The sequence below is a fragment of the Arthrobacter sp. Y81 genome, assembly GCF_002929335.1.
Lineage (GTDB): Bacteria > Actinomycetota > Actinomycetes > Actinomycetales > Micrococcaceae > Arthrobacter.
Map to the genome: position 1 here is coordinate 1 of NZ_PJIL01000016.1, position 115343 is coordinate 115343.

The 115343-nt window shown below is 65.8% G+C and carries 99 protein-coding genes, 4 tRNA genes and 1 riboswitch (1 of these 104 running past the window's edge); of the genes, 71 read left to right on the forward strand and 32 right to left on the reverse strand.

Going from position 1 to position 115343, the window contains the following annotated elements; all coding sequences use genetic code 11:
- Positions 1-157 precede the first annotated feature (157 nt).
- From CXQ91_RS18370 to CXQ91_RS18390, 5 genes are all read right to left on the reverse strand, one after another.
- The gene (locus CXQ91_RS18370; RefSeq protein ID WP_104175341.1) at positions 158-985 is read right to left on the reverse strand and encodes an alpha/beta fold hydrolase; all 828 of its coding nucleotides are present in this window, start codon (positions 983-985) and stop codon (positions 158-160) included.
- Positions 986-989: 4 nt separating this feature from the next.
- On the reverse strand, positions 990-1319 hold the full coding sequence (locus tag CXQ91_RS18375; RefSeq protein ID WP_043482513.1) for a biotin/lipoyl-containing protein: 330 nt from the start codon (positions 1317-1319) through the stop codon (positions 990-992).
- Positions 1312-2376, reverse strand: coding sequence for an alpha-ketoacid dehydrogenase subunit beta (locus tag CXQ91_RS18380; protein WP_104175342.1), 1065 nt, complete (start codon positions 2374-2376; stop codon positions 1312-1314). Before CXQ91_RS18380 ends, CXQ91_RS18375 begins: the two co-directional genes overlap by 8 nt.
- Positions 2369-3337, reverse strand: a complete 969-nt coding sequence (locus tag CXQ91_RS18385; RefSeq protein ID WP_258074124.1) for a thiamine pyrophosphate-dependent enzyme — start codon at positions 3335-3337, stop codon at positions 2369-2371. The genes CXQ91_RS18380 and CXQ91_RS18385 overlap by 8 nt, the downstream gene beginning before the upstream one ends.
- A 358-nt stretch (positions 3338-3695) precedes the next feature.
- Positions 3696-5081, reverse strand: a complete 1386-nt coding sequence (locus CXQ91_RS18390; RefSeq protein ID WP_104175343.1) for an amino acid permease — start codon at positions 5079-5081, stop codon at positions 3696-3698.
- Between the two features lie 172 nt (positions 5082-5253).
- Here CXQ91_RS18390 and CXQ91_RS18395 point away from each other — a divergent pair, with 172 nt between their 5' ends.
- The 6 genes from CXQ91_RS18395 to CXQ91_RS18420 all read left to right on the forward strand — a co-directional run bounded on the left by CXQ91_RS18395 (position 5254) and on the right by CXQ91_RS18420 (position 11753).
- Positions 5254-5724 (forward strand): Lrp/AsnC family transcriptional regulator, encoded by a 471-nt coding sequence (locus CXQ91_RS18395; RefSeq protein WP_104175344.1) that lies wholly within the window; start codon positions 5254-5256, stop codon positions 5722-5724.
- Positions 5725-5867: 143 nt separating this feature from the next.
- Positions 5868-6578, forward strand: coding sequence for an NUDIX domain-containing protein (locus tag CXQ91_RS18400; RefSeq protein WP_104175345.1), 711 nt, complete (start codon positions 5868-5870; stop codon positions 6576-6578).
- Positions 6575-7891 carry a quinolinate synthase NadA gene (nadA, locus tag CXQ91_RS18405; RefSeq protein ID WP_104175346.1) on the forward strand — a complete coding sequence of 439 codons (1317 nt, stop codon included), beginning with the start codon at positions 6575-6577 and terminating at the stop codon, positions 7889-7891. The genes CXQ91_RS18400 and nadA overlap by 4 nt, the downstream gene beginning before the upstream one ends.
- An 11-nt stretch (positions 7892-7902) precedes the next feature.
- The gene (locus tag CXQ91_RS18410) at positions 7903-9681 is read left to right on the forward strand and encodes an FAD-binding protein (RefSeq protein WP_104175426.1); all 1779 of its coding nucleotides are present in this window, start codon (positions 7903-7905) and stop codon (positions 9679-9681) included.
- Positions 9678-10592: a carboxylating nicotinate-nucleotide diphosphorylase gene (nadC, locus tag CXQ91_RS18415; RefSeq protein ID WP_104175347.1), complete on the forward strand. Its 915-nt coding sequence runs from the start codon at positions 9678-9680 to the stop codon at positions 10590-10592. The genes CXQ91_RS18410 and nadC overlap by 4 nt, the downstream gene beginning before the upstream one ends.
- A gap of 6 nt (positions 10593-10598) precedes the next feature.
- The gene (locus tag CXQ91_RS18420; protein ID WP_104175348.1) at positions 10599-11753 is read left to right on the forward strand and encodes a cysteine desulfurase family protein; all 1155 of its coding nucleotides are present in this window, start codon (positions 10599-10601) and stop codon (positions 11751-11753) included.
- A gap of 18 nt (positions 11754-11771) precedes the next feature.
- Here the strand turns inward: CXQ91_RS18420 and CXQ91_RS18425 are convergent, their stop codons facing one another.
- The 4 genes from CXQ91_RS18425 to CXQ91_RS18440 form a co-directional block, all read right to left on the reverse strand.
- Positions 11772-12308, reverse strand: a complete 537-nt coding sequence (locus CXQ91_RS18425; RefSeq protein WP_104175349.1) for a GtrA family protein — start codon at positions 12306-12308, stop codon at positions 11772-11774.
- A 35-nt stretch (positions 12309-12343) separates the two neighbouring features.
- A complete protein-coding gene (locus CXQ91_RS18430; RefSeq protein ID WP_104175350.1) occupies positions 12344-13174 on the reverse strand; it encodes a fumarylacetoacetate hydrolase family protein in 831 nt (276 codons plus the stop codon).
- A 74-nt stretch (positions 13175-13248) separates the two neighbouring features.
- Positions 13249-13827, reverse strand: coding sequence for a DM13 domain-containing protein (locus CXQ91_RS18435; RefSeq protein ID WP_104175351.1), 579 nt, complete (start codon positions 13825-13827; stop codon positions 13249-13251).
- A gap of 75 nt (positions 13828-13902) precedes the next feature.
- Positions 13903-14565: a DUF1684 domain-containing protein gene (locus CXQ91_RS18440; protein WP_104175352.1), complete on the reverse strand. Its 663-nt coding sequence runs from the start codon at positions 14563-14565 to the stop codon at positions 13903-13905.
- Between the two features lie 136 nt (positions 14566-14701).
- Here CXQ91_RS18440 and CXQ91_RS18445 point away from each other — a divergent pair, with 136 nt between their 5' ends.
- Entirely contained in the window at positions 14702-15508 is an 807-nt protein-coding gene (locus CXQ91_RS18445) for a hypothetical protein (protein ID WP_104175353.1), read from the forward strand.
- Between the two features lie 74 nt (positions 15509-15582).
- Positions 15583-16389: a transglutaminase family protein gene (locus tag CXQ91_RS18450; protein WP_104175354.1), complete on the forward strand. Its 807-nt coding sequence runs from the start codon at positions 15583-15585 to the stop codon at positions 16387-16389.
- 18 nt (positions 16390-16407) lie between these two features.
- Here the strand turns inward: CXQ91_RS18450 and CXQ91_RS18455 are convergent, their stop codons facing one another.
- From CXQ91_RS18455 to bcp, 8 genes are all read right to left on the reverse strand, one after another.
- Entirely contained in the window at positions 16408-16869 is a 462-nt protein-coding gene (locus tag CXQ91_RS18455; RefSeq protein ID WP_104175355.1) for a MarR family winged helix-turn-helix transcriptional regulator, read from the reverse strand.
- Positions 16869-17993, reverse strand: a complete 1125-nt coding sequence (locus CXQ91_RS18460) for an LLM class flavin-dependent oxidoreductase (protein ID WP_104175356.1) — start codon at positions 17991-17993, stop codon at positions 16869-16871. Before CXQ91_RS18460 ends, CXQ91_RS18455 begins: the two co-directional genes overlap by 1 nt.
- A 212-nt stretch (positions 17994-18205) precedes the next feature.
- On the reverse strand, positions 18206-21439 hold the full coding sequence (locus CXQ91_RS18465) for an efflux RND transporter permease subunit (RefSeq protein WP_104175357.1): 3234 nt from the start codon (positions 21437-21439) through the stop codon (positions 18206-18208).
- Between the two features lie 69 nt (positions 21440-21508).
- On the reverse strand, positions 21509-23014 hold the full coding sequence (locus tag CXQ91_RS18470; protein ID WP_104175358.1) for a malate:quinone oxidoreductase: 1506 nt from the start codon (positions 23012-23014) through the stop codon (positions 21509-21511).
- A gap of 79 nt (positions 23015-23093) precedes the next feature.
- A complete protein-coding gene (locus CXQ91_RS18475) occupies positions 23094-24770 on the reverse strand; it encodes an ABC transporter substrate-binding protein (RefSeq protein WP_181038951.1) in 1677 nt (558 codons plus the stop codon).
- Positions 24771-24993: 223 nt separating this feature from the next.
- Entirely contained in the window at positions 24994-25668 is a 675-nt protein-coding gene (locus CXQ91_RS18480) for a fasciclin domain-containing protein (protein ID WP_104175359.1), read from the reverse strand.
- Positions 25669-25916: 248 nt separating this feature from the next.
- Positions 25917-25998 (reverse strand) — tRNA-Leu (locus CXQ91_RS18485).
- Between the two features lie 144 nt (positions 25999-26142).
- Positions 26143-26613, reverse strand: a complete 471-nt coding sequence (bcp, locus tag CXQ91_RS18490) for a thioredoxin-dependent thiol peroxidase (protein WP_104175360.1) — start codon at positions 26611-26613, stop codon at positions 26143-26145.
- Between the two features lie 96 nt (positions 26614-26709).
- Between bcp and CXQ91_RS18495 the strand changes: the two genes are divergently transcribed.
- Entirely contained in the window at positions 26710-27192 is a 483-nt protein-coding gene (locus CXQ91_RS18495; protein ID WP_104175361.1) for a MarR family winged helix-turn-helix transcriptional regulator, read from the forward strand.
- A gap of 69 nt (positions 27193-27261) precedes the next feature.
- On the opposite strand, the gene CXQ91_RS18500 is transcribed toward CXQ91_RS18495, so the two are convergent.
- The 4 genes from CXQ91_RS18500 to CXQ91_RS18515 form a co-directional block, all read right to left on the reverse strand.
- Positions 27262-27537, reverse strand: a complete 276-nt coding sequence (locus CXQ91_RS18500; protein WP_104175362.1) for a hypothetical protein — start codon at positions 27535-27537, stop codon at positions 27262-27264.
- Positions 27538-27915: 378 nt separating this feature from the next.
- Positions 27916-27991, reverse strand: a tRNA-Lys gene (locus CXQ91_RS18505).
- A 106-nt stretch (positions 27992-28097) separates the two neighbouring features.
- Positions 28098-29234: a sorbosone dehydrogenase family protein gene (locus tag CXQ91_RS18510; protein ID WP_104175363.1), complete on the reverse strand. Its 1137-nt coding sequence runs from the start codon at positions 29232-29234 to the stop codon at positions 28098-28100.
- 30 nt (positions 29235-29264) lie between these two features.
- On the reverse strand, positions 29265-30458 hold the full coding sequence (locus CXQ91_RS18515) for a hypothetical protein (RefSeq protein ID WP_104175364.1): 1194 nt from the start codon (positions 30456-30458) through the stop codon (positions 29265-29267).
- A gap of 114 nt (positions 30459-30572) precedes the next feature.
- Between CXQ91_RS18515 and CXQ91_RS18520 the strand changes: the two genes are divergently transcribed.
- From CXQ91_RS18520 to CXQ91_RS18600, 17 genes are all read left to right on the forward strand, one after another.
- Positions 30573-31496: a LysR family transcriptional regulator gene (locus CXQ91_RS18520; RefSeq protein ID WP_104175365.1), complete on the forward strand. Its 924-nt coding sequence runs from the start codon at positions 30573-30575 to the stop codon at positions 31494-31496.
- A 140-nt stretch (positions 31497-31636) separates the two neighbouring features.
- Entirely contained in the window at positions 31637-33358 is a 1722-nt protein-coding gene (ilvD, locus tag CXQ91_RS18525) for a dihydroxy-acid dehydratase (RefSeq protein WP_104175366.1), read from the forward strand.
- A 381-nt stretch (positions 33359-33739) separates the two neighbouring features.
- Complete coding sequence (locus tag CXQ91_RS18530) at positions 33740-35641, forward strand: acetolactate synthase large subunit (RefSeq protein ID WP_104175367.1); 1902 nt, start codon at positions 33740-33742, stop codon at positions 35639-35641.
- A 2-nt stretch (positions 35642-35643) separates the two neighbouring features.
- Positions 35644-36156, forward strand: a complete 513-nt coding sequence (gene ilvN / locus CXQ91_RS18535) for an acetolactate synthase small subunit (RefSeq protein WP_028271611.1) — start codon at positions 35644-35646, stop codon at positions 36154-36156.
- Between the two features lie 118 nt (positions 36157-36274).
- Positions 36275-37300, forward strand: a complete 1026-nt coding sequence (ilvC, locus tag CXQ91_RS18540; protein WP_104175368.1) for a ketol-acid reductoisomerase — start codon at positions 36275-36277, stop codon at positions 37298-37300.
- 126 nt (positions 37301-37426) lie between these two features.
- The gene (serA, locus tag CXQ91_RS18545; protein ID WP_104175369.1) at positions 37427-39016 is read left to right on the forward strand and encodes a phosphoglycerate dehydrogenase; all 1590 of its coding nucleotides are present in this window, start codon (positions 37427-37429) and stop codon (positions 39014-39016) included.
- Positions 39017-39224: 208 nt separating this feature from the next.
- A complete protein-coding gene (locus CXQ91_RS18550; RefSeq protein ID WP_104175370.1) occupies positions 39225-42020 on the forward strand; it encodes an ABC transporter permease in 2796 nt (931 codons plus the stop codon).
- Positions 42017-42772 (forward strand): ABC transporter ATP-binding protein, encoded by a 756-nt coding sequence (locus CXQ91_RS18555; RefSeq protein ID WP_104175371.1) that lies wholly within the window; start codon positions 42017-42019, stop codon positions 42770-42772. Before CXQ91_RS18550 ends, CXQ91_RS18555 begins: the two co-directional genes overlap by 4 nt.
- Before the next feature lie 65 nt (positions 42773-42837).
- Positions 42838-44397: a methionine--tRNA ligase gene (metG, locus tag CXQ91_RS18560; RefSeq protein ID WP_104175372.1), complete on the forward strand. Its 1560-nt coding sequence runs from the start codon at positions 42838-42840 to the stop codon at positions 44395-44397.
- Positions 44398-44815: 418 nt separating this feature from the next.
- Positions 44816-45532, forward strand: coding sequence for a hypothetical protein (locus CXQ91_RS24830; RefSeq protein WP_104175373.1), 717 nt, complete (start codon positions 44816-44818; stop codon positions 45530-45532).
- Positions 45533-45621: 89 nt separating this feature from the next.
- On the forward strand, positions 45622-46407 hold the full coding sequence (locus CXQ91_RS18570) for a class F sortase (protein WP_104175374.1): 786 nt from the start codon (positions 45622-45624) through the stop codon (positions 46405-46407).
- Positions 46408-46499: 92 nt separating this feature from the next.
- On the forward strand, positions 46500-47552 hold the full coding sequence (locus CXQ91_RS18575; RefSeq protein ID WP_104175375.1) for a 3-isopropylmalate dehydrogenase: 1053 nt from the start codon (positions 46500-46502) through the stop codon (positions 47550-47552).
- Positions 47553-47653: 101 nt separating this feature from the next.
- Positions 47654-48766 carry a branched-chain amino acid aminotransferase gene (locus tag CXQ91_RS18580; protein WP_104175376.1) on the forward strand — a complete coding sequence of 371 codons (1113 nt, stop codon included), beginning with the start codon at positions 47654-47656 and terminating at the stop codon, positions 48764-48766.
- Positions 48767-48975: 209 nt separating this feature from the next.
- A complete protein-coding gene (locus tag CXQ91_RS18585; RefSeq protein WP_104175377.1) occupies positions 48976-49758 on the forward strand; it encodes an MBL fold metallo-hydrolase in 783 nt (260 codons plus the stop codon).
- 98 nt (positions 49759-49856) lie between these two features.
- Positions 49857-50633 (forward strand): fumarylacetoacetate hydrolase family protein, encoded by a 777-nt coding sequence (locus CXQ91_RS18590; protein ID WP_104175378.1) that lies wholly within the window; start codon positions 49857-49859, stop codon positions 50631-50633.
- Between the two features lie 133 nt (positions 50634-50766).
- Complete coding sequence (gene gltX / locus CXQ91_RS18595; protein ID WP_104175379.1) at positions 50767-52281, forward strand: glutamate--tRNA ligase; 1515 nt, start codon at positions 50767-50769, stop codon at positions 52279-52281.
- Positions 52281-53018, forward strand: a complete 738-nt coding sequence (locus CXQ91_RS18600) for an HAD family hydrolase (protein WP_104175380.1) — start codon at positions 52281-52283, stop codon at positions 53016-53018. The genes gltX and CXQ91_RS18600 overlap by 1 nt, the downstream gene beginning before the upstream one ends.
- An 18-nt stretch (positions 53019-53036) precedes the next feature.
- On the opposite strand, the gene CXQ91_RS18605 is transcribed toward CXQ91_RS18600, so the two are convergent.
- Positions 53037-54437, reverse strand: a complete 1401-nt coding sequence (locus CXQ91_RS18605; RefSeq protein ID WP_104175381.1) for a hypothetical protein — start codon at positions 54435-54437, stop codon at positions 53037-53039.
- A 343-nt stretch (positions 54438-54780) separates the two neighbouring features.
- On the opposite strand from CXQ91_RS18605, the gene CXQ91_RS18610 reads away from it, so the two are divergent.
- The 4 genes from CXQ91_RS18610 (at position 54781) to CXQ91_RS18625 (ending at position 58605) form a co-directional block, all read left to right on the forward strand.
- Positions 54781-54852 (forward strand) — tRNA-Gln (locus tag CXQ91_RS18610).
- A 127-nt stretch (positions 54853-54979) separates the two neighbouring features.
- A tRNA-Glu gene (locus CXQ91_RS18615) sits at positions 54980-55055 on the forward strand.
- A gap of 152 nt (positions 55056-55207) precedes the next feature.
- The gene (locus CXQ91_RS18620) at positions 55208-56989 is read left to right on the forward strand and encodes a dynamin family protein (protein ID WP_104175382.1); all 1782 of its coding nucleotides are present in this window, start codon (positions 55208-55210) and stop codon (positions 56987-56989) included.
- Entirely contained in the window at positions 56986-58605 is a 1620-nt protein-coding gene (locus CXQ91_RS18625) for a GTPase (RefSeq protein ID WP_104175383.1), read from the forward strand. Before CXQ91_RS18620 ends, CXQ91_RS18625 begins: the two co-directional genes overlap by 4 nt.
- A 14-nt stretch (positions 58606-58619) precedes the next feature.
- On the opposite strand, the gene CXQ91_RS18630 is transcribed toward CXQ91_RS18625, so the two are convergent.
- Both CXQ91_RS18630 and CXQ91_RS18635 read right to left on the reverse strand, forming a co-directional pair.
- On the reverse strand, positions 58620-59165 hold the full coding sequence (locus CXQ91_RS18630) for a DUF1697 domain-containing protein (RefSeq protein WP_104175384.1): 546 nt from the start codon (positions 59163-59165) through the stop codon (positions 58620-58622).
- 70 nt (positions 59166-59235) lie between these two features.
- Complete coding sequence (locus CXQ91_RS18635; RefSeq protein ID WP_011692361.1) at positions 59236-59955, reverse strand: IclR family transcriptional regulator; 720 nt, start codon at positions 59953-59955, stop codon at positions 59236-59238.
- Positions 59956-60067: 112 nt separating this feature from the next.
- Between CXQ91_RS18635 and leuC the strand changes: the two genes are divergently transcribed.
- The 6 genes from leuC (at position 60068) to CXQ91_RS18665 (ending at position 66673) form a co-directional block, all read left to right on the forward strand.
- On the forward strand, positions 60068-61510 hold the full coding sequence (gene leuC, locus CXQ91_RS18640; protein ID WP_104175428.1) for a 3-isopropylmalate dehydratase large subunit: 1443 nt from the start codon (positions 60068-60070) through the stop codon (positions 61508-61510).
- A gap of 65 nt (positions 61511-61575) precedes the next feature.
- On the forward strand, positions 61576-62178 hold the full coding sequence (gene leuD / locus CXQ91_RS18645) for a 3-isopropylmalate dehydratase small subunit (protein ID WP_104175385.1): 603 nt from the start codon (positions 61576-61578) through the stop codon (positions 62176-62178).
- A 212-nt stretch (positions 62179-62390) separates the two neighbouring features.
- On the forward strand, positions 62391-63716 hold the full coding sequence (murA, locus tag CXQ91_RS18650) for a UDP-N-acetylglucosamine 1-carboxyvinyltransferase (protein WP_104175386.1): 1326 nt from the start codon (positions 62391-62393) through the stop codon (positions 63714-63716).
- 10 nt (positions 63717-63726) lie between these two features.
- A complete protein-coding gene (locus CXQ91_RS18655) occupies positions 63727-64473 on the forward strand; it encodes a 1-acyl-sn-glycerol-3-phosphate acyltransferase (RefSeq protein ID WP_104175387.1) in 747 nt (248 codons plus the stop codon).
- Complete coding sequence (locus CXQ91_RS18660; protein ID WP_104175388.1) at positions 64470-65522, forward strand: NAD(P)H-dependent glycerol-3-phosphate dehydrogenase; 1053 nt, start codon at positions 64470-64472, stop codon at positions 65520-65522. The genes CXQ91_RS18655 and CXQ91_RS18660 overlap by 4 nt, the downstream gene beginning before the upstream one ends.
- A 2-nt stretch (positions 65523-65524) precedes the next feature.
- The gene (locus CXQ91_RS18665) at positions 65525-66673 is read left to right on the forward strand and encodes a D-alanine--D-alanine ligase family protein (RefSeq protein WP_104175389.1); all 1149 of its coding nucleotides are present in this window, start codon (positions 65525-65527) and stop codon (positions 66671-66673) included.
- Between the two features lie 429 nt (positions 66674-67102).
- On the opposite strand, the gene CXQ91_RS18670 is transcribed toward CXQ91_RS18665, so the two are convergent.
- Entirely contained in the window at positions 67103-67606 is a 504-nt protein-coding gene (locus tag CXQ91_RS18670) for a DUF3515 domain-containing protein (RefSeq protein WP_104175390.1), read from the reverse strand.
- 132 nt (positions 67607-67738) lie between these two features.
- On the opposite strand from CXQ91_RS18670, the gene thiL reads away from it, so the two are divergent.
- Genes thiL through rsmD form a run of 4 tightly spaced genes read left to right on the forward strand, consistent with a single transcriptional unit; the run spans position 67739 to position 72663 of the window.
- Complete coding sequence (thiL, locus tag CXQ91_RS18675; RefSeq protein WP_104175391.1) at positions 67739-68764, forward strand: thiamine-phosphate kinase; 1026 nt, start codon at positions 67739-67741, stop codon at positions 68762-68764.
- 22 nt (positions 68765-68786) lie between these two features.
- On the forward strand, positions 68787-69785 hold the full coding sequence (locus CXQ91_RS18680) for a DAK2 domain-containing protein (RefSeq protein ID WP_104175392.1): 999 nt from the start codon (positions 68787-68789) through the stop codon (positions 69783-69785).
- Positions 69775-72045, forward strand: a complete 2271-nt coding sequence (locus tag CXQ91_RS18685) for an ATP-dependent DNA helicase RecG (RefSeq protein WP_104175393.1) — start codon at positions 69775-69777, stop codon at positions 72043-72045. The genes CXQ91_RS18680 and CXQ91_RS18685 overlap by 11 nt, the downstream gene beginning before the upstream one ends.
- Positions 72046-72084: 39 nt before the next feature.
- Positions 72085-72663, forward strand: coding sequence for a 16S rRNA (guanine(966)-N(2))-methyltransferase RsmD (gene rsmD, locus CXQ91_RS18690; RefSeq protein WP_104175394.1), 579 nt, complete (start codon positions 72085-72087; stop codon positions 72661-72663).
- Positions 72664-72709: 46 nt separating this feature from the next.
- Here rsmD and CXQ91_RS18695 read toward each other — a convergent pair whose 3' ends face one another.
- Both CXQ91_RS18695 and CXQ91_RS18700 read right to left on the reverse strand, forming a co-directional pair.
- The gene (locus CXQ91_RS18695) at positions 72710-73495 is read right to left on the reverse strand and encodes a spermidine synthase (protein WP_104175395.1); all 786 of its coding nucleotides are present in this window, start codon (positions 73493-73495) and stop codon (positions 72710-72712) included.
- A gap of 2 nt (positions 73496-73497) precedes the next feature.
- Positions 73498-74706: an aminotransferase class I/II-fold pyridoxal phosphate-dependent enzyme gene (locus CXQ91_RS18700; protein ID WP_104175396.1), complete on the reverse strand. Its 1209-nt coding sequence runs from the start codon at positions 74704-74706 to the stop codon at positions 73498-73500.
- A 138-nt stretch (positions 74707-74844) separates the two neighbouring features.
- On the opposite strand from CXQ91_RS18700, the gene coaD reads away from it, so the two are divergent.
- The 8 genes from coaD to CXQ91_RS18740 all read left to right on the forward strand — a co-directional run bounded on the left by coaD (position 74845) and on the right by CXQ91_RS18740 (position 81182).
- Entirely contained in the window at positions 74845-75330 is a 486-nt protein-coding gene (coaD, locus tag CXQ91_RS18705) for a pantetheine-phosphate adenylyltransferase (RefSeq protein ID WP_104175397.1), read from the forward strand.
- Positions 75331-75520: 190 nt separating this feature from the next.
- Positions 75521-76045: a DUF177 domain-containing protein gene (locus tag CXQ91_RS18710; RefSeq protein WP_104175398.1), complete on the forward strand. Its 525-nt coding sequence runs from the start codon at positions 75521-75523 to the stop codon at positions 76043-76045.
- A 36-nt stretch (positions 76046-76081) separates the two neighbouring features.
- The gene (gene rpmF / locus CXQ91_RS18715; protein ID WP_009356569.1) at positions 76082-76285 is read left to right on the forward strand and encodes a 50S ribosomal protein L32; all 204 of its coding nucleotides are present in this window, start codon (positions 76082-76084) and stop codon (positions 76283-76285) included.
- An 18-nt stretch (positions 76286-76303) separates the two neighbouring features.
- On the forward strand, positions 76304-77026 hold the full coding sequence (gene rnc, locus CXQ91_RS18720) for a ribonuclease III (RefSeq protein WP_104175399.1): 723 nt from the start codon (positions 76304-76306) through the stop codon (positions 77024-77026).
- A 7-nt stretch (positions 77027-77033) separates the two neighbouring features.
- Positions 77034-77996, forward strand: coding sequence for a bifunctional DNA-formamidopyrimidine glycosylase/DNA-(apurinic or apyrimidinic site) lyase (mutM, locus tag CXQ91_RS18725; protein ID WP_104175400.1), 963 nt, complete (start codon positions 77034-77036; stop codon positions 77994-77996).
- Between the two features lie 134 nt (positions 77997-78130).
- Positions 78131-78862, forward strand: coding sequence for a hypothetical protein (locus CXQ91_RS18730; RefSeq protein ID WP_104175401.1), 732 nt, complete (start codon positions 78131-78133; stop codon positions 78860-78862).
- Positions 78863-78867: 5 nt separating this feature from the next.
- Positions 78868-80157, forward strand: coding sequence for an MFS transporter (locus tag CXQ91_RS18735; protein ID WP_181038952.1), 1290 nt, complete (start codon positions 78868-78870; stop codon positions 80155-80157).
- Positions 80154-81182, forward strand: a complete 1029-nt coding sequence (locus tag CXQ91_RS18740) for a hypothetical protein (RefSeq protein ID WP_104175402.1) — start codon at positions 80154-80156, stop codon at positions 81180-81182. Before CXQ91_RS18735 ends, CXQ91_RS18740 begins: the two co-directional genes overlap by 4 nt.
- A 329-nt stretch (positions 81183-81511) precedes the next feature.
- On the opposite strand, the gene CXQ91_RS18745 is transcribed toward CXQ91_RS18740, so the two are convergent.
- A complete protein-coding gene (locus tag CXQ91_RS18745; RefSeq protein WP_104175403.1) occupies positions 81512-86287 on the reverse strand; it encodes a DUF4082 domain-containing protein in 4776 nt (1591 codons plus the stop codon).
- A gap of 367 nt (positions 86288-86654) precedes the next feature.
- Between CXQ91_RS18745 and smc the strand changes: the two genes are divergently transcribed.
- Entirely contained in the window at positions 86655-90263 is a 3609-nt protein-coding gene (smc, locus tag CXQ91_RS18750) for a chromosome segregation protein SMC (protein WP_181038953.1), read from the forward strand.
- A 74-nt stretch (positions 90264-90337) separates the two neighbouring features.
- Complete coding sequence (gene ftsY, locus CXQ91_RS18755) at positions 90338-91552, forward strand: signal recognition particle-docking protein FtsY (RefSeq protein ID WP_104175404.1); 1215 nt, start codon at positions 90338-90340, stop codon at positions 91550-91552.
- Here the strand turns inward: ftsY and CXQ91_RS18760 are convergent.
- Complete coding sequence (locus CXQ91_RS18760; RefSeq protein ID WP_374953681.1) at positions 91549-92694, reverse strand: MFS transporter; 1146 nt, start codon at positions 92692-92694, stop codon at positions 91549-91551. The genes ftsY and CXQ91_RS18760 overlap by 4 nt on opposite strands.
- 354 nt (positions 92695-93048) lie before the next feature.
- Between CXQ91_RS18760 and CXQ91_RS18765 the strand changes: the two genes are divergently transcribed.
- Positions 93049-94401, forward strand: coding sequence for an ammonium transporter (locus CXQ91_RS18765; protein ID WP_104175406.1), 1353 nt, complete (start codon positions 93049-93051; stop codon positions 94399-94401).
- Positions 94398-94736 (forward strand): P-II family nitrogen regulator, encoded by a 339-nt coding sequence (locus CXQ91_RS18770; RefSeq protein ID WP_011692333.1) that lies wholly within the window; start codon positions 94398-94400, stop codon positions 94734-94736. The genes CXQ91_RS18765 and CXQ91_RS18770 overlap by 4 nt, the downstream gene beginning before the upstream one ends.
- Before the next feature lie 81 nt (positions 94737-94817).
- Here CXQ91_RS18770 and CXQ91_RS18775 read toward each other — a convergent pair whose 3' ends face one another.
- The gene (locus CXQ91_RS18775) at positions 94818-96206 is read right to left on the reverse strand and encodes a glucose-6-phosphate dehydrogenase (RefSeq protein WP_104175407.1); all 1389 of its coding nucleotides are present in this window, start codon (positions 96204-96206) and stop codon (positions 94818-94820) included.
- A gap of 151 nt (positions 96207-96357) precedes the next feature.
- Here CXQ91_RS18775 and ffh point away from each other — a divergent pair, with 151 nt between their 5' ends.
- Both ffh and CXQ91_RS18785 read left to right on the forward strand, forming a co-directional pair.
- Positions 96358-97947: a signal recognition particle protein gene (gene ffh / locus CXQ91_RS18780; RefSeq protein ID WP_104175408.1), complete on the forward strand. Its 1590-nt coding sequence runs from the start codon at positions 96358-96360 to the stop codon at positions 97945-97947.
- An 81-nt stretch (positions 97948-98028) separates the two neighbouring features.
- Positions 98029-98763: an alpha/beta hydrolase gene (locus tag CXQ91_RS18785; protein ID WP_104175409.1), complete on the forward strand. Its 735-nt coding sequence runs from the start codon at positions 98029-98031 to the stop codon at positions 98761-98763.
- Here the strand turns inward: CXQ91_RS18785 and thiC are convergent.
- Entirely contained in the window at positions 98732-100615 is a 1884-nt protein-coding gene (gene thiC, locus CXQ91_RS18790; protein ID WP_104175431.1) for a phosphomethylpyrimidine synthase ThiC, read from the reverse strand. The genes CXQ91_RS18785 and thiC overlap by 32 nt on opposite strands.
- A riboswitch (TPP riboswitch) is annotated at positions 100610-100717 on the reverse strand. It overlaps the preceding gene by 6 nt.
- 85 nt (positions 100718-100802) lie before the next feature.
- On the opposite strand from thiC, the gene CXQ91_RS18795 reads away from it, so the two are divergent.
- The 17 genes from CXQ91_RS18795 to CXQ91_RS18875 all read left to right on the forward strand — a co-directional run bounded on the left by CXQ91_RS18795 (position 100803) and on the right by CXQ91_RS18875 (position 114665).
- A complete protein-coding gene (locus tag CXQ91_RS18795; protein WP_104175410.1) occupies positions 100803-101885 on the forward strand; it encodes an amidohydrolase family protein in 1083 nt (360 codons plus the stop codon).
- Between the two features lie 84 nt (positions 101886-101969).
- A complete protein-coding gene (locus tag CXQ91_RS18800; RefSeq protein WP_104175411.1) occupies positions 101970-102845 on the forward strand; it encodes a VOC family protein in 876 nt (291 codons plus the stop codon).
- Positions 102846-102958: 113 nt separating this feature from the next.
- The gene (locus tag CXQ91_RS18805) at positions 102959-103396 is read left to right on the forward strand and encodes a hypothetical protein (RefSeq protein WP_181038954.1); all 438 of its coding nucleotides are present in this window, start codon (positions 102959-102961) and stop codon (positions 103394-103396) included.
- Positions 103397-103579: 183 nt separating this feature from the next.
- Complete coding sequence (rpsP, locus tag CXQ91_RS18810) at positions 103580-104002, forward strand: 30S ribosomal protein S16 (protein ID WP_104175432.1); 423 nt, start codon at positions 103580-103582, stop codon at positions 104000-104002.
- A 1-nt stretch (position 104003) separates the two neighbouring features.
- Positions 104004-104246, forward strand: a complete 243-nt coding sequence (locus CXQ91_RS18815) for an RNA-binding protein (protein ID WP_011692324.1) — start codon at positions 104004-104006, stop codon at positions 104244-104246.
- Between the two features lie 139 nt (positions 104247-104385).
- Positions 104386-104964 carry a ribosome maturation factor RimM gene (rimM, locus tag CXQ91_RS18820; protein ID WP_104175413.1) on the forward strand — a complete coding sequence of 193 codons (579 nt, stop codon included), beginning with the start codon at positions 104386-104388 and terminating at the stop codon, positions 104962-104964.
- Complete coding sequence (gene trmD, locus CXQ91_RS18825) at positions 104965-105789, forward strand: tRNA (guanosine(37)-N1)-methyltransferase TrmD (RefSeq protein WP_104175414.1); 825 nt, start codon at positions 104965-104967, stop codon at positions 105787-105789. It begins immediately after the preceding gene.
- 258 nt (positions 105790-106047) lie between these two features.
- The gene (gene rplS / locus CXQ91_RS18830) at positions 106048-106407 is read left to right on the forward strand and encodes a 50S ribosomal protein L19 (protein WP_011692321.1); all 360 of its coding nucleotides are present in this window, start codon (positions 106048-106050) and stop codon (positions 106405-106407) included.
- A gap of 84 nt (positions 106408-106491) precedes the next feature.
- The gene (gene lepB / locus CXQ91_RS18835) at positions 106492-107169 is read left to right on the forward strand and encodes a signal peptidase I (protein WP_104175415.1); all 678 of its coding nucleotides are present in this window, start codon (positions 106492-106494) and stop codon (positions 107167-107169) included.
- Positions 107170-108144, forward strand: a complete 975-nt coding sequence (gene lepB, locus CXQ91_RS18840) for a signal peptidase I (protein WP_258074119.1) — start codon at positions 107170-107172, stop codon at positions 108142-108144. It begins immediately after the preceding gene.
- Positions 108145-108810: a ribonuclease HII gene (locus CXQ91_RS18845; protein ID WP_104175416.1), complete on the forward strand. Its 666-nt coding sequence runs from the start codon at positions 108145-108147 to the stop codon at positions 108808-108810.
- Between the two features lie 96 nt (positions 108811-108906).
- Positions 108907-109233, forward strand: a complete 327-nt coding sequence (locus tag CXQ91_RS18850; protein ID WP_003806068.1) for a DUF2469 domain-containing protein — start codon at positions 108907-108909, stop codon at positions 109231-109233.
- A gap of 494 nt (positions 109234-109727) precedes the next feature.
- Positions 109728-110084 carry a YraN family protein gene (locus CXQ91_RS18855; protein ID WP_104175417.1) on the forward strand — a complete coding sequence of 119 codons (357 nt, stop codon included), beginning with the start codon at positions 109728-109730 and terminating at the stop codon, positions 110082-110084.
- A complete protein-coding gene (locus CXQ91_RS18860; RefSeq protein WP_104175418.1) occupies positions 110085-111629 on the forward strand; it encodes a YifB family Mg chelatase-like AAA ATPase in 1545 nt (514 codons plus the stop codon).
- 10 nt (positions 111630-111639) lie between these two features.
- The gene (gene dprA, locus CXQ91_RS18865) at positions 111640-112824 is read left to right on the forward strand and encodes a DNA-processing protein DprA (protein ID WP_104175419.1); all 1185 of its coding nucleotides are present in this window, start codon (positions 111640-111642) and stop codon (positions 112822-112824) included.
- A 107-nt stretch (positions 112825-112931) separates the two neighbouring features.
- The gene (locus tag CXQ91_RS18870) at positions 112932-113858 is read left to right on the forward strand and encodes a tyrosine recombinase XerC (RefSeq protein WP_104175420.1); all 927 of its coding nucleotides are present in this window, start codon (positions 112932-112934) and stop codon (positions 113856-113858) included.
- Positions 113859-114161: 303 nt separating this feature from the next.
- Positions 114162-114665: a DUF3145 domain-containing protein gene (locus CXQ91_RS18875; RefSeq protein ID WP_011692312.1), complete on the forward strand. Its 504-nt coding sequence runs from the start codon at positions 114162-114164 to the stop codon at positions 114663-114665.
- Positions 114666-114747: 82 nt separating this feature from the next.
- Here CXQ91_RS18875 and fabF read toward each other — a convergent pair whose 3' ends face one another.
- Positions 114748-115343, reverse strand: partial view of a beta-ketoacyl-ACP synthase II gene (gene fabF, locus CXQ91_RS18880; RefSeq protein ID WP_104175421.1) — the 3' portion only. It continues 643 nt past the right edge of the window; 596 of the gene's 1239 nt are visible here — the last part of the coding sequence; the start codon falls outside the window, past its right edge — the gene reads right to left on this strand; its stop codon occupies positions 114748-114750.

The following is a 115343-nucleotide window of genomic DNA, read 5'->3' on the forward strand; positions in this document are numbered from 1 at the left end:
CCGCAGCGCCGCCTGCCACACAGACGACACGGGTTACACCCAAGCCGGCGCTGCGGGCCCGCCCGGCGATAATGGCCCGACCCCGGACGGGCGGAACCTGCACCCCTCACTTCATATCGTCTAGACGCCCGGCATCCGCCGCGAACCGGCCCGTGAACTAGACGCTCAGGAAGTCGATAGCGCCCTGCTTGAACGCCCTGCTGGTGATCACGTTGCTGTGGTTCCGGCCCGGAATCAGCAGCTGCTCCACGAGGGCCCCTGACTTGGCGCCCAGTTCGGCGAGCTCGGGCATGGTGGCGGCGCGGTCGTCCTTTTCGCCGGCCACGAGCAGCATGGGCATGTGCGGGATGGCTTCGGCCGGGTCGAAGGGCTCGCCCTTGATCGCCTCCACGAGGGACAGCAGCGCAAAGATGTTGTTGCTGGGCAGCCCCTGGGCCATCTTCAGCAGGCCGGCAGTGGACTCGTCCGCGATGGGTGTGCCGTCCGCCAGGTAAAGCTGCGCGGCCAGCAGGTCAAAGGCGGCCAGCGGGTCCGCGATGTTGGGGCCCCCGAGCACCAGCCGGTGAACCAGTTCCGGCTGGGTGGCGCCGAATTCCCACGCGAGCCGGGACCCCAGGGAGTAGCCGATCACGTCGAGACCGCTGACCGGGTCACCGTCCCGCAAAGGACGGGCGCCGGCGTCGAACGCCACCTGCAGGAGGTCCGCCCGGATCCTGCTCGGGCTGTACGAGTCCATGTCCTCCGGGGCTCCACTGCGGCCGTGGCCGGGCAGGTCCACGGTGATGACGCGGCGGCCGGCTTCCAGCAGGGCGGCCAGCCAGCCGGTGTCCTGCCAGTTGAGCCTGGTGGAGGACGAAAATCCGTGCAGCAGCAGGACAGGGCGCAGCCCGGCGTCGGTCTCCGGCTCGTGCACCTCCACGTAAAGCTGGGGGTCGGTGCCCTCCACGGTGTGGTGGTGCTGCTCGCCGGTGTGCCTGCCGCTCATGGTGTCAGTCCTCATCAAGTACGGCGCTCAGGCGGACCCGGCGCTTCGGTGCCTCTTCCTTCGGGACCGTGCCCACGATGCCGGCGGTGTTGTCCGGCACCTCAAACACAATCAGGGGCTCGCCGACATTGATCTTGTCGCCGGGCCCACCGTGGATACGCACCACTTTACCTGCCTGCGGACTGGGCAGTTCAACGGCCGATTTGGTGGTTTCCACCTCGACGAGCGGCTGGTTCCGTTCCACCTGGTCACCCGGTGAAACCAGCCATTCCAGTACTGTCGCCTCGATCAGGCCTTCGCCGAGGTCGGGAAGCGGGAAGGAAATTTCAGCCACGGCGGTACTCCAATACTCGCTGGATGCCAAAGAGGATCCGGTCAATGTTCGGGATGTATTCGTCTTCGAGGTCGCCGGAGGGATACGGGACGTCAAAGCCGGTGATTCGCTCCACGGGAGCCTTGAGCGTGTCGAAGCAGCCCTGTGTGATCAGCTGGGCCACTTCGGCGCCCAGCCCCGAGGTCAGCGGCGCTTCATGGACGACGACGGCGCGCCGCGTCTTCCGCACGGACGCCGTCAGCGCCGCTTCGTCGATGGGCTTCAGCCAGCGAAGGTCCAGGACTTCAATGTCGATCCCGTCCTCGGCGGCGAGCTCGGCCACCTGCAGGCAGCGGGCCACCATGGCACCCCAGGCGACGAGGGTCAGGTGCCGGCCCTCGCGCATGACCTTGGCACCGGTGGGGGAGGCGCCGGTGCGGGAGCCGGACGGGTCCGCTGAGTCGAAGTTGACCTCGCCCTTCTGCCAGTAGCGGGACTTCGGCTCCATGAAGATCACCGGGTCCGGCCGGGTGGCCGCGTACCTGAGCAGGTGGTAGGCCTCGTGCGGGTTCGACGGCGAAACCACCTTGAGGCCCGGAACGTGGGCGAAGAGTGCCTCGAGGCTTTCGCCGTGGTGTTCGGGGGCGCGGATGCCACCGAAGCTGGGCACGCGCAGGGTGATGGGCATCGGCATGGTGCCCCGGCTGCGGTAGTTCATCCGGGCGATCTGGCAGACGATCTGGTTGATCGCCGGATAAGCGAAGCCGTCGAACTGGACCTCGGGGATCGGGTGGAAGCCGGCCATCGCCAGTCCCACGGACATGCCGAGGATCCCGGACTCGGCGAGCGGGGTGTCAAACACCCTGCCGGTTCCGTACTTCGCCTGGAGCCCGTCCGTAATGCGGAACACGCCGCCCAGCCGCCCGCAGTCCTCGCCGAAGATCAGCGTTTTCGGATTCCCGGCCAGGACCTCGTCAAGGGCGCGGTTCAGCGCCTGTTGCATGGAAAGCTGTTCGACTCCGCGGCGTGGAGTTCCATCGGCCATGGCGGCCTCGCTTTCAAGGATGGCGTTAGACATGTTCGGACTCCTCGCGCCAGTTGGCTGCCTGGGCCTGCAGTGCAGGCGTGGTTTCCTGGAAAACCAGGTCGAACATTTCGCCGCCGGGTCGGGAGCCGAGCGCCTGGATGCCGGCGCGGATTTCTTCCTCTTCGGCCTTGGCTGCTGCGAGGGCTTCGGCGAAGAAGGCCTCGTCAGCGACGCCGTCGGCGAGCAGCCGCTTCCGGAACCGTTCCAGCGGGTCCTCCCCGGCGCCGTCGCGCTCCTCGTTGAGGGAGCGGTAGCGGCCCGGATCATCTGAGGTGGAGTGTGGGCCGCGCCGGTAGGTCATGGCCTCGATCAGCACGGGGCCGTTCCCTGCCCGGCAGTGCGCGAAGGCGCTCCGGGTCGCTTCGACCACGGCGACGACGTCGTTGCCGTCAATCCGCAGCGCCGGGATGCCGTACCCGGCTGCGCGGGCGGCGACGGAGCCGCCTGCCACCTGGCGTGCGGTGGGGACTGAAATGGCCCAGCCGTTGTTCTGGACGAAGAAAACCACGGGAGCCTTCATGACTGCCGCGAAGTTCATGGCTTCATGGATATCGCCCTGGGAGGAGGCGCCGTCGCCGAAGTAGGTCATGGCCACGCCGAGCGTGGCGTCGGCGGTGCCGGCCAGCGTCTGGCCGTGGGCCCAGCCCACGGCGTGGAGCACGGAGCCGCCCACTACTGCCTGGATCGGCGCCAGCCGGGATTCCTGGGGATCGTAGAGCCCGCCGTGCCAGGTTGCCTTGTGCGTGGACATGTACGCCACCATGTCCACTCCCATGGCCCGGGCCACGCCCATTTCGCGGTAGGTGGGAAAGACGAAGTCGCGGGTGGTGTCCACGGCGTAGCCGCTTCCCACCTGCGCGGCCTCCTGGCCGAGTTCGGGCGCGTAGCCGGGGATGAGCCCCTGACGCTGCCAGGCGATGGCCGAGGTATCCAGGTGCCGGACGGCCACCATGAGCGAATACAGTTCGCGGAGCTGGCCGGCGGTCAGCGGCTCGGACGGAGGGCCGAACAGTTGCTCGGAGTGTGGTTCCGACGGCGGAACGGCGTGGTTGCCGGCGGTCGGGGAAAGCGGGGTATCCATAGCTGTGACCCTAGTCACCCCTGAAAGGCTGGGCAATCAGCTCAGAAATCACTGACCAAATTGCCGAAAGCTGCCATCAGTTGAGCCGAACCGCATAGCAATTTGCCTAATGGAATCGGGATTGGTCCGCAGGCCGTGGCACCCAACTAGGTAGCAGTAGATGTCGTTTTGCGCGCGCATAACGACATCTACTGCGACCTAGTTGGGCTGCGACTCGGCTGGGGTGCAGTTACGGGGTTGGGCTGCCTTGGCGCGATCCGGCGACCTTGGCGCCGATCCGGCACGATGCGGCAATCGCGGCGATCAGGATGATGGTGCTCACCAGCTGACGGCTGCTATCGGCGTTGCTGAAACCGACGGCGAAGATCAGGGCCAGCAGGACCAGCCCGAAGATCGTCAGGCCCGGGAAGCCCTTCATGCGGAGCGGAAGTTCAGTGCCGTCGCGGTCAGCCCGGCGGCGCAGGATCAGCTGCGAGACGAGGGCGGAGCCCCAGACCATGAGGCAGGTGGAGCCCACGAGCTGGAAGAGGGCCGGCAGGATCTGCTCCGGGAAGAGGAGCTCCAGCACGGCGGCAATGAAGCCGAAGGCCACGGACACACCGACGGCGACCATCGGCACCCTGGCCTTGTTCAGCTTCGAAAGGAAGCGCGGGGCTTCGCCGCGTTCGGACAGGGAGTAGATCATCCGGGAGGCGCCGTAGAGGTTCGCATTGAGTGCGGACAGCAGCGCAATGACGGCCACGAGGGTGATGGCTGTGCCGGCGCCGGGGATTCGGGCGGCATCGAGGACGCCGGCGAACGGCGACGCCAGGGATTCGGACGTGGCGGGCAGGACGGCCGCGATGACAAAGACGGAGCCGATGTAGAACACGAGGATCCTCCACACCACCGTGCGGATGGCCTGGCCCACGCTGTGGCGCGGGTTCTCGGTTTCAGCGGCCGCGACGCTCACGATCTCCGTGCCGCCGAAGGCGAAGATCACAACGAACAGCGCGGCGGCAATTCCGCCGAGGCCTTCGGGGGCGAAGTTTCCGGTCACGTTGGCCAGGCCCGGGCTCGCCACTTCCGGAAGCAGGCCCAGGAGCAGTGCGATGCCGACGCCCAGGAACAGCAGGATCGCGGCCACCTTGAGGATCGCGAACCAGAACTCAAACTCGCCGAAGTTGCTCACGCCCGCCAGGTTGATGGTGGTGAAGAGGGCCATGAACGCCAGGGCCAGGACCCAGACGGGAATAACCGGCCACACGGTGAAAAGCAGGCCGGCCGCGCCGAGGGCCTCGGCCGCGATCACCACTACCAGCTGCAGCCACCACAGCCAGCCCACTGTGGCCCCTGCGGTCCGGCCCATGGCCTTCTCGGCGTAGACGGAAAAGGCGCCACTGTTCGGGTTGGCGGCGGCCATTTCGCCCAGGGCCCACATCACCAGGATGATCAGTGTGCCGGCTACGAGGTAGGAGATCAGTACGGCAGGCCCCGCGGCCTGGACGCCTGCTCCCGAGCCGAGGAAGAGGCCGGCGCCAATGGCGCTTCCCAGCCCCATCATGGTGAGCTGGCGGGGTTTCATGCTGTGCCCGAGACTTGTGGTGGGGCGCACTGCCGTGGACTTCATTGTCATGCTTGCGAACCTTCTTGTGGTCGGTGGTGTGGTCCTTTTGGGACAACTTGAATTTACCGCCCCCGCACGGCTCTTCGCGCACCGTTCATGAGAGCATGGTGGCAGTTTGCAGGTACGTCGTCGTTTTATTCGGTGATTTGTGACCTGGCCGGCCAGCGTGGAAGGAAATTCGATGAATGTGGACGCGGTGGACGCCAAAATTGTCCGGTTCTTCACGGATTCGCCCAGGGCCTCGGTGCTTGAAGCCTCGCGGGTTTTGAAGATCGCCCGTGCCACCGTCCAGTCGCGGCTGGACCGGATGACCGCGGGCGGGGTCATCGGGTCGTGGGTGCCCCAGCCGGATCCGGCCCACTTCGGCTACCCGGTGGTGGCGTTCTGTTCCCTCACTATCAACCAGGACCTGGGGCATGATGCGGTGGTCGAAGCGTTGGCCCGCATCCCCGAACTGATCGAGATCCATACCGTGTCCGGCAGTTCGGACCTGATGGCCCGGATCGCGGCCAGGTCCAACCCCGACCTGCAGCGCGTCCTGGATGCCATGATCGCCACCAGGACGGTGTTGAGGTCCTCGTCCGTGATTGTCTTGAACACGCACTTCGAGGGCCGGACACTGCCGCTGCTCGAAGCGGCCGCCGCAATGTGACCTGAAACATTTTGCCTACGGGCCCGGCAGCCGTACCATTAGTTCTAGTCAGTTTGACTATAACTAACCAAGGCGCCCGGCAGGCGGGTGCCTGATGAAGCCCAGAGGCGCCGCCGGGCGCGAGGAAAGCGGGGTGAACCGCCGTGTACACAAGCTCAGCCAACGTCGCCGAGCGGCAGGCCGCACCGCCGTCGCTGGCCATTTCCACGGTGATCTTCGCCCTCCGCCCCAGCGAGAAGTCCGGCCGCCCCACCCTGTGGATCCCGTTGGTGCGCCGGATCCGCGAACCGTTCAAAGGACTGTGGGCACTGCCCGGAGGCCCGCTGACCCACGCCGAATCCCTGCAGGACGCGGCGTCGCGGAACCTGCGGGAAACCACCGGTCTGGCGCCCAGCTACTTGGAGCAGCTTTACGCCTTCGGCGGGCTCCACCGCTCTCCGACGCAGCGCGTGGTGTCCATCGTGTACTGGGCCCTGGTGCAGCCCACGGAAGCAGCGCTCGCCGACGAGTCCGAAAACGTCAGGTGGTTCCGTGCGGACCGCCTGGGAGACCTGGCGTTCGACCACAACCCGATCGTGGACTACGCCCTCTGGCGCCTGCGGAACAAGCTGGCCTACGGCTCCGTTGCCTACCACCTGCTGGGGGAGTACTTCACCCTCGCCCAGGTCCGGGAAGTCTACGAAGCGGTCCTGGACCGCGAACTGGACCCCGCCAATTTCCGCCGGCAACTCAAGTCCACGCCGGAGATCGAAGAAACCGGCGACTACCTGCAGGGCGGCAAGCACCGCCCTCCCCGCCTCTACCGCTTTACCGGCCGCCCCGGCCTTGACCCAGATAACAGGAGCACACCATGAGCAGCGTCAACACAGCAATCCAGTTGATCACTCGCGAACAGGCCGAACAGAAAGCTCTGGGTCTGGCGACCGGAGCCGCCGCCACCTGCAGCCCGGCACTGGCCCGCGGACCATGGGACTACGATCTCGCCGAGGCCCTCGCCGGTGTGCCCGCATACGGCCCGGGTGCCTCGAGCACCGATGTTGCCCCTGCCGCCACCCCGCGCCAGGGCCAGCTGCCCGAGGAATACAAAAAGGCCAGCGACGCCGAACTGGACGCACGCATCCGGGCGGCCAAGGCCACTTTGGGGGACAAAGCCGTCATCCTCGGCCACTTCTACCAGCGGGACGAGGTCATTGAGTACGCCGACTTCGTGGGCGACTCCTTCCAGCTGGCCAATGCCGCACTGACCAAACCGGACGCCGAGGCCATCATCTTCTGCGGCGTGCACTTCATGGCGGAAACCGCGGACATCCTGTCCAAGCCTGACCAGGCCGTCATCCTGCCGAACCTCGCCGCCGGCTGCTCGATGGCGGACATGGCAGACATCGATTCCGTGACCGAATGCTGGGAGCAGCTCGAAGAGCTTTACGGCACCGAGCCCGACGCCGACGGCCGGGTTCCGGTCATCCCTGTCACTTACATGAACTCCTCCGCCGCCCTCAAGGGCTTCTGCGGGGAGCACGGCGGCATCGTCTGCACGTCATCCAACGCCGCCACCGTCCTTGAATGGGCCTTCCAGCGCGGCCAGCGGGTCCTGTTCTTCCCCGACCAGCACCTGGGCCGCAACACTGCCAAGGCCATGGGCGTGCCGATGGCGCAGATGCCCATGTGGAACCCGCGCAAGGACCTCGGCGGCAACGACGAACAGACCCTGCTCAATTCCCGCGTGATCCTCTGGCACGGTTTCTGCTCGGTGCACAAGCGCTTCAACGTGGCCCAGATCGAGAAGGCCCGCGCCGACTTCCCCGGCGTCAACGTGATCGTCCACCCTGAATGCCCCATGGAAGTTGTGGACGCCGCCGATTCCGCCGGATCCACCGACTTCATCAAGAAGGCCATCGCCGCCGCCACGGAACCCACCACGTTTGCCATCGGCACCGAGATCAACATGGTCAATCGGCTGGCAGCGGAGTACCCCCAGCACACCATCTTCTGCCTGGACCCGGTGATCTGCCCGTGCTCCACCATGTACCGGATCCACCCGGGCTACCTCGCCTGGGTGCTGGAAGCGCTGGTCAATGGCGAAACCCTGAACCGCATCACCGTGGATCACGACGTTGCCGCTCCGGCGCGGGTGGCCCTCGAGCGGATGCTGGCGGCGCGGCCGTGACCAGGGCCGGTGTGGACCGGCCGACCGCGGCCGACAGCGGTGCGACCCGCAACGGCGGCACCGCTCCTCGCCGACTCGTGGTGGTGGGCAGCGGCATCGCCGGGCTGTACGCGGCTTTGCTGGCGGCCGACGCCGACGGAGGCGCCCCGGCGGAGGTGGTCCTGCTGAGCAAGGGGCAGCTGGAACACAGCAATACGTTCTACGCGCAGGGCGGCGTGTCCGCCGTGCTGGAACCCGGCGAGGCCGCCCCCGGCGACTCCGTGGAGGCCCATGTCGCAGACACGCTGGCAGCCGGCGCCGGACTGAACAACAGGGAAGCCGTGCGGATCCTCTGCACGGAAGCAGCACAGGACATCGCAGGGCTGCGGCGGTACGGAGTCACCTTCGACGCCGATGCGCAGGGGGACACCGCGCTGGGGCTGGAGGCTGCCCATTCAGCGCCGCGCATCCTGCACGCCGGCGGGGACGCCACCGGCGCCCGTATTGCCCGCGGCCTGATCGCCGCCGTCCTGGAACGCGCCGTGTCCGGCCGGCTCCGGCTGGAAACCGGCGCGTTCGTCACGGAGCTGACGACGGCGGGCGGCCGGGTGACCGGGGTTGAGTACCTTCAGAACGGCGAACTCAAGAGCCTGGAGGCCGCGGGCGTGCTGCTCGCCACCGGCGGCGCCGGCAGGATCTTCGCCCGCACCAGCAACCCCGCCGTTGCCACGGCGGACGGACTGGCGCTCGCCTGGCGTGCAGGCGCCGCGGTGGGCGACCTTGAATTCTTCCAGTTCCACCCCACCACCATGGCCATGCGCGAGACGGCAGGAGGGCCGCCGCCACTGCTGGTTTCCGAAGCTGTCCGCGGCGAAGGCGCGGTACTCCTCGACGCCGACGGGCACCGCTTCATGCCGGACTACCATCCCGACGCCGAGCTTGCCCCGCGCGACGTCGTCTCCCGCAGCATCGCGCTGCACCTTGCCCGCACCGGGGCTCCCGCGGACAGCCCGGTGTTCCTGGACGCCCGGGGGATAGAGGCCGCCAGAGGCTCCGGCTTCCTGGCGCGGCGCTTTCCCACCATCAACGCCGCCACGCGGGCGGCAGGCTACGACTGGACCGCCGAACCACTCCCGGTGTCCCCGGCAGCCCATTACTGGATGGGCGGGGTGTCAACCGACCTGGCCGGACGAACCTCCGTCCCGGGCCTGTACGCAGCAGGCGAGGTGGCCTGCACCGGCGCCCAGGGCGCCAACAGGCTGGCCAGCAATTCGCTCCTCGAAGGATTGGTATTCGGCCGGCGCGCCGTTGAGGCCTTCCTTGGTGACGACCCGTCGGTTGGGGCGGGTTGGGTGTCGCCTGCGGGCGTTCCTCCGCGTGCTGCCTCGGCCGCGGGCGGCCTCACCTTGACGCACGCTTCCGGAACACCCGCAGTCGACGACGGACAGCTCGCTTCGGGTGGCAGTTCGGAAACGCACCAGAACGACGCGACCGAGTGGGGGATTGTTGAGTCCGAGTCCGGGCCGTTTTCTCGTGACGCTCTGGGGCGGTTGATGACGAGTGCTGCCGGGGTGTTGCGCACCGGGCCGGAACTCGATGCCGCAGCCGCGCAGCTTGCCGTCTGGACGGACTCGATCGGCTCCACTGAAGCCCGGGACCCGCGGGAGTACGAGGACCGCAACCTGCTGCTGGCCGCCCGGCTGCTTGTGGACGCCGCCCGGAACCGGACGGTATCCGTGGGCGCGCATTACCGGGCCGATACGGACCACGCGTCAGCCCCCACCCATTCCATGCAAAGGATTTCCTCATGACCACCACCGCCCAGGAAACGCCGGCCCTGACGGCCGTTGAGCTCACCGGCAGCCTTCCCGAAGCCGCCGTGCTGGGTGTGCTGCGGGCTGCGCTCGCCGAGGATGCTCCGTACGGTGACATCACCTCCCAGGTCCTCATCCCGGCGGAAGCACGCGCGACGGCGGTGCTCAACGCCCGTGTCCCGGGTGTCCTGAGCGGGGGAACCGTGTTCGCCGCCGCCATGAAACTCACGGACCCGGACGCCGTCGTCGAGGTGCTCGTGGCGGACGGCGAAAGGTTCGGCGCCGGGACGGCGCTCGCCAGGGTCACCGGCAACGCCCGGGCAGTCCTGCTGGCGGAACGCGTAGGACTGAACCTGGTCCAGCGGATGAGTGCCATCGCCACAAAAACCGCCGAATTCGTGGACCTCGTCCAGGGGACCAAGGCCAGGATCACGGACACACGGAAGACGACGCCGGGCCTGCGCGTGCTGGAGCGCTACGCCGTTCGCTGCGGAGGCGGTGCCAACCACCGCTTCAGCCTGTCGGACGCCGTGCTGGCCAAGGACAACCACCTCGCGGTCATCACCGGAGGGGACCCGGCGAAACTCACGGCGGTGCTCAGGGCGGCCAGGGCCCAGCTCGGCCACACCACCCACTTCGAGGTTGAAGTGGACCGCATGGACCAGGTGGAGCCGGTCCTCGCCGCCGGGGTGGACACCATCATGCTGGACAACTTCACGCTCGAGGAGCTGGCTGCCGGCGTGGCCCTGGTCGGCGGACGGGCCCGGGTGGAGGCCAGCGGCAACGTCAACCTCCAAACGGTGGCCGCTATCGCCGCCACCGGCGTGGACGTCATCTCGATCGGCGGCCTCACCCACAGCGTCATCGCCCTTGACCTGGGCCTCGACGTTGAGCTGACGGTCGGCTGACCCGCCATGATTTTCCTGGACGCAGCGGCCACCACGCCGGTCCGCCGCGAGGTACTGGAAGCCATGTGGCCCTACCTCACCGGCGACTTCGGGAACCCGTCGAGCCATCACTCGCTCGGCGAGTCCGCCGCGGCGGCGCTCGCCGGCGCCCGGACGGACGCCGGCAAGGTGCTGAACTGCCGGCCGGCAGAGATCACCTTCACGTCCGGCGGCACCGAGGCGGACAACCTTGCTGTCAAGGGCATTGCCCTGGCCAGGCAGGCAGCCGACCCGACCCTGAACCGTGTGGTGATCAGCGCCGTCGAACATCCCGCGGTTGAGGAATCGGCGCGGTACCTCGAACGGTTCCACGGTTTTGCCGTTGATGTCGTCCCGGTGGACGGCTTCGGGCAGGTCACGCCGGAGGCCCTCTCCGCCGTGCTCCGGCCGGAGACGGCGCTGGTCAGCATCATGTACGCGAACAACGAAGTGGGAACTGTCCAGCCGGTCCGGCAGCTCGCGGCCCTCAGCCGTGAACACGGCATTCCATTCCACACCGACGCGGTCCAGGCCGCGGGCTGGCTCCCGCTGGACACGAAACTGCTGGGCGTGGACGCCATGAGCATCTCCGGGCACAAACTGGGCGCACCGAAAGGCAACGGGGCGCTGTTCGTGCGGAGCCGCACCCGGCTTGAACCGCTCCTCCATGGCGGCGGGCAGGAACGCGGCCGCCGCTCGGGGACCGAGAATGTTGCCGGCGTCGTGGCATTGGCCACCGCACTGTCGCTGGTCCGCCCCGACCAGGGCCTGCCTGCGCAGGTTGCCGCCCTGCGGGACGACTTCATCCGGGAGGTCCTGGCCGGCGTTCCCGGCGCACAACTGACGGGTCACCCCCAGAACCGGCTGCCGTCGGTGGCTTCGTTCTGTTTTCCCGGAACCAGCGGGGAGTCTGTGCTCCTTGAGTTGGAGCGGCAGGGCGTGGTCTGCTCCAGCGGGTCGGCCTGCGCGGCCGGATCCGACGCTGCCTCGCCGGTGCTGCTGGCGATGGGCATTCCGGCCGAAGTCGCCCAGACCGCCGTTCGGTTCAGCTTTGATGCCACAGTGACGGGGGCGGAACTGCAGGAAGCGGCAGCAGCCGTTCGTAACGCCGTCGGCAGCGTGCTGGCGCTCGGCATCCGCTAGGCGTCACCTCGCTGGGCGTCAGCGGTGCCGTGCGCGGCGGAAAATCCAGTGCCGCAACAGGGCAAACCGCACGGCCGTGGCCAGGAACCCGGACAGCGTGGTGGTCCACAGCTCGTCTGACATCGTGGCGTCGGGATTGAGCCAGTGCAGCACGCCAAGGCTGCCGCCCGTGATCACCAGCGCAATCACGATGACAACCAGTCCGCTGAGATGGTCCCTGGCGATTTTTCCGCGTCCGGCGATCCTGAACGTGAGGCGCCGGTTCAGGGCAGTGTTCATCACCGAGGTAATGATCAGCGCTGCGGCATTGGACAGCTGGGGTCCCAGCCAGGGCCGCAGCAGGGCATACAGGGCAAGCGATGTCACCGTGCACACGATGCCTACGCCGGTGAACCGGAGGAGCTGCCGGACTGCGGGAAAACGAAGGATGCCCGGGTAGTGCTTCGTGGCGGGGAAGCGCCGGAGGGCAGCTCCGGGAGCGGGGGCATCGGGCATGTGGACGCCGGAACCGGGCTGTTGCGTCAGCGGGGCCGCGGTCGCAGCAGGTGACTCCATCCAGCAAGCCTGCCATACGGCAGCGCCGATTCCCGTCAGGCTGAGGCCCTCACCGGGTTCGTCAGTTCGCCGATTCCCTCCACCCGGCACGTGACGGTGTCTCCGGGGTGAAGCCGCGCGCTTTCGGCGGGGAACCCCGTGAGGACGAGGTCGCCGGGGTGCAGCGTCATGAAGGACGTCAGATAGACCAGGATTTCGTCTACGTCCCAGCCGAGGTCCGCTGAGCTGGCATGCCGGAGATCCTTGCCGTTGTGGACGATACCGATGGAAAGCGCGCCGCTGTCCAGGCCCGTCACGATCCACGGTCCCGCCGGCGTGAACGTGTCCTGGCTCTTGGCGCTGATCCACAGGTCGTCCGTTTTCTGCAGCTCGCGGGCCGTGACGTCGTTGCCAACGGTAAAGCCGAGGACGGCTGTCCGTGCATTTTCCAGGGTCAATCCGCGTGCCCGGCGCCCGACGACGATAGTCAGTTCCGCTTCCGGGTCCACATGCCCCACGCCCGGCGCGAGTTCGATCGCATCGCCCGGTCCCACCACGCTGGTGGCCGCCTTGTGGAACGCCTGGGGCGGAAGGTCCCGGCCCGCCTGGCCGGTGTTGTGGGCCATGCCCAGGACGTTGGCCGGAACGCTGGGCGCAAGGAAGATGAATGAGTCTTCGCCAACCGTGGATCCGTGCTGCCAGCCTGTCCGCGGAGGAGCCCCGGCGTTCGCCAGGGACCCGGGGAACGGGCTATCGATTACCGTCCAGACCTTTCCCGCATCGCTGGCAAAATCCTGGGCGTCATTGGCCACGAAGAACTGTTCCAGCTCCGAGGCAGGGGAGTGCGGACGGACTCGGGCAATTCGGCGCGTTTGCATGGCGGTCATCATGACATCCTACGTCCTGTCCGGCGCTTGGGTGCAGTGTGTCGTCCGCAAGCTGCCGGCACAAATCTGAGCCGTTAGGCGAGGGCGGCAGATCCGAATGCCACACTGAACCTGTCGCACCAAAGCACCACGGTGTCCAGCCCGCTGAGGTCCGTTCCCGGCGGGACGGCGTAGTTCTGGTTGCCGTGGGTTGCCTTGACTGGGCCGAGATCCAGGAACCTGCCGGAACGGTACTTGAACCAGTCTCCGCCTGCCTCGCGGTCGCTGAGCCACACTTTGACGTCGGGGCCGTCGCTGCTGGCAAGGTTCTCGAGTCTGACCACATGCGAACCGTCAGGCAGTTGCACCAGGCTCGCGCTGCCTGAGGTGGGATGTTCCTGGGACTGGAACGGCCCTGTGGCCAGAACATTGGGCAGTGCGGCTGCCGTAGCAGCGGGCGGCGTCGAAGCGGCTGGCGTCGAAACGGCCGGCGTCGAAGCGGCTGGCGTCGAACCGGCCGGTGAAGTGGCGGCAGGGCCCGGCGTCAAGGGTTCATCGATCGAGCTGCTGGTGAACAGCCGCCATGGCTGGAACAGTCCCATGCCCGCAACAAGCGACACCAGGAAAGCCGCGGAGGCCAAGGCCAGGAGGGTACGTCGTCGGGTTTTTACCATAGTCAAAGGCTAAATGCGGTGCGAGCGTGGCGTCCCGCGGTTTTTCTTACGGTTCCCTATCGGCGCGGGAGCGTGTCAGTAAAGTTCGCCCACGGGGATCTCTACGGCCAGCCGGTTGGACGGACCCGCCAGCGGGCACGCCCAGGCTTCGTTGTAGGCGCAGGACGGGTTGTACGCGAAGTTGAAGTCCAGGATGAATTCGGCGTCGGGACCGGATCCCAGGACTCCGTGGAAGGCTCCCTTGATCGTGTCCAGGAGGTAGCGCCCGGCGCCGTAGCTGCCGCCGGGCTGGCCCGCCGTCGCATCCCGGAACGGCACGAAGATGCCGCCGCCGTAACCGTGCAGCTTCCAGACGGCCAGCTGGCCCATCTCCGGCAGGTCGAAGGTGCCCAGCCGCACAAACCTGACAACGCCGTCGGTCGCGGTCTCGACGTTCATTTCGCGGCCCGCGCCCTCTTTTGTCAGGGGCACGTGGAACCGGTAGATGGGGTCGTAATCGGCGGTCCGCAGTCCGCTGAACGTAGCCTTGTCCGCTGCAGTGAGGGCGGAGGCAGGGTGGGTGCCGAACATCCGGTCCCGTTCCTGGCGCCAATACGAGTGAGCCTCGGCGGGGCTGTCCGCGGCGATTCTGCGGACGTCCTGGTACATGGCGAACGTCCGGACCCGCCAGTCGGCAATGTCCAGGGCCGAGATGTCCGCCACGCTGTCCTGGTCCGCGTCAAAGTGCTGTTCCGCCATGTCCCCAGCGTATCCCTCTTTGCGGGCGGGAAACCCCGCACGCAAGAGTAACGCCGCCCGCGGCGGCGGGCGCGGATGCAACAACACTCCGTCCGGAACGCGGGGGCTCCGGCGGCGGCGCGGCTACGCTTGCCTCATGACAGGCAAGGCAGTGGCCCGGAGGGCCCGGTTTGGCACGGCGCTGATCGTTGTTGCCGCGGTGATGTCCGGCTGCAGCGGCGACGGCAAGGGCGAACCCGCCTGGACGGCGGGCAGCAGTCCAACGGAAAGCGCGACGCCGGCGGGCACCCCGTCGGCGTCGGCAGCGGGAACAACTCCCGGAGCCTCCGCCACGGGTACGGAATCCGCGCCCCCCGGCGCGACGGCGTCGGCATGGAAGGTCTTCTCCGATTCCGCCAAGAACGTCAGCTTTGAACTGCCCCAGGACTGGATCGCGCAGTCAGTCACGCCGGACCAGGGGACGCTTCCGGGCGCCCTCAAGATCGAGGTCAAGGATGCCAATGGCAACTACCTGGCCACACTGCAGACCGGCCTGACATCGCCGTCCGCCGTCCCCTGCGCTGAGGCCGACCGGAAGCCGTATGTTGTGGTCAGCAGCGTCCCCGTGGACCTGCCGCACCGTGAGGGCGAGGGCCTCATTGCCCCGCATGTGGTGTTCCGTGTCATTCAGGGATACAGGTTCTTCGGCTCTTACGGCATCACCAACGTGGTGGGAGGAAGCGACGGCAGGGCCTGCGCCCTCCAGAACATCGTCCGCGGACCCGAAGGCAAAGGGGACGTCTCGTTCGGTGACCTGACCGCACTGAAGACCTTCGCGACCGACGAGAAAGTGGCCCCCGCCAAGGCGTTCGATACCCTGGACCTGGCTGCCAAGTACGTCAACGAGGGGTCCGAATTCGCGAATGTCCAGCGGATGCTAATGTCTCTGAAGATCAAAAGTTAGTCCCGCCGCCCTCCTGTAAACCCAACCGGCCGGCACTGGGGACTGTTCTGCCGCTACCTCACACCCGGAGATACATGGAACGCAGCGTAGCCGCCCGGCTCGTCTTCAAAACCGTAGCTGAAACCAAAGTCGCACTGGCGGTTTCCGTAGCCAGGAACCCGGGGTATTCGTCCCTCGTTGAAACCCTTTCGGTGACGTCCGGGGCGGACCAGGTTCCCGTCACGGAACTGTCCGACCATCATGGTGGGCGCTTCCACTACATGGAGTTCGCGGAACCCACGGAGGTGACGGTGGAGTACACGGCTGCCGTCTCCGGACTGGCGGTTCCGGAAGAGCCGAACCGCATGGAGCTCATCCGCTACGTCCGGCCCAGCCGCTACGCGGAGTCCGACAGGCTGCTCCCCACGGCCTATGCGGAATTTGGCGGGGCCCAGGGCGAAGAGCTTCTGCATGCTGTGCGCAACTGGGTCTTCAGCGAGCTCCGCTATGTCAGCGGCTCCTCCCGCGGGACCGACGGAGCGGTGGAGACACTCCTGCACCGCCGCGGCGTGTGCCGGGACTTTGCGCACCTGGCCATCGCCCTGCTGCGGTCCAAGGACATCCCGACAAGGCTCGTGGCCGTCTATGCACCCGGGCTTAGCCCGATGGATTTCCACGCTGTGGCCGAGGCCTACATCAACGGTGCCTGGTACGTCATCGACCCCACCGGCCTCGCCCCGCGTGAGAGCATGCTGAGGATCACCGCCGGCAGGGACTCCTCGGACACGGCCTTCCTGTCCACCGTGGGCGGAAGCCTGTCCCTGAGGGAGCTTCGCGTTACGGCCGTGGTGGACGGCGACTTGCCCGTGGAGGATCCCACGAAGCTCGTCGCCATCACCTGAGGCACTGCCCCGTACCTCTTATCGCCCTGTCACGGCGCCGCGCAGTTTTTCGGTGAGCCGCAGCAGCTCGCGCTGTTCGCTGGCGGTCAGCGCCGGAGTAATCAGGGCGGAGATGTCGCGTACGTGCTCCCGCCCGATCTGCTTTTGCAGGTCCCGGCCGGCGTCCGTCAGCTTCAGCAGGACACCCCGGCCGTCCTGGGGTGCCGGCATCCGCTCCAGCAGTCCGCGCTTTTCCAGTCTCTCCACGAGCCTGCTGAGGCTGGATTGGCTGAGCAGCACGTTGTCGTTCAGCTCGTTCAGGCGCAGCCAGCCGGAGGGGCAGCGGGAGAGCGTGAACAGGACGTCGTATTCATTGACCGCCAGTTCCTTGAAGGCAGGGCCGGACTGCAGCCTGCGCATCACCGCCACCTGGGCGCGGAACAGCGATTCCCAGGTTTCGGCGGCGAGCCGTACAGGCGACCCGCCTGGCTGGGCGGCCATCAGGCGTCCTGCGCCGTCGGCTTGCTCAGGGTGTCCTCCTGCACCTGGGCAGCCATCCGCGCTGCCACCCGCCCTGCATGCGTGGGCGGTTCCGGTACATGGGCGGGCGTGAGGGCCGCGTACTCCTTGCGCAGCACCGGCAGGACTTCCTCGCCGAACAGGTCCAGTTGTTCCAGCACGGTCTTCAGCGGCAGGCCCGCGTGGTCAATCAGGAAGAGCTGGCGCTGGTAGTCGCCGAAGTACTCACGGAACGTGAGGGTCTTTTCGATGACCTCCTGCGGGCTGCCGACGGTCAGGGGTGTCTGCGACGTGAAATCCTCCAGTGAGGGGCCGTGGCCGTAGACGGGCGCATTGTCGAAGTAGGGGCGGAACTCCTTCACGGCCTCCTGGGAGTTCTTGCGCATGAAGAACTGTCCGCCCAGTCCTACGATGGCCTGGTCGGCCTTGCCGTGGCCGTAGTGCTCGTAGCGTTCGCGGTAGAGGCTGATCAGCTGCTGGTAGTGCTCCTTGGGCCAGAAGATGTTGTTGGCGAAGAATCCGTCGCCGTAGTACGCGGCCACTTCCGCAATCTGCGGAGTGCGGATGGAGCCGTGCCACACGAAGGGGGCCACGCCGTCGAGCGGGCGCGGAGTGGAGGTGAAGTTCTGCAGCGGCGTGCGGTGCTTGCCGGACCAGTTCACCGTGTCTTCATCCCAGAGTTTGCGCAACAGGCTGTAGTTCTCGATGGCCAGCTCGATGCCGTCCTGGATGTTCTTGCCGAACCAGGGGTAGACCGGGGCCGTGTTGCCGCGCCCCATGACCAGGTCCACGCGGCCGTCGGCCAGGTGCTGCAGCATCGCAAAGTCTTCGGCGATCTTCACTGGGTCGTTGGTGGTGATCAGCGTGGTGGCAGTGGACAGGATGATGCGTTCTGTCTGCGCCGCGATGTACGCCAGCGTGGTGGTGGGGGAGGAGGAGAAGAAAGGCCGGTTGTGGTGCTCGCCGATGGCGTAGACGTCCATACCGATCTCTTCGACTTTTTTGGCGATGGCCACGGACGCCTTGATGCGCTCGTGTTCCGTGGGCGTGCGGCCCGTGGTGGGATCAGTGGTGATGTCACTGACACTGAATACGCCGATCTGCATGATGTGCCTTTCCGATTTCCGAACTGTTCCGGGTCTTGTTCCAGTGTAGCCGATTTACATGCATTTGCATCTATCGGTGAGTGTAACGTCCGGCCCGCCAGGATATTCCCGCGCGGTTAAGCAGCAGTGCCCGTACCACCGGGGCGGCACGGGCACTGCTTTTCATAGGGCACTGCTATTTTTCGGGCGGTGTCATGATTGAGCCGCTGATGCTATTCGGGCTCTCCGGCCGCAGCCCGGCGGCCGGAGACCTTGGGAACCGTCCCCGTTGTCCAGTCGACGAACTCTGCGTCGACGTCAACCGCCGGCCCGAAATCAGGGCGTTCGTGCATCGCGCGGAGCAGGGCCTTCCTCTCCCGGCGCCCCTCCACCAGCCGGTACAGCACCGGTACCAGGACCAGCGTGAGTGCGGTTGAGGAGATCAGGCCGCCGATCACCACGATGGCCAGCGGCTGGGAGATGAAGCCGCCGCCGCCGGTCAGTCCCAGCGCCATGGGCGTCAGTGCGAAGACGGTGGCCAGGGCGGTCATCAGGATGGGACGGAGGCGCTGCCGCGCGCCGTGCGTGATGGCGTCGGCCACGTTCATCCCCGGCGAGTTTATTCCGGAAGGGCCGGTCCGCGGCTGCCGGTACTGGTTGATGAGGTCGATCAGGACGATTGCGTTGGTCACCACAATGCCCACCAGCATCAGCATGCCGATCAGTGACGGCAGGCCTAGAGGCACCCTGGTTACCAGGAGCAGCGCGATCGCCCCGGTCGCCGCAAACGGGACGGACACCAGGAGGATCAACGGCTGGATGAGCGACTTGAAGGCGGCCACCATGATCACGTACACAATGGCGATGGCGGCAAGCAGGGCCAGGCCCAGCTGCTGGAATGACTCCGTCTGCTGGGTGGTGGCCCCGCCGATCTCTGCCGTGACGCCCGCGGGAAGCCCAACCCCCTTGAGCCGGTTCTGCACCTCTGCGCTGACCTCGCCGAGGTTGGCGCCCGACGGTGTGACGGAGACGCGGGCGGTGCGCTGGCCGTTGCTGGCGGTGATGGAAACCGGGATGTCCACTTGCTCCACGGAGGCAATGCTTCCCAGCGTCACGGCTCCGCCGGACGTGGGAAGCGGAATGTTCCGCACGGCGCTGACGCTCGTGAAGCGGGTGCCCTCGCCGATCTGAACCGGGAAGTCATTGGTGTCGATCCGCACGGTACCAGCCGGAATCGGGCTGATGGTGGAAGCCAGGACGCCCGCCACCTGTTCCTCGTTCAGGCCGGCGGCGACTGCCTTGGCACGGTCCACCTTGACCTGCACCACGGGCTGGCTGGCTGCCAGATTGGTGGCAACCTCCGTGCTGCCGGGTACGCCCTCCATCGCCTTGACCATGGCATCGCTCGCAGCGCGGAGGTCCGCAGAGTTGGCGGCCTTGAGCGTGATGTCCACGGTGGACGTGGTGCCGAACCCGCCCTGCTGGGAGCCGACGGAGATCTGGCCCGCATCGCTGATCCTGGCCAGTTCGGTGCGGACGGTCTCCTGGAGCCGGGCCTGGTTGGCTTTCTCCTCGGTGACAACGGTGAACGAGGAGTTCGAGGCACCGCTGGAGGTCAGCGCGGTGAAGCCGGTCTGTGCGTTGCCCGAGGTGACCTGGACGTCCTTGATGCCGTCGATGCTCCGCAGTACTTCTTCGACCTTCACGGCGGCCGCGCTTGTGTCCGTCAGGCTGGTTCCCGCCGGCAGGACCTGGCGGACCGTCATGCTGTTCTCACCGGACCTGCCCAGCAGGTCGGTGGCGAGCAGCGGTGTCATGGCAGCCGTTCCGCCGAGGACCAGGACCGCCGCGATGAGGGTCACCACAGGATGCTTCTGCGTCTTGTTGAGGATCGGCAGGTAGCCGCGCTGCAGTCGGCTGCGCTGCTCTGCCTCATGCGCCTTGGCGGCGGCTTCCCGGGCGGCCCCGGCGGACAGTGCGGCGCCGGCACTGCCGGCGGGTGTCTTGAGGAACCAGTAAGCCAGAACGGGAACGATGGTGAGCGACACCAGCAGTGACGAAAGCAGCGCGATGGTCACCGTCAGGGCGAAGGGCCGGAACAGCTCGCCGGCCAGCTCGCCGACGAAGGCGATGGGAAGGAAGACAGCCACGGTAGTCAGTGTGGATGCCGTGATGGCGCCGGCCACTTCACGGATGGAGGTGAGGATGGCCTCAAGTTTCGCTTCGCCGTAGCTGAGGTGGCGCTTGATGTTCTCGATCACCACAATCGAGTCATCCACCACGCGTCCGATCGCTATGGTGAGCGCTCCGAGGGTCAGGAGGTTCAGGGAGTATCCGGTCGCGGACAGTCCGATGAACGTGATGAGCAGGGACAGCGGGATGGAGACGGCCGTGACCAGCGTGGACCGCACGGACATCAGGAACACCAGGATCACTGCCACAGCAAATCCGAGGCCCAGCAGGCCTTCGGTGGTCAGGTCCTTGATGGACTTCTCGATGAACGGGGCCTGGTCGAACACCGGGGTGAACTTGGCGTTCGATCCAAGCTCCGCTTCGAGCTGGCCGATGGAATCCTTCACCGCGTGCGAGATGGCCACGGTGTCGCCTTCGGGCTTTTTCGTCACGGACAAGGCAAGCGTTTCCTTGCCGTTGGTCCGCGTAATCGACGTCCGGACGTCGTCCTTGATGCTGACATCGGCCACGCTGCCGATCGTGGCGGCGTCCTTGGCGCCGCCGAGCGGCAGGGCCTTGACGGCGTCCAGGGAGTCCACCGGGCTGCCGATCTGCAACGAAAGCGTCTTGCCCTGTTCCTCGATGGTGCCCGCCGGAATCAGGGCCCCGTTGTTCTTCAACGCATTGCTGATGGACTGGATGGTGGCACCCTTGGCGGCCATGGCCTCAGGGCGGGGAAGGATCTGGATGCGCTGGGTGGCGCCGCCGGTGACGTCGGCGCCCCTGACGCCGTCGAGCTTCTGAAGGCGGGGGACGCTGAGGCGCTGGAGGTCGGCGTTCAGCTCACTGAGCGGCTTGTCGGACGAGACCGCCAGGAACACGATCGGGAAATCGCTGATGCTGCCGGCGATGGCCTGCGGCTGGACGTCATCCGGCAGCGCGCGCTTGGCGTTGGAGATGGCACGGTCGATCTGGTTCCGTGCACGGTCCAGGTTTGTCCCGTACGTGAACACCATGGTGATTTGCGAGACGCCCGTGCGGGAGGTGGACGACGTCGACTCCAGCCCCTCGACACCGTTCAGTGCGGTTTCGAGGGGCCCGCTCACCTGTTTGTCCACGACTTCCGGTGACGCCCCGGGCATGGACGAGATGACCGTGATCTGCGGAAACTCGATGGAAGGGATGAGTTCCTGCTTCAGCGAGGACATGGTGATCACGCCGAACACCGACGCGAAGACGGTGATCAGCGCGATCAGGGCCCTGTTTGCCAGCGAAAGTTTTGCCAGCCGGTACATCTCATCGTCTCCTGGTGGGTTATCGGACTTGTGGTTGGGTGTGAAACCTGCCGTAACCCGAACAGGGCGTCAGCTGGAGGGTGCGTCCACGGCCGCCAGCTGGAGGGTCTTGGCAGTTTCTGCCTCCAGCTTTGCGGCCAGTTCCGGGTTGTCGTTGAGCTTGACGCCGTAGCCTGGCATCATCTCCTTGAGCTTCGACTGCCAGCTCCCGAAGTTCTTCGGGAAGGACTTCTGGAGCAGTTCGATCATGATGGGAACAGCGGTTGACGCTCCCGGGGAGGCCCCAAGCAATGCGCCGATGGAACCGTCGCGGGCCGCGATCACTTCAGTGCCGAACTGCAGGACACCACCCTTCTTCGGATCCTTCTTGATGATCTGAACACGCTGGCCGGCGGTGATGAGTTCCCAGTCGCCGTCTTTTGCTTCCGGGTAGTACTCGCGAAGGGCCTCCACCTTGTCGCCGTGGCGCTTGGCGACTTCCTTGACCAGGTAGGCGGTCAGGTCCATATTGTCCTTGGCCACAGCCAGCATCGGGATGATGTTGCTAGGGCGGATGGACAGCGGCAGGTCCAGGTACGATCCGTTTTTCAGGAAGTTGGTGGAGAATCCTGCGTACGGTCCGAACAGCAGGGAGCGCTTGCCGTTGACGTAGCGGGTGTCGAGGTGCGGGACGGACATGGGCGGGGCTCCGACGGATGCCTGGCCGTAGACCTTGGCGCTGTGCTGGGCGGAGAGTGCCTCATCGGTGCAGCGGAAGAACTGGCCGGAGACCGGGAAGCCGCCGTAGCCCTTGCTCTCCGGAATTCCGGAAGCCTGCAGCAGGTGGAGGGCGCCGCCGCCGGCGCCGACGAATACGAACTTCGCGCGGATGTTGCCGTGCTCGCCGGACTTCTTGTGCTTGAGCGTGAGGTCCCATCCTCCGCCCGGGGCGCGGCGGATGCCGTTGACGTCGTGGCCGTAGTTGATCTCGACGCCGTTGTTGCCCAGGTAGGTGGTCAGCTCGCGGGTCAGCGCGCCGAAGTCGACGTCGGTTCCCTCGGCTGCGCGGGTAGCGGCGATCCGCTGCTTGGCGTCGCGGCCCTTGACGATCAGGGGCGCCCACTTGGAAATCTGGGCGTGGTCCTCGGAGTACTCCATGGAACGGAAGAGGGTGTTCGGCTTCAGTGCCTCATACCGGGTCTTCAGGAAGTCCGCGTTGGCTTCCCCGATCACGAAGCTCATGTGCGGGACCGTGTTGATGAAGCCCTTGGGGGACCCGATGAGGGAGTTGCTGACCAGGTGGGACCAGAACTGGCGGGACAGCTGGAACTGCTCGTTGATGTGCAGCGCCTTGGAGGGGTCAACCGAGCCGTCTTTGGCTGCGGGAGAGTAATTAAGCTCACACAGGGCGGCGTGGCCGGTTCCTGCGTTGTTCCACGGGCCTGAGCTTTCCAGGCCGGCTTCGTCGAGCCGTTCGAACAGCGAGACGGTCCAGTTCGGTTCGAGCTGCTTGATGAACGCACCCAGCGTGGCGCTCATAATGCCGCCGCCAATCAGGACGACGTCGGCATGTTGGGTCTTGGAAATGAAAGTCACAATGAGTCTCCGATAGCAGCGGCTCTGGCTGTCACAGAATATCCCCGAGCACCCCACTAACTGAAATTGGTTCAGTCCGTCAAGGTTTCAGCTCGACCTTTGTGAAAACTTCGTTTAATACCGGGGACGCGGGGTACTTCAGCACCCGGTCGGACAGCGCCAGGGCCGATATGGGGAAGGCGATGGGGACGGCCGGGACAGACTGGGCAATCTGGGCGTTGATGGTGCGGTACTGCTCCGTCCGCTCCTCGCCCTCCGGCAGGCCTCGGGCCCGGGCGATCTTGGAAAAGACCTGCGGATCCTGGTAGCCGAATTCGCCGGTCTTCTCGCCGAACAGGGGACCGACGAAGTTGTCCGGGTCGGCGTACGAACCGTTCCAGCCAAGCAGGTGCAGGGCATGGTCGCCCGGTGACTGCACCTTTTGCAGGTACCCGTCCGACCACTCCACCGGAACAGGCTTCACGTTCAGGCCCACTGCGGTGAGTTGCCTGCTGAGCTCGGCGTAGACCTTTTCGGGTGTGGGGAGGTACGGCCTTGTCACATTAAGGGGGTAGTAGAACTTGAGTTCCTCGCCCTTGTACCCGGCTTCCTCCAACAACGCTTTGGCCTTGGCCGGATCGTAACCAAGGGAGGGGGCGTTGTTGTTGAACCCGCTGAGTTTGGGCGGAACGAACTGGGTTGCCTGCGTTGTGTTGTCGATGAAGAACCTGCGGATCAGTGTTTCCTTGTCCACTGCCATTTCGATGGCCTGCCGGACTTTGAGGTTCTGCAGGATGGGCACTTCCTGGTTCATGCCGAGATACATCACGGAGAAGGGGTCGCGCTGGATGATCTGTTTTCCGCGCTTGACCAGCTGATCGAAGTTCCCCACAGTGACGGCGTCGTAGGCGTCGATCTTCCCGTCGAGGAGGGCCTGCAGCCTCGACTGGGGCTGGTCGTAGGTGACGAAGTTGATGGTGCCGATCTGGCCCTTGTCGCCCCAGTAATCCTTGTTGCTGACCAGCTTGACGCTCGAGTCTTCCCACGCCGCGAAGCTGTAGGGACCCGTGCCCACGGGATGCAGTGCATAGTTTGAGACCGGCTGGCCGTCGCGGGTCTGGCTGAGGGTGTCGGCCTTCTGCTCCGCCATGGCCTGCGGGGACGACATGGCGAAGGCCGGCAGCGTCAGCGCCTGGAGGAAACCGGTGAAGGGCTGCGTGAGGTCGATCCGGACATTCCCGGCGGAGAGCGCGGTGCAGCCCTTGTAGATGGACAGCGAGGCCTGGTCGGCGTGGGCCTTGAAGACACCTTTGAACGACGTCCCGGGGGCTTGTTTCCTCAGGCTTTCCGGGAAATTGAACCAGCGGTTGAAGTTGGTGCAGACCGACGCGGCATCGAACGGCGACCCGTCCTGGAAGGTGACGCCCTCACGGAGCTTGAACGTGTATGCGCTGCCCTCGTTGGATTCTGCCCACTCGGTCGCGAGCAGGGGAGTGGGCAGGCCGGTAGTCTGGTCCACCCCGACCAGGCCTTCGAGGACCTGGCGGGTGATCCGGTAGGACTCCGTGTCGGATGCCAGCGCGGGATCGAGTCCCAGCGGCTGGGCCGCGGTGCCGAACGTAAACGTCGCCGTGGGCGAGGTGGGGGCCGAGCTGGTCGGAACCGCAGAGGACGACGCCGGCGCGGGGGCGGGCACGCCCGTGCACGAGGCAAGCAGCAGTGACAGGACACCTGCACCGATACTGACTGCAATGCGGCGCGATTTACTGCTGGGCACTCGATTATCACCTCTGGACGGCCGGAAGGCCTCTGGACGGCTGGGAGGTCCGCGGGCCGGGACCGCTCCCCAGTCTAATTGACCGATCCTGGACGCTGGCCGGGTCCGGGGCGCGGCGGCAGGGGCAAAAACGAAGGTCCGCACCACCGGTGCGGACCTTCGGTTTCTCCAGGGCTGGCCCAGGGAGTCAGGCTGGAGCCGGATCAGGAGCGTTGCGGGTTGCCTACTTCGGCATCAGGACGGAGTCCACCAGGTAGACCGTGGCGTTGGCGGTCTTGACGCCGCCGCAGATGACGCTGGCGTCATCGACCTTCAGCGCATCCTTGGTGCCGGTCACGGTGACGGAACCGCCCTGGACAGTCTTGTGGGTGCCCACAATCTTGTCGGGGGTGATCTGGCCGGGAACCACGTGGTAAGTCAGGATCTTGCTCAGCAGGGCGTCGTCGGTCTTGAGGGTTTCGATGGTGGCGGCGTCGATCTTGGCGAACGCGTCATCCACCGGTGCGAAGACCGTGAATTCGCTGCCGTTGAGCGTATCCACCAGGTCAACCTTCGGGTTGAGCTTGCCGGACACTGCTGCCGTCAGGGTCTTCAGCAGCGGGTTGTTGGATGCTGCAACGGCGACCGGATCGAGGGCCATTCCGGCCACCGAGCCTGCGCCGTCCGGAACCTGCTCTGCGTAGCCTGCGCAGCCGGGACCCACCAGGTTGGCGGCCGGGTCCATGGCGGCCGAGGAGCTGGCCGACGGGGACGGTGCCATGCTCGAAGCGGAGGGCGTGGAAGCCGGTGCCGACGAGCTGTTTGCCGTCGTGGCGGAGCCTCCGCAGGCGGTCAGGCTGAGCAGAGCGGCAGCTGCAACGCCTGCAACGGCGAAGGTAGTGCGCTTGAATGACTGCATTTCGATTCTCCTTGTTAGTGCCGATCATTGCCTGCGGTGAACGACTCTTTCGATCACTGCACTGGCTCAATTCCGACTGTGGGCACCGACCCTTGGTTGGTGTCTCAATGGGTATTCGGCAGCTCGGCGGCACCGGATGGGTGGACCCGGAGAATTCTTTTCCTGCGGACTATTCAGGCACAGGGCATTGGCGTTAAACGACGGAATCCCGGACCGTGAGGTCCGGGATTCCGGTGTTCCTACTGCTGTGCGCAAGGGGGGACTTGAACCCCCACGCCCGAAGGCACAGGAACCTAAATCCTGCGTGTCTGCCAATTTCACCACTCGCGCGCGGCGCCGTCGTGCGTGATCCTGACGCTGTTCGTGCGAAAGCGAAAGGACGTTCGACGGCGGATGCCAGGCTCCAGTGTACCTGCCGGCCGGGCCTTTTGCTCGGTGCTGGAAGACGCGGTTCCCACCCGCAGGGAAGGGAACCTAGGCCAGGCCGAGGTCCCGGCGGAGCTTGGCTACGTGGCCGGTGGCCCGCACGTTGTACTGTGCCACCGCCACTTTGCCGTCCGGATCCACCACAATCGTGGACCGGATGAGGCCCTCGTAGGTCCGTCCGTAGTTCTTCTTTTCCCCCCAGGCTGCGTAGGCCTCAGCCACGGCGTGGTCCTCATCGGACAGGAGCGGGAAGGTTAGCCCTTCCGCCTCGGCGAACTTGGCGAGCTTCTCAACCGGATCGGGAGACACGCCCAGGACGTCATAGCCTTCCCGTTGCAGGGAGGCGAGTGTGTCGCGGAAGTCGCACGCTTCCTTGGTGCAGCCGGGCGTGGACGCTGCCGGGTAGAAGTACACGATGGTGTTCCGGCCGCGGTAGCTTTTCAGGCTGACGTCGTTCCCTGCGGAATCCTTCAGCGTAAAGTCCGGTGCCGGAGTGCCGGGAATGAGTCGTTCAACCAAGATGTTCTCCTCTGGAATGTTGTGGACATCCAAGCTTAGTGAGCGGGGGAGCGGGCGACGAATCCCACGCTGGCTATACTAAGTGGTATGCCTGATATGGATCGCTGGCCCACAGGGCGCCTCTTGTCCACGGCGGCACGCCTCGTCGAACATTCTTGGAATGAGAAGCTGGGAGCCATCGGGCTTACCCATGCCGGGGTCATCGCCATGGAGGTTCTCGCCCTCAACGGACCCATGACCCAGGCACAGCTTGCCCAGTTGGTCCGCGTCCAGGCCCAGACGATGGGGAAAACCCTTAGCCGGCTTGAGTCGCATGGACACATCCGCCGGGAGCGCAGCACGTCTGACCGCCGAAGCCATGTGGTGTCCCTCACCGAGCGGGGTGTTGAGGCCGTGGCTGCGGCAGCGGACATGGAACGAACCGTATTGGCTGCTGCTTCGATCGACCCTGACGTGCTGCGGCAAGAGCTCCAGGCCGTAGTGTCCGTCCTGGCCAGCCGCTTTGCCTCGCCGGAGACCAAAGCCATCGTGGCCAACGCCGAATCCGGGCTCACCGTGGATGCCAACAGCGCCAACTGAAAGCCCCGTAGTCGACCGGGCCGGATAGTCGACAGGGCCCGCTAATCGGCGCTGGCTGGCAGGGCTTTCCTATCCCAGCAGCCGGACGGCTATCGCCTCCAGGGCCTGAATGTCCCAGCCCTTGTTCAAGGGGCCCAGCTTGGCCTGCAGGATCCCCATCACACCCATCTCCAATAACGCCTGCAAAGCAGAGCCGGGGTTTTCGCTGAACTCCAGGCTGCTTTCCAGCGCGACTAGTGCGTCGGAGTCAGAGAACTGGGTCGGCAGGGAGGCAGCCATGGCGGCGCCAAGGGCGTCGACATCCGCTTCAATCGTGCCCGTCACAGTAAACCGAAAGACAGCCATGGTTTGCCCTCCCACACCTAGTAATGGGGTCACTTTATCCAGTGGTTCGCAGGTATTCCGATGCTTTAGCTGAATTTTTACCAAAGATAATGCCCTAATTCAGGGCGCCGGCCGAGTATCAAGGCCGGCGTTCTCGATACCCGTCAGGGCAGTGAGGCGAGAATGCTGTGGGGCCACTCTTTGGTGAGCACGTCGTTTAGCTCCCCGTTGGGGCTGCTCACACAGTGCGGGGTGTGGTCCGGATCCACTCCCGTTCATGCTCCAACGTCGGTAGCCCGCACATTTCGCGGGCGCATCCCTTCAATATCCACCGGGTGATTTCCGGGCAAAACGAAACCCCGTCTTCATGGCTTGTGGCCAGTGAAGACGGGGTTTCTGTGGTGCACCCCCCGGGACTCGAACCCGGAACCCATTGATTAAGAGTCAATTGCTCTGCCAGTTGAGCTAGAGGTGCAGCTGTTGTTTTGGCTCTTCCCGTGGGCTTTTGTTTCCCGCGTTCATCTCCGCAACGACATGAAACTCTACACGAGATTTAGCGCCGTGTGAAATCGGCGCCCGCCTCAGCTCCCCGGCTGGGCCGGAAGGGCCAAAATCAGCGCGGAATCAGGGTTTTCGTTGTTGGTAAGCATCCACAAGGTGCCGTCCGGGGCGAGCGAAACGTCCCGAATGCGCCCGTACCGGGTTGTGAAATGGCTCACAGGATTGCCCGCATTTTCGCCAGCGAGGGGGACGGCCCACAGCCGCTGGCCCCTGAGTGCGCCGAGATAGGCCGTGGAGCCCACAATCTCAAGCCCGCTCGGGGATGATTCCGCGGTGGACGGCCAGACCACCTTGGCATCGATGAAGCCTGGCCTGCCCGGCGCCCCTGTGACCTCCGGCCAGCCGTAGTTGCCGCCCGGCTGGATCAGGTTCAGTTCGTCATCCACGTTTGGACCGAATTCGCTGGACCACAGCCTGCCGGAGTCATCCCAGTCCAGGCCCTGCACGTTCCGGTGGCCAAGGCTGTAGACGGGGTTGTCTCCAAACGGGTTCCCGGGGGCGGCACGGCCTTCGGCGGTAATCCTGAGGATTTTGCCGCCCAGCGCGTTCGGATCCTGCGGTTGGTCGCGGCGTTGTGAGTCACCGGTTCCCACGTACAGATTTCCGTCCGGTCCAAAGCGGATTCGGCCGCCGTTGTGGGTTGAGGCCTTGGGGATGCCGGCGAAGATGATCTCCGGCTGTCCAAGCTTCAACGGGCCCCCGGGGTCGGCCTCCGTCAGCGTGAGACGGGCAATCCTGTTGTCCGTACCGGAAGTGAAATAGGCGAACAGCGACATGTCGGATTCGTACTCGGGTGACACTGCCAACCCCAGGAGGCCGCCCTCTCCGCCGGGAACAACTCCGGGGACGCTGCCAAGCACCGAGGTCTTCCCGTCCTTGACCGATTTGAGTTCGCCGCTGTCACGTTCCGAGATGACGGCGGTGCCATCCGGCAGGAACACCGTGGACCAGGGCAGCTGCAGCCCTTCAACGGTCCGCAGCACCTGGGGTTCCTGGGCGGCCGGGTTACTACCCGTGACTGAACCGGCGTTGCCTGTGGGAATGCCGCTGCCGCCGCCGGTGCACGCGGCCAGAGTGAGCGATGAGAATAGCGCGGTGGAGGCATAAAAAAGGCGGAGCGCACGCCTGGATGTGCACCCCGCCTTCTCCGGGTTCATTGTGTACCCCCGCCTCGTTGACGGCCGGGCCTAGTGCCGGCTCCGACGCGGAGCCCGGAAGCCTGCCGCTTCCGCGTGCGCGGCCGACTCGAACCAGACCTCTGCGGTGGCCTCCTCATAGTCCGGGCTGGTCTCATCGTGGTAGATCATCGACTGCGCATTGCCTTTGACCGTGTAGCCGTCAGGTCCGCTGCCGTCCGAGCCCGGAGCTGCGGATCCGTCACCGTAAGGCTTGTCGGCTGCAAGGTGTCCGGCGGGTTCAGCCGTGTGGCTTGCGGCCGCTTCCGTGGCCGCTGATGACGCCGCCGCCTGCAGTGTTTCAGCATCTCCCTCGGAGAGGACGCCTGTGTGGGTCCCGCCGGCCGGTCCGGCTCCGCCGGCGGGTGACGGTTCCGCTCCGCCTTCAGCGGCCGCGACATCCTCCGTAGCGGCGTCCTCGGCCGCGGCTGATTCGGCGCCGGGAAGGGTGGGGGCGTGGGGTTCCGTGTACTCAGGGTGGTGGACGGGTGCCTGTTTGCCTCCGTCGGGGGACGGAGTTTCCCGTGCCGCCGGTTCTTTGGCTGCTGTCTCCTTGGTGTGCGTTTCGACGGCATGCGGAGTGCTGGCCGCCTCGGACCACTGTTCTTCCCACTCGGCCCTGTCGGCCACAGCGGCGCGGTCCGGCGCTGCTGTAGCATCCTGTGTCGCCGTGGTGGCTGTCCCTGCCGCAGTCGCGTTCGGGTCCGCTGATGAATCCTCGTCCCAGTCATCCACGTCTCCGCCGGCGCTCGCCGGAGCCGGGCTCACTGGAGCGCCGCTCGCGGGAGGTGACGCCACCGGCAGGGACGCGGCTGGTTCAGCTGGTTCAGCCGCCGCGGTAGCTTGCGAGGAAGGACGCGGAGTTGAAGATTCGGCAACCGGCGCCCCGGCGGCAACGGGCGCCTGCGGCCGCTCCCTGGCATCGTCCGCCGTCGTGGGTGCCGCAGGTGTCGCAGGAGAGCCGAAGCCTGCGGCACTCGCCATTCCGGCAGTGGCGGCTGCCTCTGCCGACACTGCCGCGCCTCCGCCAGCCGGTGCGGCTCCCGCGGGCCTGCCTGAGCCGGGCTGCTCTGCCTGTGGAGCGGACACACCGGAATCGGAGGACGCCGATGTTCCGGTGGTATTTCCTGAACTGTTGCGGTTCAGGAGCCACCAGACGACCCCGACGATGACTACGATGACGATGACCCAAATAATCCAGTCCATAGCAGAGCCCTTCTATCCACAAGGCAAGGTTGCCGTTGCTTGACGTTACGTCGGTGTGATTACGGCTGTAAAGGCTTACATGGGGGAATCGAGGCCGTCCTGTAGCCTCGCCTCATGGATTTGAAACGGCTCCGGATTCTCCGCGAACTTTCGGACCGGGGCACCGTGGGCGCCACTGCCGAAGCAATGGAGGTGACGCCCTCCGCCGTCTCCCAACAGCTCAAGACACTCCAGGACGAACTGGGTGTTGTCCTGGTTGAAAAGTCCGGCAGGGGAGTGCGGCTCACAGAGGCGGGCCGAGCCATGGCCGCGGCCGCGGCCGACGTTTCCACGGCCATGGCTCGCGCTGAAGCCACCATCGACACGTACCGGCAGGGCTGGCAGACACACGTCAAGGCGGCCTTTTTTCCGAGCGCGGCTGAGATGTTCCTCCCCGGCCTCCTGCATCGCGTCAAGGCGGTGGAGGGCCTTCGGTTCGAGGCCCGCTTCGAGGACCCGGGTGTCGCAGGATTCACTGCCCTGGCCGCTGATTACGACATCGTGCTGGCCCATAGCGTGGATGGCCCCAATGTTTTCGCCCGGCAGGGGCTCGTGGTTGTTCCGCTGCTGAACGAGCCGCTGGACGTGGCCATGCCGGCCGGGCACGTCCTGGCGACAAAGCCATCGCTGACGGCCAGCGATGTTGTGGGATTTCCCTGGATGGGCGTGCCGGAGGGCTTTCCGTTCGACACAGTGCTTCGCCAGATCGAGGTGCAGGCGGGGGCTCCGGCATTGCGCGCGCAGTTGTTTCCCGACCTGCGGGTGTTGGAAGCGCTGGTCAGCGCCGGCCACGGATTGAGCCTGTTGCCCCGGTACACAGCCCTGAGAAACCAGGAGCGCGGCTTTGTGCTGCGCCCCCTGCTGGGGGTAACTGCCCGCCGCAGCATCGTCGCGCTCGCGCGCCCGGATGTGGCGGCCCGGACCACCATCCAGCAGGTCCTGTCCATGCTCGAGGCGGAAGCCGCATCGATCAACACCGCCGGCCTGAGTGACGCGTGACACATCCAAAGTGGCCGCGACCCTCGGGATCTCATTATTTGAGACGAGAGTCCACTATTTGATCGAAATATTCACGGTTTTCGGCTTAACCCTCCATCCGGGGTCGTTGGCGTCCCAATCGGAGTCATAGACTTTGACCCATGAGTGAGGACACCCAAACAGCAACCGAGAACAAGATCGACATCAAGCCCCGCAGCCGGGTCGTCACCGACGGGATCCATGCCGCCCCCGCGCGCGGTATGTTCCGCGCAGTCGGCATGGGCGATGACGACTTCGCGAAGCCCCAGATCGGCGTTGCGAGCTCCTGGAATGAAATCACTCCCTGCAACCTCTCCCTGAACCGGCTGGCCCAGGGCGCCAAGGAAGGCGTCCACGCCGGCGGCGGCTTCCCCATGCAGTTCGGGACGATCTCCGTTTCCGACGGAATCTCCATGGGCCACGAAGGCATGCACTTCTCGCTCGTTTCCCGCGAGGTCATCGCCGACTCCGTGGAAACCGTCATGCAGGCCGAGCGCATCGACGGCTCCGTCCTGCTCGCCGGTTGCGACAAGTCCCTCCCGGGCATGCTCATGGCAGCAGCCCGCCTGGACCTGGCCAGCGTCTTCCTCTACGCGGGCTCCATCATGCCGGGCTGGGTCAAGCTCGAGGACGGCTCCGAAAAGGAAGTCACCCTCATCGACGCCTTCGAAGCCGTGGGCGCCTGCGCCGCAGGCAAGATGAGCCTCGGGGACCTGGAGCGCATCGAAAAGGCCATCTGTCCCGGCGAAGGTGCCTGCGGCGGCATGTACACGGCCAACACCATGGCCTGCATCGGCGAGGCCCTGGGCATGTCCCTGCCGGGCTCCGCTGCTCCGCCCTCGGCAGACCGACGTCGTGATGACTTCGCCCGCAAGTCCGGCGAAGCGGTGGTCAACCTGCTCCGCCTCGGCATCACTGCCCGGGACATCATGACCAAGAAGGCCTTCGAGAACGCCATCGCCGTGACCATGGCATTCGGCGGCTCCACCAACGCCGTCCTGCACCTGCTGGCCATCGCCCGCGAGGCCGAGGTTGAGCTGACCCTGAACGACTTCAACCGCATCGGCGACAAGATCCCGCACCTGGGTGACCTGAAGCCCTTCGGCCGCTACGTCATGACCGACGTGGACAAGATCGGCGGCGTGCCGGTCATCATGAAGGCACTGCTCGACGCCGGGCTGCTGCACGGAGACTGCCTCACCGTTACCGGCAAGACCCTTGCGGAGAACCTCGCGTCCATCAACCCGCCGGACCTGGACGGCAAGATCCTGCGTGCCTTGGACAACCCGATCCACAAGACCGGCGGCATCACCATCCTGCACGGTTCCATGGCGCCGGAAGGCGCCGTCGTCAAGAGCGCCGGCTTCGACGCCGATGTCTTCGAAGGCACGGCCCGCGTGTTCGAACGCGAGCAGGGCGCCCTGGATGCGCTGGATAACGGACAGATCAACAAGGGTGATGTTGTGGTCATCCGCTACGAGGGCCCCAAGGGTGGTCCGGGCATGCGCGAAATGCTCGCCATCACCGGTGCCATCAAGGGTGCCGGCCTGGGCAAGGACGTGCTCCTGCTGACCGACGGCCGTTTCTCCGGCGGTACCACCGGACTGTGCATCGGCCACGTTGCGCCCGAAGCGGTCGACGGCGGCCCCATCGCCTTCGTCAAGGACGGCGACCGGATCCGCGTGGACATCGCCGCCCGCAGCTTCGACCTGCTGGTGGACGACGCCGAGCTCGAGTCCCGCAAGATCGGGTGGGAGCCGCTGCCAGCCAAGTTCACGAAGGGCGTGCTCGCCAAGTACGCCAAGCTGGTGCACAGCGCCTCCACCGGCGCATACTGCGGGTAGCACCCCGTAGTTGCGCTAACCCAACTGACTGGCAGCTAACGTCCGCAAACGCGCTTTTCGGAGCGTTAACTGCGAGTCAGTTGGGGCGGCGTTCATTTTGTGGACAATGGAGTCCATATGGTGAGATGCGCGCCGTCGTCGTTGACATGCATCTCACGTAGAGGGAAAACTGAACGCATGATCGCAATCGTTACTAGCTGCGCCGCTGCAGAAGCAGTCGTCGTCCTTACCAAGCGCGTGGCTCAATAGCCCGACTGGTAACGAACCGTCACGCGCAACCCCTCGAAGAGCCACCAGGCTGAGGGGTTTTTTTATTTGTTGCAGTAATTGAATCCGCCATGAGAACCACCCGCTAATGAAGATCCACAAAGGAAGAGTCCGATGAGCAAAGGATCGCCGATCAGCCCCTCGCTGATGGCTACAAAGTCCGCTGGAGCCCCTAAAGCTCCGGAACGCGCCGACCGCACGGCCGATGCCGGTGTCGACCACGCTGCTGCTGTCTCTCCTGTCCTTGGACCGAACAACGTCGTACCCCCGACGGTGATGACCGGTTCACAAGCTATTGTCCGCTCGCTCGAAGAACTCGGCGTGGACGATATTTTTGGTTTGCCCGGTGGCGCGATCCTGCCCACCTATGACCCCTTGATGGCTTCCAGGATGAATCACGTCCTGGTCCGTCACGAACAGGGAGCCGGCCACGCCGCGCAAGGCTACGCCATGGTTACCGGGCGGGTTGGCGTTTGCATTGCCACCTCGGGCCCCGGGGCCACCAACCTCGTTACCGCCATCATGGATGCCCACATGGACTCCGTGCCGCTCGTGGCCATCACCGGCCAGGTGTCCAGCGGAGTCATTGGTACGGACGCTTTCCAGGAAGCGGACATCGTCGGCATCACTATGCCGATCACCAAGCACTCGTTCCTGGTGACCGACCCCAGCGACATCCCGCACGTCATGGCGGAGGCGTTCCACCTTGCTTCCACCGGCCGTCCCGGTCCGGTGCTGGTGGACATTGCCAAGGATGCGCAGCAGGGCCAGATGACCTTCTCCTGGCCTCCCAAGATTGACCTTCCCGGTTACCGCCCGGTGGTCCGCGGCCACAACAAGCAGGTTCGCGAAGCAGCGAAGCTGATTGCCGCGGCCAGCAAGCCTGTGCTCTACGTCGGCGGCGGAGTGGTGAAGGCGCACGCTTCGGCAGAGTTGCGGGAACTCGCCGAAATCACCGGCGCGCCCGTCGTAACCACCCTGATGGCCCGCGGCGTATTCCCGGACTCGCACCCGCAGCACGTCGGCATGCCGGGCATGCACGGTACGGTCTCCGCCGTGACCGCGCTGCAGCAGTCCGACCTGCTCATCACGCTGGGCGCCCGTTTTGATGACCGGGTAACCGGCATCCTGAAGACGTTCGCGCCCAACGCGAAGGTCATCCACGCAGACATCGATCCGGCCGAGATTTCCAAGAACCGCACGGCGGACGTTCCGATCGTGGGATCCGTCAAGGAGATCATCCCGGAACTCACCGAAGCCGTGAAGACGCAGTTCGAGGTTTCCGGGAAGCCGGACCTGGACAACTGGTGGACGTTCCTGAACAACCTGAAGGAAACGTATCCGCTGGGCTGGACGGAGCCCGAGGACGGCCTCAGTGCGCCGCAGCGCGTCATTGAGCGCATCGGCGCCCTGACGGGTCCCGAAGGTATCTACGTGGCAGGCGTCGGCCAGCACCAGATGTGGGCGGCACAGTTCATCAAGTACGAACGCCCCCACGCGTGGCTGAACTCAGGCGGAGCCGGCACCATGGGCTACGCAGTCCCGGCGGCCATGGGCGCCAAGGTGGGCGAACCGGACCGCGTGGTCTGGGCCATCGACGGTGACGGCTGCTTCCAGATGACCAACCAGGAACTGGCCACGTGCGCCATCAACAAGATCCCCATCAAGGTTGCCGTCATCAACAACTCCTCGCTGGGAATGGTGCGCCAGTGGCAGACCCTCTTCTACGAGGGCCGCTACTCGAACACCGACCTGAACACCGGACACGAGACAGTCCGCATTCCGGACTTCGTGAAACTGGGCGAGGCCTACGGCTGCGCTTCCTTCCGGTGCGAGCGCGACGAGGACATCGACGCCACCATCCTGAAGGCCCTTGAAATCAATGACCGCCCCGTGGTCATCGACTTCGTGGTGAGCCCCGACTCCATGGTGTGGCCGATGGTGCCCGCCGGAGTGAGCAACGACCAGATCCAGGTCGCCCGCAACATGACCCCGGAATGGGAAGAGGAGGACTGATCATGACCCGCCACACGCTGTCCGTTCTGGTCGAAGACAAACCCGGTGTGCTGACCCGCGTAGCGAGCCTCTTCGCGCGCCGGGCCTTCAACATCAATTCCCTGGCCGTCGGCCCGACGGAAGTTCCGGGCATGTCCCGGATGACCGTCGTCGTCGACGCCGACGGTGACCTGATCGAACAGGTCACCAAGCAGTTGAACAAGCTGGTCAATGTGATCAAGATTGTTGAACTCACCTCAGAATCTTCCGTGCAGCGAGACCACATCCTGGTCAAGGTACGTGCGGATGCCGCAACTCGTCTGCAGGTGACCCAGGCTGCAGACCTGTTCCGCGCTTCAGTGGTCGACGTCTCCACAGACTCCGTGGTCATTGAAGCAACCGGCCACCCCGAAAAGCTCACCGCACTGCTCTCAGTGCTCGAGCCCTTCGGCATCCGCGAAATTGTGCAGTCCGGCACCTTGGCCGTTGGACGGGGATCCCGCTCCATGAGTGACAGAGCACTACGCTCCGCGTAAGGCAACAGCCTAAGACACAGGCGGGGCACAGCCTCACCTGCGACGCAAAGCCCGTGCAGTACCGCAAAACCACAGACTATTTACACACCAGAGAATCCACTCAAAAGGAGTTACGCAAGTGACTGAAATGTTCTACGACGACGACGCAGACCTCTCCATCATCCAGGGCCGCAAGGTTGCAATCGTCGGCTATGGCTCCCAGGGCCACGCCCACGCCCTGAACCTGCGCGACTCCGGCGTCGAAGTGACCATCGCCCTCAAGGAAGGCTCGTCGTCGATCGCCAAGGCCGAGGATGCAGGCTTCTCGGTGAAGAACGTCGCAGACGCCGCCGAATGGGCCGACGTCATCATGATCCTGGCGCCGGACCAGTACCAGCGCTCGATCTTCAACGACTCCATCAAGGACAAGCTGACCCCGGGCAAGGCACTCGCCTTCGCGCACGGCTTCAACATCCGCTTCGGCTACATCGAGGCACCGGAGGGCGTTGACGTCATCCTGATCGCCCCGAAGGCTCCCGGCCACACCGTGCGCCGCGAATTCGAAGCCGGCCGCGGCATCCCGGACATCATCGCCGTGGAGCAGGACGCCACCGGTTCCGCTTGGGACCTGGCCAAGTCCTACGCCAAGGCCATCGGCGGCACCCGCGCCGGCGTTATCAAGACCACCTTCACTGAAGAGACCGAAACCGACCTCTTCGGCGAGCAGGCTGTCCTGTGCGGCGGCGTGTCCCAGCTGGTCCAGTACGGCTTCGAGACCCTGACCGAGGCCGGCTACCAGCCGCAGATCGCCTACTTCGAGGTCCTGCACGAGCTCAAGCTCATCGTTGACCTCATGTGGGAAGGCGGCATCGCCAAGCAGCGCTGGAGCGTTTCCGACACCGCAGAATACGGCGACTACGTCTCCGGCCCGCGCGTCATCACCCCCGAGGTGAAGGAAAACATGAAGGCTGTCCTCGCCGACATCCAGAACGGGGCCTTCGCCAAGCGCTTCATCGAGGACCAGGACAACGGCGGCGTTGAGTTCAAGGCACTGCGCGCCAAGGCAGAGCAGCACCCGATCGAGGCCGTTGGCCGCGAACTGCGCGGTTTGTTCTCCTGGCAGCAGCAGGACGAGGACTACGTAGAGGGCTCGGCAGCCCGCTAAGCCCGGCATTCAGCCGCCAGGCAGAAGACAACAGTGAGGCCGGGTTCACACTTAACAATGTGAGCCCGGCCTTTCCGTCAGCCTAGACTTGATTTATCCCCCGGACTGCAACGCAGAGGATCAGCCGTGTCAAAACCCGTAGTACTGCTCGCCGAAGAACTTTCCCCCGCCACAGTCGAGGCCCTCGGCCCGGACTTTGAAATCCGCCAGACCGACGGTGCCGACCGTTCCCAGCTGCTCGCAGCCATCGCGGATGTTGACGCCATCCTGGTCCGCTCTGCCACCCAGGTGGACGCCGAGGCCATCGCCGCGGCCAAGAACCTCAAGGTCATTGCCCGCGCCGGCGTGGGCCTGGACAACGTCGACATCAAGGCCGCCACCCAGGCCGGTGTCATGGTGGTCAACGCACCGACGTCGAACATCGTTTCCGCCGCCGAACTCACGGTGGGCCACATCCTGAGCCTCGCCCGCCACATCCCGCAGGCCAGCGCCGCTCTCAAGGACGGCGAATGGAAGCGCTCCAAGTACACGGGCATTGAACTCTACGAGAAGAAGATCGGCATCATCGGCCTCGGCCGGATCGGCGCCCTCGTGGCAGCCCGCCTGAAGGGCTTCGACACCAAGATCCTGGCGTACGACCCCTACATCACCTCGGCCCGCGCAGCACAGCTGGGCGTGCAGCTGGTCACCCTGGACGAACTGCTGGCCCAGTCGGACTTCATCACCATCCACATGCCCAAGACGCCGGAAACGGTGGGCATGCTCGGCGCCGAGGCGTTCAAGAAGATGAAGAAGACCGCCTACGTCATCAACGTTGCCCGCGGCGGCCTGGTGGACGAGGAAGCACTCCACGCGGCCCTGAAGGACGGCGAGATCGCCGGCGCCGGCGTCGACGTCTTCGTCAAGGAACCCAGCACGGACCTGCCGTTCTTCGACATGGACAACGTCGTGGTGACCCCGCACCTGGGCGCATCCACCGACGAAGCCCAGGAAAAGGCCGGCGTTTCCGTGGCCAAATCCGTCCGCCTGGCACTGGCCGGGGAACTGGTTCCCGATGCAGTGAACGTTGCCGGCGGCGTCATCGCTCCGGACGTCCGCCCGGGCATCCCGCTGATCGAGAAGCTGGGCCGCATCTTCACGGCACTGACCCACGCATCGCTGACCCAGTTCGACGTCGAAGTTGCCGGCGAGATTTCCTCCCTGGACGTCAAGGTGCTGGAACTGGCCGCGCTCAAGGGCATCTTCGCGGACGTCGTGACCGAACAGGTCTCCTACGTCAACGCTCCGGTCATTGCCGAGCAGCGCGGCATCAACGTCCGCCTGATCACCACTCCGGACACCGAGTCGTACCGCAACGTCCTGACCCTGCGCGGCGCCCTGAGCGACGGCAGCCAGATCTCCGTGGCCGGAACCCTGACAGGCCCCAAGCAGATCCAGAAGCTCGTGGGCGTCAACGGCTACGAGGTGGAAATCCCGATCAGCGAGCACCTGGTAGTGGTGGCCTACGCCGACCGCCCCGGCGTGATCGGCACCATCGGGCACATCCTGGGCATGAACAACATCAACATCGCCGGCATGCAGGTTGCCCGCCAGGCGGAGGGCGGCCAGGTCCTGGCGCTCCTGACCATCGACAGCTCGGTGCCGCAGCAGGTTCTTGACGCAATCAAGGCCGGTATCGGTGCCGAAATGGTGCGCGAAGTCGATCTCGAAGACTGACCTCCCGCCTACTCGGTGAACTTCCTGTGACAGAGGTTAACTTCTGCCACGTATGATTGGCCGGTCTGCGTACAATGGCTGGGTCCGATTTTCGGATCCGGCCGGCAGACCGGCCATTATTTTTTGCACACCCGGCAGGGGACGCCTTCACACCTAATTAGGTGTGACTGAGGTGTGCACACACGCAATCCAGCTTTCAGGGAGCCCAATGAACGCCGTCCAGAGGTTCATCAGAAGCCGAGTGCTTTTGCTGACCGCGGCCATTTTGATCGTCGCCATGTGCCTGTCCGTCCTCGTCCAGGGCCAGTCACAGGCGGCGCTCAACCGAACAGTCGACGAGAATTCCCGCGGCCTCTATGACATCCTGGTCCAGGCCAAGGCCGGATCCGGCGGAGCGCTGATGCAGCCGGAAATCGCCAACGGCCAGGGCGGCATCAGCTTCGACCAGCTGGATGGCATCAGGAAGCTCTCAGGCACGTCCGTGGCGGCTCCGATCAGCCTGGTGTCACGGGTATCGCAGAACCTGGAGTCCCCGCGTCTTGACGCCATGGACTACCTGGGATTCAACGCCGGACTCGTAGGCACCGCCACCGCCGGGGAACCGGGAGCAACCGACCCCAGCAAGTGGCCGGCAGCCGAGTCCGTCCTCACCGACGAAGCGAAGAAATACCGGATGACCGCCAGCGCCGTCAGCTCGGACGGCAAGTCGGAACAGACCCTGTTCAAGTCCATGGCCGAAGGCTCGCTCGGCAAGGCGAGGCTCATCGAAGAGCAGACCGCCGGCGGCAAGAGCATCCGCATCGCGGGCCCCGACGGCGAGACCGGCGTCAAGTTCCCGGCTCCTGCGGGCGGTTCCGAACACAACCTCTTCAATCTGTCTGTGTCGCTGCCGCTGGCGCCGCAGGTGACGGAGTCCGTCGTCGCCGTCGACCCCGTGTCCGAGCGTGCCCTGCTGGGCACTGCCGGTGACTTCCTGGCACCGCTCGAAAAGGCTCCGCCGGCAGACGCCCGCAACGCCGGTGCTATCGGCCGGCACTTCGAAAGCCTGTTCACCACCGGAATCAGCATGGAAGAGCTCGAAGAGGGGCCGGACTTCCTCGGCGTCAAACTCAAGTACTGGGCGCCGCTGATGACCCAGTACCAGCAGGCAAAGCGGGACGGCCAGCTCACCGCCGATTCCCAGGCCATCCCGCTGATCGTCCGCTCCGGCACCTCCCTGGACCTCAAGTACTCGGTCAAGATCGAGGAAATCGACGATTCCGGAAACGTGGTCAAGGACGTGGGCACCGTGACCCGCTCCCTGGACAAGGACTACCTCCCGTTCGTCTCCAAGTCGCCGTTCGCGCTCTCCTGGCCCGGGTCGCAGGACTACTCCAAGCTCCTGGGCAACACCGGCAACTTCAGCCAGGGCCTCTACAACCCCGCGACCTGGAGCACCGACTTCGCGTCGGCCCCCAAATACACCGATGGCTCCACCGCCGGAAACGGTGCTGTGGACAAGACCGCCACACCGGGGGAGTGGGTGACCGTCAACCGGCTCCCGGAGAAGGGTGCCGGCGGCGCGCCAGTCGACCAGACCCAGCGTGAGCCGGTCGACGAGCGCTCCTACCGCGAAAGCCTGGAGACGGGCAGCAAGGTCGCCGCACCGCTTGCCATGGTCTACGGCACATTCGACGCCGACAAGGTCCAGGAAGCCGCCGGGGACATCAACCGGCTGCCCCTGGGCGGCTACGACCCCACACCACTTACCCTGACGGAGGACGCGCAGGGGAAAAAGGTCGAGAACACGGAACTCAAGCCGTCACTGAGCGCCACGGGCCTGGTCAGCCAGTCCGCCGGCGCCATCACCGACTACTACGGCCTCGCCGCAGCGCGGGGATACGAAGAGAATGCATCCGTCATCGACGCCATCCGTGTCCGTGCCAAGGCGCCGGGAAGCTGGAAGCAGTCGCAGCCTGAGGTCGAGCAGCTCGCCAACGAAATCCGCGACATGGGCCTCGAGGCCACCGTTGTTGCCGGCTCAGCGCGTGAAGACGCCAACATCTTTGTTCCGGGCTACTCCAAGGACGACGCCGGCAAGGAGTCCGCGCTGGGCACCGTTACCCAGTCCTGGGTTCGCCAGGATGCGGCTGATGCCGTCTCCGGCTCCCTGACCGGAACGAACCTGACGCTGCTGTTCCTGACGCTCATCGGGGCGGCCCTGCTTACCGGCGCATCGACCGTAAGCTACATCCGGCAACGGCGCCTAGAGGCCGGCACGCTGCGGGCCATGGGCTGGACCCAGACGAGGATCCGCAGCTGGGTGCTTGCCGAATTCGCCGTGGGAGCCAGCCTCCTGGCAATTGCCGGCACCGTCCTGAGCCTCGTGAGCTGGAACATCGCGACGGTCATCGTCTCGGCATCGGTCCTGGTGCTCTACGCCGCCGCGGCCTATTTTGCGGCGAGGCAGCTAAGGCACCGCGACGAAGTGGACCAGGAACCGCAGCACGACGAGCGGCTGATCGCCGTGGACTCCCCGCTCACGTTCGCCAACCGCCAGCTGAGCACCAACAAGTTCAATACCATCTCCCTTGCGGTCGCGGTCGGTGTCTTTGGGGCCGCAGTGGGCGGGCTCATAGCCCTGCTGATCGACATTCCCCGGGCTGCCGGCGCGAGCGCCCTGAGCGGACTTGCCGCGGCCAGTGTGGCGCTGCCCAGCATCGTCCTGGCGCTGTCCGGAGTGGCCGTGGGCCTGGTACTGACCCTGGTCACCGGGCGCTTTGAGCTCCAGGCCAAGCGCCAGTACCTCGGCACGCTCGAAGCGATGGGCTGGAACCCCGACATGCTCGGCCAGGTCCGGCTGTTCGAAAACGCCCTCGTGGGCACGGTGGCCTTGCCGCTCGGCGTGGTGGGCGCCCTCGGCATCGGCCTGCTGCTTGCACCCTATGCCGCACTCTGGGCCGCAGTGGCCGGACTCGTGGCTGTACTTTGCTGGATTCCAATTGCAACGAAAGTGGTCCAATGAACAACGACGTGAATCTCGACCGGATTCCCCAGGATGACGCCGGGGACGGCTCGCTCCAGACCCGTGCCAACACCATCCTGAAGGCCGCAGACCACGGGACCCCGCTGGAACTGAGCAACATCACCATCCGTTACGGCGGCCAGAAGGGCGGAGCCGACGCCGTCAACGTCGTCGAAGGCTTCGACCTGACCCTCCACGCCGGCGAAATGCACTGTGTCGCCGGCCGAAGCGGTTCCGGCAAGACCAGCATCCTGACCGTCGGCGCGGGACTGACGCTGCCGACGTCGGGCCGTGTCTTCTGGGAAGGCCAGTCCCTCGAGAGCATGGGCGACGACGAAATCGCCGACCGCCGCCGGGCCCTGATCGGCTACGTCGACCAAGGCGGCGCCCTGATTGACGGCATGAGCGCCCTGGAGAACGTCCTGCTGCCCGCCGTTCCGGACGGCGAAGTGGACCAGCGCCGCGACATGGCCAAGGACCTTCTGGACCTGGTGGGACTGGGCCGGCGCATGCGGCACCGCCCCGCCCAGCTCTCCGGCGGTGAGCGTCAGCGCGTGGCGATTGCCCGCGCACTCATCCTGGGAACCCGGGTCCTGGTAGTGGACGAACCCACCGCGAGCCTGGACCGCACGTCGGCCAACCGCATCATCAGCATCCTCAAGGACACCACGTCCGACGGTATTGCTGTCCTGGTGGCGTCACATGACCACGAACTTGTCCGGCTCAGCGATACCCTGACCGAACTGATCTAGATTTAGGGTAGCGTTTCCCGTCTGCCGGCCCAGCCACCGCTTCCGAAAAAAGGTAACTTCCCAGAGTGTCGTCTTCAGCCCGAACCCCGTTCTACATCACCACTGCCATCACGTACCCCAACGGTGTACCGCACATCGGCCACGCGTACGAGTACATTGCCACCGACGCAATGGCCCGTTTCAAGCGCCTGGACGGGTTTGACGTCTTCTTCCTGACCGGCACGGATGAGCACGGCATGAAGATTGCGCAGGCTGCTGAGAAGGAAGGCATCACGCCCAAGGAGCTGGTGGACCGGAACGCCGAGATCTACAAGGCTGCCCACGCTGATTTGGGAATTTCGTACGACCGCTTCATCCGGACCACGGACGACGACCACTACGCCGCTTCGCAGGCCATCTGGAAGAAGATGGAGGCCAACGGGGACATCTACCTGTCCAAGTACGAAGGCTGGTACTCGGTCCGAGACGAAGCGTATTATGTCGAAGACGAGACCGTGGTCAAGGAAGACGGCCTCCGCTACTCCCGCGAGACGGACACGGAACTGACGTGGACGGCCGAGGAAAGCTACTTCTTCCGGCTCTCCTCCTACCAGGACAAACTGCTGGCCCTGTACGAGGCGCATCCGGAATTCGGCGCCCCGCAGTCCCGCTTCAACGAGGTCATCAGCTTCGTCAAGCGCGGGCTGGCGGACCTCTCCATCAGCCGCACGACGTTCGACTGGGGTGTTCCGGTTCCCGGCAACGACAAGCACGTGATGTACGTGTGGGTGGATGCGCTGACGAACTACCTCACCGGTGTGGGCTATCCGGACGTTGACTCCGAGTCGTTCCAGAAGTTCTGGCCGGCGGATGTCCACGTAATCGGCAAGGACATCTCCCGGTTCCACGCCATCTACTGGCCGGCATTCCTGATGAGCGCCGGACTGGAGCTGCCCAAGCGGATCATGATCCACGGCTTCCTGCACAACAACGGCGTCAAGATGTCCAAATCCCTGGGCAACGTCGTGGCGCCGGCGGACTTCGTGGCCCAGTACGGCCTGGACCAGGTGCGTTTCTTCTTCCTGCGCGAAGTTCCCTTCGGCGCCGACGGCAGCTACAACCACGAAGCGATTGTGGGCCGGATGAACTCGGACCTTGCCAACAACTTCGGAAACCTGGCGCAGCGCTCACTGTCCATGGTCGCCAAGAACTGCGAGGGCCGGGTTCCGGTCCCCGGCGACTTCACGGCGGAAGATACCGCCCTGCTGGCCCAGGCCAACGGCCTGCTGGACGCCGCCCGGGCTGCGTTCGAGAAGCAGGAATTCAGCCGTGCCCTGGAAGCGATCTGGGGTGTCCTGGGCGACACCAACGCATACTTCGCCGAGCAGGCCCCGTGGGTGCTGCGGAAGACCGACGTCGAGCGCATGAACACGGTGCTGTACGTGACGCTTGAGGTGCTCCGGATTGTGGCCATCCTGGTCCAGCCGGTGATGCCGACGGCGACTTCCGCGCTGCTGGGGACACTCGGCCAGCCCGACGGCGATGCCCGCCTGTTCGCGGCGATCCCCGCGCCGCTGGTTCCCGGCACGGAGCTGCCCGCCCCCGCGCCGATCTTCCCGAAGTACGAGGAACCCGCCGAAGCGTAGTTCCAGCCGGAGGGTCCCGCAGATCCTGCAGCAAAATACCCAACGCTCCCTCACCTGTTTCACCAGGTGGGGGAGCGTTCTCTTGCCCATGAAAAGAGGGTTCCCATAGCCCCTGTGCAGCAGCACGCAGGTACTGCTTCCAAGTAGTTCTGTCCATGCATGCGAGTGAATATATTCATGAAGCAGGTAATTGGCAGCCGTGCCCGGCCGGGTAATCGCGTACCTGTTACTCGGGTTTAACCTTCGCCGCAAACCTAGCCTGAAAAGGCAAGCGAACTGATGACGAAGTCTGGGGAGTAACTGTCACCGTTCATTTCGCTGTTGAGGTCTCACACAGGTTTAGCAGTTCCTGGTCTCAAGACGGTTACTCCACGCAGTCTGGTCGGTTCGAATCGGAATTGCTATGGAGGGACCAAAAATGAAACGCACTATCGCCACACTGGGGGTGGTGGGGCTGGGGCTGATGGGTGCCACAGTTGCAGCGAACGCCGCCCCGCCGGATAAGATCACCATCTGCCACGCCACAGGTTCGGCGTCCAACCCCTATCTCTTCGAAACCATCAGCCTCAATGCCTTGGCCGCACACGTCGGTGATACCGGCGACATTGTGCCGGCGAACTTGGGGAATGACATTCCAAACGGGCAGAACCTCACGCCGGCGAACCTCATATTGCTGGCTAACAACTGCGTGGCGCCGCCCGTTCCGGTGGACCCTGGCCCTGTTGATCCCGGCCCGGTGGATCCGGGACCTGTTGATCCGGGTCCCGTGGACCCAGGTCCGGTGGACCCTGGCCCGGTTGATCCGGGTCCGGTGGATACCGTTGACGCGGTTGTCCCGCCGGCAGTTGTTGTCCCGGACGGAGTGCTGCCTGCCGCCGTGCCGCCTGCGGCTGCACCGGCTGCGGTTGTCCCGCCGGCCGCGGCAACGGTGGCGCCTGTTGCGTCAACGTCCCGGGGGGCTGCTGCCGGAGCTGTTCCGGCTGCGAGCAACGTGGGCTACAACGTCCAGACTGCTGTGGGGAGCTCCGGCACCGGGATCCCGGCCTGGCTGGGCGGGTTGACCGCCCTCTTTACGGCAGTGGGCGCCTGGGTGCTCGTGAAGGGCGGCGTGCGCTCCCGCGGCGCGAACGGCTAGGGTACTCAACCCAGGGGCGGGTGCCGTGAAGTTACGGCACCCGCCCTCCTGTTTCAGCATTTCAGTCTCAGCGTCATCAGGAGCCTTTCATGGTCAGTCACCGCCGTAACCGGCGAATGCGTGCCGCCCGGATCCGTGGCCTGCTGCTTAGCTACCGGGACATCCTGGTGCTCGCCGTATGCGCCGCGGGGCTTCTCGCAGCGTGGCTGGTTTACGGCGTGACGGGGACCGGTGACCACGGTGCGCCGGCAGCCGGGGAGCCAACAGCGATAGTGCTGTCGGGGCAGCTTCCTGATCCGTTGGATCGGTCAGAGGCGCCGGCGACGGGAACCCCGGCACCCGTAGCGGCGCCGGCACCGACCGCGCCGCCCGCTGTGCCGCTGGCCGACGGCGGCGCGGCTGCGGCGCAGCCGGCCGTTTCCTACCCTGCTGCGTCCGCGCCGCAAAGAATCACGTACCCGGCGGCCGGAATGGACGTGGTGGTGCATCCCCTGGAGCCCGAATCCCTTGATGCCGAGAGTCACAGCATCGTCCCGCCGGAGACGATGGACGGCTATTGGCTGGCACCGTTCGGGACGCCCGGGGCCGGGTCAACCAACACGACATACGTCATCGGCCACAGCTGGGAGGGCCTTGATGCGCCCTTCAACCACCTGAGTTCAGCCGCCGCGGCCGGAGACGAACTGACGGTCACCACAGCTGCCGGCACCATGACGTACACCGTGGAGTCCGTCACCACCTATACCAAGGCCACCTTGAAGGACAGCCCCATCTGGACGGTTGCCCCCAACCGGCTGGTCCTCATCAGCTGCTACACAGAGGATCCGTGGGGCAAGAACGTGGCTGTAGTGGCCTCGCCGGCCGCCGCGCAGTAGGGCCGGCCCGCCGACGGGCTCCCGTGCCGGCGGTGTGTTCGAATATTGAGACAACTTGACCATCATGTGGATGCCTTGGCTACCCTGAAAGCATGAGCGCATCCACCATTAATCTTGCAGTCATTCCCGGCGACGGCATCGGCCCCGAGGTCATCGCCGAAGCCTTGAAGGTCCTGGAGAAGGTTGTGGCCGCTGAAGGCGTCACGCTGGACCAGACCCACTACAAGCTGGGAGCCCAGCACTGGCTGGAGACGGGCGAGACCCTCCCGGAGGAAGTGCTGAGCGATCTCCGGACCCGTGACGCCATCCTGTTCGGTGCCGTCGGCGCAGCCCCCGGCGACACCCGGATCCCGTCCGGCATCATCGAGCGGGAGATGCTCCTCAAGCTCCGCTTCAGCCTGGACCACTTCGTCAACCTGCGCCCGTCACGCCTCTTCGGCAACGTGGGCAGCCCGCTGGCCAACCCCGGCGTCATTGATTTCATTGTGGTCCGCGAAGGTACCGAGGGGCCCTACGTGGGCAACGGCGGCACCCTCCGCGCCGGGACCAAACACGAGGTTGCCACCGAGGTTTCCCTGAACACGGCCCACGGCGTGGAACGCGTGGTCCGCGATGCGTTCCGCCGGGCCAGCGAACGTCCGCGCAAGCACGTCACCCTCGTCCACAAGCACAACGTGCTGGTCTACGCAGGCCACCTGTGGAAGCGCACCGTTGAAGCGGTGGCGCAGGAATTCCCTGACGTCACCCACGACTACCTGCACATTGACGCAGCAACGATCTTCATGGTCACCGACCCTTCGCGCTTCGACGTGATTGTCACGGACAACCTTTTCGGCGACATCATCACGGACCTCGCGGCTGCGGTCACCGGCGGCATCGGGTTGGCTGCCTCGGGCAACATCAACATGGAGCGCACCGCCCCGTCCATGTTCGAACCGGTGCACGGATCGGCTCCTGACATCGCCGGCCAGCAGAAGGCAGACCCCACCGCGGCCATCCTGTCGGCTGCGCTGCTCCTGGACCACCTCGGTTACACCGACGCGGCGAAAAAGATCGAGGCGGCGGTCATCGCCGACGTCGAAGGCCGCAACGGCGAGGCACGCAGCACGAGTGCCGTGGGCGACGCAATCGCTGCCGCCCTGTAGGGGCCCGCATCAGGCGTAAGCTTGTTTCGAATCACCAATATGCTGCCGTGGCCCGACGCTGAACCACGTTCACACACCAGGCAGCCGACCGTGGAGGAACCATGACTCAGACTGCCCATGGCGTCGAATTCACCCAGCAGCCCTCGGCAACCCCGAAGTCTGCTGAAGAGCGTGCAGCCATCCTGGCGAACCCAGGTTTCGGCAACTATTTCACCGACCACACCGCGGTCGTCGACTACAGCGTCGACGAGACCGGCAAGGGCGGCTGGCATGACGCGCGCGTCGAGGCATACGGTCCCATCTCACTCGACCCTTCGGCGGCAGTGCTGCACTACGGCCAGGAGATCTTTGAGGGGCTCAAGGCCTACCGCCATGCCGACGGATCCGTGTGGACGTTCCGTCCCGAGGCCAACGCCGCGCGACTGAACAAATCCGCACGCAGGCTCGCGCTGCCGGAACTTCCGGAAGAATACTTCCTTGGCGCCATCCGCGAACTCGTGCAGGCCGACCGCGAATGGGTCCCGGCGGGGGACGGCGAGGCGCTGTACCTCCGTCCGTTCATGATCGCCACCGAGGCGTTCCTGGGCGTCCGCGCAGCCAGGGAGGTCTCCTTCCGCGTGATCGCATCACCGGCCGGCAACTACTTCGGCGGCGAACTGAAGCCAGTTTCGATCTGGATCTCGCGTGAATACGCCCGTGCAGGCCGCGGCGGAACCGGCGCGGCAAAGTGCGGCGGCAACTATGCGGCATCCCTCATCGCGCAACAGGAAGCCGAGGCCCACGGCTGCAAGCAGGTCCTCTTCCTGGACCAGTTCAACGACAACGCCGTTGAGGAACTTGGCGGCATGAACGTGTTCTTCGTCATGAAGGACGGCTCACTGGTGACGCCCGCCCTGACTGGAACCATCCTTGAAGGTGTCACCCGGATGTCCGTCATGCAGGTGGCCAAGGACATGGGCCGAACGGTCACCGAGCGCAAGATCACCCTGGACGAATGGCGCGACGGCGTCGCATCGGGCGAGATCACCGAGGTCTTTGCCTGCGGGACCGCGGCCGTCATCACGCCCATCGGTGTCCTCAAGGACGCCACGGAGTTCATCGGCTCCGAGGATGCTAAGGCAGGGGAGACCACCATGGCCATCCGCGAGCAGCTCCTCGGCATCCAGACGGGCACCGTCGAGGACACGCACGGCTGGCTGATGCGCCTCGCCTAAGTCCTTCTGACTGACGCACGACGCCGGGTGGCCCGCAACGCTTGCGAGCCACCCGGCGTCGCACTTTCCAGAGTTTTAGTTGACGTGCGACTTTTTCTCCCTATTAACAGGCGAGTTAATAGGCGAGCACCGGCGGCGTAACGGGCGAGCACCAACAGCCGACGCCCGCGCGACGGGTCCTGCCGGCTCAGAAATGCGAAGATGGACAGGTGAATCCCGCATCCTCACCGTCGATTCTTCCAGCCAGCAACCTGGCCCGTTTCCGGCTGGCACCCAATCCCGGACCCATGAGCCTGGACGGGACCAATTCGTACTTGCTGGGCGGCCCGGAGTCCGGGAGCTCGGTAGTGGTGGACCCCGGGCCGTTGGATGAGCAGCATCTGCTGGAGCTGGCCGGGGAGGAGAGCGTGGAGCTCATCCTCCTCACGCACCGTCACGCGGACCACACTGCAGCGGCCGCACGCTTCCACGAACTCACGGGGGCTCCGGTCCGCGCTGCGGACGCCCGGCACTGCCACGGGGGTCATCCGCTCACTGACGGTGAAACGATCCTCGCGGCCGGAGTTGAGCTGCGCGTCATTGCCACCCCCGGCCACACCTCGGACTCGCTGTGCTTCCACCTGCCCGGCGACGGCCGGCACGGATCAGTGCTGACCGGCGACACCATCCTGGGACGCGGCACCACGGTGCTGGATTTTCCCGACGGCAAACTGGGCGACTACCTGGCAACCCTGGACAGGCTCGAAAAGCTTGGACCGGCCACTGTCCTTCCCGGGCACGGGCCGATGCTCCCCGCGCTGGATGCCGTTGTCCGCGCCTATCGGGAGCACCGCCACGAACGGCTTGCGCAGATCCGTGCGGCTTTGACGGAGCTCGGCTCCGGTGCGGGAGTGCGTGAAATCACGGACGCCGTTTATTCGGACATCGATCCCGCCGTCCGTCCGGCAGCGGAGAACTCCGTGGCTGCGCAGTTGGAGTACATCCGGGGCTGAGCACGCGGAACCTGGACGGTGGCGGCGATGCCGGTGCGGACCCCGGCTCGCCAGTGCCATCGGCAGGACGGCTGACCGGAGACGGTACGCTAGGAACCATGCGTATCGCCCGTTTTGTAGCTGATTCCGATCCCCTCTACGGCGTTGTTGAAGGCGAGCCCGGCAGTGAGGAAGTCACTGTCATCAAGGGTGACCCTTTCTTCAACGGCGTTGAACGCAGCACCGTCAAGTACAAGCTTGAGGATGTGCGGCTGCTGGCCCCTATCATCCCGCGCAGCAAAGTTGTGGGCGTCGGACGAAATTTCGTTGAGCACGCCAAGGAACTGGGCAACGACGTGCCGCAGCAGCCCCTCCTGTTCCTTAAGCCGAACACCTCGGTCGTGGGCCCCAACGATCCCATAGTGCTGCCGGAATTCTCGGACGAGGTTTCCTTCGAAGCCGAGCTGTGCGTGGTGATCGGACGGATCTGCAAGGACGTTCCCGAGGACCGCGTCGACGATGTCATCTTTGGCTACACCTGCGGCAACGACCTGACCGCCCGTGACGTTCAGAAGACGGACCTGCAGTGGGCGCGGGCCAAGGGCTTTGACACCTCGGCTCCGCTGGGCCCGTGGATCGAGACTGAACTGGACACCGAGGACCTCCGGATCCAGGGCTGGCTCAACGGGGAACTCCGCCAGGACGGCAGCACCAGCCAGATGATCCGCGGCGTCCGCGAACTCGTCTCAGTCGTGTCGCAGGCCTTCACGCTGCTTCCCGGCGACGTGATCATGACCGGCACACCGGCGGGTGTGGGAGTGGTTACGGCCGGTGACCGCTTTGAGGTGGAGATCGAAGGCATCGGCCGCCTGTCCAATCCGATCGTCCGGCGCTAGACACAAAAAGGCACAGAAATGCGGACAGCCGTCCCGGGAGTTCCCGGGGCGGCTGTCCGTTTCTGCAGCGGAACCGGCGGCGGATTTGGTGGCGGGGCGGCGCCCCCGGGCAGGCGGTAAAGTTGGAGTCACTATGACTACTCCTTCTGTGTCCAACGCCGTCTCCAGTCCTGCCGTCACCCCCGAAACCCCGGTCCGGGTGCGGTTCTGCCCGTCGCCCACCGGCACCCCGCACGTGGGCCTGATCCGGACGGCGCTGTTCAACTGGGCCTATGCCCGGCACACCCAGGGAACGTTTGTCTTCCGCATCGAGGACACGGATGCGGCGCGCGACTCCGAAGAGAGCTACGAGCAGCTGCTCGAGGCGCTGAAGTGGCTGGGCATCTCGTGGGAAGAGGGCGTGGAAACGGGTGGCCCGCACGAGCCGTACCGCCAGTCACAGCGCCTTGACCTCTACAAGGACGTGGTGGCCAAGCTCCTGGACGCCGGCTACGCCTACGAGTGCTACTCCTCCCCGGAGGAAGTGGAGGCGCGTCACCGCGCCGCCGGCCGCGACCCCAAGCTCGGCTACGACAACTTCGACCGCAACCTCAGTGCCGAGCAGATTGCCGCGTTCAAAGCCGATGGCCGCGAGCCTGTGCTCCGCGTCCGCATGCCTGACGAGGACGTCACGTTCACTGACATGGTCCGCGGCGAAATCACCTTCAAAGCCGGCAGCATCCCGGACTATGTGATTGTCCGCGCGGACGGCTCCCCGCTGTACACCCTGGTGAACCCCGTTGACGACGCCCTGATGGCGATCACCCACGTGCTGCGCGGCGAGGACCTGCTCTCCTCAACTCCCCGCCAGGTGGTACTGATCCGCGCCCTGATGGAGATCGGAGTCGCCAGCTACATGCCGGTGTTCGGCCACCTTCCGTACGTCATGGGCGAGGGCAACAAAAAGCTGTCCAAGCGCGATCCGCAGTCCAACCTGTTCCTGCTCCGGGACCGCGGCTTCATCCCCGAGGGCCTGCTCAACTACCTCTCGCTGCTGGGCTGGAGCCTGTCCGCCGATGAGGATATCTTCACCGTGGAACAGCTCATCGAAAACTTCGACGTCCACGACGTCCTGGCCAACCCCGCGCGCTTCGACATCAAGAAGGCCGAAGCGATCAACGGAACGCACATCCGGATGCTGGCGGCGGAAGACTTCAGGGGCCGCCTGGTCCCGTACCTCCGCGCCGCCAACCTGGTGGGGGATACCCTGACCGCACGCGAGGAGGAGATCCTCGCCGAGGCCGCACCGCTGATCCAGGAGCGCATTGCCCTGCTGGGCGAAGCGCCCGAGATGATTTCCTTCCTGTTCAAGAACGACGACGCCATCGACGTTGCGGACGATGCCCGCAAGGGGCTGCCGGAAAACCTTACCGAGGTCCTGGACGCCGCGACCGCCGCCCTGGACGCCGTCACGGACTGGAACGCCGAGAACATCCAGACCGCGCTGAAGCAGGCGCTCGTGGAGGACCTGGGCATCAAGCCGAGGCTGGCCTTCGGTCCTGTCCGCACGGCCATCTCGGGGCGGCGTATTTCCCCGCCGCTCTTTGAATCCATGGTCATCCTGGGCAAGGCATCATCGCTGGCCCGCCTGCACGCTTTCCGCGGCTGATGACTGCCATGCGCGGTGACGGCGGCGGTGTCCTCCATACGGGCTTTGGCGTCATCCGGGGTGTGCTGTTCGATATTGACGACACCCTGGTGGACCTTGAATTCGCCATGACCACCGCGCTGCGTGATGTCAGCGAACATCTCCTGCCCGGCCTGGACCATGCCGGGTGGGAGAAGTTCGGGCGGATCTTCACGCACGAAACCACACACTTCTATGACCGCTACCTGGCCGGCGAACTGACCTTCAACGAGCAGCGGCTCCTCCGCGGACGGGCTGCCCTGGGCCACTTCGGCGTGGAGCTCGAGGAAGGTGAGGAGTCCCATGCCTGGGTTACGTCCTACGCTGCCCTGCAGCACGGCTACGTGCGTGCGTTCGAGGACGTTACGCCGGTCCTGGACGCCCTTGACGCTGCCGGGATTCCCTACGGGGCGGTGAGCAACAACGTCCACGACTACCAGCGGGTGAAGCTGGACACGGCGGGACTGCAGCGCATCAGGGTGCTGGTGGGAACGGACACGGTGGGCGTGCCCAAACCGGATCCGGCCATCTACCTTGAGGGGGTCCGCCTCCTGGGCAGCAGCGCCGCCGAGACGCTCTACGTGGGCGACAACCGGCTGCTTGACGCAGAAGGTTCGACGGCGGCGGGCCTGCTGGGCGTCTGGCTGAACCGCAGCGGTGAAACCGAGTCTGCTTTCGCCGGTCACCAGGTAGGTTCACTGGCGGACCTGCTCGGTTAAGGGGGCCGACGGCGGGCTTCAGGCGCCATCCGGACGCGGCCGTTTGTTGCGCAAGGCCACAAAAGCACCCACGGAACCCAGTCCAAGCACCCCCACCATGCCGATGGCCGTGCCGGCGTCGGGCCGTCCCGCCATATCCGACGGCGACACCGCTGCGGCGCTCGAGTGCAGCGTCTCCGTCCCAGCCGCTACCTTGGCGTTCCCCTCCGCGAGCCGGCTGGCCCCTGCGGCCAGTTGCGTGGAACCGGCGGCAAGCTTGGTGTTGCCCTCTGAGAGTTCCGAGGCTCCGGCGGCCAGGGCCTCGGAACCGCTCAGCAGCCCGGGTTTGGCAGGGTCAGCCGGGTCGCCCTTGATGCCGGTGTTCAGGGCCACGGCCCCGGCGGCAAGCCGGGAGGAGCCTTCGGTCATGCCGGCAGTGGCCTTGAGCAGGCCCGGGCGCTCGGCGTTTCCGGGCACGCCGTCCATCCCCACCCTGATCTTGGCGGTGCCCTCGGCCAGGAGCTGCGTGCCGAGGACAACGCCGGGGCTCGCCGGGTCCTGGCTATTGAGCTTGCCGCCCAGGGTGGTGAAGCCAGCGGTCAGCCTGCCGGCGCCGGCCTGCAATTGCCCGCTGCCTTCGTGGAGCCGTGCGGCGCCGGACTGGAGCTGGGCGGCTCCGGCGTCGAGCTTGTGGGCACCTGCCGTGATTTTTGCAATCTTGTCTTTCACTACGGACAGCGGTACGAGCCCCTGGACGGGGTCTTCGGCGGCGGCCTGCAACAGCTCGAGGGCCTGGGCCAGGGCAGCGGTGCCCGTACCCGCCTCCGGATTGCCGTTGGCCCCGCGGTAGCCCACGAGCTGATTCGTCCCCTCAGCGAGCCGGCCAGCGCCGCCTTCCAGCCGTGAGGCACCGTCGCTGAGCTGCGTGGCGCCGTCGGCCAGATTGTTTTCCGCGTTTCCGGCTGGTGTGGGAGTCAAAGCTGCGGAAAGCTGGACCGCTCCGGCGGCAAGATTCTGCGCACCGTCATCAACCTTGTACACGCCGGGGGCGAGCTTGTTGTTGACGTCCGCCTCGATCCTGACCGCTCCGGCCGCGAGCTTCTCGGCGCCCGCCTGGAGCTGGTCGGCGCCGGGAGAGAGCTTATCGCTGATGCCGGAACGGACCTTCTCTGCCCCGGCCGAGAGCTTTCCCGCCCCCGTGTCTGCCAGCGCGGCACCCGTGGAAAGTTTTCCGGCGCCGTCCTGGAGCTGGTCGGCACCAGCGGAGGCCTGGCCGGCCCCGTCCTTGAGCCGCGCTGATCCGTCAGTGATGCGCCCGGTGACCACGGTGTAAAAACCCAGCAGTGCAATCAGGAGCAAGGCAAGTACCGCGATGGCGATCTGCTGGGTGCGGGTGCGGATGCGGTTGTTGGGGGGAGCAGTGGCACGACTCTGTGGCACGGAGGTTCCTCTCGACGGTTCTGGCAGGAGCTGTTATCCCTGGACGCCTCCGACCGTGACGCAGCTAACACTTGGAGCTGGGCGTGAAACTGCCGGTCGGGAAGGGGCAGGGCGACTAGTTACTGAGTGGTAACTTACCGAGAGTAAACTTGTTTCGCCCGGAATTGCAAGGAATTTCTCGGCCCGCAGTGCTGATTGCCTCCTGGCCGGGGCGGGTGGCGGCTTCGCCGGAACGCCCAGGGGCCCGATTTGTGCCAGCCAAAACTCTCGGGTAAAGTAATTACTCGTGCTGAGGCGCTCGGAGCAAAGGTTTAGACCTGAATATCCGGCCCGAAAGCGTCATTGGGATATGGTGTAATTGGCAACACTACGGTTTCTGGTACCGTCATTCTAGGTTCGAGTCCTGGTATCCCAGCTCTGAAAAATTGCACTCCGGTGCGGCGGATCAGCGGTTTCAAAGCGGTTTAGTCGATTTGAAACACCGGCTCTATGTATGAAACAATCACTGAGCCTGATGGCAGAAATGCTATCCGGAAGTACGCGGCCCCATCGTATAGCGGCCTAGTACGCTGCCCTCTCACGGCGGTAACGCGGGTTCGAATCCCGCTGGGGTCACCATTGAAACGGTCCCGGGCAACAGCCCGGGACCGTTTTGCTTTTCCTTCTTCTTTCCACCGCGCCATTGGGTTCTTCCTGGCGTCCGTAAATTCCGTGCGTTACTGCCGCCGGATTCGCGCGCCGGACCGGGGCTGAACTGGCATGATGAAGCTGTGACGTCCCCATCTGAGAGTGCGCCCCCGGGCCCGGCAGCGCCAAACTCACGGGCTGCTGCTGCCGTGGAGCTGCTCGAAGCCGTCCGCGGCGACCTCAGCGCGGCAGTGCTGCCGCTCGCACTGCCGGGAGCGGACTCCGCCCGCCTTGACATCAGGAATGCGTTGTCGCAGCTGGATGACTACATCCTTCCGCGTTTCCGCAGCCTCGACGCTCCGCTTCTGGCGGTCGTGGGAGGATCCACCGGTGCCGGGAAATCCACCCTTGTGAATGCCCTCGTGGGTCACCCCGTCACAAGGGCCGGTGCCATCCGCCCAACCACCAGGCAGCCGATCCTGCTGCACAATCCGGTTGATTCAGGCTGGTTCGAAGACCAGCGCGTGCTGCCGAGCCTGAGCCGTATCAGGGGTGTTGTGGTGGACGCTCAGGTGCCAGCCAACCGCGCCGGCGCCGCACCGGATGCCGCCGCAATATCGTCCTTGGTGCTGGTGGGGCATCCGGCCGTGCCGGCAGGGATTGCGCTGCTGGATGCTCCGGACGTCGACTCTGTCTCGGATGACAACCGGAAGCTCGCAGGACAGTTGCTCGCGGCGGCAGACCTCTGGGTATTTGTCACAACAGCCAATCGCTATGCTGACGCCGTCCCCTGGAAGCTGCTCCTCAACGCCGCAGCCAGGGACATCATGGTGGCCGTGGTGCTGGACCGGGTGCCCCCTGCCGCAGAGGCGGAGGTGAGCGCGGACCTCCGGGCGATGCTGCAGCAGGAAGGCCTCGCCGCAGCGAAGCTGTTCATTGTCCGGGAGGTCGCCCTCGATCGCCTCGGAATGCTGCCCGCCGAAGCCGTGGAACCCCTGGGACGGTGGTTGCGCGAACTGGCGGCAGATGCGGCGGGTCGGGCCGAGATTGCCCGGCGGACGCTGAACGGCACCGTGCGCTCGCTCAGCGGGCGCGTCGCGGCCCTCGCCCAGGCCTCGCAGGAGCAGCAGCAGGCGGCGGAAGTGCTGGCCAAGGATGTCCGCACTGCCTATCAGGACGCGGTGGCCCGGATTCTGGAGGCCACACGGGACGGTGCCCTCCTGCGCGGTGAAGTCCTTGCCCGCTGGCAGGACTTCGTGGGCACCGGCGAGTTCTTCCGCGTCCTGGAACAAAACATCGGGCGCATGCGGGACCGCGTGGGTGCGTTCTTCCGCGGAGAACCTGCCCCGGCGGTTAGAGTCGAAACAGCCATCGAAACCGGGCTGCAGGCCGTCATCATGGACGAAGCGGCGAATGCGGCCGAGGATGCAGACCAGCGCTGGCGCTCGGACCCTGCGGGCCGGCAACTGCTAGGAACCGACGACCTTTCCGGCACCAGCGCTGGCTTCCCGAACCGGGTCGCGGCAGAGATCCGGGCGTGGCAGGGAGGGCTGATGGAGCTCATCCGCACCGAAGGCCAAGGCAAGCGCACGCAGGCCCGGTGGCTCTCCTTCGGGGTCAACGGGCTCGGAGCCGCCCTGATGATCGTTGTCTTCTCCATGACTGCCGGACTCAGTGGCCTGGAGGTCGGCGTGGCAGGCGGGACCGCCATCGTCGGTCAAAGGCTCCTGGAAGCCGTCTTCGGTGAAGATGCCGTGCGGCGCCTGGCTCAGACGGCGCGTGAGGACCTGAACGCGCGGTGCCAGAACCTGCTGCAGGAAGAGCAGCAGCGCTTCCTCGAACGGCTGGACTTTGCCGCCGGCGAGTCACCGGACGTGCTGGCAGGCCATGCCCGCGCCCTGCAGCGGCTGGCGGAGTCCGCGTGAGCAGGCACAGCGGGACCAGGGAAGCCTCCCGGCTCCACGCCCGGCTGGAAGCCCTGAACGACGCGCGGGAGCTTGCCGGCGGGGTGCTTCCCGAGGAGTCGCTGGATGACGTGCTGCAGGTCCTTGAACGCGCCAGTTCGCGCCGTTCGCTGTCCTCGGAGCACACGGTGGTGGGATTCTTTGGTGCCACGGGCAGCGGCAAGTCCTCGCTCTTCAATGCGGTAAGCGGCGCTGACATCGCGACGGCGGCAGCCCGCCGTCCCACAACCTCGGAACCGCTGGCCGGCGTCTGGGGAACAGGGGGCAGTGAACCGCTGCTGGACTGGCTCGGGGTGAACAAGCGGCACCATTCCTCGGCAGTGCCGGGATTCGCCGATGAATCCACGGGCCTGATCCTGCTGGACCTGCCCGACTTCGACTCAACGAAAGCCGCCAACAGGGAAATTGTCCAGCGGATGGTGGGGCTGGTGGACGTACTCGTGTGGGTGTTGGACCCGCAGAAATATGCGGACGCAGCAGTGCACAACGACTTCCTTGCGCCGCTGGCCTCGCACGGAGCGGTCACCCTGGTGGTCCTCAACCAGATCGACCTGCTTCCGCCACGGGACATCGCCCCCGTGCTGGAATCGCTCAAAGCCATTCTGGCCCGTGACGGACTGGGCAAAGTCCAGGTCCTCGGTGCCTCTGCCCTGACGGGGACCGGCGTGGACAAAGTCCGGGCGGCCATCCGCCACGTGGCGCTGCAACGGCAGGCGTTATCCCAGCGGCTGGCGGCGGATGTTTCCAAGGCCTCGGCGCAGCTCGCGGCGGCCTCCGGGAGCGGGGAAGCGGCAGGTGTCGGGGCCGGCACCCGGTCGCGCCTGGCCGACGAGCTTGCGGCGGCCGCCAACGTCCCGCTCGTGGTCGAAGCCGTGTCGCGGTCGTACCGGCACGAAGCAACGCGGCGCACCGGCTGGCCCCTGACCCGCTGGCTGGTCCGGTTCCGTCCCGACCCGCTGCGGCGGCTCAACCTCCGCCGTGAAGGGGCCAGCGCCGAGGTCAACAGGACATCGCTGCCGCCGGCGGGGGCGCCGGAACGCGCCAGGACGGACGCGGCTGTGCGGGAATTCGCGGACGCGGCCAGTACCGGAGCTCCCGGGCCCTGGCGTGCGGCCATCCGCAGCGCGGCGCGCGAAGGGCGGGACCAGTTGCCGGACGCGCTGGACCAGGCCATTGCCGGCACCGACCTGCTGGCCGGACGCAAATCGTGGTGGTGGGGCCTCTTCAACGCCGTCCAGTGGCTGGCCCTTCTGGCAGCCCTGGGCGGACTCGCCTGGCTGGGCGTCCTTGCAGGCCTTGGCTATCTCCAGCTGCCGGTTCCGGAAGTGCCCAGGGTGGAGGGGTGGCCTGTGCCCACCCTGTTGATTGCCGGGGGAGCGGTGCTTGGCATTGTCCTGGCCGTTGCCGCGAAGGTCATCGCCGGCGCTGCTGCCGGACTGCGGGCCGCTGCGGCGCGGAAAAAGCTCAATGCGGCCGTCGCTGCCGTGGCGGACAGGCTGGTGGTCGAACCGGTGGAAGTGGAGGTCAGCCGGCTGAAGTCCTTCAACGCGGCCCTGAAGTCCGCGGGCCGCGGCTAGCGTTCCTGCCGCGGTCAGCCTTCCTGCAGCGCTGCCGTGGCGTCGCGCACCTTGATCATGGTGCGCAGGTTGCGTGTGGTGGTGCTGGATTTGTAGCGGACCTTGGACGACACCTTGCTGAACGGGCTGTCCAGGGTGCCGCCGGCGGGTGCCAGCCAGGCCATCGCCTCCGGACCCAATCTTTGCTGCCGGGTGCCGTCCAGGCGGGCGCCTGCCTCGAACAGTTCGTCCAGCATGGCCTTGTCCGAACTGAGCGTGATGTAGGTATGGGTCGCCTTGTCTTCGGCCGGGTACGGGCACGCAGCCACGATCGCGGCAACCCTGTCGGCGGTCAGTACCACTACCCACGCGTCATAGCCAAAGGCTTCACGCAGGCAGGCTTCGACGTCCTTCTTGACCGCCGCCGCCCCGAGACTGCTGGCGAGGGCCACGTTGCCGCTTGCCAGGAGGGTCTTCACTCCGGTGAAGCCGCGGGATGCCAGCGCATTCTTGAGATCCGCCATTTTGATGTTGATGCCGCCCACATTGATGCCGCGCAGGAATACCGCATAGCTCTTCATGGGCACAGCCTATAACCCGCGAACGGGCTGGGGACGCCGGGCAAACCGCGTCCGGCGGGTGTCATGTCGGTCAGTCGTTGTTTTTGCGGAGTGCCTCGGTGAGGACACGGGCGGCATTGCAGACGACTTCGGCATGCAGCCGGCCCGGCTGGCGCGTCAGACGCTCAATCGGCCCGGAAATCGAGACGGCGGCGATCACCCGTCCGGACGGACCGCGGACGGGCGCCGAAACGGAGGCGACCCCCGGCTCGCGTTCGCCGAGGCTCTGGCCCCAGCCCCGCCGTCGTACTCCCGCCAGGACCGTGGGCGTAAAGCGCGCGGCCTGCAGTCCTTCGAGGAGCCGGTCGTGGTCCTCCCAGGCAAGCAGCACCTGGGCGGCGGAGCCGGCCTTCATGGAAAGCTGCGTACCCACCGGGATGGTGTCCCGGAGGCCGATGGGGCGTTCAGCCGACGCAACGCACACGCGCCAGTCACCCTGCCGGCGGAAGATCTGCGCGCTTTCGCCGGTGGCGTCGCGCAGCTGCATCAGGACCGGCCCCGCGGAAGCGATCAGCCTGTCCTCGCCCGCGGCGGACGCGAGCTCCACCAGGCGGCTGCCCAGCACAAAGCGCCCCTGGATGTCGCGGCTCACCAACCGGTGATGAACCAGTGCAAGTGCAAGCCTATGCACGGTGGGACGCGCCAGCCCGGTGGCAGCCACCAGCTGCGCCAGGGTGGTGGGTCCGGCCTCAAGTGCGTCAAGCACGTGGGCCGCTTTATCGATGACGCCGACTCCACTAGAATTGTCCATGTACTGATATTGCCGTCTCAATATCTGAGATGCAAATCATTTGGCTGGCGTATTACGCGGGCGTGCTGGTTCAGTGGATACAAACAGCCAACAGCAGTGAAGGGAGATGGCCATGGCAAAGACATTGGCCGAGAAAGTCTGGGACGCGCACGTGGTGCGCAAAGGCGACGGCGAAGGTGCCAACGCTCAGCCTGACCTTCTCTACATCGACCTCCACCTCGTGCATGAAGTCACGTCCCCGCAGGCCTTCGAGGGGCTCCGCCTGGCCGGCCGCAAACTGCGCCGCCCGGACCTCACCATCGCCACCGAGGACCACAACACCCCCACGCTGGACATCGACAAGCCTATCGCCGATCTGACCAGCCGGACGCAGATCCAGACCCTCCGCAACAACTGCGCGGAATTCGGCGTCCGCCTGCATTCCCTGGGCGACGCCGAGCAGGGAATCGTCCACGTGGTGGGCCCCCAGCTCGGGCTCACCCAGCCGGGCATGACCGTGGTCTGCGGCGACTCGCACACGTCCACGCACGGAGCATTCGGCGCACTGGCCATGGGCATCGGCACGTCCGAGGTGGAACACGTGATGGCCACGCAGACGCTGTCCCTGAAGCCGTTCAAAACCATGGCGATCAACGTCGAGGGCACGCTCCGTCCCGGTGTTTCGGCGAAGGACATCATCCTGGCCGTCATCGCCAAGATCGGCACCGGCGGCGGGCAGGGCTACGTCCTGGAATACCGGGGCTCCGCCATCCGTGCGCTGTCCATGGAAGCCCGGATGACCATCTGCAACATGTCCATCGAAGCCGGTGCACGTGCAGGCCTGGTTGCCCCGGACCAGACCACCTATGACTACATGCACGGCCGCCCGCACGCGCCGCAGGGCGCGGAGTGGGACGCCGCCGTCGAATACTGGAACACCCTGCGCACCGAAGATGACGCGACGTTCGACGTCGAGGTGGACCTGGACGCCGACACCCTGGAACCCTTTGTTACCTGGGGCACCAACCCCGGCCAGGGCGTTTCGCTGTCCTCCAAGGTTCCCTCGCCCGAGGACTTCGGCGATGAAAACGCCAAGGCCGCGGCCGAACGGGCCCTGCAGTACATGGGCCTGGAAGCCGGTACGCCGATGAAGGAGATCCGGGTGGACACGGTCTTCCTGGGATCCTGCACCAACTCCCGGATGGAGGACCTGCGCGCTGCTGCGGACGTCATTCGCGGCCGCACCAAGGACCCGAACATCCGCATGCTCGTTGTACCGGGCTCGGCACGCGTCCGGCTCGAGGCCGAAGCGGAAGGCCTGGACAAGGTCTTCAAGGAGTTCGGCGCCGAATGGCGTTTCGCCGGCTGCTCCATGTGCCTGGGCATGAACCCGGACCAGCTGGAAGTGGGGGAGCGCTGCGCCTCCACGTCCAACCGCAACTTCGAGGGGCGCCAGGGCAAGGGCGGCCGCACCCACCTCGTCTCGCCGGTAGTCGCTGCGGCGACGGCGGTCCGCGGAACGCTGAGCTCGCCGTCGGATCTGGAGTCCGCCGCCGTCCGCACCAGCGCCGCCTAGATAACGCCGACTAGTTCACGCCGTTTAGACGACGCCTAGACCTACCCAGCACCGAAGGATCCGCCATGGAAAAGTTCAGCACCCACACCGGGATCGGCGTACCGCTGCGCCAGAGCAATGTGGACACCGACCAGATCATCCCCGCCGTTTACCTCAAGCGCATCACCCGCACCGGCTTCGAGGACGCACTCTTCGCTGCCTGGCGCAAGGACCCGGCCTTCATCCTCAACCAGGCACCGTTCAACGCCGGCTCCGTGCTGGTTGCCGGGCCCGACTTCGGCACCGGATCCTCCCGTGAGCACGCTGTATGGGCACTGAAGGACTACGGCTTCAAGACCGTCCTGTCCTCCCGGTTCGCCGATATCTTCCGCGGCAACTCCGGCAAACAGGGCCTCCTGGCGGCTGAACTCGCCCAGGATGACATTGAGCTCATCTGGAAGGTGCTGGAGAACGCCCCCGGCACCGAAGTGACGGTGGACCTCGTCTCGAAGACCGTGATGTGCGGCAACATCGTGGCTCCGTTCGAGATTGACGACTACACGCGCTGGCGCCTGCTGGAAGGCCTGGACGACATCGGGCTGACCCTCCAGCACGAGGAAGACATCACGACCTATGAGGCGACCAGGCCTGCCTTCAAGCCGAAGACCCTCCCGGCACGGCTGTCCTAGACGGGACGGTATTACCGGACGGTGTTGCCGCACGGGCGCGCCGCGCCGCGGGTCAGTTCCTGGACTCTGCTGAGCCCGGGCCTGGTCCCTGCTCTGCCCGCCCCTGGACCCTGGCGGAGCGCGCCGTATTTCAGATCGGTAACGCAAGCTCCTATGCTTAGCTGGAGCCTTTGTAAGGATTTGGGGGCGAGTAGTCGTGAGGAAACCGGTATATGAGTAGTGTTCTGACAATCCGCGGAGGCGTCCCGCTGACTGGCCGCGTCACCGTTCGCGGGGCCAAGAATCTTGTCCCCAAGGCCATGGTGGCTGCCCTCTTGGGCAACGAGCCGTCCGTGTTGCGCAACGTCCCTGAAATCAAGGACGTCGAGGTTGTCACCAGCCTGCTCCAGCTCCACGGCGTCACCGTCGAAAAGGACCCCGTCACCGGGGACCTCACTCTGGATCCCAAGGGCGCCAAGACCGCGTCCAGCACCGCCATTGACGCCCACGCCGGCGACTCCCGGATCCCCATCCTGCTGTGCGGCCCGCTGATCCACGCGATCGGTGAGGCCTTCATTCCGGACCTGGGCGGCTGCAAGATCGGCGACCGCCCGATTGACTACCACCTGAACGTCCTGCGTCAGTTCGGGGCCGTCGTCGAAAAGCGCCCGGGCGGCATCCACATTTCCGCGCCCAAGGGACTTCAGGGGGCCAAGATCTCCCTGCCGTACCCGTCGGTGGGAGCCACGGAACAGGTCCTGCTCAGCGCCACCCGTGCCGAAGGCATCACGGAGCTCTCCGGTGCCGCGACGGAGCCGGAAATCATCGACCTCATTGCCGTGCTGCAGAAGATGGGCGCCATCATCAGCGTCCAGACGGACCGCACCATTCGGATCGAAGGCGTGAAGGACCTGGGCGGCTACAACCACCGCGCCCTCTCCGACCGCAACGAATCCGCATCCTGGGCCTCAGCTGCGCTTGTGACGCGCGGAGACATTTTTGTCGAGGGTGCATCCCAGCGCGACATGATGACCTTCCTGAACACCTACCGCAAGGTCGGCGGCGGCATGGACATCGGCGAGGACGGCATCCGTTTCTACCACCGCGGCGGCAAGCTGAACCCGCTCGTCCTGGAAACGGACGTGCACCCGGGATTCATGACCGACTGGCAGCAGCCGCTCGTTGTAGCCCTGACGCAGGCCGAGGGCGTGTCAATCGTCCACGAAACCGTCTACGAGAACCGTTTCGGCTTCACGGAAGCGCTCCTCCGGATGGGTGCCAACATCCAGGTGCACCGGGAATGCCTCGGCAGCGTGCCGTGCCGCTTCGGCCAGCGCAACTTCCTGCACTCGGCCGTCATTTCGGGCCCCACGCAGCTCAAGGGCACCGACATCGACGTACCGGACCTCCGGGGCGGCTTCAGCCATCTCATCGCAGCACTGGCCGCCACCGGCACGTCCCGGGTGACCGGAATCGACATCATCAACCGCGGCTACGAGCGCTTCACCGAGAAGCTCGCCGGCCTGGGCGCCGATTTCGACATCACCTCAGCCAAGTAACGGGGTCCCAGTGAAGGAAACGGCCAAGAGCCGCATCACCTTTGTCATCGTCGCCGGGATCGTCAGGCCCGTGATGAACCTGCTCATGAACAAGAAGTGGGAAGGGCTGGAAAAGCTGCCGGCAGGCGGCTTCATCGCTGCCCCCAACCACTGCACCGAGATCGACCCGCTGGTCGTCGGCCATATGCTCTATAACCAGAAACGGATGCCGCACTTCCTCGCCAAGGGCGGACTCTTCAAGGTGCCGGTCGTCGGGGCCGTGCTGCACGCCACCAAGCAGATCCCGGTGGAACGCTCGACGGCGGGCGCCAACCGTTCGTTGAACGTCGCCAAGGAAGTGGTGGCCGAAGGCGGGGCAATCATCATCTACCCCGAAGGCACCCTGACCCGGGACCCGGACCTCTGGCCGATGAAGGGCCACACCGGCGCCGCCCGGATGGCACTGGAAAGCGGTATTCCGGTTGTTCCCATGGCCCACTGGGGAGCCCACCAGGTCTTCCCCCGCTATGCCAAGCGCTTCCATGTGTTCCCCCGCCGGACGTCCCGCGTCATCGTGGGCGATCCCGTGGACCTCAGCGCTTTTGAGGGCCGTCCGCTGGACAAGGCCACGCTGACGGCGGCTACCGCCGTCATCATGGACGCCATCACCGGGTTGCTCGCTACGCTGCGTTCCGAGCAGCCTCCCGCCGAACGGTGGGACCCGGCTGCCCACAACCAGAGCAAACACGGACGCAACATCGAACGGGACGGCAAATGACCCAGGAACAGGCTGCAGCGGGCTCAGCGAAATCGGTCGCCGTCCTCGGAGCCGGCTCCTGGGGCACCACTTTTGCCAAGATCCTTGCCGACGCTGCCACGGCATCCGGCGTTCAGCGGAGCATCCGGCTCTGGGGCCGCCGCAGCGAAGTCGTGGAGCAGATCAACACCCGGCACCGCAACCCGCAGTACCTCAAGGAGATTGACCTCCCGCCCAGCATCACCGCATCGACCGACGTCGCGGACGTACTTTCCGGCGCAGACCTTGTGGTCCTGGCCGTTCCCGCCCAGTCCCTGCGGCTTCAGCTTCGCGAGTGGCGGCACCTGATCTCGCCGGACGCCCTGGTGGTCTCCCTGATGAAGGGGCTGGAGCTCAGTTCGGACGCCCGCATGAGCGAAGTCATCTGTGAGGAACTGGGTATCAAGGCAGACCGCGTTGCCGTGGTGTCCGGACCGAACCTGGCCATGGAAATTGCCAGGGAGGAACCCACCGCGTCGGTCGTGGCCTGCTCGGACGCCGAGGTGGCGTCGTGGATCGCCCGCAGCTGCACCGCACCATACTTCCGCCCCTACACCACCACCGACGTCGTCGGCGTTGAAATCGGCGGCATCGTCAAGAATGTCATCGCCTTGGCCGTAGGCATCTGCGAAGGCAAGCAGATGGGTGACAACACCAAGGCCTCGGTCATCACCCGCGGACTTGCGGAGACGTCCAGGCTGGCGCTCGCTCTCGGGGGCGAGGCGCAGACCATGGCAGGCCTCGCCGGCCTGGGGGATTTGGTGGCAACCTGCTCCTCGCCGCTGTCACGGAACCACACCGCGGGGCGCCTCCTCGGCAAAGGCCTGACGCTGGAACAGGTGGCCGCGGAAATGACCCAAACGGCCGAAGGGATCAAATCGGGGCAGGCCGTGCATGAACTTGCCGGAAAACTCGGCGTCGAAATGCCCATCACTGCGGCAGTCGTTGCCGTCCTGGCCGGAAAATTGTCCGTTGACGAACTGGGACCGCTGCTGCTGGCCCGGGACCTTAAATCCGAAGGCGATTACTGACTGTGTCGGAAGAACAATTGAACAAGAACACCGGTGGCGGCCGCGCCAAACCACGCGTTGCCGTTTTGTTTGGGGGCCGTTCGAGTGAGCACGCCGTCAGCTGTGTGACCGCTGCCGGCGTTCTCGGGGCCATCGACTACGACAAGTACGATGTCATCCCCATCGGCATTGCCAAGACCGGTCAGTGGGTCCTTGCCCCGGGGGACACCCGGCAGTGGTCCCTCTCGGCGTCCTCGCTCCCCGAAGTGGCGCCGTCGGCCCGGACGGTCACACTCGCCGAAATCGGCGGCGAACACCAGCTGATCGTCACCTCCCCGAACGAAGTTCCGCAGGAACTCGGCTCCGTGGACGTTGTCTTCCCGCTGCTCCACGGACCGTTCGGCGAGGACGGCACCATCCAGGGTTTGCTGGAGCTCTCGGACACCCGTTACGTGGGTGCCGGTGTCCTCGCGTCCGCGGTTGGTATGGACAAGCACTACATGAAGGTCGTCTTCGAAGCCGCCGGTCTGCAGGTGGGTCCCTACATCGCCGTGACGGACCGCCAGTGGATCACGGACCCCGAGTCCGTCCGCAAACGCGTTGACCTGCTCGGCTACCCCGTGTTCGTCAAGCCTGCCAGGGCGGGATCCTCCATGGGCATCTCCAAGGTGGACTCCCTGGAAGGCCTGGATGCGGCGATCGAGGCTGCCCGTGAGCACGACCTCAAACTCGTGATCGAAGCCGGAATCGTGGGCCGCGAAATCGAGTGCGCCGTCCTCGAGGGGCGCGGCACCGAAAGCCCGCGGACCTCAATGCCGGGCGAGATCACAGTGGCACCGGGTGACCACGAATTCTACGACTTCAATGCCAAATACGTGGAGGACGACGCCGCCTCGCTGAGCTGCCCGGCCGACATCCCCGACGAAGCAATCGCCCGGGTCCGCGAGCTTGCCGCCGCGGCATTCGATGCTGTGGGGGCGGAAGGGCTCAGCAGGGTCGACTTCTTCTACACCCCTGACGGTGAGCTGATCATCAACGAGATCAACACCATGCCCGGCTTCACGCCCAAGAGCATGTACCCGCAGATGTGGGCTGCCTCGGGACTGAGCTATGCGGACCTGATCGACGAACTCATCTACCTGGCACTGAACCGGAAGACAGGGCTGCGCTAGTCCCCACCGGCACCCTAACCTCGCTCCGCTTCGGCCAGGGAACCCTGCCGGCGTGGGCCCACCACCGGCACCCTAACCTCGCTCCGCTTCGGCCAGGGAACCCTGCCGGCGTGGGCCCAGCACCGGCACCCTAACCTCGCTCCGCTTCGGCCAGGGAACCCTGCCGGGTGGGCCCAGCACCGGCACCCTAACCTCGCTCCGCTTCGGCCAGGGAACCCTGCCGGCGTGGGCCCAGCACCGGCACCCTAACCTCGCTCCGCTTCGGCCAGGGAACCCTGCCGGGTGGGCCCAGCACCGGCACCCTAACCTCGCTCCGCTTCGGCCAGGGAACCCTGCCGGCGTGGGCCCAGCACCGGCACCCTAACCTCGCTCCGCTTCGGCCAGGGAACCCTGCCGGCGTGGGCCCACCACCGGCACCTGGCCCGTGGGCTATTGCCCGGTGGGCAGGTTCTGCAGCTCTTCCTGGCCCACGCAGTTCCTGGTGGCCTTGATCTTCCCGGCAGCGGCGGACAGTTCCGCCAGCACGGTCGCGGAACTGATCTGGTCCGGGTCCATGAGGATCTCCGTGGCCGGTTCACGGCCGAACGTGGTCAGCGTCCACACGGGGTCGCCTTCCTTGATGACCCAGTCGATGCCGTTGACGCTGACGCAGCGGTCGGTGGTGGGGCCGGGCACGTTGACCCCGCAGCGCAGGATGACCTTGGACGGATCGCCCCAGGCGGCGGTTGCCTGGCTGTTGGTCTTCCGCAGCCCGGCATCACCCATGGTGTCCGGAAGGGCAACCATCATGGGGGCACAGGCCGGGTTGGCCGCGTCCTTGGCCGGCGACACGTCTACCGTCGGGGCGCACGCGCTGAGGGCCAGCACCACGGCCGCCGCCGTTGCCGGGAAGCCAAGCGAACTGATGGTAACCGGGGTGCGGAGCGGGTGCATGATTTAAGCCTATCCCGCCCCGGCATGCCCGTCGGACGCCGCCGGACGGACGAGGTCCGGCCGGACGCCGGCAGACCGGGTCCGCGCCGGGCCCGGGGAACGGATGTCGGTCCCTGACTGTAGCGTAGAGCTGTGCCTGAAACTCACCTCACCGTCGCCGGACTTTCCGAGTCCGAACTCCTGGCCAAGATCTTTCCGCGCCTCAACAACGGGCCCGGGCAGGGCGCGTCGCTCCTGCTTGGACCCGGGGATGACGCCGCCATTGTGGCCGCCCCGGACGGGCGGACGGTTGTCAGCATTGACACCCAGGTGCAGGACCAGGATTTCCGGCTGGAATGGCGCAACGGATACCGGACCACAGGCTTCGACGTCGGCTGGAAAGCCGCCGCCCAGAACCTCAGCGACATCAACGCCATGGGCGCACGGTCCACGTCCATGGTGGTGAGCCTGACCCTGCCGCCGGAGACGGCGGTCTCCTGGGTGGAGGATTTCGCGGACGGCCTTTCCCACGCCATCCGGGACCTTGGTGCTGCCGGATGTTCCGTTGCCGGCGGGGACCTCGGCCGCGGGCGGGAACTCGCTGTCACCGTGGCCATCCTGGGGACGCTGGACGGCAAGGAAGCCGTACTGCGCTCGGGCGCCCGCCCGGGTCATACCGTTGCGCTTGCCGGAACGGTGGGGCACGCGGCGGCCGGCCTTGCCCTGCTTGAGTCCGGGCCAAGCGTTGACCTGCTGACGCCGGAGCAGCGGATCATCATGGACAGGCAATGCCGGCCGCTTCCGCCGCTCGCTGCCGGGCCGTCAGCGCTCGCCGCCGGAGCCTCGGCAATGATGGACATTTCGGACGGACTGATCCGCGACGGCAACCGCCTGGCCGCCGCGAGCGGCGTCGTCCTGGACCTGGATCCGGCTGTGCTGAAGCAACTCACCGGGCCTTTGTCTGCAGCCGCTGACGCGGTTGGCGGGGACCCCATGGCATGGGTGCTCGGCGGCGGGGAGGATCATGGACTTCTCGCCACATTCCCCGCGGACGTAGAGCTGCCTCCGGGTTTCGCTGCGATAGGCTCAGTAGAAGCCCTTGCACCAATGGAAAGCACTGGCGTCAAGATAGCGGGCCGGCCCGCGGACACTGTGGGATGGGATCACTTTGCAGACTAAGATTGCCGCCAACGCGCAAGCGATGAAGCGGTGGTTGGGCAAGGCCGAAACAGCGCTCGGGAACCACAGCGACCGGCTCAATGCCATAAACATCTTTCCCGTGGCCGACGGCGATACCGGCACCAACCTCTACCTGACGGTCCGTGCCGCCGCGCAGGCCCTCAACGGCCCCGCAGCACCACATCACCCTGGGACTGCGAACCCGGCGGGGAGCCACGGCCAGCAGGACGTCGGGGCACTGCTTGCGCGGGCCGGAGAGGCCGCCATGGAACAGGCGCGCGGTAACTCGGGCACCTTGTTCTCGGTGTTCCTGTGCGCCGCCGCCGAGCCTTTGGCCGGCCATACCCGCCTCAGCTCGCCGTTGCTGGCCGCCGCGCTGAACCGGGCCCAGATCCGGGCCTGGTCCGCTCTGAGCGATCCCGTGCCGGGGACCATGCTCTCGGTGATGGAGGCGGCTGCACGGGCGGCGGCCGGCGTGGACGCCGACCAGAACGGGGACGACAGCAACCATGCCCTGGGGCTCGCCCTGGACGCCGCGGTTGAGGCGGCCCTGGAAGCGGTCGTCCGGACCGAGGACCAGTTGGCCGCCCTGCACGAAGCCCACGTCGTTGACGCTGGAGGGGTGGGGATGCTGCTGATCCTGGACTGCCTGCGCTCCGCTGTGCTGGGCGAAGAACTTCAAAGCGAAATGCTGGACGGCCTGCATGGCTACGACGTCCAGGATCCCCACATCCATGCGGACCTGCCCGACGACGACGGCGTGGAAGTCATGTGCACCATCAGCCTCTCGCCCCTGGATGCGGCCACCCTCCGCCAGCGCCTGGACGAAATGGGTGATTCGGTGATCATGAGCCAGGTGGGCGGCACCATGGACGCCGGCGGAAAGTACCGCTGGCGCGTGCACGTCCACGTTTCCGCCCCCGAACCGGCCGTGGCACTGATCGGTTCCCTCGGGGAACCCACGGACATCTCGGTCAGCCAGCTCGCCTTGCCTCGGGATCCCAACGGACATGAACGCTGAGCTGGACCTCGGCCTGGAACGCCGCATCGGCAAACGGTCTGCAGCCGTCATCGAGAAACATCTGGGCATCACCACAGTGGGCGGCTTGCTCAACTACTTTCCGCGCCGCTACCTCAGCCGAGGTGAGCTGACCCCCATCAGCGAGGTGCCGCTGGATGAAGAGGTCACCCTCATCGCGCGCGTCGTCTCCAACAGCACCAGGGCCATGCGGGCCCGCCGCGGCACGCTCACCGACGTCGTCATTACGGACGATTCCGCAACCAAACACAACAGCCAGGGCAGCGCCGGCAGGCTTCCTGGTGCCGGCGTGCCCGGCACCCTGAAGGTGAGCTTCTTCAACGGTTACCGCGCCAAAGCGGAGCTGCTCCCGGGCCGGCGGGCCCTGTTCTCGGGCAAAGTCACCCGGTACGCCGGCAGCCTGAGCCTCACGAACCCTGACTTCCAGCTGCTGGACGAGGACCCTGACACCCCGGGCATGGACCCGGAGAAGCTCGCCGCCATGCCCATCCCGATCTATCCGGCAACGGCCAAACTCACCAGCTGGTCCATCCAGAAAGTGATCTCCACCCTCCTGGACACTGTCGACTTGGATGTCCTGGACGATCCGCTGCCGGCCGACGTCTCGGCCCGGGAGAAGTTCCTGCCGGCGGCGGAGGCCTACCGGCTGATCCATACCCCGCAGGTGCCCGGCGACTGGCAGCGGGCCAGGGACCGCTTCAGGTACCAGGAGGCCCTGGTCCTCCAGTCCGCGCTCGCGCGGCGCCGCGCCCAGCTGGCCGCCGAGGAGGCCACGGCCCGGCGGCCGGTTACGGACGGAATCCTGACGGCGTTCGACCGCCAGCTGCCCTTTACGCTTACCGCCGGCCAGTCCGCCGTCGGAAAAACACTCGCGGAGGAGCTGTCGCAGGACAGCCCCATGAACCGGCTCCTCCAGGGCGAGGTGGGGTCCGGCAAGACCATCGTCGCCCTCCGCGCCATGCTCCAGGTGGTTGACGCCGGGGGACAGGCCGCCCTGCTGGCGCCTACCGAAGTCCTGGCGGCCCAGCACTTCGAATCCATCCGCCGGACGCTGGGGCCGCTGTCTCGCGTCGGCCTGCTGGGCGGATCGGGCCCCGATTCCGTGCAGGTCACACTCCTTACCGGATCGATGCCCACTGCGGCCCGCAGGCAGGCCATGCTGGACGCAGCTTCAGGCACTGCCGGGATCGTGATCGGGACGCATGCCCTGCTCAGCGACAATGTCTCGTTCTACGACCTCGGCCTGATCGTTGTGGATGAGCAGCACCGCTTCGGAGTCGAGCAGCGCGACGCCCTGCGTGCGAAAGCCAGCAAGCCTCCGCACCTGTTGGTCATGACCGCCACGCCCATTCCCAGGACCGTGGCCATGACCGTGTTCGGCGATCTTGAAACATCGGTGCTGGACGAACTCCCCGCGGGCCGCGCCCCCATTTCCACGCACGTCGTTGGCCTCGCCGAAAATCCCGGTTGGGCGGGACGCATCTGGTCCCGGTCCCGGGAAGAGATCGACGCCGGCCACCAGGTTTACGTCGTGTGTCCCAAGATCGGCGAGGACGACGACGGCGACTTCAGTCCCGGGGAAGCAGAACCGTCCGCCGCCGAGCTGGAAGGTGACGGCCCGGCCCGCGAGCTCGCGTCCGTCACCGCCGTCGTCGAACACCTCAACGATGAACCGGCGCTGGCCGGCGTTTCGGTGGCGCCGCTGCACGGCCGGCAGGATCCTGTCCTGAAATCCGCAACCATGGCGTCCTTCACAGCGAATGAAACCAAGCTGCTGGTGTCCACCACCGTGATCGAGGTTGGTGTTGACGTCCACAACGCCACACTTATGGTGATCCTGGATGCGGACAGGTTCGGCATCTCCCAGCTGCACCAGCTTCGCGGACGGGTGGGCCGGGGCGGCTTGCCCGGCACCTGCCTCCTGGTCACCACGCTGGAACCAGGCCACCCCAGCCGCCGCCGGCTGGACGCCGTGGCGGCCACAACGGACGGGTTCGAGCTGTCGCAGGAGGACCTGAAGCTGCGGCGCGAAGGCGACATCCTGGGAGCGTCGCAGTCCGGCGGGCGGTCCGCGCTCAAACTGCTGCGCGTGCTGGAGCACGAATCCGTCATCTCGAAGGCGCGCCAGGACGCCCAGCGGATCGTCGCCCGGGATCCCGGCCTGACGGAGCATTCCGCTCTCGCGAAGGCAATAGAAGAGTACCTGAACCCTGAAAAGGAGGCGTTCCTTGAGCGTGGCTAGGAATTTGCGCATGGCTGCAACCAGCGGGCAGGTGCGGGCATGAGCCGCATCATTGCCGGCACCGGGGGCGGAATGCCGCTGGTCAGCGTGCCGGGTTCCACGACCCGTCCCACCACGGACCGCGTCAAGGAAGCCCTCTTCTCCCGCCTGGAGGCATTCAACGTGGTGGCGGGTGCCCGGGTTCTTGACCTCTACGCGGGCTCCGGTTCCCTGGGCGTGGAAAGTGCCAGCCGCGGGGCGGAAACCGTAGACCTGGTGGAGTTCGACGGCAAAGCCAGCGAGGTTTGCCAGCGCAACGCCGACCTCGTCAACGGGGCCATTGGCCGCAAAGCAGTATCGGTGCACCGGTCGCGGGTGGAGTCCTTCCTGGAAAGGACAGTGCAAGGCACCCTGTGGGACCTTGTTTTCCTGGACCCGCCGTATCCGCTGGACGAGCCCGCCATGGGTGCTGTGCTGGAAGAGCTGTCACCGTACCTGGCGGAGGCCGCCGTCGTGGTGGTGGAACGCTCCTCCCGCAGCCCCGAACCGGGTTGGCCGGCGTCGCTGGAACGGTTCGCCGAGAAAAAATACGGCGAGACCAAACTGTGGTTTGCCGAACCCGTGGGCGGCAGCAGCTGACAGGACGGAAGCCGGGGTCCTGACCGTGCCTGCGGGGCGCCGCAGCCTAGCCCGAGAGAGCGTCGAGGTCCACGCCGGCCAGCACCGTCGCGGGGTGCGGGCCACGCGCCGTCAGCTCCTCGGTCCATCCGGCGGGCCAGGGACCCTGGGTGCCGATGAGGATGATGTTGCCGGGATGGCGGCCGGCGAACATTCCGGATTCGGCGAAGGCTGACACTCCGGACATGGCCCGCCGCAGGGCAGCAACTTGGCTTCGGACCAGCGTCAGCCCCGGTTCGTCGCCGACGTTGACGATCAGCACGCCGCGCGGTGTCAGTCTTGCCGCTGCTTCCTCGTAGAACCTGGTGCAGGCGATATGCTCCGGCGCCTCCGGCCCGGAGAAGATGTCCAGGATCACGACGTCGAAACGGAGTTCCGCAGGCAGCTCCGCCAGCGCGTCGCGGGCGTCGCCGATCAGTGTGTGCAGCTCCGTTCCGTCGGGCATCGGCAGCTGCTGCAGCACAAAGTCCAGCAGCTCGCGCTCAAGCTCCACGGCGTATTGCAGGGACCCCGGTCGGGTCGCCTGGATGTAGCGGGCCAGCGTCAGCGCCCCGGCCCCAAGATGCAGCGCATTGACGGGTTCGCCGACAGGGGCGGCCAGATCCACGACGTGCCCGATCCGGCGGAGGTACTCATAGAAGATCTCGCCCGGCTCGGCGAGGTTCACATGCGACTGTTCCGCTCCGCCGATGCTGAGCACATAGGCTCCCTCGGTAAAGGCGTCCGGTTCGATGGCTGCGTGCTGTCCGGTTGTCCGAAGGAAACGTGAAGCTGCCGCGGGCCGAGCAGCCATCGTCAGAGCCTGTCGCGAAGCGTCGCGAGCCTGGCGGCGGCTTCTTCGAGGACTTCGGTCTTCTTGCAGAAGGCAAAGCGGAGCAGGCTGCGGGTCCGTTCGGCGCCCTCGGGATGGCAGAAGACGGGTACCGGGATGGCGGCGACCCCCACAAGTTCCGGAAGCCTCCTTGCCAGGTCGACGGAGTCGGAGATCCCCAGCGGGGCCGTGTCCACATTCACGAAGTACGTTCCCTGCGGTGTGAAGACGTCCAGGCCGGCGGCCTTCAACCCGTCGCTGAGGATGTCGCGCTTGTGCCTGAGGGTCTCAGAAATTCCCGTGTAGAAATCGTCCGTAAGGCCGAGCCCCACAGCGATGGCACCCTGGAACGGTGTGCCGGAGCTGTAGGTCAGGAACTGTTTCACTGTCCGGATGGCCGCCACCAGGTGTTCGGGTCCGCTCAGCCAGCCGATCTTCCATCCGGTGAAGGAGAACGTCTTGCCTGCGGAGGAAATGGTGACGGTCCTGCCGGCAGCGCCGGGCAGCGAGGCCACGGGGATGTGCCGGTCGCCGAACGTCAGGTGCTCGTAGACCTCATCGGTGATGATCACGGCGTCGTGCCGGGCGGCAAGTTCGACGACGCGCTGAAGCACGTCGCGGGGGAAAACCGCGCCGGTGGGGTTGTGCGGATTGTTGATGAGCACCACCTTGGTGCGGCTGCTGAAGGCCGCTTCCAGGGCCGCCATGTCTGGCATGAAGTCCGGAGCGAGCAGTGGAGCCGTCACGTGCGTGGCGCCCGCCAGTCCGATCATGGCGCCGTAGGAGTCGTAGAACGGTTCGAAGGTGAGCACTTCGTCGCCGGGTTCCACGAGCGCCAGCAATGAAGCCGCAATGGCTTCGGTTGCTCCGGTGGTGACGATGATCTCTGTCTCCGGGTCCGGCGTCAGGCCGTAGAAGCGCTCCTGGTGCGCCGCAATGGCCTCGCGCAAGGGAAGGATTCCCTTGCCCGGTGCGTATTGGTTGGCGCCGGCAGCGATGGCAGCCTGCGCAGCCGCCTTGATCTCCGCCGGACCGTCCTCATCAGGGAAACCCTGTCCCAGGTTGATGGCACCGGTCCGGACCGCGAGGGTGGTCATCTCCTCGAAGATCGTGACGCCGAGGGTGCCGTCGGCTGCCAGCAGGTTGGCTCCTGATGCCGCCCGCTGCCACGGTGCCGGAACTGATGTGGTCACTGTCTGCCTGCCTGTCGGTTGGTTGCGGCGTTCGCTGCCCGCCCGACAAGAACGACGCCCACTGCAACGGTGCATGGAATGTTCGACTCGGGCATCCAGTCATGTTATCCCGGCCCGCGGATGCGGTAGGTTCGGAGCATGAGACGTGCCGTATGCCCAGGCTCCTTCGACCCGATCCACAATGGCCATCTGGAAGTCATCGCGCGGGCCGCGGGCCTCTTTGACGAAGTCATCGTGGCGGTGTCCACCAACTACGCCAAGAAGTACCGCTTTCCGCTGGAAGAGCGGATCGACATGGCCCGCGAGACCCTGGCGTCACTGCAAGGCATCGTGGTGGAACCGGTGGGGGAGGGCCTGCTGGCCGAATACTGCCGGCAGCGGGGTGTGTCCGCGATCGTGAAGGGCCTCCGTTCCTCCTCCGACTTCGACTATGAGCTCCCGATGGCAACCATGAACCGGCAGTTGAGCGGCGTAGAAACGGTGTTCCTTCCCGCTGAAGGCCACTACCTCCACTTGTCGTCAACGCTCATTAAGGAAGTCTTCACGCTGGGCGGCAATGTGTCCGATTATGTGCCCAGGTCCGTATTGAAACGGCTGCTTGCGGGCGGGTCGTCTTCGGATTAGCCCGGCAGAGGGTAGGCTTGATCGGTACGCAACGGCCCCTGCCGGTTTTGCGGCCCATTCCCTGCCTGTCACGTGGTGCTTTACTGTGTGGCGTCCGGCCGGTTTGAGTCCGCCCGGGAGATCAGGCTAAGATAGTACGTCGGTCATATGTTCAACAGGAGTTCTCATTAAACGAGATGCTAGTTCGCCCTTGGCGTTCGACGTCAAGGACCTCGGACGCAGTCCGGGGAGCATGCGGACGCTGACGGAACATGTACCTGCACCAAGTGATCTTGGTGTAGCGCTCATTGGCGTTCAGCAAGGCTCGGACATCGAGCTGGACCTGAGGCTCGAGGCCGTACACGAAGGAATTCTGGTATCAGGAACCGTTATCGTCGAAGTGACTGGCGAATGCGGCCGATGCCTGGATCCCCTTGCGTATGATCTCGAAGTCAATGTGCAAGAACTTTTCTTCTACGAGGGCGCCCAGTTCTCGGACGGAGAAGACGAAGAAGAGCAATATCGAATCGAGCACGATCTAATCGATCTTGAGCCGGTGTTGCGGGACGCAGTTGTAACCATGCTGCCGTTCCAGCCGGTGTGCCGGGAAGACTGCCAGGGCCTTTGCTCCAAATGCGGAGTACGCCTGGAAGACGAGCCGGGGCATCACCACGAGGTCGTAGATCCTCGCTGGGCTGCCCTAGCTGACTTGGCTAAGCCTGACCGGCAAAACTGATTTGTAAGTGTTTTTCTAGAGAGAAATGAGTTAGCCGTGGCTGTCCCGAAGCGGAAAATGTCTCGCTCGAATACCCGCGCCCGCCGCTCCCAGTGGAAGGCAACTGCCCCCCACCTGGTGAAGACTGTCGAGAACGGCCAGGTCACGTACAGCCTGCCGCACCAGGCAAAGGTCGTTACCGACTCGGCTGGCACCGCGCTGTTCCTTGAATACAAGGGCCGCAAGGTCGCAGACGTCTAATCGGCCCACTGGCTGAACATGACGTCTTCAACTGAAGAGCTTCTGAAGCGTCTCGGTGTCTCTATTGACGCCGGGACGCTTCGTCTTGCTCTGACACACCGTTCCTACGCCTACGAAAACGGCGGCATACCCACCAACGAGCGCCTCGAGTTCCTGGGCGATTCCATCCTGGGCTTCTCCGTGACGGATGCGTTGTACCGCGACAACCCTGCCTTGCCTGAAGGTGACCTCGCGAAGCGGCGGTCAGCCGTGGTGAGCACCCGGGCACTTGCCGGAATCGGCCGCAGCCTCGGTATCGGTGACTACATCTACCTCGGACAGGGCGAAAAGCTTACCGACGGCAAGAACAAGTCATCCATCCTGGCGGACACCATGGAGGCCCTCATTGGCGCCACCTACGTGTCCAACGACATCGAGACGGCCCGCCAACTGGTCATGCGGCTGATCGGTCCGCTGCTCCAGGACGCCGCTGCGCTTGGCGCCGGAACCGACTGGAAAACCAGTATCCAGGAGTTGGCGGCCAGCCGTCAGTTGGGCAGCATCTACTACGCCGTGGAGGGTTCAGGCCCGGACCATGCGCGGACGTTTGAAGCCGTGCTCCGGATCGGCGGGACCGACTACGGGCAGGGCGCCGGACGCTCCAAAAAGGAAGCCGAGCAGGAAGCTGCCGCCGATGCGTGGCGGAAGCTGTCGGCTGCCGGGACGCCAAGCCTCCCGGCGGAATCCGAAGCCGGCCGCTAGGTTTTCCGTGCCCGAACTGCCGGAAGTCGAAGTGGTCCGCCGCGGACTGGTTAGTTGGGTCCGCGGCAGGACCATTACCTCTGTTGACGTCCTGGATCCGCGCTCCATCCGCCGGCACGCACTCGGCGCGCAGGATTTTGCCGGCAACCTCGAAGGCGCACGGGTCCTGGACGTGGTGCGGCGCGGAAAGTTCCTCTGGCTTCCGCTGGAGGAAGCCGGTGCAGTGCAGCCGGCGGACGGAGAGTCCCGGCCCGCAGTTGCCCTGATGGCGCATCTGGGCATGAGCGGCCAGCTGCTGATGCAGGATGCCGGCGTGCCGGACGAGAAGCACCTGAAAATCCGCCTGCGGCTGAGCCCGGCTGAGGGCATGCCGGAGCAGCTCAGATTCGTGGACCAGCGCATTTTCGGCGGACTGTTCGTGACGTCCCTGATCCCGACATCCGACGGCGGACCAGGGGGCCTGGGGGAGTTACCGGCACCGGTCATTGCCGAAGAAGCCGCCCACATCGCCCGGGACCCGCTGGATCCGCATTTCTCCTTCGAGTCGTTCTACCGCCGGCTGCGGATTCGAAAGACCGGCCTCAAGCGTGCACTCCTGGACCAGGGACTGGTGTCCGGTATCGGCAACATCTACGCGGACGAGGCACTGTGGCGGGCGCGGCTCCATTACGCGCGGCCCACCGACACGCTCCGCCGCGCCGAAGCGCTGAGGGTTCTCGAAGCCGCCCGTGAGGTGATGCTGGACGCCCTTGCCGCCGGCGGTACCAGCTTCGACTCCCTCTACGTCAACGTCAACGGCGCTTCCGGGTACTTCGACCGGTCCCTCAACGCCTACGGCAGGGAAAACCAGGAGTGCAAGCGCTGCGCCGCTGCGGGAATTGTGAGCCTCATGAAGCGCGAACAGTTCATGAACCGGTCGTCCTATACGTGCCCGGTGTGCCAGCCGCGTCCCCGTAACGGCCGGTGGTAGAGGTCCCAAAAAGCAGGTAGCGCCACTCTACCGAACTGTTCCTCACAGGTGACACACTGTGCCCAAGGCAGCCGCGGCTGCTGGAATCGCAGGCGCGTTGGTCTCCAACGCCTGAACGGGAGGCGGGGGGCCCAATGATAGCCAAGCGGCTTGTCATCGTGGGGGTGAGTGTTGCAGCAGCGCTTGGCGGCGCCGCTGTTTTTCTTGATCAGATGGCGGGAGCCCCGGACGTCAGCGCGGCCGCGACTTCAGATTCCGTTCCCACGGCCTCGGCCGGCCCCGGCGGATCACTGTCGCCGGGAGGCTTGCCCCCGGGAGACCCGCCGGCCGGCGACGGGACAGCTGACGAACCGGAAGCGGCAGCCGGCGCCGGGAACGGGCCTGCTTCCGGATCCGGGGAATCAACGGGCAGCCCTGCACCGGCGTCAGGGGCGCGGGAAGTTCTTCCCCCGGTGGCGGCAGCCCCCGCCGGTCTTCCGCTCCCATCCCAGCCGGCTGCACTGGTCAGCATGCCGCTGCCGGCCACGGCGTCCGCCCAGGGGAAGATTGTTGAAGGCTTCCCTGCGGATGCCCTCCCCTTCCCGGAAGGAACCGTCGTCGTGTCCACGGGCGTTTCGGCGGCGGACGCTGTCCTGCAGGTGACGGCGGATGCCATTTCGGCGGCGGGCCAGGACTCGGTAGTGGGCCATTTCCAGCAGCGGCTCTCAACCCTCAACTTCTGGTCCGAGCCGGCCCCGGCCGCGGAGGGGCAGCGGTCCGTCCGCTTCGTCAGGGGCAGCGATTCGATAACCCTGACCACGTCAACAACGGGCACGGGCAGCACGCGTTTCATGTTGCTCGGCAACCTTCACACGACGGCGGGCTAGCGGCCATGTATATCTCGGTCTCGGATCGGAACGGCGGCAAGAAGGACGCACAGCCGGCGTCGAATGATCCCAAACTTCCGCAGCAGGCGTTCCGCTTGTCGCCTGTCATCCTCTGGCTGGGCATCGTCAGCATGTTCACCGACATATCCTCCGAATCGGTATCCGCTGTCCTTCCCCTTTACATCACAGGATTTCTGGGCCTGTCCGCCATTGCCTTCGGGATTCTTGACGGAATCAACCAGGGGGCCAGCGCCATCGTCAGAATCGCCGCGGGGTGGGCAGCGGACCGGAGCGGGCATCCGAAACGAATTGCACTCGCAGGCTATGGCCTGTCCATGGCAGCCAGGGTTGGTTTCCTATTCGCCGGCGGTTTCTGGGCTCTGACGGCGATCGTTACCGGTGACCGGATCGGCAAAGGTATCCGCACGGCACCGCGGGACGCCCTCATCACCGTCTCCGCCCAGCCCGAGTATCTGGCACGGCACTTCGGCGTGCACCGGATGTTGGACAATATCGGCGCCGCGACTGGCCCGTTGTTGGCGTTCTTCATCCTCATGCTGATCCCCAACGGCTACGGAACCCTATTCGTGGTTTCCCTTGCCTTCGCGGTGATCGGAGTGGCCACGCTCGCCCTGCTGGTGCCCAACCTGAAAACGGGCAAGCCCGCAGGGTCCGCGCCGGAACCGCGCCGCAGCCCTTCCTTCGTTTTCCGCTGGAGCCTGTTGCGGGAACCCGGACTGGGCCGGCTGCTCGTCGCCTCGGGGCTTCTCGGACTGCTGACGGTTGGAGACGGATTCATCTACCTTGTCCTGCAGGATCGTGATTCTTTCGCCGTGCAGTGGTTCCCGCTGCTGTATGTGGGCACTAACGTGGTCTTCCTCATTCTTGCGATCCCGCTGGGCCGGTTGGCGGACCGTTGGGGGAAGGCAAAAGTCTTCGTGGCGGGTCATATTGCCCTCCTGCTGTGCTACGTCCTCGCTGCCGCACCGCTGGGCGGATTGGGCCCCACGCTGGGGTGCCTGGTTCTGCTCGGTGCCTTCTACGCCGCAACCGACGGCGTTCTCGCCGCCCTGGCTAGCCAGCTCACGCCGCCGGAGAAACTGGCCACCGGGATCGGCGCCGCCCAGACCGTCGTGGCACTGAGTCGTATGGCCGCTTCGGCCGGCTTTGGTGTCCTGTGGTTTTCGCTCGGTCCGTCCACGGCCATGATGGTGGTGGGTGGCTGTCTCGCCGTCGCCTTACCGGCCTCGCTGCTGATCCTCCGGGCGGGCGTTCGTCAGAGGCAGTCGGCTTGAACCCCGCCGGAGGCAGGAAGCGCTGGATCATCCTGTTGGCGATCACTGTACTGGTCCTCGCTGGCGCCGGTTCCTATGCCGCGGTAGCTTTCCAGCGCTTTCAGGACAGCCGCTCGGCTGCTTCCGCCGTCAGCGTGGCTTCGGGTGGTGCCCTGCCGGCCGCGTCGTTTGTGATGTTCCGCAATACGGCTCCGGGCCAGGGATACGGCATGGCCGGTACTGTTCCCCTCGCCGCACCATCCGGCCAGCGGTTCCTGGCGGCTGAGGCCTGCGACAGGATTTACGGGACGGCACGGAACGTCATCTGCCTGAAGACAAACCGGGGGCTTGTCACCAACTTCGAAGCAGTGCTGCTGAACAGGGAATGGCAGCCGACCGGACGGTGGGCAGTACCCGGTATCCCCAGCCGTACACGCATGAGTGCCGACGGTTCCCTGGTGTCCACTACCGTGTTCGTCTCCGGCCACTCGTACGGCGCTTCGGGCTTTTCGACCGAGACTTCCATCACCCGGACGGACGGGGGGCCCGGAACCGGGAACCTGGAAGACTTCGCCCTCCTTGTCAACGGATCACGGGTGACGGCAGCAGACCGCAACATCTGGGGCGTGACCTTCGTGCCCGGAGACGCTGACGCGTTCTATGCCACGGCGGCTTCGTCAGGGCGGATCTGGCTCGTCAAGGGAAGTATGTCCGGCAGGACGCTCACAGCTGTCCACGACGGCGTCGAATGCCCGTCGGTGTCTCCCGACGGAGGCCGTGTGGCGTACAAGAAGAACACCGGCACGGCGCTGGCTGCCCACTGGAAGGTCGCCATCCTGGACCTGGCCAGCGACAAGGAAACAGTCCTCGCGGAGCCGCGGAGCGTTGATGACCAGATCGAGTGGCTCGACGACGGGACACTGCTCTACGGCCTAGCCCGGGACGGCGCCGAGGGCGACAGCGACATCTGGCAGATCAAGACGGATCCGTCCGCCGTTGCCTCCCTCTACATTGAGCACGCCTGGTCTCCTGCCGTGGTTCGGTAGCGCATAGCCCGTATCCCAACGGCCGGCCCCACGGCCGGCGGCAAAACCCGGTTCACTGATCCCAACGTGTTCTCCTGGTCCCAACGCACGCCCCCCGCGTCGGGACCGCCACACCCCCGCGTCGGGACCGCGGCACTGCCGTTGCCAGGGCGTCACGGCCACGTCGGCCGCCACCATGTCCCGGCCGCCGGTGGACGCCCGGGCGCCGGGCCCGGACCGGCGTTCTCCAGCCGGCATGCTTTCGCCGGCCGCCCACGCAAGGCAGGGCCCCTTGGCATGTTTGCCAAGGGGCCCTGAACATTCCTGCCCTTTCGGTGCCGGACTCCGGTCTAGTTTGGAGCGAATACAACGTCGACGAAATAGTTCCTCGCATTGGTCGTCTGGTTGGGCACGGCAGTTCCTGAGCCAAACCGGTAGAGCCCGTTGTTGTTTGCCCGGGCTGTCAGCGCACCGCTGTTCCAGGCCTTGGTGAAGAAGTTTTGCGTATAGGAGTAGCGACCCAGGGGCGCGTTGTAGGACACGATGTAGTTGGTACCCACCGTCAGCGCTATGGGGGTGGGCAGCGTTGCGGTCTGCCAGCCGCTTGCCGTTTCGTTCGTGAATGTCACCTTGGTCAGGCGGACACCGGATGTCGTCCAGAGGGAACCCGTGTGCGTACCGAGGTTGGTGGCGCCTTTGTAGAAACGGATGGCGGTGACGGACCCGGCAACGGATGACTTGAATGCTACGCCGAGCTCAATCGCCCGGATATCCGTCGCTGCGCCCACCTGCGGCAGCAGGGACGCAAAGAGGGATTGTGTGGGAGGCGGCGCAGGCGTCAGGGTCGTGAATTGCCACGAGGTCGGAGCAAGCGCCGCACCGGCAGTCGAGACGACGTTGGCGGCGCTCGCCGTGATGACCGTGCTGGCCGGCAGCTGTTGCGCCGGTGTGAACGTCACCGTGCGGCCGTCTGCGGAAAGCGCCGAAGCCCCGGCGATTGACGTTCCACCGGCCGTCAGCACGAGCGAGGAGCCCGGCTGCACGGAGGAGGAGAGCGTCAGGCTGGGCTGGGAATTGAGCGCCACTGCCGTGGCATTCGGTGCCGGCGATTGTGCCGTGACCGCCAGGGGCGCCGGCGGAGGCGGAGGGGCAACGTCCGAGGTCTGGAAGACCAGGTCCACAAGATAGCTCGAACTGGAGGAAGAACCGGGGAAGTCTCCACTGTAGGAGAATCCGCCCGAGTCCTGTGCTGTCCGCAGCGGTCCGCTCGTGAAGCCTGTGCTGAATCCACCCGGAGTGACGGAATAAGTGCCCGTCGGTGACTTGTAGGCGGCCACATATTCAGTGTCGGCCGCTATGGCCACCGGCTGGCTGAACGTCGCAGTCTGCCAGCCGGCAGTGGACTCGGCCGTGTACGTCACCGTCGCCAGCTGTTGGCCCGTGATGCTGAACAGGCTTCCCGTGTGGGTTCCGGTGTTGCCGGCCGACTTGTAGAAGCGGATTCCGGTGACCTGCCCGCTGGTGGAGCTGGCAAACCGTACGCCCAGGGCCAGCGGGACTCCGTCCTTGACTTCCAGGACGGACGGACTCACGGTGTCCTGGTAGAGGGTGCAGGGGCAGACGCCTTCGGTCCTCGGCGGCGGGACAGTGGTGAACGTCCACGTTCCGCCGGCACTGAGAGGCTGGCCCGTCGTCGATGTGGCCGTCAGTGTGGGCGTGTAGGCGGTGCCGGCCGCCAGTTGAGCCGACGGCGTGAAGGTCACCTTTCCTGCCCCCGAGTCGTAGTTCATGGTGCCCGGGACGTTCGTGCCGCCTGGTCCGGTCAGTGCGAACTGTACGCTGGACGCCACTGCCGGCTTGGAGAAGGTCGCGCTGACGGTGGTGGTCAATGGGACGCTGGACGAGCCGGCAACCGGTGTCTGCGCGCCGGCGACGAATGCCGGTTCAGGGTACTGGACCACGACGTCCACCAAATAACTCGCGGTGGAGCGGACGTTGGGGAAGTCGGCGGTGTACGAGTAGGCGCCCGCATCCGAGTCCGCCCGCAGGTTGCCGACGCTCAGGCCCGGGCCGAAGCCGTTCGCCGTCGCGGAATAGGCTCCGGTGGTGGTCTTGTAGGCCATGATGTACTCGGTGTTCGCGGACATCCCCACCGGCTGGTTGAAGTAGGCCGTCTGCCAGCCTGCGGTGCTTTCGTTGGCGAAGGTCACCGTTGCCAGTTGCTGCCCTGCCGCCGTGAACAGTGTGCCGGTATGGGTGCCGGTGTTCCCGGCAGATTTGTAGAAGCGGATGCCCGTGACAGTGCCGTCGGCCGTGCTCGAGAAACGGATGCCGAGAGTCAGCGGTACGCCGTCCCTGATCTCCTGGATTCCGGGGAGGACGGAGTCATCGAAGAAACTGCACGGGCAGGTTCCGGGTGACGGCGGTGAGACCACCGTGGTGAACGACCACGATCCACCGCCCGTCAGTGTTCCGCCGCTGGAGGCAGTGGCGCTGAGGTTTGCGGTGAACGTGGTCGCCAGGGGGAGAGCAGCGGCCGGTGTGAAGGTGACTTTGCGTGTTGTTGAGTCGTAGCCGGTAGCGCCCGCGACGGCGGTGCCGTCGGCGGCCTTAAGCGTCAGCTGCACGCTCGACGCGGTGACCGGCTTCGAGAAGACCGCTCCGACTGTGGTGGCCTGCGGGACGCTAGAGGATCCGCCCAGGGGCCAGTGCCCGGCGGCCGTCAGCGGGGTGTTGTCCACGGTGTCGAAGACGGCGTCAACGAAGTAGTTGCCGTTGCCGAAGCTGGACTGCGGGAAGACATCAGGACTGCCGTAGACGCCGGCCGGCTCGCTGCCGAATCCGCCAGCCACCGTGAGCGGCGGTTCAGTGAACCCGAAGTTTGCCCACTGGTAGTCCTTGATGGCGTAGTGGCCCCTCGGAGCGGTGTAGGAAACGACATATTTTTGCCCCGCGGAAACTGTCACCGGCTGGCTGAACAGGACCTTCTGCCACCCTGAGGCTGATTCCGAGGTGAACGTAGCGGTCGCCAGCCGTTGTCCGGCCGAATTCCAGAGGGAGCCGACGTGGGTACCGGTGTTTCCGGTGCTCTTGTAGAACCGGACTCCGGTGATGAAGCCGTCCACGCTCGGCGTGATCTTCATACCGAGCTCGTAGGCCCCGCCGTCCTGCGAATCGGGAACGGCCGGGACCTGCTGGCCGAAGACCGTGTACGGGCCGCTGAGCTGCAGGTTCCGCGTGGCCACGGCGCCGATATTGGCGCTGTCGTCCACTGCGCGCACCATGATGCTGGCCGTGTCGAGCCCCTTCTGGATGTACGTGTAGGTCCAGGTCTGCCGTCCCTGGGCCGGATGCCACGTGCCGCCGCCGTTGGTTGAGACTTCGACGCCGGCCACTATGCCGCCGGTATCGCTGGCCGTGCCGGAAACCGTCACGCTGCTGCCATGGGCAATCGTGGCTCCTGCAGCGGGGGAGGAGATGGTGGTCGTTGGCCCGGCAGCATCAGTACTGGCAGTTGCAGCGGCCAAGGCAGGATCACGCGTTCCGGGCTGGGCGCCCATGTCCGCCAGCAGATTGAGCTGTGCCTGCTGCATCCGCGGGTCTGCGGCGGCGCCGTCGCCGTCGTGCTCCTGGTCGAGGCCCCAGGTCCATTGCACGGATCCGGCGGAAAAGACCAGTGCTCCGCTGGCCGCACGGTACAGCGTTGTGTTGTGGGTGGTCGTTCCGGGTTTCACCGTGTTGCCGTAATCCTGGAGGTACTGCTCTGTGGCACCGGTGGTGGTGGAAAGCCTGATCAGCCCCGCAGGCCTGAACCCGTTGTCCAGGTCCTCGTTGGACTCGTAGCCGACAGTGTGGGGTGCCAGCTGCGCGGAACTGCCGGCGGCGAGCGACCCGAGCGGTGTGTTGCGCCACAGGCGTGCCTTGCCCTCCGCAGCGCTGACCGTAACGGGCATGTCCGTGAAGTTGGACATGTACAGGGTCCCGGTCAGTCCGTTCTCCGGCAGACCACCTCCATTGGCCTGTGAGGCAAATCTGGGATCGCGCCACGTTCCGGTCCACTCGGTGCTGGGATCGATCTTGGCGTTGGACCACGTCTCTTTGTAGGAGGTGATGGTGCGGTATCCGGCCCCGTCCACCTGGGATGGTTCGTAACGCGTGCGCCAGTACATTTCGTTGCCGGACAGGAACTGCAGGTTCACGCCGGCGTCGCGGGCGGCCTCAACATTGGCGCGCTGGGCACCGGACCAGTATTCGTCGTGGCCCACGGAGAGGAAGACCTTATGGTTCAGGAGCTGGCCGCCGTTCCGGTGGGTGTCCACGCCGCTGATGTAACTGACGTCGTAGCCGTTCTTCTCCAGGAAACGCACCAGCGGGTATTCGTTGCCGAAGTAGAAATCCCGGCCCGAGGATTCGCCCCTGGTGGCAAAGGGCCGGTTGTAGCTGATTTTGTACGCCCGGCCGTTGACGGCTCCTTGGTAGAAGTCAGCCCCGCCGTAGGTGTTGTAGGCCTGCCACGTTGTGTCGGAGGTCTGGAAGACCACGTCCGAATGGCTGCCGTCGGATCGGACGATGAAGGTGATGTGGCTTTGGCCGCCGGTGTCAGGCCGGGTCAGCAGGGCGACGTAGACGCCGGAAACTGCTGTGGCCGGCACCTGCCACGTGGCCGAGACAGCCCATGTTCCGCAGTCGTAGAGTTCGGTTGCCACGTCCGAGCGGCATTGGGGCTGAGATTGCCTGAAGGCCAGCGGAGTGACGTTGGCGATCTTGCGGGCACCGAGGCCTTGGTACCAGCCGGTCCGGTAGATGGCGATGGTGTAGTTGGACGCGTTGGTGTCGACCTTGAAGTTAATCGGCTGGCCGGCATTGACGCTGATCTCTGTCGCGAATCCCTGGATGTCGGAATCCCCGGCGCCGTCGATGTCCCATTCCGAGGGCGGGCTCCCGGGCTTGGAGTTTTCACACGCAATAGCGTTCACGAGCGGGGCACAGGGGTCCGCCGCGAAGGCGAACGGTAAGAGTGCAGAGGGGGCCGCAACCGGCAGGAGGGCTGCCACCATGGCAATGGCCAGCAGGAAGATGACCCGCTTGAAGGCTTTCAGCGTGCGATCGGCTGAGGATACGGACATGTGAACTCCTGGAGTGAGTGCGCAGTTGCGGAATCGGGCGGTGCGCAATGCACTGCCCTGCATGCCGCCCCCCGGCGCAGCCAAACCAAGATATTCAGTTATCCTTCAAAGCCGGGTTGCGCTGTTTAACGCCCCTCACTGCATCATGGCCAACCCAGCTCCGCTGGATCCTGCCAAGTCGAACCGATGTGAGACCACCGGCTCGAGCAGCGTCAAGCAACCCTTAGCCGCGAGTCTAAAGGCAGGCGGCCAAGGGTGGCAAGGGTTTGGCAGCTGCAAAATGCCCAAATCCGGGTTTTGTCGTTGCCACGCAGTAGATTTAGGGCAGGAACAAGCCGCTTCAGCCACTCAGGAGATCCGAAACACCTTGCACCTCAAGAGCCTGACCGTCCGCGGATTCAAGTCGTTCGCGTCAGCCACGACGTTCGACTTTGAGCCGGGCGTCACTGCAGTGGTCGGCCCGAACGGCTCCGGGAAATCGAATGTCGTGGATGCGCTGGCCTGGGTCATGGGCGAACAGGGTGCCAAGACGCTGCGCGGCGGCAAGATGGAGGACGTCATCTTCGCGGGCACGTCCGGCCGTCCGCCGCTGGGCCGGGCACACGTGTCCCTGACCATCGACAACACAGACGGTGCGCTGCCGATTGAATACAGCGAAGTGACCATCTCCCGGACGCTTTTCCGCACCGGCGGATCCGAATACGCCATCAACGGTGCCGGCTGCCGCCTCCTGGACATCCAGGAGCTCCTGTCCGATTCCGGCCTGGGCCGGGAAATGCACGTCATCGTGGGGCAGGGTCAGCTGGACAAGGTCCTGCACGCCACGCCGGAGGACCGGCGCGGCTTCATTGAAGAGGCAGCAGGCATCCTCAAGCACCGCCGGCGCAAGGAAAAGACGGTCCGGAAGCTGGAAGCGATGCAGGCAAACCTGCAGCGGCTGAGCGACCTCACCAGCGAAATCCGCCGTCAGCTGACCCCGCTCGGCAAACAGGCCGAAGTGGCGCGCCGAGCCCAAAGCGTCCAGTTCGATGTACGGGACGCCCGGGCGCGGCTCCTCGCGGACGACCTCGTGCAGTTACAGTCCACCCTGGCCCAGGACGTGGCCGATGAATCTGCCCTGAAGGCGCGCAGGGCCGTTGTCGGGCAAGGCCTGGAAACCGGACGCCAGCGGCAGGCAGCCCTGGAACAGCTTGCGGCCGAAGCCACACCAAAGCTCAACGCTGCCCGGGACACGTGGTATCAGCTCTCGGCGGGGCGGGAGAGGATGCGCTCCCTCGGGTCTCTTGCCGAAGAGCGGCGCCGGTTGCTTGGTGCCGCGGACGATGTCCCGGACTCCGGCCGGGACCCGGAGCAGCTCGAACGGAACGCGGCGCGGGTCCGCGAAGAACAGCGGGCGCTGGAAGACGGCATCCTGGAAAAACGCACTGCACTGGAGGCCGCCACGGCAGCCAAGCAGGATGCCGAAAGTGCGGCCAGCGCCGAGGACAAAAGACTGGCCGCGGTACTCCGCGCTGCAGCGGACCGCCGCGAAGGGCTGGCAAAACTGGCAGGCCAGGTGGGCGCCGCCCGGTCGCGCGTTGAGTCCGCGCAGGCAGAACTTGGCAGGCTCCGGGAATCCCAGGCTGCGGGCGACGAGCGCCGCCGCCGCGCCCAGAGCGAGTTCACTGCACTGGAATCGCAAGTGGCAGGCGTCGAGGACGGCGAGGAAACACTTGACGCCGATTACGAGGACGCCAGCGCTGTCCTGGACTCAATCCTGGCGGACATCGATGAGCTGAAATCCGCCGAGCGTGAGGGCGAACGGGAACGGGACGCCCTCGTGGCCCGGCGGGATGCGCTGCAGCTGGGGCTCAGCCGTAAGGATGGTTCGGGTCGCGTCGCCGATTCGGGATTGCCCGGCATCGTAGGGCCCCTTGCGTCGATGCTCGCCGTCGAGGCCGGCTTTGAAGCGGCAATCGCCGCTGCCCTGGGAAATTCCTCTGACGCCGTCGTCGTCCGGGACGCCGGCACCGCCGTCGAAGCCCTGCAGCTGCTTAAGGACGACGACGCCGGCCTTGCCTCGCTGCTGCTGGCAGCCCCTGACGGATGCGCCGAGGAAGTGTCAGCAGGGACATCCGCGCCTGGTCCACAGCCCCTTGCCGGCGGTGCCCGTTGGGCTGCGGACCTGGTCACGGCCTCGGGACCGCTGCTGGGAAGCCTCGTGCGCACGCTGCTGGCCGGAACAGCTGTTGTTGAGGACCTCGAATCGGCGTCAGAGCTCATCCAGGCGCAACCAGGGCTGACTGTGGTGACTCGTGCGGGCGACGCCTTCACTGCTTTCACCGTCCGGGGCGGTTCGGCGAATGCGCCGTCGCTGCTGGAGGTGCAGGCCGCCGTCGACGACGCTGAAGCAAGGCTCGCCAGTGTCTGCGCGGACCTTGAACGGAACCGGTTTGCTTTGGCCTCGGCCCAGGCCCGCCGGGCAGAAGCCCAGGAGCGCGCGGACACCGCCTTGGACCGGCTCCACGAATCGGATGCCAGGCTCGCTGCCGTGGCCGAACGGCTGGGCCACTTGAACTCAGTGCTGCGAAGCGCAGTGGGCGAGAGCGAACGGCTTGGCACGTCGCTGGCCAAGGCCGAGGCAAACATCGTTGCCGAGCAGGAGGCTCTGCAGGCCGCGGCCGCGCGACTGGACGCAGCCCGGGAGGCCCCTGAGGATGAGGAGCCCTCGCCGGAACTCCGCGACGAACTGGCGGCTGCGGCGTCGGCGGCGAGGTCGGCCGAGATGGAGGCCAGGCTTTCCCTGCGGAGCGCCGAGGAACAGCTGACGGCCACCCGCAACCGGGTCCTGTCCCTTGAACGGGCAGCGGTGGCCGAGCGCCGCGCACGTGAAGAGGCCGCTCAGCGGGCCCGCCGCCGCCGGCTCCAGGCCGGCAGGGCGGCGGCTGTTTCGGCCGCTGTGGAGCAGGTCGTCGCTTTCATGGACGTCTCCGTGGATCTTGCCCTGCGCGCGCGGGATCTCGCAGAGGAAGAACGGGAGCACCGGGACCGCGAACTCGTGGAGGTCCGGTCGCAGAACGACACACTCGGCCGGGAGCTGGCGGAACTGACGGACTCGGTGCACCGCGATGAGCTTGCCCGCACCCAGCAGCGGCTGCGGATCGAGGCCCTCGAACTGCGCTCGATCGAGGAACTCGGCCTGTCGCCGGACCAGTTGGTGGCGGACTACGGACCTGACCAGCCGGTGCCCGTACCCGCTGGGGAAACCGGTGACAAGTGGGCGGCACTCCGCGCACCTGTGGACGACGACGGAAAGCCGGTCCGGGAAGGCAAACCGTTCGTTCGCGAAGAGCAGGAAAAACGGCTCCGGAAAGCAGAGCGGGACCTGTCCTCCCTGGGGCGGGTGAATCCGCTGGCGCTCGAGGAATTCGCTGCTTTGGAGGAACGGCACCAATTCCTCAGCACCCAGCTCGAAGACCTTAAGTCCAGCCGCAAGGACCTGCTGGACATCATCAAGGAAGTGGATGATCGGGTGCAGAAGGTGTTCGCCGAAGCGTTCGCCGACACCTCGGCGCAGTTTGTCCGCGTTTTCGCGCGGCTCTTTCCCGGCGGCGAAGGCAGGCTCGTCCTGACCGACCCCTCCGACATGCTGACCACCGGAATTGAGGTCGAGGCACGGCCGGCCGGCAAGAAGATCAAGCGCCTCTCCCTGCTGTCCGGCGGCGAGCGTTCACTGACGGCAGTTGCCCTGCTCGTTGCCATCTTCAAGGCGCGGCCGTCGCCGTTCTACGTGATGGACGAGGTCGAGGCCGCCCTGGACGACACCAACCTGGGCCGGCTCATTACCATTTTTGAGGAACTCCGCGAGTCCAGCCAGCTGATCGTCATCACGCACCAGAAGCGGACCATGGAGGTTGCTGATGCGCTCTACGGGGTCACCATGCGGGGCGACGGTGTCTCAACGGTCATCAGCCAGCGCCTCGGAGCCGAAGTCTAACCCGCATTCGGCCGAGCGCTGACGTCCGGCTGAGGCTCCGGCAGCGTCCGCTGCGATTGTGAGAAGCTAGGGGAGTGAATGACATCCTCCCCATTATTCTTGCCATCCTCGCTGCCCTGGTGGTCATTGGCGGGCTGATCCCGGTCTTCATCAAGACCCGCCGGAACATTACCAAGTACCCGGGCACCCGCGACGCCAACGACCCCGTCGAGTCCGCGCGCAGCGCGGGCGGAACGCTGGTGGAGGACCGCCCGGCGGTGACGCCTGAACGCAAGGCGCCCGACGCCGTCGACCTCGAAGAACTGGAAACGGCCGAGGTCCCCGACGACGCGGCGGGACTTGAGGTCATTGCGGTGGAGACGCCGCTTCCGGTGGCGGGACGCCTCACCCGGCTCCGCGAACGCCTGGTCAAGTCAAACAACATCCTCGGCAAGGGCCTGCTGGCCCTCCTGTCCAGCGACAAGATTGATGAAGACGTCTGGGACGAAGTCGAAGAGACCCTCCTGCTCGCCGATCTTGGCACCGAACCGACCATGCAGTTGGTCGACGCCCTCCGGGAGCGCGTCAAGGTGCTGGGAACACGGACCCCCGAGCAGGTGAAAGCCCTGCTTCGCGAAGAACTGATCAAGCTCGTGGACCCGACCATGGACCGCAGCCTCCGCACGGAGCGCCACGCCGACACTCCCTCCGTCATGATGGTGGTGGGCGTGAACGGAGTCGGCAAGACCACGACCGTAGGCAAGCTCGCCCGCGTCCTCGTGGCCGAGGACAAGGACGTCCTGCTGGGCGCGGCGGACACCTTCCGTGCGGCCGCCGCCGAACAGCTCGCCACATGGGGCCAGCGGGTGGGCGTGCCCACCGTCAAGTCCGACGTCGACGGCGCCGATCCCGCCTCCGTTGCCTACGAAGCGGTCAAGGCAGGCATCGACCAGGAAGTCGACGTTGTCATGATCGATACCGCCGGCCGGCTCCAGAACAAAGTGGGCCTCATGGACGAACTCAGCAAGGTCAAGCGTGTCATCGAGAAGCTGGCCGAGGTGGACGAGGTCCTGCTGGTGCTGGACGCCACTACCGGACAAAACGGCCTGAACCAGGCCCGGGTGTTCTCCGAGGTGGTCAACATCACCGGTATCGTCCTCACCAAGCTGGACGGCACGGCCAAGGGCGGCATCGTGGTGGCCATCCAGAAGTCGCTCGGCGTCCCCGTCAAGCTGATCGGTCTGGGCGAGGGCGCGGACGACCTTGCCCCGTTCGAAGTCGAGAGTTTTGTGGACGCGCTGCTGAACTAAGCGGTTCGCCGAAACGTCTCACGGGCGAACAGCCAGCCGGCGGCAGCGACGATCAGCACTCCGCCGGTGACGCCGAAGGCCCAGCCGTAGCCGAGCCGGTCGGCGAGGAGCCCGGCGAGAACCGGGCCGATGATGGCGCCGGCGTCGGACATCATCTGGAAGGCGGCCAGCACGCGGCCGCCGGAGCGGCCATTGCCGATCACATCGGCAATGGCGGCCTGCTGGGCAGGTCCCAGCAGGCCCGAACCAATACCTGCGACGGCGGAGGCCGCCAGGAACCAGGGCATGTCGTGGGTCAGCCCGATTCCCGCTGTCGCCACGCCGGTGAGGACCAGCCCGGCAATCATCATGGGCTTCCGGCCGAGGCTGTCCGCGAGTTTCCCCGAGACCGTGAGCGCTGCGGCGTTGCCGCCGGCAAAGACGGCCAGGGCCCACCCCGCCGCCGCGGGTCCGGCACCCAGCGCCGCAACAGCGAAAAGCGGAACAGTGGCCATGCGCACACCGAAGGTTGCCCAGCCGTTGGCGAAGCTGGAGAAAAGGCCTGCCCGGTAGGCGCTGTCATGCAGAGCCTCACCCAGGCCCATGGCCTGCTCCAGTCCGCCGTCCTTGCGTGATTTACCGGGGACGTGGCTGAGCTGGGTCTGCACCACAAGCGCCGCCAGGACCAGCGCGGCCGCATACGCCAGGAACGGAATGCGAAGACCGAAGCCGGCAAGCAGGCCGCCCACAATGGGTCCGCAGACATTGCCGATCAGGAAAGCGGAAGCGTACGCGCCGGAAACCCGGCCGCGGCTCTCCGGCGGCGCAAGCCGCACCACCAGGGCCATTGAAGCCACCGTGAACATCACAGAACCCGCGCCGCCGAGGCCCCGGAAGATGAGCAGCTGCCAATAGTCCTGGGCGAACGCGCACGCTGCGGTTGAGGCCGCCACGATCAGCAGTCCGGCCACATAGACGGGCCGTTCGCCCAGCCTCACGATCAGGGCGCCGCCGGCTGGTGCGAACAGCAGCCGCATGAATGCAAAAATACTCACGATCACGGCGGCGGCAGTGGCCCCGACGTCGAAGGTGGTGGCGAACTGGGGCAACACCGGCGCCACCAGTCCGAAACCGAGCGCAATCAGGAACGCCGCGGCGAGCATCACCTTGATGTCGCGCGGCAACCTGGTGGTAGCGGGCTGCGCCGCACCATCCGTGCGGCCGGACTGGGCCCTGTTCCGGCGCGGCAGGGCCTTGGCGGGGCGGAAACGATCGGTCATGGGGCCGGTGTCCTTGCGGGTGCTATAAAGGGGCGGTTTTGGACTGCTGAAACATAACCGTAACAAGCAGGATATGCACCATTTACTTCCGGGAGGTTGTTGTAACAACCCGGACATCTAATTCCTCCGCCGGCGAAACACAGCCCGGCAAAAATCGTCTAAGAACGCAAAACGCGTTGTTCCAGCGGAAGACTCCGCTGGAACAACTAAGCATCTAGGCAAGGGAGGACGTGCACCATGGAACTTACCGCAGGTCACGTATGGCTCATGGTTGCGGCGGCACTCGTGCTGTTCATGACACCAGGACTGGCATTTTTCTACGGCGGCATGACACGGGCGAAGGCCGCGCTGAACATGATGATGATGAGCTTCATCTCCATCGGAATGGTCGGCGTGGTGTGGGTGCTCTGGGGTGCATCCATGAGCTCCGGCGAAGGTTTCCTGCAGATCGTCGGTAACCCGTTCGCAACGTTCGGCCTCGAAGGCATCACCGCTCCGGACGGACTCATCAAGGTCGGCTACGCAGCAACCTTCGCCATCATCACGGTGGCACTGATCAGCGGCGCCATCGCGGACCGCGCCAAGTTTGGCGCATGGACCGTGTTCGTGCCCGTCTGGGTCACGCTGGTCTACTGCCCGCTGGCCTACATGGTCTGGGGCGGAGGGCTCTTCGGCCCCGAAGGCGCTATTGGCCAGGCACTGGGCCCGGCCATCGACTTTGCCGGCGGCACCGTGGTCCACATCAACGCCGGTGTGGCTGCGCTGATCCTTGTTCTGATCATCGGCAACCGCAAGGGCTTCGGCAAGGACCCGAACCACCGCCCGCACAACATCCCGTTCGTGATGCTCGGTGCAGCCATCCTCTGGTTCGGCTGGTTCGGCTTCAACGGCGGCGCAGCAACCACGGCGGAACAGGGCGGCCTCATCTGGGTCAACACGCTCGCCGCTCCGGCAGCTGCCATGCTCGGCTGGCTCATCACGGAGCGTATCCGCGACGGCCACCCGACCTCGCTCGGTGCAGCATCCGGTGTTGTCGCCGGCCTGGTTGCCATCACCCCGGCTTGTGCAAACGTCAGCCCGGTCGGTGCGCTGGGCCTCGGCCTCGTAGCCGGTGCGGCATCCGCCCTGGCAGTCGGCCTGAAGTTCCGCTGGGGCTTCGATGACTCCCTGGACGTTGTCGGCGTCCACCTGGTCTCAGGCGTTATCGGCACCGTGGCGCTCGGCTTCATCGCCCTTCCTGTCGAAGGCGTCGGCGGCGGCCTGTTCTACGGCGGCGGACTCACCCAGCTGTGGGCACAGCTCGCAGCGGCAGGAATCGCGATCGCCTACTCGGCCATCCTGACCACGGTGATCGCACTGGCCATCCACAAGACCATGGGCTTCCGCGTCTCCCAGGAGCAGGAAGTTGTGGGTGTGGACCTCAGCCTGCACGCAGAAACCGCCTACGAATTCGGCGTCGGCGGCCACGGCGGGAGCTTCCAGCCGCTGCATGAACTGATCACCGGCAAGCAGGGCGACGAGCCGGCTCCGGTCTCGGAAGACGGCAAGAAGACTGACGCAGCATCAGGCAAGGAAAGTGTGGGGGCATGAAACTGATCACAGCAATCGTCCGGCCGGAAAAGCTCGACTCCATCCGGGAGGGGCTCGAATCCTATGGTGTGCAGGGCCTTACGGTCAGCGCCGCCAGCGGATACGGCAGGCAGCGCGGATACACGGAGGTGTACCGCGGGGCTGAGTACAACGTGGACCTGCTTCCCAAGATCCGCGTCGAGGTACTGGCCACGGACGAACAGGCGGACGACATCCTGGATGTCATCATCGCCAGCTCCAACACAGGGCGTGCCGGAGACGGCAAGGTCTGGACGGTGGATGTTTTTGAAGCTGTAAGAGTACGCACGGGAGAACGCGGCTCGGCCGCCATCTAGCACCCGGCCAGCCCAAGCCTTTCGGCAAAGAGCGGGCCCGGCACCTGAAAAGGCGCCGGGCCCGCTTTTGTTGCGGAAGGCCTAGACAGGCCAGTTTTCCGGTCCCGAGGTTCCGGCGGCATATTCCTCCAGCGGAACACTGCCGCGGCTCCATGCCTTGATCACCGGCTCAACGATCCGCCAGCAGTCCTCGGCGGTGTCCGCCCGCACCGACAGCAGCGGATCGCCGGTGAGGACGCCCTCGAGCACCTCACCGTAGGGGAGCAGCTCGGAAGCGCTGAGTTCGGCATTGAGGGTGGTCCTGTCAAGGCTGAGGACGTTGCCGGGGCCGTTCACGTCGACGTCGAACTGCAGGGTGTCCGGCCCGAACCCGATCCTGAGCTGATTGGGTGAGTCAACGCCGGTGAAACCCCTGGGCAGATGGGGCACCGGCTTGAAGGTGACCACGGCTTCCTTGCGTTTTGCCCCGAGCGCCTTGCCTGAACGGAGGATGAAGGGGACGCCCTGCCAGCGCCAGTTATCGATGTCCACCTGCACCTCGGCCAGCGTCTCGGTGTTCCTGGACGCGTCCACGCCTTTCTCCTTGGCGTAGTCCGGCACTTTCCGCCCGTCAATGGATCCTGCCGTGTACCGGGCGCGGCGGGTGCTGGAGCGGTAGGGCGCCTTGATGCTGCTGGCGCGCAGGAGGGTGGCCACCGCATCCCGGAGATCGCGCTCGTCAACGGAGGCGGGTGGCTCAATGGCCATCAGGGCCATGATCTGGAGCAGGTGGCTCTGGATCATATCCCGGAGCGCGCCGGCGGCGTCGTAGTAGCGGGCGCGGCCTTCCAAGGCCAGGTCCTCGTCAAAGATGACCTCCACCTTTTCGATGTAGTCCCGGTTCCAGACAGGTTCCAGGAAAGTGTTCGCGAAGCGGAGGCCCAGGATGTTGAGCACCGTCGCTTTGCCCAGGAAGTGGTCCACCCGGTGGATGTGGTCCTCCGGGACCAGCGCCGCCAGGGTCTCATTGAGATGGCGGGCGGAATCCTCACTGGACCCGAATGGCTTTTCCATCACGAGCCGCGTGCCCGCCGGAACGTCCCCGGGGGCCAGCACTTCGCACGCCTTCTGGCTGACGTGGGGCGGAAGCGCGAAATAGACGGCCACCGGAGCCTCAAGGCCGGACAACAGGGCGGCGAGCTCCCCGCCCGCCGTCACGTCAAGCTGGTGGTAAGCGGTTGTTCCGGCGATCCGCTTGAGCTCCCGCTTGCCCGCAGCGTCTGCCTGCGAGTTCGAATCGGCGAAGGACGACTCCACGCGCTCGAGCCACTGTTCCGGCGTCCATGGATCCGAGCCGGCTCCCACGAGTGCGAGCCCGGCTGCCCGCCCTTTGGCGGCCAACCGGGCCAGTCCCGGCAGCAGCAGCCTGCCGGTGAGGTCCCCGGACGCACCAAGGATGAGCAGGGTTTTTACAGTTGTTTGGCTGGCCATCCTGCCAGCATGTCATCTTGAAGGGCTGTCTTGGTACCCTAGATAGTCGAGTCCCGTTGTCGAGGCAGTTGGTCCAGGCCAACAACAGTCACGACTCTGGCGAGCCGCACCGGCCGCCAGCTGTAGATCCACTGAAAGAAGTGCACGGCGCGTGTTCAATTCACTCTCTGACCGGTTGACAGCAACCTTCAAGAATCTCCGTGGCAAGGGCCGCCTTACCGAGGCGGACGTTGATGCCACCGTCCGCGAGATCCGGCGGGCCCTGCTGGACGCTGACGTTGCCGTGTCCGTGGTGCGGGAATTCACGGGACGGGTGCGCGAACGTGCCCTCGGCGCCGAGGTTTCCGGTGCATTGAACCCCAGCCAGCAGATCGTCAAGATCGTCAACGAGGAACTCGTTGAGATCCTGGGCGGCGAAACCCGGCGCATCCGCCTGGCCAAGACCGGCCCCACCGTCATTATGCTGGCCGGCCTCCAGGGCGCCGGTAAGACCACCCTCGCCGGCAAGCTCTCCAAATGGCTGAAGTCCCAGGGCCACAGCCCCATCCTGGTTGCCTGCGACCTTCAGCGGCCGAACGCCGTCACCCAGCTCCAGGTGGTGGGCAAGCGCGCCGGGGTTCCGGTGTTCGCACCCCACCCGGGCGCCACGTCCACCGAGCTGGATCACCCGGCCGGCGACCCCGTCGCGGTCGCCCGCGCCGGCGTTGAAGAAGCGCGCCAGAAGCTGCACGACGTCGTCATCGTGGACACTGCGGGACGGCTCGGCGTGGACGCCGAAATGATGGAGCAGGCACGCCAGATCCGCCGGGCCATTGTCCCGAACGAAGTGCTCTTCGTCATCGACTCCATGATCGGCCAGGATGCGGTCAACACGGCGCTCGCCTTCGATGAGGGTGTCAACTTCACCGGCATTGTGCTTTCCAAGCTCGACGGCGACGCCCGCGGCGGTGCCGCCCTGTCCGTCGCGTCGGTCACCGGTAAGCCCGTCATGTTCGCCTCGACCGGTGAAGGCGTGGACGACTTTGAGCTGTTCCACCCCGACCGCATGGCGTCCCGCATCCTCGACATGGGTGACGTCCTCACCCTGATCGAACAGGCCGAAAAGTCGTGGGACAAGGACGAAGCCGCCCGGATGGCGAAGAAATTCGCCGACCAGGAGGACTTCACGCTCGACGATTTCCTGGCCCAGATGCAGCAGATCCGCAACATGGGCTCCATGAAGAAAATGCTCATGATGATGCCGGGTGCGCAGAACATCCGCCAGCAGCTTGAGCAGTTCGACGAACGCGAAATCGACCGGGTGGAAGCGATCGTCCGTTCGATGACCCCGCACGAGCGCGTTGCCCCCAAGATCATCAACGGTTCACGCAGGGCGCGCATCGCCAAGGGCTCGGGCATGCATGTCTCGGACGTCAACGGCCTGCTGGAGCGGTTTGCCCAGGCGCAGAAGATGATGAAGAAGATGGCAGCCGGCGGCGGGATGCCCGGGATGCCTGGAATGCCTGGCATGGGCGGCGGCGGAGGTGCCCGCAAGGGCGTCAAGAACGCGCCCAAGAAGAAGGCCAAGTCCGGAAACCCGGCCAAGGCCGCCCAGGAACTCCGCGAAGCCGAGGCCCGGCGCGCGAACGCCGGGAAGGCACTTCCCAGCGGCGCCGCGTTCGGCCAGCAGGGAGCGGACTTTGATCCGTCACAGCTCAACCTGCCCAAGGGCTTCGACAAGTTCCTCGGCGGGAGCAAGTAGTTCCTGGCGGCGAAGTCATCCGCACGGGCAGCTCCGGTGTCTGCTGGCCGGAATGTCCGGCGATTGCCATAGGGTTGGTCCATGTTTAAGCAGCGCGTAGTGTTCGTCCACGGTTCGGGGGCCTTCGGGTCCGCCGCGTGGCCCAAGCAGCACGGCATGGCCTTGGCCTACGACGCTCTGTTCCTTCGCCGCCATGGCTTTGACGCTGCCGCGGAACCCCTCGAATCGGACTTCCAGGCCGACGCCGACATTGTTCTGGGTGCTTTGGCGGACGAGGGCCGGGGCGCTGCCGGCGGGCATGTTGTGGCGCATTCCCAAGGTGCCATCGCGGCCATGATGGCGGCCGTCGAACAACCGGCCCTGGTGCATTCCCTCACGCTCGTGGAGCCCGCCTGCCTGTCCCTGACCGCCGAACTGCCGGCGACCGCCGCACACCGTGCCCTGATGCAGCCGCTGTTTGATGTGCGGCACCAGCTCGGAGACGATGACTTCCAGCGGGAGTTCGTCCGTCGGGCGTTTTCCGTGCACAGCGACAACCCGGCGACGCCGGAGGCGCGGAGTGCCGCCCGCCGGCTCCGGCTGCAGGCACCTCCGTGGGAGGCTCCGCTTCAGATCGTGCCCGGAGTTCCCACCCTGGTCCTCACCGGAGGCTGGGAGCCGCTTTATGAGGAAATCGCCGGCTACCTGCGCGAAACCGGTGCCCTGCACCGCGTTGCCGCGGGCGGACACCGGCCTCAGGACTCGGTGGAAGGCGACCGGTTCATCCGGTCGTTCATCGCAGAGGTCAGCCGGCGTCAGCACTCACAGGCGTCTTAGCGGTTCCTTCACCGGCAATGCTGCGCGGGCCCGGCCCCTTCGGGGCAGGAAGGTTAAGCTCCGGCAGGTAGACCTTGCCGCCCGCGGCAAGGAATTCGTTGCTTTTCTCACGCATGCCGGCAGCCATCTCGGCAAGGGCCGTCTGGGCCTCGGCTGAACCGTATTCGTCCCTGATGTCCTGGCTGATGCGCATCGAGCAGAACTTGGGACCGCACATCGAACAGAAATGGGCAGTCTTCGCCGGTTCGGCAGGCAACGTCTCGTCATGAAACGCTTCGGCGGTGACCGGGTCCAGCGACAGGGCAAACTGGTCCCGCCAGCGGAATTCGAACCGGGCCTTGGACAGCGCGTCGTCACGTTCATGCGCGCCGGGGTGGCCCTTGGCGAGGTCGGCGGCATGGGCGGCGATCTTGTAGGTGATCACACCGGTTTTGACATCGTCCTTGTTCGGCAGCCCGAGGTGCTCCTTGGGTGTTACGTAGCAGAGCATGGCCGTGCCGTAGCGGGCGATTTCCGTGGCGCCGATGGCCGAGGTGATGTGATCGTAGCCCGGGGCGATGTCCGTGACCAGGGGCCCGAGGGTATAGAACGGGGCGCCCTTGCACAGTTCCTGCTGGCGTTCCACGTTCTCGCGGACCAGGTGGAACGGCACGTGGCCGGGGCCTTCCACCATCACCTGCACGTCGAACTCCCAGGCGCGCTGCGTCAGTTCGGCCAGGGTGTCCAGTTCGGCGAACTGGGCGGCGTCGTTCGCGTCAGCCGTCGCACCCGGCCGCAGTCCGTCGCCCAGCGAGAACGCGACGTCGTACTTGGCGAAAATCTCGCACAGCTCGTCGAAGTGCGTGTACAGGAAGTTTTCCTGGTGATGCGCCAGGCACCACCCCGCCATGATGGCGCCGCCCCGGGACACGATTCCGGTGACCCGCTTGACTGTGAGCGGTACGTAGCGGAGCAGCACCCCGGCGTGGATGGTCATGTAGTCCACGCCCTGCTCGCACTGCTCGATCACGGTGTCCCGGAAGATCTCCCAGGTGAGGGCGTTCGCCTCGCCGTTGACCTTCTCCAGTGCCTGGTAGATCGGTACCGTGCCGATCGGGACCGGGGAGTTGCGGATGAGCCATTCCCGGGTGGTGTGGATGTCGTCGCCGGTGGACAGGTCCATCACCGTGTCGGCGCCCCACTGGGTGGCCCACTGCAGTTTGTCCACTTCCTCGGCAATGGAGCTGGTAACTGCCGAGTTGCCGATGTTGGCATTGATCTTCACAAGGAAGGCCTTGCCGATGATCATCGGTTCGGATTCCGGGTGGTTGATGTTGTTGGGGATGATGGCGCGGCCGGCAGCCACTTCGCTGCGGACCAGCTCCACGTCGCAGTTCTCGCGGAGGGCAACGAACTGCATCTCGGGTGTCACCACACCCTGCCGTGCGTAATGCATCTGTGTGACAGTCTTGCCTTCGACGGCGCGGCGGGGCACGGGCTGCGCGCCCTTCCACTCGGCGGACGCGGCGCCGCGGCGCACAGCCGACTTGCCGTCGTCGAGCAGGTTCCGTTCCCGGCCGCTGTAGGGCTCGGTGTCGGCCCGGGATTCAATCCACCGGGTCCTGAACGGTTCCAGGCCCACCACGGGATCGCTTCCGGGCCCCGCTGTCCGGTACACCCGGAACGGGGGGTTGGCAGCGCCGCCCGGAGAGTCCTCCAGGGCAATTTCGGTCACCGGCACCTTGATCCCGGTGGCCTCGTCGGCGATGAACGCCAACGAATGGGACTTCAGGGACTGCGTTTCAATCGTGCCCGACTTGCCGGAATCGGTGTCGTTTTGGGCAGGGATCAGCTGTGTTTCTTGTGTATTCACGGAATACTCACTTCCTTCGCCGGCATTACCCGGACAGGTTCAACGGTCGCAGGCCGCGTCAGCCCGATCTCAGCCCCTGCAAGGGCACCCGTGTGGTCGTAAACGAAGCTACCACAGGGCCGGGCCGTGCCCTTGTCACATGGCGGTCAAGTCCGGCGGCGGCAGCCCGCCGGACTAGGCTTGAAACATGGCTGGCATCATCGAATTCAGCGGGACCGTGCTCACCGCCCCGGACCAGGAACGGCACGGCCTTTGGGCTGTCGACGGCAGGCTGACGTTCAAGCGGCCGGCCGTTCGCGCCGACATTGTGCTGAAGGGCTGGGTCCTGCCGGGCCTGGTGGATGCGCACTGCCACATCGGACTCGGACCCGCCGGGGACGTTACCGAGTCCCTGGCCGAAGAGCAGGCCATGACGGACCGGAACGCCGGTACCCTGCTGGTCCGCGACGCCGGCGCCGTGCACGACACGCGCTGGCTCCAGCACCGCCCCGAGCTGCCCAGGATCATCCGGGCGGGTCGGCATGTCGCCAGGACGGGCCGCTACCTGCGGGGATTCGCCGTCGAGGTTGAACCGGACGGCCTGGTCGAGGCAGTGCGGAAGCAGGCACTCGCGGGCGACGGCTGGGTCAAGCTGGTGGGGGACTGGATCGACCGCGGCGCCGGCGACCTCGCGCCGTCGTTCCCCGCCGCCGTGGTGCGGGACGCTGTCCGCGCCGCCCACGATGAAGGCGCCAGGGTGACCGCGCACTGTTTCGCCGAGGACACGCTGGATGACATGCTCGACGCCGGCATCGACTGCATCGAACACGGAACCGGCCTTCTCCCGCGGCACCTGCCCCGGTTCGTGGAACAGTGCGTCCCGATTGTGCCCACGCTCATCAATATTGCGACCTTTCCGGAGATCGCTGACCGGGCCGAAGGGAAGTTCCCGCGCTACGCAGCGCACATGCGGGCGCTGTGGCAGCGGCGGAACGATCGGATCCTGGAAGCCTACGAAGCGGGCGTGCCGATCTACGCCGGGACCGATGCGGGCAGCGTCATCGGCCACGGACGGATCGTGGACGAGATCCACGCGCTTCATGCCGCCGGCCTGCCGGCGGAAGCGGCGCTGGACGCGGCGTCATGGGCAGCGCGGGAATGGCTGGGAGCCGACGGCATTACGGAAGGTGCCAGTGCAGACGTCGTGCTGTGCGCACAGGACCCCCGGACCAGTCCGGCGACGCTGCGGGATCTCCAACACATCGTGCTTCGGGGCACCCAGCTCCGCTAGGAATAAATTGAAGCTTCAAGTAATTTAACTCTATGTAATCGTCGCCGGATGCCGGTGGCGGAGTTTCGGGAGTTTGGAGTTGCCATGACCACAGAATCCAGCATCAAGGACCTGCTGCCCGCCGATCTCGCCATGGGCACGGTGATGCTCAAAGTGGGGAACATGAAGCTGATGACGGACTATTACCAGCGGGCGCTCGGGCTGGAGCCGGTGGCCGAGCAGGATGGCGGCGTGTACCTTGGCCGGCGCGGAAGGTCCTTGGTCCACCTGGCGCCGGCCCCCGGACTGAACCTTCCCGCCCGGGGTGAGGCCGGACTGTTCCATACGGCGCTGCTGTTCGAGGACCGGCCGTCGCTCGCTGCCACGGTGGCCTCCGCAGCCCGGTATGAACCGGGGCTGTTCACCGGCAGCGCGGACCACCTTGTCAGCGAGGCCTTCTACTTCAGCGACCCGGAGGGCAACGGCATCGAGCTCTACTGGGACCGCCCGCGTGAGGCCTGGTCCTGGGAGGGCAGCAACGTGGTCATGGACAGCCTTGCCCTGCCGCCGCAGAGGTTCCTGCAGGAACACCTGACCGAGGGTGCGGTGAGCGGTCAGCGGGAGACGCGGGCCGGCGTCGGGCACGTCCACCTCCAAGTTGGCGATGTGCAATCAGCGCACGACTTCTATGTGGGCACGCTTGGTTTCGAGAAAACCGCAGGATGGCACGGGCAGGCCCTGTTCGTCTCGGCCGGCGGCTATCACCACCACATGGCCATGAACGTCTGGAACAGCAGGGGCGCAGGGCCGCGGCAAGACACGCTGGGCCTGGGTGAAGTCCTGATCGAAGTTCCCGGGGGCGACGACGTCGGCGCGCTCGCTGACCGTTTGCGGGTTGCCGGCGTCCAGTCCCACCACACGGGGGCGGAGCTGCGGTTCGAGGATCCGTGGCGCAACCGGATCCGCGTCGCGGTCCGCTAAGGGTGCGCTGACCAGCACGTCCATCTGGGTTAGGCTGAATCCGGAAGGCCCCGGGCAGCCGCAAAGCTGCCCGCCAGGACCATCACACCGCCGACGGAATGAGGATGATTTCCATGGGTTTCACCGAAATCTTTGTTTCCACCCACGATGAGGCCCTCAAGCGCGCGGGGGTACTCGACGGCGGGGGGCCCGCGGCTCCGGAGGCGCTCCGGATTCCGGACATCAGCGATTTTGAAATTGAACAGCTCGGCGACCTGGCCGGCACGGCGGTGCACGCGGCGGGCGCGGACTACGAACTGGCCATGGTGGATGTGGCCAGCGATTCACTGCTGGGCGTACCGGCGGCCATGGTCCGCGCACTCGCGGAACTCCTCAGCTATGAGACCGAGGGGGAGGGCAACATCCTGGAGGATGTGGCGGCCAGGTGGGCGGCGGAGGAGGACATGCCCTTCGGGTCCGAGGAGGCCCGCGGCTATGTCCAGAGGCTGGCCCAGCTCGCCGGCAGTGTGGACCCCAATGCCCGAACCGGGCTGTACGTCTGGTCGTCCTGACCGGCCGCTGTGTGTCAAGTCGAAATCCCGGCGTTGATCTGGCACAATGAACAGGTACTCGATCTGCGTGGCCCCTCTCTCCGCGTCCGGATCTTGTCCTTTTAGAACCCCCTAGTACGGCCCGCCCCACGGGTGCAGAACGCCGGGCTCGACCCCGTTTCAGAAACAGGAGTGACCACAAAAGTGGCCGTAAAGATTCGCCTTAAGCGCTTCGGTAAGATGCGCGCACCGTACTACCGCATCGTCGTCATGGACGCACGCTCCAAGCGTGATGGCCGTGCCATCGAAGAAATCGGCAAGTACCACCCGACCGAAGAGCCCTCGTACATCGAGGTCGACACGGACCGTGCCCAGTACTGGCTCGGCGTCGGCGCACAGCCGTCCGAGCAGGTCGCCGCGATCCTCAAGATCACCGGTGACTGGCAGAAGTTCAAGGGTCTCCCCGGCCAGGAGGGCACCTTGAAGACCAAGGCTCCCAAGGCTGCCTTCGTTACCCCGGAAAAGGGTTCCGTGATCATCCCGGAAGCCATCACCAAGAAGGCCAAGAAGGACGACGCCGCCGAGGCCCCCGCCGACGCAGCAGCAGAGACCACCGAGGCTGAGTAAATTGCTGGCAGAAGCGCTCGAACACCTAGTCCGCGGGATCGTTGACAGTCCTGAGGACGTCAAGGTCAGTGCGAAGAACAACCGCCGCGGGGACACCCTCGAGGTGCGCGTTCACCAGGACGACCTCGGACGGGTGATCGGTCGTCAGGGCCGCACGGCACGCGCATTGCGCACTGTCGTGGCGGCGCTGGCCGGCGGCGAACAGGTCAGGGTCGACGTCGTCGACACAGACCGCCGCCGGTAAACGCCCCGCAATATTTGTCTCAAGTCCGGCCCCTTCACCAGATCATGGTGGAGGGGCCGGACTGTTTTCAGCAAGACCCGGCGCGGCAGTAGGCGCGCAGCAGAACCCGAACAGAACGACTCCCGGAACAGAGGAACAGATGCAGCTTCAGGTGGCACGAATCGGCAAACCGCACGGCATCCGCGGCGAAGTGACCGTCCAGGTCCTGACCGACGCGCCGGAGGACCGCTTCATTCCAGGCACGGAATTCGTGGTTGAGCCCGCGTCGGTGGGGACGCTGACCGTGGACAGCGCCCGCTGGAACAAGGACATCCTGCTGCTGGGTTTTGAAGGCATCGAGACCCGCAACCAGGCCGAAGCCCTGCGCGGCGCCAAACTGTTCATCGAGACCGAAGAGCTTGACGAGGACGACGACGAGGGCTGGTATGAGCATGAGCTCGTCGGCCTCGAGGTCCGGGTGGGCGACGCCGTTGTGGGCAAGGTTTCCGGGCTGCACACCCTTCCGGTCCAGGACCTCATTGTCGTGGAGGCAACCGACGGCAAAGAGATCCTGATTCCCTTCGTGGAAGAGATCGTGCCCGAGGTCAATGTCGGTGAAAAGTACATCCTGGTCACCCCGCCGCCGGGGCTCTTCGACATCAACGCTGATGAGTCCGGCGAAACGACGGAGACCGGCGACGCCGGATCGGGCAAGACTGAGGCCGGAGACAACGCGTAAATGAGGATCGACGTCGTCAGCATCTTCCCCGAGTACCTTGCGCCCCTGGAACTTTCCCTGATCGGGAAGGCGCGCCAGGACGGCCTGCTGGACCTTAACGTCCACGACCTCCGGGAGTTCACCGCGGACAAGCACCGGACGGTGGACGACACCCCGTACGGCGGCGGCGCCGGCATGGTGATGAAGGCTGAACCGTGGGCGCAGGCGCTGGCCTCGGTGGCTGCGGCCGGGGACGACGACCCCTCCCGCAAGCCGGTGCTGATCGTCCCGTCACCCGCGGGCGAACGGTTCACCCAGGCGCTGGCATACGAGCTCGCGGAGGAAGAACAGCTGGTTTTCGCCTGCGGCCGGTACGAGGGCATCGACGAGCGGGTCATCGAGTGGGCGGAAGAGCACTTCACTGTCCGGCCCCTGAGCCTGGGGGACTACGTCCTTAACGGCGGAGAAGTGGCCGTCCTGGCCATGACCGAGGCCATCGTGCGGCTCCTTCCCGGCGTTGTCGGCAATCCGGAGTCCCTGGTCGAGGAATCCCACTCTGACGGTCTCCTGGAATACCCGGTGTACACCAAGCCCTCCAGCTGGCGGGACCGCGACGTTCCGCCCGTGCTGCTGAGCGGCAACCACGGCAAAATTGCCCAGTGGAGGCGCCACGAGCAGTACCGGCGCACCGCCGAAAGGCGGCCGGACCTGCTCGAGGTGTTCGACGCCGGAAAGCTGCCGCGTGCGGACCGCACCGCGCTCGGGGACCTCGGGTACGACGTCGTCGACGGTCGCCTGCGGCTCCGCCCGGCGGCGGGCGGAGAGGGCACGGCCGCCCAAGGCTGACGTCCGGCGGAGCAACGACCGCCGCAAGGCGGTTCCTGATTCGCCGGAATCCTCCGAATGTGGCAAAATTAGTCCTTGTGCCTGCTGGGTGCGCACCTGCCACAGGGGGAGCGTCACCAACAGCCCGGCACCCCGGTCCCGTCAATCAGTGATGGAGCCGGATCAGAAAACTTTCGGCAGTGATTTCCGGGTCTTTTCCCGGGCTTGGCAGCCGTGACCCAAAGTGGATGACCTGTGGCGTTCACCAGGAGTGGATCAATGCATATCCTCGATACCGTAGATGCAGCCTCGCTGCGCACCGATGTTCCCCAGTTCCGCGCGGGTGACACCCTCAAGGTTCACGTGAACATCATCGAAGGCAAGAACTCCCGTGTCCAGGTCTTCCAGGGCTTCGTCCTGGGCCGCCAGGGCGACGGCATCCGCGAAACCTTCACGGTCCGCAAGGTTTCCTTCGGTGTCGGCGTAGAGCGTACCTTCCCGGTGCACTCCCCGATCATCGACAAGATCGAGGTCGTCACCAAGGGTGACGTCCGCCGCGCCAAGCTTTACTACATGCGTGCACTGCGCGGTAAGGCTGCGAAGATCAAGGAAAAGCGCGACTTCAGCACCGCCAAGTAAGTCTTCCGGACTTCCACGGCGGGTCCAGAACCCGGATCCGGCCCGCGCCGGAGCCTTCCGCAACAGCGCCACAGGATACGGATCATGGACCAGTCAGAACGCCAGCCCAGGAAACTGGGCTGGCGTTTTGCGTTGCTCGCCCTTGCGCTGGCGCTGCTCATCAGCGGACTTGTCCGCGCCCTCTGGCTGGATGTGTACTACATACCGTCCGCCTCCATGGAACCGCTCTTCGGCGCGGGGGACAGGATCCTGGTTTCCCGTACCGATTTCCAGTCCCGACCTGTCCGGCGCGGTGACGTCGTGGTCTTCGACGGCCGCGGGTCGTTCGCTCCGCTCAACAGCGGCAACGGACCGGTGCAGGATGCCGCCGCGGCGGCCGGACACTGGCTTGGCATTACAGGCAGTGATACAACCTACATAAAGCGGGTTATCGGGTTGCCCGGCGATCATGTCATCTGCTGCGATGACCAGCAGCGGCTCACAGTTAACGGTCAGGCGCTTGAGGAACCATACCTCTATGGCGGGGACGTGGCGAGCAAGCAGAAGTTCAGTGTGATCGTTCCGGCGGGACGGCTATGGTTGCTTGGAGACCACCGGTCCATGTCCGCTGATTCCCGAAGCCTGCTGGGCGCACCGGGAGGCGGCATGGTGCCCCTGGACCGGGTGATCGGCAGGCCGGTCCAGATCATCTGGCCACTCGACAGATTTGCGGCCGTGCCCCGGCCCGCAGAAACCAGCACGACGACGAAGGACGGACAGTAGATGCCCGAGACCGATCCCCGGACTCCTGATCCGCTCAAGCGCGACGCCGCCGGAGGCGCCCACACTTCAGGCGCCCACACAGGACGCGACGCCGCCGGACGCGACTACTCGGCAACTGCCACGGACGCGGATGCCGGGTCGCCGTCCGAAGCTCCGCCTGTAGCACCGCCGGCAGCTCCCTCGGCCGGTCCGTCCGCTGCATCGGAGCAGCCCGCTCTCCGGTCAGAGGGCCGGGCTGCTGGTTCGAAGGGCGCCCATTCCAAGGCCGGGCCATCAAAGCCGGCCAAGGAGAGCAAGGCCCACAGTCCGCTGTACCTTTGGATCAAGGAAGTGGCCACGGTGGTGGCCATCGCGGTGGTGCTGTCCTTCCTGATCAAGACGTTCCTGTTCAGGGCGTTCTATATCCCGTCCGAGTCCATGGTCAGCACGCTCGACGTCAACGACCGCATCTTCGTCAACCTGCTGGTGCCGGAGCCTTTTGCCCTTGAGCATGGTGATGTAGTGGTCTTCAAGGACACCAAGGGATGGCTGGTGCCGACGCCGGACAAGGCGGACGGTCCGTTCACTTGGGTCCAGGACGGCCTGACATTTGTCGGCCTGCTGCCGGACAATTCGGAGCAGCACCTGGTCAAGCGCGTCATCGGCCTCCCCGGCGACCACGTCGTTTGCTGCGACGCCGGCGGGAAACTCACCATCAACGGCAAGGAAGTTGATGAGACGTACGTCAACCCCGCCGAGGTGCCCGATATCCGGAACTTCGACGTCGTTGTCCCGGACGGCAAGATCTGGGTGATGGGAGATAACCGGAACCACTCGGCGGATTCCCGCGCCCACCAGGACAGCAACGGCGGCTTCATCGACATGCCCGACATCGAGGGCAAGGCAGCCGTCATTGCCTGGCCCCTCAACAGGCTGACCGGGCTGGGAAACTACCCCGACGTGTTCCGGAACGTTCCCGCACCGACTGGAAAATAGATGTCCATCGCACCAACCCTCGATTATGAGCACCGTTTCCTGAGTACCGGTGCCAGGCTCCTGGCCGGCATCGACGAAGTCGGCCGGGGAGCCATTGCAGGACCCGTGACCGTCGGAATCGCCGTCGTCGACCTCAGCCGCCCGGTTCTTCTCGACGACGTCCGCGACAGCAAGCTGCTGAAGGAATCTGACCGTGAGCGGCTGGAACCCCTCGTGCGCAGCTGGAGCGTCGCGTCGGCGGTGGGGCACGCCTCGGCCAGCGAGATCGACGCCATGGGCATCATCGCGGCGCTGCGGACCGCGGGAACAAGGGCCTGGCTGCAAATCCTGGCTGCCGGTGTCACTCCCGATGTGGTGCTGCTCGACGGCAGTCACAACTGGCTCTCACCGGAGACACAAGCGTCCCTCTTTGACGACGCCCCGGCCGGGCCCGGGTGTGACGCTCCGGTCCACACCCTCGTCAAGGCGGACATGCAGTGCTTGAGTGTGGCCGCCGCCAGCATCCTCGCCAAAGTGGAGCGGGACCGGCTCATGCGGACGCTGCACACGGAGTTCCCGGCCTTCGCCTGGAATGAAAACAAAGGCTACGGAACGGCGTCACACAAGGAAGCCCTCAGGGCCGCGGGACCCACGCCCTATCACCGGGTTAGCTGGCAGATTCTCTGAACTGGGCCGCCGTGGAGCGGGGTCGGCGAGCGGGCAACGGGCGGCAGGGCCGGCGCCATGGCCCACGCGGTGCGCTGAATAGTGCAAGATGGAACCATGAGTGCCGAGGATCTTGAGAACTATGAAACCGACATGGAACTGCAGCTCTACCGCGAATACCGAGACGTCGTCGGGCTGTTCAGCTACGTAGTCGAGACCGAACGGCGTTTCTACCTTGCCAACCACGTTGACCTGCAGGCGCGCAGTGCAGACGGTGAAGTCTATTTTGACCTCACCCTGCAGGATGCCTGGGTTTGGGACGTCTATAGGTCGGCCCGGTTCGTCAAGAGCGTCCGGGTGATTACGTTCAAGGACGTCAATGTCGAAGAGCTGCCCCGGAACGAGGAACTGGCCCTTCCCAAGGACGTGGACCTGGGCAACTGATCCGGGCAAGTGATCAACCGTGTCGGCGGTTGCACTACCTGTTTTTTGCCCAGGGTCTGGCATCCCCGCCCCCCTTGGCGCGAGACTACTGTATGGGATTGATTCGTAGTTCTGTTCCGACGGCTTACCGCGTTGCGGAGGGGTCTCGCGTCCTGCAGACACATCCTGACGGTGCTTGAGTCGAGCGCCGCAGGGCTCGTACTGGCACCGCCTACCCGGCTGACATCAGAGAAGATCTCACCATGAAAATACTCTGCTGGTTCCTAGGGCACATCTGGAGCAGCCATGCCGGTTTCTACGATGAGCGGCCGCACCAGTCTGCCCACTGCATGAGATGCGGAACCCGCGCCTAGCGGTTCCTGCCTGGCGGTTCCGTCCGCCTGACCTCCGCCCACCACTCCTCCACAGCACCTCTTCGCCGGGGTTTCCCACATAGCGCCCCCGGCCGGTATGCCTGGCTCCGCCGCTCCCGCAGGCTGGTGGCGGAGGTAAGAATGAGAGCCAAAGACTTGCTTGGCCGGCGCGGGGAAGAACTGGCTGCCGGATATCTGGAATCACAGGGCATGCTGATCGTGGACCGCAACTGGCGCTGTCCCGAGGGCGAAATCGACATCGTGGCGCTTGACGGCGATTCGCTGGTCATCGCCGAAGTCAAAACGCGGAAATCCCTGGCCTACGGGCATCCCTTTGAAGCCGTCGGCGTTGCCAAACTGGCGCGCCTTCACCGGCTGGCTTCGGCCTGGTGCCGGGACCACGAACTCCGGATGCCCTTCCGCCGTGTCGACGTGGTTGCCGTCCTTGACGACGGCGCCGGCCAGCCGCGCGTGGAGCATCTCAAAGGGGTGGGCTAGGTGGGCCTCGGCAGGACATACTCTGTGGCCCTCGTAGGCCTCAATGGCTACATCGTTGAAGTCGAAGCTGACATCGGCCAGACCCTCCCGGCCTTCATCATCCTGGGACTTCCGGATGCATCGCTGAACGAAGCCAAGGAACGGATCCGCTCGGCGGCCCAGAATTCCGGCATCCCGCTGAGCCGGCGCAAGATCACGGCCAACCTCATCCCGGCATCGTTGCCAAAACGTGGTTCCGGTTTCGACCTGGCCATCACCATGGCCGTCCTGCGCGCAGCAAACGACATCAAATCGACTGAGCGGACTGTCTTCATCGCCGAGCTGGGCCTTGACGGTAGGCTCAGGCCCGTCCGTGGCATCCTCCCGGCCGTGATGGCCGCCGTGCAGGCAGGCTACCCGGACGTTGTGGTGGCGCAGGCGAATGAGGCAGAGGCAGGGCTCGTGCCGGGTGCCAGGGTGCGCGGCTACAGGACCCTTGCCCGCCTCGCGTGTGACTTCGGGGCGGATCCGCAGGAACTTGCCTTGGACTTTGAACCGGATGACGAGCACACTTCCGGCGATGGTCCGTCGTTGGCGGGACCGGCCCCGGACATGTGTGATGTCGCCGGCCAGGCCGACGCCCGGAAAGCGCTGGAAGTCGCCGCTGCCGGGGCCCATCACTTGCTCCTGTCGGGCCCTCCGGGGGCCGGTAAGACCATGCTCGCCGAACGGCTTCCTGGCCTGCTGCCGGACCTGGCTGACGGCGAGGCCATGGAGGTCACCGCGATCCACTCCCTGTGCGCCCTGTCGTCAGCTGCAGTGCAGCTCCTCCGCCGGCCGCCGTTCGAGAATCCCCACCATACGGCCAGCGCAGCTGCCATCATCGGCGGCGGCTCCGGGCTGCCACGGCCGGGCGCAGCGTCCCGGGCGCACCGTGGTGTGCTCTTCCTTGACGAGGCTCCGGAATATGAACGGCGGGTTCTCGATGCGCTCAGGCAACCGTTGGAGAGCGGCGAGCTGGTCATTCACCGGTCCGCCGGCACCGCCGCCTACCCGGCACGGTTCCAACTCGTACTGGCCGCCAACCCCTGCCCGTGCGGAAAGGCTTCGGGGAAAGGGCTCGACTGCACCTGTACGCCCATGATGAGGCGCCGGTACCTTGCGCGGATGTCCGGGCCGCTGCTGGACCGGGTGGACATTCAATTGCAGGTGGAGAGGGTTTCGCTTGCTGATTTCGGCCAGTCGGGTGCGGAAGAAGACACCGCGACCGTTGCCGCCAGGGTTCGTGCTGCCAGGATCCGCCAGCTGGAGAGGCTGCGGCCCCTGGGCCTGGAAACCAACTCGCAGGTGCCGGGCCGCGTACTTCGCGGTGCCCTGCGCCTGGCATCACCCACCACCCGGATCCTCGACCGCTCGCTGGAACGCGGTGTGCTCACCGCCCGCGGTTATGACCGGGTCCTCCGGCTGGCCTGGACGCTAGCGGACCTGGCTTGCCGTGACGCCCCGGATGACAACGACATCGGGCAGGCGCTGGGACTCCGGCAAGCTGCCTCGGCCGCGGCCTGAAAGGAACACGATGACGGAACAGGAACACCTGGCCAGGGCTGCCCTGTCGCGGCTGATGGAGCCGCAGGACGCTGCCGGACTTGCCTTGGTGATGGTCGCCGGCGCAACCGACGCGCTGCGTATCGCCACGGGCCAGCTGGGGTCCGGGCCGCAGCTTGAACGGGATATCACCTCCTTGCTCGCCGACAATGGCACGGGCAGCTGGCCGGGAATGCAAGCCTCACTCCGGCGCTGGGCGCCGCGGATCCCGGACCTGGCCCCGGAGCGGGATCTCGCCACCATGCACCGCCTGGGCGGGCGGATGATCATTCCATCCGACGCACTATGGCCCCGGCAACTGGCTGACCTGGGCCTTCATGAACCCATCTGCCTCTGGTGGCGCGGCATGGAGCAGCCGCTGCCTGCAGCGGCGAAGTCCATTGCCCTTGTCGGATCCCGCGACAGCACAAGCTACGGTGCTGCCGTCACCGGCGACCTCGCTTATTCGCTGGCACAGCGGGGTTTCACGATCGTCTCGGGCGGGGCCTACGGGATCGATGCGCACGCCCACCGGTCTGCCCTGGCTGGCGCCGGCGATGCCATGCCCACCATCGCCGTTATGGCCGGGGGAGTGGACCGCTTCTATCCATCCGGCAATGAAGACCTGCTTAGGACGGTAGCCAACCAGGGTGCGGTCCTGGCTGAGGTGCCGCCTGGCTCCGCCCCCACGCGATACCGGTTCCTGCAGCGGAACCGCCTCATCGCCGCGCTGGCGTCGGTCACGGTCGTCGTGGAGGCCCGCTGGCGCTCGGGCGCACTGAACACGGCCCACCACGCTGAATCGCTGGGTAGGGCCGTCGGTGCCGTCCCCGGTTCCGTGCACAGCGCCAATTCCGCAGGCTGCCACCGGCTGATTCGCGAAGGGGGAGCCGTCTGCGTCACGGACGCCGGTGAAATCGCCGAGCTTGCCGCTCCCAGCGGCGAATCGTTGGTGGACCTGGCCCCGGAGCAGCGCGCTGACCATGACGGCCTCACCCTGGAGGACCTCATTCTGCTCGATGCGTTGCCGCTGCGGTCCACTAGCTCAGTCGAGAAGCTGACGTCCGTTGCAGGACTGAGCGCCGATTCCGTCAGGGCGGGCCTGGGCAGGCTCGGACTTCTGGGGCTTGCCGAATCCGAACGCGGCGGGTGGAAACGGTCCCGAAAGGCCTGCTGAGTGCCTGCGGCCTGCCCCCTGTCGCCCTACCGGCGGCCTCCCGGAATTTGTGCCGTCTTGAGTGCGTGGTTCCTTGATTGGCGGCCGAATGATGGGAAAGTTGGAGCGTGGACACCCCTGATCTCCCGGCAGCCCTCGCTGGCGCCGCCGACGCCTTCGGCCGCTACCTCGACGGTGAGCGGGCCAGGTCGGCCCATACTGTTCGCGCTTACCTTTCGGACGTCCACAGCCTGCTGTCGGCTGCAGCAGCGGATGGCATCACCGATCTTGACGGGATTGAACTCTCCACGCTGCGGCGGTGGCTCGGAGCGCAGAGCGAAGCGGGCATGTCCCGCTCCACGCTGGCGCGGCGCGCTGCCACTGCCCGGTCCTTCACCGCCTGGGCCGTGCGGGAGGAACTCCTGGAAGCCGATCCCGCCCTGCGCCTGAAGGCACCGAAGCGGGAAAAGTCACTGCCCGGTGTCCTACACCAGCAACAGGTCGTGCGCGTCCTGGACGGTCTCGAGACGGCGGCGGACGAAGGCGCGCCGCTCGCCATTCGGAACCGCGCCATGGTGGAGCTGCTCTATGCAACCGGGGTCCGGGTGGGGGAGCTGGCTGGCATGGACGTCGACGATCTCGACCAGGACCGCCGCACGCTCCGGGTCATCGGCAAGGGAAACAAGGAGCGGACAGTGCCTTACGGGGTGCCGGCGGCCGTCGCGGTCGACGACTGGCTCCGCCGTGGAAGGCCGGTGCTGGCAGCGGACGCGAGCGGTCCGGCCTTGTTCCTCGGAGCGAGGGGCCGCAGGGTGGACCAGCGGCAGGTCCGTGCCGTGGTGAAGGACCTGCTGGACGCGCTGGGCGACACGGCTGCTACCGGTCCGCACGCGCTCCGGCACTCCGCCGCCACTCATCTGCTGGATGGCGGAGCTGACCTCAGGGCGGTGCAGGAAATCCTTGGCCACAGCAGCCTGGCAACAACACAGATCTACACCCACGTCTCGGTGGACCGGCTGCGGCGGAGCTACCAGCAGGCACATCCCCGCGCGTGAGCCGTTGCCTGCGGCCTCGGTTTATGGCGCTGGGCGCCGCCCGTCTGCAGTGCGCGAAATATTGATCACCCCCGGCGCGCCGAATTGCACTGGCGTAATTATGCGGGGTACGGCACAATAAGAGTCATGCCCGGCAACTCTCAAGTCTGACTTGAACCTCGCCTTCCGGCGGATAACGTAGTTCCGGGCACTAATTTCATAGTCTTGCAGAGATCACCGGCAGCATGCGGGAACCCTGCGCGGCAGACATACATACAGGCAGAGGTCGTTGGGGAAGACGTACCTACAGCTATGGAGGATGGAATGTCTGTTGCAATGACCCGCGGTGTCTTGTTCGTTCACTCGGCCCCGACCGCCCTGTGCCCTCACGTTGAGTGGGCCATTGGGTCAGTCGTGGACAAGCGCACGGACCTCGAGTGGACTGCTCAGCCTGCTGCGCCCGGAATGTTCCGTTCGGAACTGTCCTGGACCGGCAGCCCGGGTACAGGCGCCCTCCTGGCGTCTGCCCTGCGTGGCTGGGCGCACCTGCGCTATGAGGTCACCGAGGAGCCTAGCCAGGGCGTTGACGGCGGGAGATGGTCGCACACGCCGGAGTTGGGAATCTTCCACGCCGTCACCGATGTGCACGGAAACATCATGGTCTCTGAAGATCGCATCCGCTATGCCTATGAATCCGGTGCGGGCGACCCGTCCGCGGTCTATCACGAGCTCTCCCTTGCCCTTGGTGAAGCCTGGGACGAGGAGCTGGAACCGTTCAGGCACGCCGCAGAGGGTGCCCCCGTGCGCTGGCTGCACCAGGTGGGTTGACTGGGCCGCGCTGCAATAACCTCCATAACGCAAGAGGCCCCTGCCGGACGGCAGGGGCCTCTTGCTGTTGCGAGCGTGGAGGCTAGATGCTCCGGACTGCGATGACGGCGTTGTGGCCGCCGAAGCCGAACGAGTTGCTCAGCGCCACAATGCTGCCCGAAGGCAGGTCACGTGCGGTCTTGGTGACGACGTCGAGCGGGATCTCAGGGTCCTGGTTTTCCAGGTTGATGGTTACCGGAGCCTTGCGCTCGTAAACAGCCAGCACTGTCAGCACGGCCTCGACGGCACCGGAGGCGCCCAGCAGGTGGCCCATCTGGGACTTCGTAGCGGAGACCGCCACGTTGTCCACATGGGCGCCCAGTGCGGCCCGCAGAGCGGTGTACTCGGGCTTGTCGCCGACGGGGGTCGAGGTCGCGTGTGCGTTGACGTGGACCACGTCGTCGGCCTGGATGCGGCCGTCGAACATCGCTGCCTTCAGCGCGCGGGTGGCGCCCAGGCCTTCGGGGTCCGGGGCGGTGATGTGGTAGGCGTCAGCCGTCACAGATGTTCCGGCGAGCTCGGCGTAGATCCGTGCTCCGCGGGCAAGCGCATGTTCTTCGGCCTCGATGACCAAGGCGCCCGCGCCTTCGCCCATGACAAAACCATCGCGGTCCGTGTCGTAGGGGCGCGACGCACCGG

Coding starts and splice junctions, on each gene's coding strand:
- CXQ91_RS18370 (WP_104175341.1), bottom strand. CDS start 985: ATGAGCGGCAGGCACACCGGCGAGCAGCACCACCACACCGTGGAGGGC.
- CXQ91_RS18380 (WP_104175342.1), bottom strand. CDS start 2,376: ATGTCTAACGCCATCCTTGAAAGCGAGGCCGCCATGGCCGATGGAACT.
- CXQ91_RS18385 (WP_258074124.1), bottom strand. CDS start 3,337: ATGGTGGCCGTCCGGCACCTGGATACCTCGGCCATCGCCTGGCAGCGT.
- CXQ91_RS18390 (WP_104175343.1), bottom strand. CDS start 5,081: ATGACAATGAAGTCCACGGCAGTGCGCCCCACCACAAGTCTCGGGCAC.
- CXQ91_RS18395 (WP_104175344.1), top strand. CDS start 5,254: ATGAATGTGGACGCGGTGGACGCCAAAATTGTCCGGTTCTTCACGGAT.
- nadA (WP_104175346.1), top strand. CDS start 6,575: ATGAGCAGCGTCAACACAGCAATCCAGTTGATCACTCGCGAACAGGCC.
- nadC (WP_104175347.1), top strand. CDS start 9,678: ATGACCACCACCGCCCAGGAAACGCCGGCCCTGACGGCCGTTGAGCTC.
- CXQ91_RS18420 (WP_104175348.1), top strand. CDS start 10,599: ATGATTTTCCTGGACGCAGCGGCCACCACGCCGGTCCGCCGCGAGGTA.
- CXQ91_RS18425 (WP_104175349.1), bottom strand. CDS start 12,308: ATGGAGTCACCTGCTGCGACCGCGGCCCCGCTGACGCAACAGCCCGGT.
- CXQ91_RS18430 (WP_104175350.1), bottom strand. CDS start 13,174: ATGACCGCCATGCAAACGCGCCGAATTGCCCGAGTCCGTCCGCACTCC.
- CXQ91_RS18435 (WP_104175351.1), bottom strand. CDS start 13,827: ATGGTAAAAACCCGACGACGTACCCTCCTGGCCTTGGCCTCCGCGGCT.
- CXQ91_RS18440 (WP_104175352.1), bottom strand. CDS start 14,565: ATGGCGGAACAGCACTTTGACGCGGACCAGGACAGCGTGGCGGACATC.
- CXQ91_RS18445 (WP_104175353.1), top strand. CDS start 14,702: ATGACAGGCAAGGCAGTGGCCCGGAGGGCCCGGTTTGGCACGGCGCTG.
- CXQ91_RS18450 (WP_104175354.1), top strand. CDS start 15,583: ATGGAACGCAGCGTAGCCGCCCGGCTCGTCTTCAAAACCGTAGCTGAA.
- CXQ91_RS18455 (WP_104175355.1), bottom strand. CDS start 16,869: ATGGCCGCCCAGCCAGGCGGGTCGCCTGTACGGCTCGCCGCCGAAACC.
- CXQ91_RS18460 (WP_104175356.1), bottom strand. CDS start 17,993: ATGCAGATCGGCGTATTCAGTGTCAGTGACATCACCACTGATCCCACC.
- CXQ91_RS18465 (WP_104175357.1), bottom strand. CDS start 21,439: ATGTACCGGCTGGCAAAACTTTCGCTGGCAAACAGGGCCCTGATCGCG.
- CXQ91_RS18480 (WP_104175359.1), bottom strand. CDS start 25,668: ATGCAGTCATTCAAGCGCACTACCTTCGCCGTTGCAGGCGTTGCAGCT.
- CXQ91_RS18495 (WP_104175361.1), top strand. CDS start 26,710: ATGGATCGCTGGCCCACAGGGCGCCTCTTGTCCACGGCGGCACGCCTC.
- CXQ91_RS18500 (WP_104175362.1), bottom strand. CDS start 27,537: ATGGCTGTCTTTCGGTTTACTGTGACGGGCACGATTGAAGCGGATGTC.
- CXQ91_RS18510 (WP_104175363.1), bottom strand. CDS start 29,234: ATGAACCCGGAGAAGGCGGGGTGCACATCCAGGCGTGCGCTCCGCCTT.
- CXQ91_RS18515 (WP_104175364.1), bottom strand. CDS start 30,458: ATGGACTGGATTATTTGGGTCATCGTCATCGTAGTCATCGTCGGGGTC.
- CXQ91_RS18520 (WP_104175365.1), top strand. CDS start 30,573: ATGGATTTGAAACGGCTCCGGATTCTCCGCGAACTTTCGGACCGGGGC.
- ilvD (WP_104175366.1), top strand. CDS start 31,637: ATGAGTGAGGACACCCAAACAGCAACCGAGAACAAGATCGACATCAAG.
- CXQ91_RS18530 (WP_104175367.1), top strand. CDS start 33,740: ATGAGCAAAGGATCGCCGATCAGCCCCTCGCTGATGGCTACAAAGTCC.
- ilvN (WP_028271611.1), top strand. CDS start 35,644: ATGACCCGCCACACGCTGTCCGTTCTGGTCGAAGACAAACCCGGTGTG.
- CXQ91_RS18550 (WP_104175370.1), top strand. CDS start 39,225: ATGAACGCCGTCCAGAGGTTCATCAGAAGCCGAGTGCTTTTGCTGACC.
- CXQ91_RS18555 (WP_104175371.1), top strand. CDS start 42,017: ATGAACAACGACGTGAATCTCGACCGGATTCCCCAGGATGACGCCGGG.
- CXQ91_RS24830 (WP_104175373.1), top strand. CDS start 44,816: ATGAAACGCACTATCGCCACACTGGGGGTGGTGGGGCTGGGGCTGATG.
- CXQ91_RS18570 (WP_104175374.1), top strand. CDS start 45,622: ATGGTCAGTCACCGCCGTAACCGGCGAATGCGTGCCGCCCGGATCCGT.
- CXQ91_RS18575 (WP_104175375.1), top strand. CDS start 46,500: ATGAGCGCATCCACCATTAATCTTGCAGTCATTCCCGGCGACGGCATC.
- CXQ91_RS18580 (WP_104175376.1), top strand. CDS start 47,654: ATGACTCAGACTGCCCATGGCGTCGAATTCACCCAGCAGCCCTCGGCA.
- CXQ91_RS18590 (WP_104175378.1), top strand. CDS start 49,857: ATGCGTATCGCCCGTTTTGTAGCTGATTCCGATCCCCTCTACGGCGTT.
- gltX (WP_104175379.1), top strand. CDS start 50,767: ATGACTACTCCTTCTGTGTCCAACGCCGTCTCCAGTCCTGCCGTCACC.
- CXQ91_RS18600 (WP_104175380.1), top strand. CDS start 52,281: ATGACTGCCATGCGCGGTGACGGCGGCGGTGTCCTCCATACGGGCTTT.
- CXQ91_RS18630 (WP_104175384.1), bottom strand. CDS start 59,165: ATGAAGAGCTATGCGGTATTCCTGCGCGGCATCAATGTGGGCGGCATC.
- CXQ91_RS18635 (WP_011692361.1), bottom strand. CDS start 59,955: ATGGACAATTCTAGTGGAGTCGGCGTCATCGATAAAGCGGCCCACGTG.
- leuC (WP_104175428.1), top strand. CDS start 60,068: ATGGCAAAGACATTGGCCGAGAAAGTCTGGGACGCGCACGTGGTGCGC.
- leuD (WP_104175385.1), top strand. CDS start 61,576: ATGGAAAAGTTCAGCACCCACACCGGGATCGGCGTACCGCTGCGCCAG.
- murA (WP_104175386.1), top strand. CDS start 62,391: ATGAGTAGTGTTCTGACAATCCGCGGAGGCGTCCCGCTGACTGGCCGC.
- CXQ91_RS18660 (WP_104175388.1), top strand. CDS start 64,470: ATGACCCAGGAACAGGCTGCAGCGGGCTCAGCGAAATCGGTCGCCGTC.
- CXQ91_RS18670 (WP_104175390.1), bottom strand. CDS start 67,606: ATGCACCCGCTCCGCACCCCGGTTACCATCAGTTCGCTTGGCTTCCCG.
- CXQ91_RS18680 (WP_104175392.1), top strand. CDS start 68,787: ATGAAGCGGTGGTTGGGCAAGGCCGAAACAGCGCTCGGGAACCACAGC.
- CXQ91_RS18685 (WP_104175393.1), top strand. CDS start 69,775: ATGAACGCTGAGCTGGACCTCGGCCTGGAACGCCGCATCGGCAAACGG.
- rsmD (WP_104175394.1), top strand. CDS start 72,085: ATGAGCCGCATCATTGCCGGCACCGGGGGCGGAATGCCGCTGGTCAGC.
- CXQ91_RS18695 (WP_104175395.1), bottom strand. CDS start 73,495: ATGGCTGCTCGGCCCGCGGCAGCTTCACGTTTCCTTCGGACAACCGGA.
- coaD (WP_104175397.1), top strand. CDS start 74,845: ATGAGACGTGCCGTATGCCCAGGCTCCTTCGACCCGATCCACAATGGC.
- rnc (WP_104175399.1), top strand. CDS start 76,304: ATGACGTCTTCAACTGAAGAGCTTCTGAAGCGTCTCGGTGTCTCTATT.
- CXQ91_RS18730 (WP_104175401.1), top strand. CDS start 78,131: ATGATAGCCAAGCGGCTTGTCATCGTGGGGGTGAGTGTTGCAGCAGCG.
- CXQ91_RS18735 (WP_181038952.1), top strand. CDS start 78,868: ATGTATATCTCGGTCTCGGATCGGAACGGCGGCAAGAAGGACGCACAG.
- CXQ91_RS18745 (WP_104175403.1), bottom strand. CDS start 86,287: ATGTCCGTATCCTCAGCCGATCGCACGCTGAAAGCCTTCAAGCGGGTC.
- CXQ91_RS18760 (WP_374953681.1), bottom strand. CDS start 92,694: ATGCTCGCCGCGGCGTTCCTGATTGCGCTCGGTTTCGGACTGGTGGCG.
- CXQ91_RS18765 (WP_104175406.1), top strand. CDS start 93,049: ATGGAACTTACCGCAGGTCACGTATGGCTCATGGTTGCGGCGGCACTC.
- CXQ91_RS18770 (WP_011692333.1), top strand. CDS start 94,398: ATGAAACTGATCACAGCAATCGTCCGGCCGGAAAAGCTCGACTCCATC.
- CXQ91_RS18775 (WP_104175407.1), bottom strand. CDS start 96,206: ATGGCCAGCCAAACAACTGTAAAAACCCTGCTCATCCTTGGTGCGTCC.
- CXQ91_RS18785 (WP_104175409.1), top strand. CDS start 98,029: ATGTTTAAGCAGCGCGTAGTGTTCGTCCACGGTTCGGGGGCCTTCGGG.
- CXQ91_RS18795 (WP_104175410.1), top strand. CDS start 100,803: ATGGCTGGCATCATCGAATTCAGCGGGACCGTGCTCACCGCCCCGGAC.
- CXQ91_RS18800 (WP_104175411.1), top strand. CDS start 101,970: ATGACCACAGAATCCAGCATCAAGGACCTGCTGCCCGCCGATCTCGCC.
- CXQ91_RS18805 (WP_181038954.1), top strand. CDS start 102,959: ATGGGTTTCACCGAAATCTTTGTTTCCACCCACGATGAGGCCCTCAAG.
- rimM (WP_104175413.1), top strand. CDS start 104,386: ATGCAGCTTCAGGTGGCACGAATCGGCAAACCGCACGGCATCCGCGGC.
- trmD (WP_104175414.1), top strand. CDS start 104,965: ATGAGGATCGACGTCGTCAGCATCTTCCCCGAGTACCTTGCGCCCCTG.
- rplS (WP_011692321.1), top strand. CDS start 106,048: ATGCATATCCTCGATACCGTAGATGCAGCCTCGCTGCGCACCGATGTT.
- lepB (WP_104175415.1), top strand. CDS start 106,492: ATGGACCAGTCAGAACGCCAGCCCAGGAAACTGGGCTGGCGTTTTGCG.
- lepB (WP_258074119.1), top strand. CDS start 107,170: ATGCCCGAGACCGATCCCCGGACTCCTGATCCGCTCAAGCGCGACGCC.
- CXQ91_RS18845 (WP_104175416.1), top strand. CDS start 108,145: ATGTCCATCGCACCAACCCTCGATTATGAGCACCGTTTCCTGAGTACC.
- CXQ91_RS18850 (WP_003806068.1), top strand. CDS start 108,907: ATGAGTGCCGAGGATCTTGAGAACTATGAAACCGACATGGAACTGCAG.
- CXQ91_RS18855 (WP_104175417.1), top strand. CDS start 109,728: ATGAGAGCCAAAGACTTGCTTGGCCGGCGCGGGGAAGAACTGGCTGCC.
- dprA (WP_104175419.1), top strand. CDS start 111,640: ATGACGGAACAGGAACACCTGGCCAGGGCTGCCCTGTCGCGGCTGATG.
- CXQ91_RS18875 (WP_011692312.1), top strand. CDS start 114,162: ATGTCTGTTGCAATGACCCGCGGTGTCTTGTTCGTTCACTCGGCCCCG.